99 protein-coding genes, 1 tRNA gene, 1 other RNA gene and 2 pseudogenes (1 of these 103 running past the window's edge) are annotated in these 112,958 nt (G+C 71.4%); 58 read left to right on the forward strand and 45 right to left on the reverse strand.

All coding sequences use genetic code 11. From position 1 onward, the window contains the following. Both PLJ28_RS03010 and PLJ28_RS03015 read right to left on the reverse strand, forming a co-directional pair. Nucleotides 1-836, reverse strand: an 836-nt coding sequence (locus PLJ28_RS03010) for an FAD-dependent oxidoreductase (protein WP_324589875.1), incomplete at its 3' end; no start/stop codon positions are given. Nucleotides 837-944: 108 nt separating this feature from the next. Further along, the gene (locus tag PLJ28_RS03015) at nucleotides 945-3,749 is read right to left on the reverse strand and encodes an HAD-IC family P-type ATPase (RefSeq protein WP_298042796.1); all 2,805 of its coding nucleotides are present in this window, start codon (nucleotides 3,747-3,749) and stop codon (nucleotides 945-947) included. 204 nt (nucleotides 3,750-3,953) lie between these two features. Here PLJ28_RS03015 and PLJ28_RS03020 point away from each other — a divergent pair, with 204 nt between their 5' ends. After that, complete coding sequence (locus PLJ28_RS03020) at nucleotides 3,954-4,913, forward strand: oxygenase MpaB family protein (RefSeq protein WP_183530031.1); 960 nt, start codon at nucleotides 3,954-3,956, stop codon at nucleotides 4,911-4,913. A gap of 135 nt (nucleotides 4,914-5,048) precedes the next feature. Here the strand turns inward: PLJ28_RS03020 and PLJ28_RS03025 are convergent, their stop codons facing one another. Then, nucleotides 5,049-6,581, reverse strand: coding sequence for an aldehyde dehydrogenase family protein (locus tag PLJ28_RS03025; RefSeq protein ID WP_183530029.1), 1,533 nt, complete (start codon nucleotides 6,579-6,581; stop codon nucleotides 5,049-5,051). Between the two features lie 163 nt (nucleotides 6,582-6,744). Between PLJ28_RS03025 and PLJ28_RS03030 the strand changes: the two genes are divergently transcribed. Further along, complete coding sequence (locus PLJ28_RS03030) at nucleotides 6,745-7,176, forward strand: CoA-binding protein (protein ID WP_183530027.1); 432 nt, start codon at nucleotides 6,745-6,747, stop codon at nucleotides 7,174-7,176. 29 nt (nucleotides 7,177-7,205) lie between these two features. After that, a complete protein-coding gene (locus tag PLJ28_RS03035; RefSeq protein ID WP_010143902.1) occupies nucleotides 7,206-7,526 on the forward strand; it encodes a putative quinol monooxygenase in 321 nt (106 codons plus the stop codon). Nucleotides 7,527-7,595: 69 nt separating this feature from the next. Here the strand turns inward: PLJ28_RS03035 and fmdA are convergent, their stop codons facing one another. From fmdA to PLJ28_RS03055, 4 genes are all read right to left on the reverse strand, one after another. Beyond that, on the reverse strand, nucleotides 7,596-8,852 hold the full coding sequence (gene fmdA, locus PLJ28_RS03040; RefSeq protein ID WP_183530024.1) for a formamidase: 1,257 nt from the start codon (nucleotides 8,850-8,852) through the stop codon (nucleotides 7,596-7,598). A gap of 151 nt (nucleotides 8,853-9,003) precedes the next feature. Then, a complete protein-coding gene (locus tag PLJ28_RS03045) occupies nucleotides 9,004-9,297 on the reverse strand; it encodes an FmdB family zinc ribbon protein (protein ID WP_010143900.1) in 294 nt (97 codons plus the stop codon). Further along, nucleotides 9,284-9,976, reverse strand: a complete 693-nt coding sequence (locus PLJ28_RS03050) for an AmiS/UreI family transporter (RefSeq protein ID WP_183530022.1) — start codon at nucleotides 9,974-9,976, stop codon at nucleotides 9,284-9,286. Before PLJ28_RS03050 ends, PLJ28_RS03045 begins: the two co-directional genes overlap by 14 nt. A 199-nt stretch (nucleotides 9,977-10,175) precedes the next feature. After that, nucleotides 10,176-11,054 (reverse strand): DUF1206 domain-containing protein, encoded by an 879-nt coding sequence (locus PLJ28_RS03055; protein WP_183530020.1) that lies wholly within the window; start codon nucleotides 11,052-11,054, stop codon nucleotides 10,176-10,178. 110 nt (nucleotides 11,055-11,164) lie between these two features. On the opposite strand from PLJ28_RS03055, the pseudogene PLJ28_RS03060 reads away from it, so the two are divergent. Then, nucleotides 11,165-11,476, forward strand: a pseudogene (locus PLJ28_RS03060) (DUF952 domain-containing protein); the annotation flags it as partial. 105 nt (nucleotides 11,477-11,581) lie between these two features. Next, nucleotides 11,582-12,031 (forward strand): nucleoside deaminase, encoded by a 450-nt coding sequence (locus PLJ28_RS03065; RefSeq protein ID WP_255459790.1) that lies wholly within the window; start codon nucleotides 11,582-11,584, stop codon nucleotides 12,029-12,031. A 142-nt stretch (nucleotides 12,032-12,173) separates the two neighbouring features. Here PLJ28_RS03065 and purL read toward each other — a convergent pair whose 3' ends face one another. Genes purL through purS form a run of 3 tightly spaced genes read right to left on the reverse strand, consistent with a single transcriptional unit; the run spans nucleotide 12,174 to nucleotide 15,582 of the window. Continuing rightward, a complete protein-coding gene (gene purL, locus PLJ28_RS03070) occupies nucleotides 12,174-14,510 on the reverse strand; it encodes a phosphoribosylformylglycinamidine synthase subunit PurL (RefSeq protein ID WP_298042811.1) in 2,337 nt (778 codons plus the stop codon). After that, nucleotides 14,507-15,298, reverse strand: coding sequence for a phosphoribosylformylglycinamidine synthase subunit PurQ (gene purQ / locus PLJ28_RS03075; protein WP_010143895.1), 792 nt, complete (start codon nucleotides 15,296-15,298; stop codon nucleotides 14,507-14,509). The genes purL and purQ overlap by 4 nt, the downstream gene beginning before the upstream one ends. After that, nucleotides 15,298-15,582, reverse strand: a complete 285-nt coding sequence (gene purS / locus PLJ28_RS03080; protein WP_010143893.1) for a phosphoribosylformylglycinamidine synthase subunit PurS — start codon at nucleotides 15,580-15,582, stop codon at nucleotides 15,298-15,300. The genes purQ and purS overlap by 1 nt, the downstream gene beginning before the upstream one ends. A 213-nt stretch (nucleotides 15,583-15,795) precedes the next feature. Here purS and PLJ28_RS03085 point away from each other — a divergent pair, with 213 nt between their 5' ends. After that, nucleotides 15,796-16,038, forward strand: coding sequence for a hypothetical protein (locus tag PLJ28_RS03085; RefSeq protein ID WP_324589876.1), 243 nt, complete (start codon nucleotides 15,796-15,798; stop codon nucleotides 16,036-16,038). Continuing rightward, a complete protein-coding gene (locus PLJ28_RS03090) occupies nucleotides 16,028-16,489 on the forward strand; it encodes a YchJ family protein (protein ID WP_183530010.1) in 462 nt (153 codons plus the stop codon). The genes PLJ28_RS03085 and PLJ28_RS03090 overlap by 11 nt, the downstream gene beginning before the upstream one ends. 38 nt (nucleotides 16,490-16,527) lie before the next feature. Here the strand turns inward: PLJ28_RS03090 and PLJ28_RS03095 are convergent, their stop codons facing one another. Beyond that, complete coding sequence (locus tag PLJ28_RS03095; RefSeq protein ID WP_298042820.1) at nucleotides 16,528-17,970, reverse strand: CitMHS family transporter; 1,443 nt, start codon at nucleotides 17,968-17,970, stop codon at nucleotides 16,528-16,530. Between the two features lie 232 nt (nucleotides 17,971-18,202). On the opposite strand from PLJ28_RS03095, the gene PLJ28_RS03100 reads away from it, so the two are divergent. Next, nucleotides 18,203-19,969 (forward strand): sensor histidine kinase, encoded by a 1,767-nt coding sequence (locus PLJ28_RS03100; RefSeq protein WP_298042823.1) that lies wholly within the window; start codon nucleotides 18,203-18,205, stop codon nucleotides 19,967-19,969. After that, on the forward strand, nucleotides 19,966-20,658 hold the full coding sequence (locus tag PLJ28_RS03105; RefSeq protein WP_183530004.1) for a response regulator: 693 nt from the start codon (nucleotides 19,966-19,968) through the stop codon (nucleotides 20,656-20,658). Before PLJ28_RS03100 ends, PLJ28_RS03105 begins: the two co-directional genes overlap by 4 nt. Nucleotides 20,659-20,665: 7 nt before the next feature. On the opposite strand, the gene PLJ28_RS03110 is transcribed toward PLJ28_RS03105, so the two are convergent. Further along, nucleotides 20,666-21,709, reverse strand: a complete 1,044-nt coding sequence (locus PLJ28_RS03110; protein ID WP_183530002.1) for a 3-methyladenine DNA glycosylase — start codon at nucleotides 21,707-21,709, stop codon at nucleotides 20,666-20,668. A 321-nt stretch (nucleotides 21,710-22,030) separates the two neighbouring features. Here PLJ28_RS03110 and PLJ28_RS03115 point away from each other — a divergent pair, with 321 nt between their 5' ends. Next, nucleotides 22,031-25,135 (forward strand): S8 family serine peptidase, encoded by a 3,105-nt coding sequence (locus PLJ28_RS03115; protein ID WP_298042830.1) that lies wholly within the window; start codon nucleotides 22,031-22,033, stop codon nucleotides 25,133-25,135. Nucleotides 25,136-25,207: 72 nt separating this feature from the next. Here the strand turns inward: PLJ28_RS03115 and PLJ28_RS03120 are convergent, their stop codons facing one another. Further along, complete coding sequence (locus tag PLJ28_RS03120; protein ID WP_183529998.1) at nucleotides 25,208-26,494, reverse strand: aspartate kinase; 1,287 nt, start codon at nucleotides 26,492-26,494, stop codon at nucleotides 25,208-25,210. A 310-nt stretch (nucleotides 26,495-26,804) separates the two neighbouring features. Here PLJ28_RS03120 and PLJ28_RS03125 point away from each other — a divergent pair, with 310 nt between their 5' ends. Further along, nucleotides 26,805-27,935, forward strand: coding sequence for an ABC transporter ATP-binding protein (locus tag PLJ28_RS03125; protein ID WP_183529996.1), 1,131 nt, complete (start codon nucleotides 26,805-26,807; stop codon nucleotides 27,933-27,935). Further along, nucleotides 27,935-29,053: an ABC transporter permease gene (locus PLJ28_RS03130; protein ID WP_183529994.1), complete on the forward strand. Its 1,119-nt coding sequence runs from the start codon at nucleotides 27,935-27,937 to the stop codon at nucleotides 29,051-29,053. Before PLJ28_RS03125 ends, PLJ28_RS03130 begins: the two co-directional genes overlap by 1 nt. A 20-nt stretch (nucleotides 29,054-29,073) precedes the next feature. Here PLJ28_RS03130 and ehuA read toward each other — a convergent pair whose 3' ends face one another. Genes ehuA through ehuB form a run of 4 tightly spaced genes read right to left on the reverse strand, consistent with a single transcriptional unit; the run spans nucleotide 29,074 to nucleotide 32,247 of the window. After that, nucleotides 29,074-29,895 (reverse strand): ectoine/hydroxyectoine ABC transporter ATP-binding protein EhuA, encoded by an 822-nt coding sequence (gene ehuA / locus PLJ28_RS03135; protein WP_298042836.1) that lies wholly within the window; start codon nucleotides 29,893-29,895, stop codon nucleotides 29,074-29,076. Beyond that, on the reverse strand, nucleotides 29,879-30,541 hold the full coding sequence (ehuD, locus tag PLJ28_RS03140; RefSeq protein WP_183529992.1) for an ectoine/hydroxyectoine ABC transporter permease subunit EhuD: 663 nt from the start codon (nucleotides 30,539-30,541) through the stop codon (nucleotides 29,879-29,881). The genes ehuA and ehuD overlap by 17 nt, the downstream gene beginning before the upstream one ends. Further along, nucleotides 30,541-31,278: an amino acid ABC transporter permease gene (locus PLJ28_RS03145; RefSeq protein ID WP_183529990.1), complete on the reverse strand. Its 738-nt coding sequence runs from the start codon at nucleotides 31,276-31,278 to the stop codon at nucleotides 30,541-30,543. The genes ehuD and PLJ28_RS03145 overlap by 1 nt, the downstream gene beginning before the upstream one ends. Before the next feature lie 6 nt (nucleotides 31,279-31,284). Then, nucleotides 31,285-32,247: an ectoine/hydroxyectoine ABC transporter substrate-binding protein EhuB gene (gene ehuB, locus PLJ28_RS03150; protein WP_183529988.1), complete on the reverse strand. Its 963-nt coding sequence runs from the start codon at nucleotides 32,245-32,247 to the stop codon at nucleotides 31,285-31,287. A 351-nt stretch (nucleotides 32,248-32,598) separates the two neighbouring features. Between ehuB and PLJ28_RS03155 the strand changes: the two genes are divergently transcribed. Beyond that, nucleotides 32,599-33,381, forward strand: coding sequence for a GntR family transcriptional regulator (locus PLJ28_RS03155; RefSeq protein WP_183529986.1), 783 nt, complete (start codon nucleotides 32,599-32,601; stop codon nucleotides 33,379-33,381). Nucleotides 33,382-33,396: 15 nt separating this feature from the next. Here the strand turns inward: PLJ28_RS03155 and recR are convergent, their stop codons facing one another. The 4 genes from recR to ffs all read right to left on the reverse strand — a co-directional run bounded on the left by recR (nucleotide 33,397) and on the right by ffs (nucleotide 38,616). Then, nucleotides 33,397-33,996, reverse strand: a complete 600-nt coding sequence (recR, locus tag PLJ28_RS03160; RefSeq protein WP_010144034.1) for a recombination mediator RecR — start codon at nucleotides 33,994-33,996, stop codon at nucleotides 33,397-33,399. Nucleotides 33,997-34,071: 75 nt separating this feature from the next. Beyond that, nucleotides 34,072-37,404 carry a DNA polymerase III subunit gamma and tau gene (locus PLJ28_RS03165; protein WP_183529984.1) on the reverse strand — a complete coding sequence of 1,111 codons (3,333 nt, stop codon included), beginning with the start codon at nucleotides 37,402-37,404 and terminating at the stop codon, nucleotides 34,072-34,074. Further along, nucleotides 37,401-38,486, reverse strand: a complete 1,086-nt coding sequence (gene gluQRS, locus PLJ28_RS03170; protein ID WP_183529982.1) for a tRNA glutamyl-Q(34) synthetase GluQRS — start codon at nucleotides 38,484-38,486, stop codon at nucleotides 37,401-37,403. The genes PLJ28_RS03165 and gluQRS overlap by 4 nt, the downstream gene beginning before the upstream one ends. A gap of 33 nt (nucleotides 38,487-38,519) precedes the next feature. Beyond that, nucleotides 38,520-38,616, reverse strand: an RNA gene (gene ffs, locus PLJ28_RS03175) — signal recognition particle sRNA small type. A 149-nt stretch (nucleotides 38,617-38,765) separates the two neighbouring features. Here ffs and PLJ28_RS03180 point away from each other — a divergent pair. From PLJ28_RS03180 to PLJ28_RS03200, 5 genes are all read left to right on the forward strand, one after another. After that, nucleotides 38,766-38,853: transfer RNA gene (locus PLJ28_RS03180), tRNA-Ser, on the forward strand. 193 nt (nucleotides 38,854-39,046) lie between these two features. Beyond that, nucleotides 39,047-40,408: an MFS transporter gene (locus tag PLJ28_RS03185; RefSeq protein ID WP_183529980.1), complete on the forward strand. Its 1,362-nt coding sequence runs from the start codon at nucleotides 39,047-39,049 to the stop codon at nucleotides 40,406-40,408. Nucleotides 40,409-40,506: 98 nt separating this feature from the next. Then, nucleotides 40,507-41,442, forward strand: a complete 936-nt coding sequence (locus tag PLJ28_RS03190; protein WP_183529978.1) for an NAD(P)-dependent oxidoreductase — start codon at nucleotides 40,507-40,509, stop codon at nucleotides 41,440-41,442. Nucleotides 41,443-41,474: 32 nt separating this feature from the next. Continuing rightward, on the forward strand, nucleotides 41,475-42,608 hold the full coding sequence (locus PLJ28_RS03195) for an alcohol dehydrogenase catalytic domain-containing protein (protein WP_183530053.1): 1,134 nt from the start codon (nucleotides 41,475-41,477) through the stop codon (nucleotides 42,606-42,608). A 131-nt stretch (nucleotides 42,609-42,739) separates the two neighbouring features. Then, the gene (locus PLJ28_RS03200; protein WP_183529976.1) at nucleotides 42,740-43,954 is read left to right on the forward strand and encodes a sunset domain-containing protein; all 1,215 of its coding nucleotides are present in this window, start codon (nucleotides 42,740-42,742) and stop codon (nucleotides 43,952-43,954) included. Nucleotides 43,955-44,072: 118 nt separating this feature from the next. On the opposite strand, the gene PLJ28_RS03205 is transcribed toward PLJ28_RS03200, so the two are convergent. Beyond that, nucleotides 44,073-45,128: an isopenicillin N synthase family dioxygenase gene (locus PLJ28_RS03205; protein ID WP_183529974.1), complete on the reverse strand. Its 1,056-nt coding sequence runs from the start codon at nucleotides 45,126-45,128 to the stop codon at nucleotides 44,073-44,075. A 74-nt stretch (nucleotides 45,129-45,202) separates the two neighbouring features. Continuing rightward, entirely contained in the window at nucleotides 45,203-46,111 is a 909-nt protein-coding gene (locus PLJ28_RS03210; protein WP_183529972.1) for a haloacid dehalogenase, read from the reverse strand. A gap of 145 nt (nucleotides 46,112-46,256) precedes the next feature. On the opposite strand from PLJ28_RS03210, the gene PLJ28_RS03215 reads away from it, so the two are divergent. Next, complete coding sequence (locus PLJ28_RS03215; RefSeq protein WP_183529970.1) at nucleotides 46,257-46,955, forward strand: LytR C-terminal domain-containing protein; 699 nt, start codon at nucleotides 46,257-46,259, stop codon at nucleotides 46,953-46,955. A gap of 46 nt (nucleotides 46,956-47,001) precedes the next feature. On the opposite strand, the gene PLJ28_RS03220 is transcribed toward PLJ28_RS03215, so the two are convergent. From PLJ28_RS03220 to PLJ28_RS03230, 3 genes are read right to left on the reverse strand one after another with little or no spacing between them, the layout of a single operon-like run. Beyond that, entirely contained in the window at nucleotides 47,002-49,143 is a 2,142-nt protein-coding gene (locus tag PLJ28_RS03220; RefSeq protein ID WP_183529968.1) for a hypothetical protein, read from the reverse strand. Then, on the reverse strand, nucleotides 49,143-51,290 hold the full coding sequence (locus PLJ28_RS03225; RefSeq protein WP_298042850.1) for a hypothetical protein: 2,148 nt from the start codon (nucleotides 51,288-51,290) through the stop codon (nucleotides 49,143-49,145). The genes PLJ28_RS03220 and PLJ28_RS03225 overlap by 1 nt, the downstream gene beginning before the upstream one ends. 47 nt (nucleotides 51,291-51,337) lie before the next feature. Further along, nucleotides 51,338-52,912: an SLC13 family permease gene (locus tag PLJ28_RS03230; RefSeq protein ID WP_183529964.1), complete on the reverse strand. Its 1,575-nt coding sequence runs from the start codon at nucleotides 52,910-52,912 to the stop codon at nucleotides 51,338-51,340. A gap of 242 nt (nucleotides 52,913-53,154) precedes the next feature. On the opposite strand from PLJ28_RS03230, the gene PLJ28_RS03235 reads away from it, so the two are divergent. The 3 genes from PLJ28_RS03235 (at nucleotide 53,155) to catA (ending at nucleotide 56,275) form a co-directional block, all read left to right on the forward strand. Further along, nucleotides 53,155-54,129: a LysR substrate-binding domain-containing protein gene (locus tag PLJ28_RS03235; RefSeq protein WP_324589877.1), complete on the forward strand. Its 975-nt coding sequence runs from the start codon at nucleotides 53,155-53,157 to the stop codon at nucleotides 54,127-54,129. Next, the gene (locus tag PLJ28_RS03240; RefSeq protein WP_183529960.1) at nucleotides 54,126-55,229 is read left to right on the forward strand and encodes a mandelate racemase/muconate lactonizing enzyme family protein; all 1,104 of its coding nucleotides are present in this window, start codon (nucleotides 54,126-54,128) and stop codon (nucleotides 55,227-55,229) included. Before PLJ28_RS03235 ends, PLJ28_RS03240 begins: the two co-directional genes overlap by 4 nt. 155 nt (nucleotides 55,230-55,384) lie before the next feature. Further along, the gene (gene catA, locus PLJ28_RS03245) at nucleotides 55,385-56,275 is read left to right on the forward strand and encodes a catechol 1,2-dioxygenase (RefSeq protein ID WP_010144050.1); all 891 of its coding nucleotides are present in this window, start codon (nucleotides 55,385-55,387) and stop codon (nucleotides 56,273-56,275) included. A gap of 106 nt (nucleotides 56,276-56,381) precedes the next feature. On the opposite strand, the gene PLJ28_RS03250 is transcribed toward catA, so the two are convergent. The 4 genes from PLJ28_RS03250 to PLJ28_RS03265 all read right to left on the reverse strand — a co-directional run bounded on the left by PLJ28_RS03250 (nucleotide 56,382) and on the right by PLJ28_RS03265 (nucleotide 58,983). After that, complete coding sequence (locus PLJ28_RS03250) at nucleotides 56,382-57,020, reverse strand: uracil-DNA glycosylase family protein (protein ID WP_324589878.1); 639 nt, start codon at nucleotides 57,018-57,020, stop codon at nucleotides 56,382-56,384. A gap of 122 nt (nucleotides 57,021-57,142) precedes the next feature. After that, nucleotides 57,143-57,550 carry a DUF3052 domain-containing protein gene (locus tag PLJ28_RS03255; RefSeq protein ID WP_183529957.1) on the reverse strand — a complete coding sequence of 136 codons (408 nt, stop codon included), beginning with the start codon at nucleotides 57,548-57,550 and terminating at the stop codon, nucleotides 57,143-57,145. A 53-nt stretch (nucleotides 57,551-57,603) separates the two neighbouring features. After that, a complete protein-coding gene (locus PLJ28_RS03260) occupies nucleotides 57,604-57,759 on the reverse strand; it encodes a hypothetical protein (protein WP_183529955.1) in 156 nt (51 codons plus the stop codon). Nucleotides 57,760-57,864: 105 nt separating this feature from the next. Next, entirely contained in the window at nucleotides 57,865-58,983 is a 1,119-nt protein-coding gene (locus tag PLJ28_RS03265) for a YihY/virulence factor BrkB family protein (RefSeq protein ID WP_183529953.1), read from the reverse strand. Between the two features lie 90 nt (nucleotides 58,984-59,073). Between PLJ28_RS03265 and PLJ28_RS03270 the strand changes: the two genes are divergently transcribed. From PLJ28_RS03270 to PLJ28_RS03290, 5 genes are all read left to right on the forward strand, one after another. Beyond that, nucleotides 59,074-59,754 carry a YoaK family protein gene (locus tag PLJ28_RS03270; protein ID WP_324589879.1) on the forward strand — a complete coding sequence of 227 codons (681 nt, stop codon included), beginning with the start codon at nucleotides 59,074-59,076 and terminating at the stop codon, nucleotides 59,752-59,754. A 10-nt stretch (nucleotides 59,755-59,764) separates the two neighbouring features. Continuing rightward, the gene (locus PLJ28_RS03275) at nucleotides 59,765-60,889 is read left to right on the forward strand and encodes a DNA adenine methylase (protein WP_324589880.1); all 1,125 of its coding nucleotides are present in this window, start codon (nucleotides 59,765-59,767) and stop codon (nucleotides 60,887-60,889) included. A 47-nt stretch (nucleotides 60,890-60,936) separates the two neighbouring features. Then, nucleotides 60,937-61,443, forward strand: coding sequence for an acyl-CoA thioesterase (locus PLJ28_RS03280; protein ID WP_183529949.1), 507 nt, complete (start codon nucleotides 60,937-60,939; stop codon nucleotides 61,441-61,443). Beyond that, complete coding sequence (locus PLJ28_RS03285) at nucleotides 61,440-62,414, forward strand: TspO-related membrane protein (protein ID WP_183529947.1); 975 nt, start codon at nucleotides 61,440-61,442, stop codon at nucleotides 62,412-62,414. The genes PLJ28_RS03280 and PLJ28_RS03285 overlap by 4 nt, the downstream gene beginning before the upstream one ends. Nucleotides 62,415-62,481: 67 nt before the next feature. Continuing rightward, complete coding sequence (locus tag PLJ28_RS03290; RefSeq protein WP_183529945.1) at nucleotides 62,482-62,733, forward strand: hypothetical protein; 252 nt, start codon at nucleotides 62,482-62,484, stop codon at nucleotides 62,731-62,733. A gap of 66 nt (nucleotides 62,734-62,799) precedes the next feature. Here PLJ28_RS03290 and PLJ28_RS03295 read toward each other — a convergent pair whose 3' ends face one another. The 4 genes from PLJ28_RS03295 to aceA all read right to left on the reverse strand — a co-directional run bounded on the left by PLJ28_RS03295 (nucleotide 62,800) and on the right by aceA (nucleotide 66,818). Beyond that, nucleotides 62,800-62,970 (reverse strand): hypothetical protein, encoded by a 171-nt coding sequence (locus PLJ28_RS03295; protein WP_183529943.1) that lies wholly within the window; start codon nucleotides 62,968-62,970, stop codon nucleotides 62,800-62,802. A gap of 114 nt (nucleotides 62,971-63,084) precedes the next feature. Beyond that, nucleotides 63,085-63,456: a glyoxalase superfamily protein gene (locus PLJ28_RS03300; RefSeq protein ID WP_183529941.1), complete on the reverse strand. Its 372-nt coding sequence runs from the start codon at nucleotides 63,454-63,456 to the stop codon at nucleotides 63,085-63,087. 161 nt (nucleotides 63,457-63,617) lie between these two features. After that, the gene (aceB, locus tag PLJ28_RS03305) at nucleotides 63,618-65,291 is read right to left on the reverse strand and encodes a malate synthase A (protein ID WP_183529938.1); all 1,674 of its coding nucleotides are present in this window, start codon (nucleotides 65,289-65,291) and stop codon (nucleotides 63,618-63,620) included. A 231-nt stretch (nucleotides 65,292-65,522) separates the two neighbouring features. Continuing rightward, nucleotides 65,523-66,818, reverse strand: a complete 1,296-nt coding sequence (gene aceA / locus PLJ28_RS03310) for an isocitrate lyase (protein ID WP_183529936.1) — start codon at nucleotides 66,816-66,818, stop codon at nucleotides 65,523-65,525. Nucleotides 66,819-67,237: 419 nt separating this feature from the next. Here aceA and PLJ28_RS03315 point away from each other — a divergent pair, with 419 nt between their 5' ends. From PLJ28_RS03315 to PLJ28_RS03330, 4 genes are read left to right on the forward strand one after another with little or no spacing between them, the layout of a single operon-like run. Further along, nucleotides 67,238-67,573 (forward strand): DUF6507 family protein, encoded by a 336-nt coding sequence (locus tag PLJ28_RS03315; protein WP_255459786.1) that lies wholly within the window; start codon nucleotides 67,238-67,240, stop codon nucleotides 67,571-67,573. Beyond that, entirely contained in the window at nucleotides 67,570-68,682 is a 1,113-nt protein-coding gene (locus PLJ28_RS03320; RefSeq protein WP_183530059.1) for a hypothetical protein, read from the forward strand. Before PLJ28_RS03315 ends, PLJ28_RS03320 begins: the two co-directional genes overlap by 4 nt. 1 nt (nucleotide 68,683) lies before the next feature. After that, on the forward strand, nucleotides 68,684-69,058 hold the full coding sequence (locus PLJ28_RS03325; RefSeq protein WP_183529932.1) for a hypothetical protein: 375 nt from the start codon (nucleotides 68,684-68,686) through the stop codon (nucleotides 69,056-69,058). Further along, complete coding sequence (locus PLJ28_RS03330) at nucleotides 69,058-70,353, forward strand: hypothetical protein (protein WP_298042876.1); 1,296 nt, start codon at nucleotides 69,058-69,060, stop codon at nucleotides 70,351-70,353. Before PLJ28_RS03325 ends, PLJ28_RS03330 begins: the two co-directional genes overlap by 1 nt. 21 nt (nucleotides 70,354-70,374) lie before the next feature. Here the strand turns inward: PLJ28_RS03330 and PLJ28_RS03335 are convergent, their stop codons facing one another. After that, nucleotides 70,375-71,226 carry an NUDIX hydrolase gene (locus PLJ28_RS03335; RefSeq protein WP_183529928.1) on the reverse strand — a complete coding sequence of 284 codons (852 nt, stop codon included), beginning with the start codon at nucleotides 71,224-71,226 and terminating at the stop codon, nucleotides 70,375-70,377. A 17-nt stretch (nucleotides 71,227-71,243) separates the two neighbouring features. Continuing rightward, complete coding sequence (locus PLJ28_RS03340; RefSeq protein ID WP_324589881.1) at nucleotides 71,244-71,930, reverse strand: TetR/AcrR family transcriptional regulator; 687 nt, start codon at nucleotides 71,928-71,930, stop codon at nucleotides 71,244-71,246. Nucleotides 71,931-72,078: 148 nt separating this feature from the next. On the opposite strand from PLJ28_RS03340, the gene PLJ28_RS03345 reads away from it, so the two are divergent. The 4 genes from PLJ28_RS03345 to PLJ28_RS03360 are packed head-to-tail and all read left to right on the forward strand — an operon-like array spanning nucleotide 72,079 to nucleotide 77,052. Beyond that, nucleotides 72,079-73,644, forward strand: a complete 1,566-nt coding sequence (locus tag PLJ28_RS03345) for a carboxyl transferase domain-containing protein (protein ID WP_183529924.1) — start codon at nucleotides 72,079-72,081, stop codon at nucleotides 73,642-73,644. 5 nt (nucleotides 73,645-73,649) lie between these two features. Beyond that, a complete protein-coding gene (locus PLJ28_RS03350; RefSeq protein ID WP_183529922.1) occupies nucleotides 73,650-75,668 on the forward strand; it encodes an acetyl/propionyl/methylcrotonyl-CoA carboxylase subunit alpha in 2,019 nt (672 codons plus the stop codon). Then, entirely contained in the window at nucleotides 75,665-76,240 is a 576-nt protein-coding gene (locus PLJ28_RS03355; RefSeq protein ID WP_183529920.1) for a MaoC family dehydratase, read from the forward strand. The genes PLJ28_RS03350 and PLJ28_RS03355 overlap by 4 nt, the downstream gene beginning before the upstream one ends. After that, on the forward strand, nucleotides 76,237-77,052 hold the full coding sequence (locus tag PLJ28_RS03360; protein WP_183529918.1) for an HpcH/HpaI aldolase/citrate lyase family protein: 816 nt from the start codon (nucleotides 76,237-76,239) through the stop codon (nucleotides 77,050-77,052). Before PLJ28_RS03355 ends, PLJ28_RS03360 begins: the two co-directional genes overlap by 4 nt. Before the next feature lie 20 nt (nucleotides 77,053-77,072). On the opposite strand, the gene PLJ28_RS03365 is transcribed toward PLJ28_RS03360, so the two are convergent. Beyond that, nucleotides 77,073-78,059 carry an NADPH:quinone oxidoreductase family protein gene (locus tag PLJ28_RS03365; RefSeq protein WP_183529916.1) on the reverse strand — a complete coding sequence of 329 codons (987 nt, stop codon included), beginning with the start codon at nucleotides 78,057-78,059 and terminating at the stop codon, nucleotides 77,073-77,075. Further along, nucleotides 78,056-79,825, reverse strand: a complete 1,770-nt coding sequence (locus PLJ28_RS03370) for an AMP-binding protein (protein WP_298042887.1) — start codon at nucleotides 79,823-79,825, stop codon at nucleotides 78,056-78,058. Before PLJ28_RS03370 ends, PLJ28_RS03365 begins: the two co-directional genes overlap by 4 nt. 195 nt (nucleotides 79,826-80,020) lie before the next feature. Between PLJ28_RS03370 and PLJ28_RS03375 the strand changes: the two genes are divergently transcribed. The 12 genes from PLJ28_RS03375 (at nucleotide 80,021) to PLJ28_RS03430 (ending at nucleotide 92,937) form a co-directional block, all read left to right on the forward strand. Then, a complete protein-coding gene (locus tag PLJ28_RS03375; protein WP_183529912.1) occupies nucleotides 80,021-80,803 on the forward strand; it encodes an electron transfer flavoprotein subunit beta/FixA family protein in 783 nt (260 codons plus the stop codon). Nucleotides 80,804-80,864: 61 nt separating this feature from the next. Further along, a complete protein-coding gene (locus PLJ28_RS03380; RefSeq protein WP_183529910.1) occupies nucleotides 80,865-81,854 on the forward strand; it encodes an electron transfer flavoprotein subunit alpha/FixB family protein in 990 nt (329 codons plus the stop codon). A 1,106-nt stretch (nucleotides 81,855-82,960) separates the two neighbouring features. Further along, nucleotides 82,961-83,842 (forward strand): cytochrome b/b6 domain-containing protein, encoded by an 882-nt coding sequence (locus tag PLJ28_RS03385; protein WP_324589882.1) that lies wholly within the window; start codon nucleotides 82,961-82,963, stop codon nucleotides 83,840-83,842. 44 nt (nucleotides 83,843-83,886) lie between these two features. Continuing rightward, complete coding sequence (locus PLJ28_RS03390; RefSeq protein WP_183529906.1) at nucleotides 83,887-85,023, forward strand: acyl-CoA dehydrogenase family protein; 1,137 nt, start codon at nucleotides 83,887-83,889, stop codon at nucleotides 85,021-85,023. 53 nt (nucleotides 85,024-85,076) lie between these two features. Continuing rightward, nucleotides 85,077-86,180, forward strand: a complete 1,104-nt coding sequence (locus PLJ28_RS03395; protein WP_183529903.1) for an enoyl-CoA hydratase/isomerase family protein — start codon at nucleotides 85,077-85,079, stop codon at nucleotides 86,178-86,180. Continuing rightward, nucleotides 86,177-87,151, forward strand: a complete 975-nt coding sequence (gene mmsB / locus PLJ28_RS03400) for a 3-hydroxyisobutyrate dehydrogenase (RefSeq protein ID WP_298043314.1) — start codon at nucleotides 86,177-86,179, stop codon at nucleotides 87,149-87,151. The genes PLJ28_RS03395 and mmsB overlap by 4 nt, the downstream gene beginning before the upstream one ends. Nucleotides 87,152-87,259: 108 nt before the next feature. Further along, on the forward strand, nucleotides 87,260-88,039 hold the full coding sequence (locus PLJ28_RS03405; protein WP_298043312.1) for an enoyl-CoA hydratase: 780 nt from the start codon (nucleotides 87,260-87,262) through the stop codon (nucleotides 88,037-88,039). 47 nt (nucleotides 88,040-88,086) lie between these two features. Continuing rightward, nucleotides 88,087-89,589 carry an aldehyde dehydrogenase family protein gene (locus tag PLJ28_RS03410; protein ID WP_183529900.1) on the forward strand — a complete coding sequence of 501 codons (1,503 nt, stop codon included), beginning with the start codon at nucleotides 88,087-88,089 and terminating at the stop codon, nucleotides 89,587-89,589. Between the two features lie 2 nt (nucleotides 89,590-89,591). Beyond that, on the forward strand, nucleotides 89,592-90,824 hold the full coding sequence (locus PLJ28_RS03415) for a CaiB/BaiF CoA transferase family protein (protein WP_324589883.1): 1,233 nt from the start codon (nucleotides 89,592-89,594) through the stop codon (nucleotides 90,822-90,824). Continuing rightward, nucleotides 90,821-91,696, forward strand: coding sequence for an enoyl-CoA hydratase/isomerase family protein (locus tag PLJ28_RS03420; protein ID WP_183529896.1), 876 nt, complete (start codon nucleotides 90,821-90,823; stop codon nucleotides 91,694-91,696). Before PLJ28_RS03415 ends, PLJ28_RS03420 begins: the two co-directional genes overlap by 4 nt. Further along, nucleotides 91,693-92,271 carry a MarR family winged helix-turn-helix transcriptional regulator gene (locus tag PLJ28_RS03425; RefSeq protein WP_183529894.1) on the forward strand — a complete coding sequence of 193 codons (579 nt, stop codon included), beginning with the start codon at nucleotides 91,693-91,695 and terminating at the stop codon, nucleotides 92,269-92,271. The genes PLJ28_RS03420 and PLJ28_RS03425 overlap by 4 nt, the downstream gene beginning before the upstream one ends. Before the next feature lie 117 nt (nucleotides 92,272-92,388). Next, nucleotides 92,389-92,937 (forward strand): CarD family transcriptional regulator, encoded by a 549-nt coding sequence (locus PLJ28_RS03430; protein ID WP_183529892.1) that lies wholly within the window; start codon nucleotides 92,389-92,391, stop codon nucleotides 92,935-92,937. Between the two features lie 8 nt (nucleotides 92,938-92,945). On the opposite strand, the gene PLJ28_RS03435 is transcribed toward PLJ28_RS03430, so the two are convergent. Beyond that, nucleotides 92,946-93,914 carry an acyl-CoA thioesterase domain-containing protein gene (locus tag PLJ28_RS03435; protein WP_183529890.1) on the reverse strand — a complete coding sequence of 323 codons (969 nt, stop codon included), beginning with the start codon at nucleotides 93,912-93,914 and terminating at the stop codon, nucleotides 92,946-92,948. 281 nt (nucleotides 93,915-94,195) lie between these two features. Between PLJ28_RS03435 and ectA the strand changes: the two are divergent. From ectA to PLJ28_RS03465, 6 genes and pseudogenes are all read left to right on the forward strand, one after another. Further along, nucleotides 94,196-94,687 (forward strand): annotated as a pseudogene (gene ectA, locus PLJ28_RS03440) (diaminobutyrate acetyltransferase); the annotation flags it as partial. Between the two features lie 51 nt (nucleotides 94,688-94,738). Beyond that, on the forward strand, nucleotides 94,739-96,037 hold the full coding sequence (gene ectB, locus PLJ28_RS03445) for a diaminobutyrate--2-oxoglutarate transaminase (protein WP_255459784.1): 1,299 nt from the start codon (nucleotides 94,739-94,741) through the stop codon (nucleotides 96,035-96,037). 113 nt (nucleotides 96,038-96,150) lie between these two features. After that, a complete protein-coding gene (locus tag PLJ28_RS03450) occupies nucleotides 96,151-96,594 on the forward strand; it encodes an ectoine synthase (RefSeq protein WP_183529888.1) in 444 nt (147 codons plus the stop codon). Nucleotides 96,595-96,847: 253 nt separating this feature from the next. After that, nucleotides 96,848-98,068: an acetyl-CoA C-acyltransferase gene (locus tag PLJ28_RS03455; RefSeq protein WP_010144906.1), complete on the forward strand. Its 1,221-nt coding sequence runs from the start codon at nucleotides 96,848-96,850 to the stop codon at nucleotides 98,066-98,068. Continuing rightward, nucleotides 98,068-98,862, forward strand: a complete 795-nt coding sequence (locus PLJ28_RS03460) for an enoyl-CoA hydratase/isomerase family protein (protein ID WP_183529886.1) — start codon at nucleotides 98,068-98,070, stop codon at nucleotides 98,860-98,862. Before PLJ28_RS03455 ends, PLJ28_RS03460 begins: the two co-directional genes overlap by 1 nt. Nucleotides 98,863-98,868: 6 nt before the next feature. Next, complete coding sequence (locus tag PLJ28_RS03465) at nucleotides 98,869-99,756, forward strand: 3-hydroxyacyl-CoA dehydrogenase family protein (protein ID WP_183529884.1); 888 nt, start codon at nucleotides 98,869-98,871, stop codon at nucleotides 99,754-99,756. 84 nt (nucleotides 99,757-99,840) lie between these two features. On the opposite strand, the gene PLJ28_RS03470 is transcribed toward PLJ28_RS03465, so the two are convergent. The 3 genes from PLJ28_RS03470 to PLJ28_RS03480 are packed head-to-tail and all read right to left on the reverse strand — an operon-like array spanning nucleotide 99,841 to nucleotide 105,211. After that, nucleotides 99,841-102,306 (reverse strand): GNAT family N-acetyltransferase, encoded by a 2,466-nt coding sequence (locus tag PLJ28_RS03470; RefSeq protein WP_183529882.1) that lies wholly within the window; start codon nucleotides 102,304-102,306, stop codon nucleotides 99,841-99,843. Continuing rightward, complete coding sequence (locus tag PLJ28_RS03475; RefSeq protein WP_183529880.1) at nucleotides 102,303-103,625, reverse strand: lysine N(6)-hydroxylase/L-ornithine N(5)-oxygenase family protein; 1,323 nt, start codon at nucleotides 103,623-103,625, stop codon at nucleotides 102,303-102,305. Before PLJ28_RS03475 ends, PLJ28_RS03470 begins: the two co-directional genes overlap by 4 nt. Further along, complete coding sequence (locus PLJ28_RS03480) at nucleotides 103,622-105,211, reverse strand: pyridoxal phosphate-dependent decarboxylase family protein (protein ID WP_298043304.1); 1,590 nt, start codon at nucleotides 105,209-105,211, stop codon at nucleotides 103,622-103,624. The genes PLJ28_RS03475 and PLJ28_RS03480 overlap by 4 nt, the downstream gene beginning before the upstream one ends. 194 nt (nucleotides 105,212-105,405) lie before the next feature. Between PLJ28_RS03480 and paaZ the strand changes: the two genes are divergently transcribed. Then, nucleotides 105,406-107,535 carry a phenylacetic acid degradation bifunctional protein PaaZ gene (gene paaZ, locus PLJ28_RS03485; protein WP_010144914.1) on the forward strand — a complete coding sequence of 710 codons (2,130 nt, stop codon included), beginning with the start codon at nucleotides 105,406-105,408 and terminating at the stop codon, nucleotides 107,533-107,535. A gap of 80 nt (nucleotides 107,536-107,615) precedes the next feature. Here the strand turns inward: paaZ and PLJ28_RS03490 are convergent, their stop codons facing one another. From PLJ28_RS03490 to paaI, 3 genes are all read right to left on the reverse strand, one after another. Next, entirely contained in the window at nucleotides 107,616-108,230 is a 615-nt protein-coding gene (locus PLJ28_RS03490) for a TetR/AcrR family transcriptional regulator (protein ID WP_183529878.1), read from the reverse strand. Nucleotides 108,231-108,292: 62 nt separating this feature from the next. Then, nucleotides 108,293-109,612, reverse strand: a complete 1,320-nt coding sequence (locus PLJ28_RS03495) for a phenylacetate--CoA ligase family protein (RefSeq protein WP_298043301.1) — start codon at nucleotides 109,610-109,612, stop codon at nucleotides 108,293-108,295. A 55-nt stretch (nucleotides 109,613-109,667) separates the two neighbouring features. Further along, the gene (paaI, locus tag PLJ28_RS03500; RefSeq protein ID WP_255459779.1) at nucleotides 109,668-110,147 is read right to left on the reverse strand and encodes a hydroxyphenylacetyl-CoA thioesterase PaaI; all 480 of its coding nucleotides are present in this window, start codon (nucleotides 110,145-110,147) and stop codon (nucleotides 109,668-109,670) included. A gap of 226 nt (nucleotides 110,148-110,373) precedes the next feature. Between paaI and paaA the strand changes: the two genes are divergently transcribed. The 4 genes in view from paaA to paaD are tightly spaced (at most 52 nt apart) and all read left to right on the forward strand, a layout consistent with a single transcriptional unit that may run on beyond the window. Beyond that, nucleotides 110,374-111,363, forward strand: a complete 990-nt coding sequence (gene paaA / locus PLJ28_RS03505) for a 1,2-phenylacetyl-CoA epoxidase subunit PaaA (protein ID WP_010144918.1) — start codon at nucleotides 110,374-110,376, stop codon at nucleotides 111,361-111,363. Then, nucleotides 111,360-111,674 (forward strand): 1,2-phenylacetyl-CoA epoxidase subunit PaaB, encoded by a 315-nt coding sequence (gene paaB, locus PLJ28_RS03510; protein WP_010144920.1) that lies wholly within the window; start codon nucleotides 111,360-111,362, stop codon nucleotides 111,672-111,674. The genes paaA and paaB overlap by 4 nt, the downstream gene beginning before the upstream one ends. Next, nucleotides 111,671-112,543 carry a 1,2-phenylacetyl-CoA epoxidase subunit PaaC gene (gene paaC, locus PLJ28_RS03515; RefSeq protein ID WP_183529874.1) on the forward strand — a complete coding sequence of 291 codons (873 nt, stop codon included), beginning with the start codon at nucleotides 111,671-111,673 and terminating at the stop codon, nucleotides 112,541-112,543. Before paaB ends, paaC begins: the two co-directional genes overlap by 4 nt. Before the next feature lie 52 nt (nucleotides 112,544-112,595). After that, on the forward strand, nucleotides 112,596-112,958 hold the 5' portion of the coding sequence (paaD, locus tag PLJ28_RS03520) for a 1,2-phenylacetyl-CoA epoxidase subunit PaaD (RefSeq protein ID WP_183529872.1). The gene runs 144 nt beyond the window's last position; 363 of the gene's 507 nt are visible here — the first part of the coding sequence; it begins with the start codon at nucleotides 112,596-112,598; its stop codon lies off the right edge, out of view.

A 112,958-nucleotide genomic window follows, 5' to 3' on the forward strand; every position in this document is an offset into this window, starting at 1 on the left:
GCCTCCCCGCCCGCAGCGGTGCCCAGTCCGGCCTCGGCGATCCAGGCCGGTGCCGCGTGGACCGGGGAGTGGTGCAGCAGGTCGTAGGGCAGGTCACGGGGCGTCCCGTCGACCGTGGCGTGCAGCCGGCGGGCGCCGGCGTCGATGGAGCGCACGTGCGCGTCCGTCAGGACCGTGATCCCGTAGCGATCCACCCATGGCTGCAGGACCCGGTCCACGTCCGGCTGGCCGAACAGGGTCCCGGTGGGCGTCAGCAGGGTCACCTCGATGTCCTGCAGCACGCCCTGGCGCTGCCAGTAGTCACAGGCGAGGTAGAGGATCTTCTGCCCGATCTGCGGGGTGGGGGCCGGGCCGTCCGGGATGGTGAACAGCGCCCGTCCGCGGCGCAGTGCGCGGATCAGCTCCCAGGTCTTGGGGGCCAGCTCCACGGTGTAGTTCGTGGAGGCGTGCGGGCCGGCCACTGCCTCGGCGCTGCCGGGCACGTGATCCCAGTCCGGGGCCGAGCCCGCGCAGATCACGACGTCCCGGTAGCCGAGGCGCTCGCCCGAGGACAGGGTGGCGGTCCGTGCCACCGGGTCCAGGGCCCGGACGCTGTCCTGCACCCATCGCACACCGCGGGGCATCACGCGGTGCTGGGGACGGGACATCTGGCGCGTGGTCCTCAGCCCGGCGCCCACGTAGGACAGCATCGGCCGGTAGTGGTGCGTGGACTTGGGTTCCACGACGGCGATGTCCGCGATGCCCTTGCGGTGCAGCCGGGCGGCCAGGGAGATCCCGGCGTTGCCACCGCCGATCACGAGGACGTCGGCGGTTCGCTCTGGGGGTGCAAGGGGCATCGTGACTCCGTGGGAGGTGGAGGGGCTCTACGGCCCCGGAGGGGGCCGCCCGACCATTCGACCACGGGCCGCGACGACCCCACCACCATGGGTGGCCCCCATGCTCTCTCAGCCGGTCGGGCCCACGGTCCCGGACATCGCCCGGTGGGTCCCCGAGCGGTGGAGCCAGGACCGGTGGACCTGGTGGATGCCCTCGAGCAGGACGCAGGCCACCGCGCCGGTCGCCACGGCGGTCACGGTGAGGTCCGTGGGCGGGTACTCGAACTGGTGGAACTCCTGAGAGGCCGGGACCGTGAGGACCAGGAACAGCAGCACGTACATGGAACCGACCAGCACCAGCTTCCACCGGGTCATCGGCCGGGAGATGAGGTTGAGCACCCACAGGCCCATCAGGGTCAGCGTGATGACCGAGGCGGTCTGGACCTGCCGGACCGAGACCTCCTCCGTGAACCAGCGGGCATAACCGTTCACGGCCAGCAGGCCCACGAGGATGACCACCCCGGAGGGGATGGCGAAGCGCAGGGCGCGGCCGAGGAACCCCGGGACGTAACGGCGCTGGTTGGGGGCCAGGGCCAGGAAGAACGTGGGCAGCCCGATCATCAGGAAGTCCACGGTGGAGGCCTGCCGCGGCAGCAGCGGGTACTGCCAGGCCAGCAGCGAGAACACCACGCCGAACAGCACGGCGTAGGCGGTCTTGGTCAGGTACAGGTGGGCCAGTTGCTCGATGTTGGCGATCACCTGACGCCCCTCGGCCAGCACGGCCGGCAACCGGGAGAAACGGCTGTCCAGCAGCACCAGGCGGGACACGGCCTTGGTGGCCGGGGCGCCGTTGCCCATGGCGATGCCCAGGTCCGCGGACTTCAGGGCCAGGGCGTCATTGATGCCGTCCCCGGTCATCGCCACCACGTGCCCGGCGTCCTGCAGGGCCTTGACCATGCCCTTCTTCTGGTCGGGGGTGACCCGGCCGAACACGGAGTGGGTGTCCAGGACCTCCCGTCGTCGATCGTCGTCCTCGGGCAGGTGCCGGGCGTCGTAACCGTCCCCGTGCAGCGTCATCCCGACCTCGCGCGCGACCGCGGCCACGGTGCGCGGGTTGTCCCCCGAGATGATCTTCAGCTCCACGCCCTGGGCGCGGAAGTACTCGAGGGTCTCGTGGGCGTCGTCGCGGACCTTCTCCCGGAAGGTCAGCAACGCCACCGGGACCAGCCCACGGGGCAGTCGCTCACCGGTCCGGCGGCCGTTGCCGGTCCCGGTGGCGGGCCCGGTGTCGGTGGCGGGCCCGGGGCCCGGTCCCGACGTCGGCCCCCCGGTCCCGAACCACGCACCGGGCGCCACCGGAGTGTCCGACCGGCAGAGCAGCATGGTGCGCAGCCCCCGGTCCGTCGTCTCCTGGCAGAGGGCCTCGATCCGGTGGGTGTCCGTTCCCTCGGAGCAGTTCCCGTCGAGCAGTGCCTCCGGGGCGCCCAGGACCCACGCCCCGTGCGGGGCGGAACCGGGTCTCGGGGGGCGGGCGCCGCCCCCGGGACCGAAGGCGACGGCGGACCAGCGCCGGGCGGAGGAGAAGGGCACCTGCGCCGAGGGCGCCTCCTCGGGGACGTGCGGGAAGGCCTCGCGCAGGGCCAGGGCCGTGGGGTTGGCATTCACGTCGGCGCCGAACCAGGCCAGGACGCGGGCGCCGTCGTCGTGCACCTGGCGGGAGGCGGAGAGGTCGGTGACCCCGTCGAAGACGACGCGCCCCTCGGTGAGCGTGCCGGTCTTGTCCAGGCAGACGGTGTCCACCCGGGCCAGGATCTCCACCGCCGGCTGTTCCTGGATCAGGACCTGGTCCTGGGCCAGCTTCAGCGCGGCCACCGCGAAGGAGATCGTGGTCATCAGGGCCAGCCCCTGGGGGATCATCGAGGTGATCGCGGCGACGGAGGCCACGACCGCGGGCTCGATCGCGTTGTTCTGCACCGCGTACGTCCAGCCGCCGATCGCCTGGACCTGGCCGTTGAGGATGATCGCCACGATCGGCACCAGGGCGATGGTGAGCCACGTGGCGACCGTGTCCAGGGCCCCACGCAGCTCCGAGGGGATCTTGGAGAACGTGCGGGCCTCGATCGCGAGCTGCGAGGCGTGCGAGTCCGCGCCGACGGCCGAGACGCGGAACACCCCGTGCCCGGAGAGCACGGCCGAACCGGAGAGCACCACGTCCCCGGGCAGCTTGCCCACCGGATCGGACTCCCCGGTCAGCATGGACTCGTCGATGTCCAGGCCGTCCGCCCTCAGCATCACCCCGTCCGCCGGGACCTGGTCCCCGCGCCGCAGCACCACGGCGTCGTCCAGGACGATGTCCTCCAGTCGCACCTCCTGCCGCTCGCCGGAGCGCATGACGTGGGCGGCGTCCTGGTGCAGCAGGGCGATCTGGTCCAGCTTGCGCTTGGCCGAGTACTCCTGGACCACGCCGATGATCACGTTGGCCACGGCCGCGAGGCAGAACACCAGGTCGAACCAGCGGCCCAGCACGATGATCGCCACCGCGCAGGCGCCGATGGCCAGGTTGAACATCGTCAGGACGTGGACGCGCAGGATCTTCCAGATCGAGCGGGAGGTGTCCCGGGGCTGGCGGTTGGTCAGCCCCTTGCCGATCCGCTCCGCGACGGCGGACTCGTCCAGGCCGCGGGCGGCGAGGGCCTCGTCGTCCGGGCGGGCGATCGCCCCCAGTCCGCGCCGGCGCAGGTGGTGACGACGGCGCACGTCGGGGTGCTCCGCTCCACCGGCCACCGCGGCGGCAGGGGAGCCGACCCGAGGAGTCCGTGAGCCGGCGGGGGTGGCGGCGTGGGGGTCCGCGGGTGAGCCTGCGCCGGGGAGGTCCTGGATGGTGTCCTCCTCCGTGGCGGGTCCGCCGGTACCGGTGCTGGCCGGGTTGCTCACGCTGATTGTCTCCCTGGGTCGGGCGGCAGGCAATGGCCAGCCGGACGGGAGCCGACCTGCAGCGATGCCCTCCAATGTAGTGGCCGCGTGTCCCGCACGGGGTCAACCTGCGGGGTGAATCCGGGCCCGCTCCGGGTCATCCCGGAGACGGAGGCCGGACCGTCGGTGCCCCGTGGTGGCCCGGGCTGCCGTACAGTCGGCGTCATGAAGGCACCGGACCCCGCGGCCATCCTGCCGGGCCGGTTGCTGTCCAGGATGCGCTCGGACCTGGTCCACACCTTCTCCGGTGAACGTGACGCGGGAGTCCCGCAGTGGCAACTGGACCTCGAACAGGGTGATGACGCCGGGTACTTCGCCCACGACTCGGCAACCTGGGCGGTCCACGGGTCGATGTCCACCGTGGCGGCAGGCATCCGCGCCCTGCTGGTCCAGGCGCTGCACCCCGGTGCGCTCGCCGGGGTGGCCGAGCACTCGGACTACCGGGCCGACCCGCTGCAACGGCTCGCGGGGACCATCCGCTGGATCTTCTCCGTCACCTACGGTTCCACCGGCGCGGCCCGTCAGGCCTGCGCCGAGGTCCGCCGGCTGCACGTGCCGGTGCGGGGGCGGTATGAGGACGGGGCGGGGGAGGAACGGCGGTACTCCGCCAACGCCCCGCACCTGGCCGAATGGGTGCACCTGGCCTTCACGGACGCCTTCCTGGCCGCGCACGAGGACTTCATCGGCCCCGTGCCGACCGCCGGCGGGGCGGATGACTACGTCCGTGAGTGGTCCGTCGCCGGATCACTCATGGGCGTGCAGGACCCGCCGACCACCCGCCAGCAGCTCAAGGACCGGCTGCAGGCCTTCGACGACGCCGGCGAGCTGGCCGGCGGGGACCGGGTCACCGAGGTCCTCGGGTTCCTGCGGAACCCGCCGCTGCCCGGCCAGCTCGGCTGGGGCTACCGGGCGCTCTTCACCGCGGTCGTGGACACCCTGCCGGCCCGCTACCGGGACCTGCTCGGCCTGCGCGCCACACCGGTGTCGCGGCTGACCCGTGCCGGCGGCCGCGCCACCCTGGCCGTGGTGGGTGCGGCCCTGTCCGGGCCGGGCCCCTCGGAACAGGCGGCCCGGCGCCGGCTCATCCGGCTGGGTGTGCTTCCGGACGCGGACACCGGACGGTAGCGGACGAGCCGCGAGGCCCCGCCGTTGCCCGGGCAACCAGCCGTGCCCGGCGTCTCAGCACGACGTCCTGTCCGATCTCGTGCACGGCGGAGCGGGCACGACCGGGCCCCGTGACGGCTGCCTGGGCGGCGGTGCTCATGACCTCCCCGCCGACCGCTCGGTGGCGGGGGCCGGGTCCAGGGCGATGATGACCGACTTGGTCCGGGTGTACTCCGCCAGTTGCTCGGGCCCGTTCTCCCGGCCCCAGCCAGAGGCCTTGACGCCCCCGAACGGCATGGACGGGTCCAGCAGGCCCCAGGCGTTGACCCAGACGATCCCGGCCTCCAGCGCATCCGCCACCCGGTGGGCGCGCGAGATGTCCCCGGTCTGGATCCCGGCCGCGAGGCCGAAGTCCGTGCTGTTGGCCAGGTCGACGGCCTCCTGCTCCGTGTCGAACGGCTGGACCGTCAGCACCGGACCGAAGATCTCCTGCTGGACGGCGTCGGCCGCATTGTCGACGTCGGCCAGGACCGTCGGACGGTAGAAGAACCCGCCGTCGATCTCGGCTGCCTCCCCACCCACCACGACGCGCGCGCCGCTGGACCGGGCCTGATCCACGGCCTCGCGCACCTTCTCGAACTGGCGGCGGGTGGCCAGCGGGCCGATCACCGTGCCCGGGTCCCGCGGGTCACCGAAGGGCACGTGCGGGACAGCGCCCGCGAGGGCCTCGAGGACCTGGTCGTAGACCGGCCGCTCGACGAGGAGCCGCGGTCCACCCATGCAGAACTGGCCGGTGTTGAAGACGAAGGCCGAGATGGCGGTCTCCACCGCCTTGCCGAGGTCGGCATCGGCGAAGACGATGTTCGCCGCGTTGCCGCCCAGTTCGGCAGTGACGGGCCGCAGGCTGCGGCCGGCCAGCTCGGCGACGTGCGCCCCGACCTGGGTGGAACCGGTGAAGGCCACCTTGGCGACCCGGGGGTGCCCGTTGAGGGCGTCACCGATCGTCGAACCGTAACCGGTGACCACGTTGTAGACCCCGTCCGGGACGCCCGCCTCGGTGAGCAGCTCAGCCATCAGCAGCGCCGAGAAGGGGGTCTCCTCCGCCGGCTTGTGGACCACCGTGTTCCCCGCGGCCAGGGCGACGGCGATCTTGGAGGTGGACAGGATCAGCGGGAAGTTGAACGGCGTGGTGGCCGCGATGACCCCGAGGGGCTCCCGCTGGGTGTAGGCGTGGGCCGGCAGAGGGGTGCGGCGGACCGCCCCGTCCAGGTGCTGGGCCAACGAGGCGGCGTACTCGTAGGTGTCGGCCGCCGTGGTGACGTCCACGGCACGGGCGAGGCTGATGGGCTTGCCGACGTCCAGGCTCTCCACCCGGGCGATCTCGTCGGCCCGCTCCCGGATCAGGTCGGCCACCCGCATCAGCACGCGCGAGCGCTCCCTGCCGGGGAGCCTGGACCACCGGCCGTCGACGAAGGCGCGGTGGGCGGCCTCCACGGCCGCGTCGACGTCGGACGGGCTGCCGTCCGGGATCGACCCGATGGCCTCGCCGGTGGCCGGGTCCAGGACCTCGATCCGGCCGGATCCGGACGTCGCGGCGGCCCAGCCGCCATCGATGTAGTGCCGCGCGTGGCGCAGTGCCTCGGGCAGGTCCGGGCCGGCCTGCACGTCCTGCGGTGCCTCGGTCGTCATGGGTCAGTCCTCCTGGGGGTGGGGGGCAGGGATCACAGGTGGGGGCGGGACGGCCGGTGTCCGGCATCGCGGTGGCGAGCGCCCCGGATGCCGCGCGTGCCCGGTCTCACAGGCCCGGAGTCTACCCAGCATGTGTCCGCGCTCACAGGGGTACCGTGAAGCCATGGGACACACCAATGACCCGGCGACCATCCGCCGGCTGCTGACCGACCGGGGAGCCCGCTGGGCCGTCGTCGGACTCACGCCCAACCCGCGCCGGGCCGCCGTCGGGGTCTCGAGATTCCTGCGGGACGAGCTGGGCATGGAGATCATCCCGGTGAACCTCGGGGCCCAGGAGGTGCACGGGGAGACCGGGTACCGCACCCTGGCGGATGTGCCCGGGACCATCGACGTGGTGGACTGCTTCGTCAACTCCCACAAGGTCGGGGCGATCGTGGACCAGGCGATCGAGGTCGGCGCACGTGCCGTGTGGCTGCAGCTCGGGGTCATCGACGAGTTGGCGGCGGAGCGCGCGGCGGCCGCCGGGCTGGACGTGGTCATGGACACCTGCCCGGTCATCGAGGTGCGGGCCACCCCCTCGCTGCGTGGCGACTGACCTCCCCGGGCCGCCGCTAGGGTGGGGCCATGATCTTCATCGTCGTGAAATTCCAGGTCAAGCCCGAGCACGTGGACGGTTTCATGGATCGCGTCCGTGACTACACGCGGGCCACGCGTGCCGAGGAGGGCAACCTGTGGTTCGAGTGGTCCCGCAGCGTGGAGGACCCACACGAGTTCGTCCTCGTCGAGGCGTTCAAGGACGGCGCCGGGGAGGCGCACGTGTCCTCGGAGCACTTCACGGCGGGCCTGGAGGCGATGCGCCCCGTGCTGGCCGCCACCCCGAGGATCGTCAGCCGCCAGGTCGAGGGTGAGGGCTGGGACCGGATGGGCGAGCTGCAGGTCGACTGAGCGGACGGTGCACCCTGCAACGTGCGGGCAGGGACGGTCGCCCGTCCCTGCCCTCAGTTCGTGCTGTGATCAGGCGTTGGCCGCCTTCGGGGCGCCGATCCCCGGATCGACCTGGTGTGGTCCGCTGGCGCTGGGCCGCACGTCGAAGTCGAAGATCGCGGTCGGGATGTAGACGGTGGAGCACGAGTTCGGGATGTCCACCACTCCGGAGAGCCGGCCCTCGATCGGGGCCGCACCCAGCAGCAGGTACGCCTGCTCGGGGGAGTAGCCGAACTTCACCAGGTAGTCGATCGCGTGCAGGCAGGCGCGCTGGTAGGACAGGTGCGAGTCCAGGTAACGCTGCTCGCCGTCCAGCGTCACCGAGGTCCCGGAGAACGCGATCCACTCACTGAACCGGGGATCCACCCGGCCCGGCATGAAGATGGCGTTCTCCTTGACCCCGTAGGTCTCCATGCCGCCCTTGATGAGGTCGACGTGCAGGTCCATGAACCCGCCCATCTCGATCGCGCCGCAGAACGTGATCTCCCCGTCGCCCTGGGAGAAGTGCAGATCGCCCATGGACAGGTTGGCGCCGTCCACGAACACCGGGTAGAACACCCGGGTGCCCTTGGACAGGTTCTTGATGTCCTGGTTGCCGCCGTTCTCGCGCGGTGGTGCCGTCCGGGCGGCCTCCGAGCCGACGCGCTGCCACTCGCCCCGGTCCAGCCCGCCGAGCACGGCGTGCTCGGCCTCGGGCGGCAGGGCGAGCGGGGGCACGCGGTTCGGGTCGGTGGCGATCAGGTCGCCCTCGCGCTTGTTCCACTTGGCCAGCAGCTCGGCCGAGGGCGCCGTGCCCATGAGGCCGGGGTGGATGAGGCCCTCGAAGCGGACCTCCGGGACGTGCCGGGAGGTGGCGATCTGGCCGTTGAAGTCCCAGATGGCCTTGTAGGCGTCCGGGAACTGGTCGGTCAGGAACCCACCGCCGTTGTTCCGGGAGAAGATGCCGGTGTACCCCCAGCCCTGGCCGGCCAGCGGGCCGCTGTCCTCCTGGGGGATCGGGCCGACGTCGAGGATGTCCACGATCAGCAGGTCGCCGGGCTGGGCTCCCTCGACGGCGAAGGGGCCCGAGAGCTTGTGCACGGTGAGCAGCGGCGCGTTGAGGATGTCCTCGGCGGAGTCGTCGTTGACGATGGCGCCGTCGAACCACTCGCGGCAGTCGACCCGGAAGGTGTCACCCGGCTTGACGGTGGCGACCGGGGGGATCTCCGGGTGCCAGCGGTTGTGGCCGAGCTTCTCCTGGTCCTCGAAGGACTTGGCCGAGTCGAGGGGAAAGATGTTGTCGGGCATGGTGACGGATCCTTTGCTGTGGGAACGAGAACGGTAACGAGAGTGGGAAGGGAGAGCGGGGGAGGGTGGCGCCGGCGTGACGCGTCGAGGAGGGGCGCGGCGCGCGGGTCGGCGGGCGCCGGGCGCCGGTACCGCTGCACTGGGGTCAGGGTCAGGGCCGGGGCAGCTTCCGGTGCAGGGGATTGCCGGTGTACCGGGGGCCCTCGCGCGGTTTGCGGCCGGCCGCGGGCAGTGCCGTGACCACCTCTGGTTCGGCCGCGCTGCGTTGGGACGACTCGATGAGCCGGTAGGCGGCGGAACCGGCCCGGGAGAGCCGCACGGAGGTGATGCGCCGGGCCGCGGGAGCCCCGCAGTCCGGGCAGTCCACCGCATCGGGCACGGAGGTCATGCTGTAGGACGCTTCCAGGACGGTGCCCTCCGGGCAGCGGAACTCATACAGCGGCACGGCGCCTCCCCCCGTCCCGCGGGTCACTGTCCGCCGGGCCGCGCAGGGTGTGGTCCGGTCCGGTGTCCTGCAGCTCGGGGGGCGTCCTGAGCGGACCGCGCCGGCCGAGCAGGAACGACAGGACCAGGGCGACGACGCCGGCCACGGCCAGGATCGTGGCCCACGTCCACGTGCTGCGGTACTCGCCCATGAGCAGCAGTACGGCGGGGATGGTGGCCGTGAGGTGCGCGATGATGGCCGTGAACCACCCGGTGGCCGCGGTGAGGGACTCCCGCCGGAGTCCCAGCAGCAGGAAGAACATGAGCCAGAGCACGGCCCAGAGGAGCCAGATGACCCCGAAGACGGGGTCTGCCACGACGGTGAACTGGAGGATGCCCATCACCACGGCGATGGCGGCCACGAACAGGGAGAACCACCCCACGCCCTCGCCGTCGAGACCGAAGGTGAGGTTGAGGCCGACGTAGAGGTAGGTGAAGCCGAAGAGGTAGAGACCGGAGGCGGCGAGGATGGCCGCGGGGTCACCCTCGGCCTGGACGAGCAGGATGGTGGGAAACACCACCTGCATGATGCCGACGAAGAAGTTCATGGGGGCGGCGGCCTTGCCGGGGACGAGCCCCAGCAGCATCAGGCCGTTGATGAACAACACCGCCCCCACGTACAGCAGACCAACACTGCCCATGGAGCGCTCCTGGGAGACGAGCAGGCCCGGCCGGGCGGCGGGGTGAAGCGGAGACGCCGCAGCCCTCGGACCGTGCGAGGGGATGTGATGCACGCCACGTTAGGCACGGCGCAACGGTTGCGACAATGGTCGGTCGTCGGTCGTCGGTCGTCGGTCGTCGGTCGCCGGTCGCCGCCCCTGGCCCGGCTGGGGCCGTGCCCTAGGCCTCGTAGCGGGAACGCATGCAGGCGAAGACGCCGAAGAGCATCAGCCCGACGCCGATGCAGGCCAGGAGCACGGGGCCCAGCGGCTGGTCCAGCAGGGCCTTGAGGGCGCCGTCCATCCCGGTCGCGTCCTCGGGGTCCCGCTGGAGCGTGGCGACCACGAACAGCAGCCCCACCAGGGCGAGCACGATGCCCTTGGCGACGTACCCGATGGTGCCCGTCACGCGGATCGCGCGGGAGACCTCACGCCGGCTCGAGGAGCGCAGGTCCTTCATGAACCGCTGGGTCACCCCCGAGTACACGTGGTATCCGCCGATGCCGATGATGACCAGTCCGGCCACGACCAGCAGCACGGCACCGACCGGATGGGACATGAGCGCGGCCGAAGCCGAGCTGGTGGACTCCCCGGAGTCCTGTCGCCCGCCGAGCGCCGCGACGGTGAACATCACCCCGATCGCCACGTAGACGACGGCCTTGCCCGCGTCCTTGACCCCGTCGAGGGCGGAGCGGCGGTCCCAGATCGCCTCACTGAGGTACCACAGGCCCAGCAGGACACAGCCGGCGGCGCACAGCCAGACCAGGCCGACGCCCAGCGGGCTGGTGGTCAGCAGCTGGATCGCGCCGGACTGGTCCGCGTCCTGGGGTGCCGACCCGAAGGCCAGGCTCCAGGCGATCAGGCCGATGAGGATGTGCAGGATCCCGTTCGCGACATGGCCGACACGGGCGGCCTTCCGGAACCAGGGATGGCGGGTGACCTCCTCGGCGCGGTCCGAGGCCTCGTCGAGGGCCTGGGCGGCCCCGGTCGGCGCATGCTTCCGCATCGTCCGTCGCACGCGGTCGGCAGGGCGGGAGGCGGACGCGGACTCGGGGGTCATGGGTACAGGGTAGACCCGTGGCTTCCGGGGGACCACGGCGGCCGGCTCGACGGCGGCCCCCGGTCAGGGCCGCCCGTTGACGACCCCCCGGGGGCTGTCAGACTGGGGCCATGGTCATCCAGCACATCGCGTTCCGGCAGGACTGGCACCAGGCCCAGCGGACCGGGACCTATGACCGGTCCACCCGCGGCGCCTCGATCGAGGAGGTCGGTTTCCTGCATGCCAGCGACGGGCCGGAACAGGTCCGAGCGGTGCTCACGCGCTTCTACGCGGACGTGGGCGAACCCCTGGTGGTGCTGACACTGGACGAGGCGGCCCTGGCCGCGGCGGGGTTGAGCGTGGTCAGGGAGCCCGGTGACCCCGCCGACCCGGACTCCGAACGCTTCCCCCACGTCTACGGCGGACCGCTGCCGGTGGCCGCGGTGTCCCGCGTCGACCCGGTCGTCAGGTCGGAGCACGGCCTCGGCCCGGCCGCCGCGGACGGTTCCGGAGAGGCCGTCGCCGGTGCGGACGACGATGCGCTCCACCTGTCCCGTGCCATCGCCCTGGCCACCGCGAACGCGGCCACGGACGGGGGCCCGTTCGGGGCGCTGGTGGTGACCGCGGACGGTCGCGCCTTCGAGGGTGCCAACCGGGTCACGGCCACCAACGACCCCACGGCCCACGCCGAGGTCACGGCGATCCGCGCGGCCTGCAGCGGGCTGGACACCTTCGACCTCTCGGGGGCGGTGCTGTACGCCAGCTGCGAGCCGTGCCCGATGTGCCTGGGCGCGGCGCTCTGGGCGCGGGTGGACCGGGTGGTCTATGCCGCCGACCGTCACGATGCCGCCGCCGCGGGCTTCGACGACGCGGCCTTCTACGACTATCTCGAGTCCCCGGACAGGGACGGGCTGATGCCGCTGGTGCACCGGGCCGTCCCGGGCTCCACCGCGCCGTTCGAGGCATGGCAGGAGAACGCCGACCGTACCGAGTACTGAGGCACCCACCGGGGACGTGCCCGGGTGCCCGGAACGCATCAGGTGCTGGATTCGTCGCCCTCCCCGCGCGGGGAAAGCGACGGATCCAGCACCTGATGGTCATCGCGCGGGCCGGCCGCGCTGCCTGGGTGGGTCCGCTGGGTCAGCCGAAGTACTCGGGCAGCGTGGCGGCCCAGCGCTCGCGCAGTTCCTCGAGGGGCAGCACGAACTGGTCCTGCACCTCGAGTGCCCCGGAGGCGGCGTCCACCACGCCGATCCGCGCCACCGGGAAGCCGCGGGCCGTGGTCATGTCCTTGAACCGGACCTCCTCGGTCCGCGGCACGGCCACGATCGCGCGGGACTGCGACTCCGAGAACAGGGCGGTGAAGGCGTCCACGCCGTCGCGCTGCATGACCTCGTCCAGGGACACCCGGGCGCCGACGCCGAAGCGCAGCACCATCTCGGACAGCGCGGCGGCCAGCCCACCCTCGGAGAGGTCGTGGGCGGCGTCGATCATCCCGTCCCGGGAGGCGTTGATCAGCAGCTCGCCGAGCAGCTTCTCGGTGGCCAGGTCCACCTGCGGGGGCACGCCGCCGAGGTGATCGCGCAGCCGGGCGAACTCGGAGCCGTCCAGCTCGTCGCGCGTGACGCCCATCAGGTACACGGCCTGGCCGTCGGCGTCACGGTGGAATCCGGACGGGGTGCGGCGGGAGACGTCGTCGAACTGACCCAGGGTGGCCACCACCGGGGTGGGGTGGATGGGCGTGGAACCGGTCTGGTTGTACAGGGAGACGTTGCCGCCGGTGACGGGCACGCCCATCTGCTGACAGGCGTCCGCCAGGCCGCGGATGGCCTCGGCGAACTGCCACATCACCTCGGGGTCCTCGGGGGAGCCGAAGTTGAGGCAGTCCGAGACGGCCTTGGGCACCGCACCGGCCGTGGCCACGTTGCGGTAGGACTCCGCCAGGGCCAGCTGCGCACCGGCGTACGGGTCCAGGTAGGTGTACCGGGAGTTGCAGTCGGTGGAGACGGCAACGCCCATCCCGGTCTCCTCGTCCACCCGGACCACGCCGGCGTCGTCCGGGGCGGCCATGGCGGTGTTGCCCTGCACGAAGTGGTCGTACTGCCTCGTCACCCACGAGACGTCGGCCAGGTTCGGCGAGGACATCAGCTCCAGCACCGCGGCGCGCAGCTCGTCACCGGTGCCCGGCAGCGCGGGGACGCGACCGGCGTCGACGGCCGAGCGGAAGGTGTCCGCCACGAGCGCGTCCTGGTAGGACGGGCGGTGATAGGGCCGGTCGTAGACCGGGCCGTCGTGGGCCACGGTGCGGGGGTCGACGTCGACGATCACCTCGCCGTTCCAGGTGATGGTCAGGCGGTTGTCGTCGGTGACCTCGCCCAGCCAGGAGTACTCCACGTCCCACTTGGCCATGACGGCCTCGAACGCCTCGACGTTCCCGGGCGTCACCACGGCCATCATCCGTTCCTGGGACTCGGACATGAGGATCTCGCCCGGGGTCAGGGTGGGGTCGCGCAGCAGCACGGAGGTCAGCTCCACGTTCATGCCGCCCTCGCCGTTGGAGGCCAGCTCGGAGGTGGCGCAGGAGATGCCGGCGGCACCGAGGTCCTGGATGCCCTCCACGAGCGAGTCCTTGAACAGCTCGAGGCAGCACTCGATGAGTACCTTCTCCGCGAACGGGTCGCCCACCTGGACGGCGGGGCGCTTGGAGGGCTTGGCGTCGTCGAAGGACTCGGAGGCCAGTACGGAGGCGCCGCCGATGCCGTCGCCGCCGGTCCGGGCGCCGAACAGGACCACCTTGTTGCCCACGCCCGAGGCGTTGGCCAGGCGCAGGTCCTCATGGCGCAGCACCCCCACGGCCAGGGCGTTGACCAGCGGGTTGCCCTGGTAGATCGGGTCGAACACCATCTCGCCGCCGATGTTCGGCAGGCCCAGGGAGTTGCCGTAGCTGCCGATCCCGGCCACGGCCCCGTGCATGACGCGAGCGGTGTCCGGGTGGTCGATCGCGCCGAAGCGCAGCGGGTCCATCACGGCCACCGGGCGCGCGCCCATGGAGATGATGTCCCGGACGATGCCGCCGATGCCGGTGGCGGCTCCCTGGAAGGGCTCCACGTAGGAGGGGGAGTTGTGGGACTCGATCTTGAAGGTCACGGCCCAGCCGTCCCCGAGGTCGGTCACGCCGGCGTTCTCGCCGATCCCGACCATCAGGTCCTTCTTCATCTCCTCGGTGACCTTCTCGCCGAACTGGCGCAGGTGGACCTTGGAGGACTTGTAGGAGCAGTGCTCGGACCACATCACCGAGTACATGGCCAGCTCGGCCGCGGTGGGGCGGCGGTCGAGGATCCTCACGATCTCCTCGAACTCGTTCTGCTTCAGCCCCAGCTCGGCCCAGGGCAGCTCGGTGTCCGGGGTCTGCGCGGCGTGCTCGACGGTGTCGATGTTGAACGTCGCGGTGGCCTGTCGGCTCGTCTGGTCAGTCACTTCGTCTCTCCTGCGATCGAGGCCAGCACCGAGGTGAAGACCCCCAGTCCGTCCGTGCCCATGCGCATGCCGTGGTCCGAGTCGGGGCCGAACCCGGCCTCCACCGCGTGCTCGGGGTGCGGCATGAGTCCCACCACGTTGCCGGCGGCGTTGGAGATGCCGGCGATGTCCCGGCGCGAGCCGTTCGGGTTCCAGCCGACGTAGCGGAACACCACGCGACCCTCCCCCTCGAGCTCGTCGAGGGTGTGTTCGTCGGCCACGTACTGGCCGTCCTGGTTCTTCAGCGGCACGGTGATCTCCTCACCGGTGCCGAAGTCCCGGGTCCAGGCGGTGGCGTTGTTCTCCACGCGCAGCGCCTGGTCGCGGCAGATGAACTTCAGGTGGTCGTTCTTGATCATCGACCCGGGCAGCAGGTGCGCCTCGGTGAGGATCTGGAAGCCGTTGCAGATGCCCAGCACGGGCAGTCCGCTCCCGGACCCGTCCCGTCCGCCGGCGGCGGCGATGATCGCGTCCATCAGCGGGGCGAAGCGGGAGATCGCCCCGGCGCGCAGGTAGTCGCCGTAGGAGAAACCGCCGGGGATGATGACCGCGTCGAGCGAGGACAGGGCCGCGCCGCCGTCGGTCTCGGCGTGCCACAGGGCGACCGGCTCGCCGCCGGCCAGGCGCACCGCGCGGGCCGCGTCCCGGTCGTCGAGCGTTCCGGGGAAGGTCACGACGCCGACGCGCGCCCCGGTGAGGACGGGTCCGGCCGTGGAGAAGTCTCCGATGAGGGGCAGGTCCGTGCTCATCAGGCCGTCGGCCCCTCGGCCGGGTGGCCCGCGGCGTCGGGCAGGACCTCGACGTTCACGACGTCCTCGATCACCGGGTTGGACAGCAACTGCTCGGCGGCCTCGCGGGCGTGGGCCAGGACCTCGTCGGTGACCTCGCCGTCCACGGTGAGCTCGAAGCGCTTGCCCTGGCGGACCGCGGCGAAGCCGGTGAATCCCAGTCGGGGGAGGGCGCCTGCGATGGCCTTGCCCTGCGGGTCAAGGATCTCGGGCTTGGGCATGACGTCGACGACGATCGTGGGCATGGGGGAGTTCTCCAAGGGTTCAGCGGGAGGGCTTGCCCCATTCTAGTCCGGCCCGCCGCGGGCCGCCCCCGCGGGAACGAAGGGTGACGTGACCCGGCCGCGCCGCCACCGTCCCCCGCCGGGGTCCCGCTGTTCCGGCCGGCCGGGGCCCCGGCCTACGCTGGGCCCATGGGGCAGAGCAGGGACCGCGGACGAGACCGCGCAGAAGCACGGATGACCGGGGCCGACGGGGTATCGGTGCTGCCGGCCGCCATGGCCGCCGCACTGGTGGCCGCGGGGATCGCGATCACCTGGTCGGTGCGCAGGTCCCGGGCGACGGTGCGGCAGCTGGCCACGAAGGCCGCGGAGCAGCCGGGCGCCGCGGCGGGGACGGGACGCCGGGCCGCCGGTTCCGGCACCACCGGCCCCTCGGGGCAGGTGGCGGTCCGGGCCACCGTGGATGACGATGGCCGCTGACACCCAGGAGCTGGCAGCGCGCCGCTGCCCCTGCGGCACCGGAGAGCTCTACGGGTCCTGCTGCGGCCGCTTCCACGCACGGTTCGCCGCGCACGGCATCCTGTCGGCGCCCACGGCGGAGGCCCTGATGCGCTCGCGCTACTCGGCGTTCGCGCTGGCCTCCGAGGGCGAGTTCCCCGAGGCCGAGCGGTACCTGCTGGCGAGCTGGGCGCCGGAGACCCGGCCGGCGTCGCTGGCGCTCGACGCCCCCGGGGCGGGACCGGACGAGGACCTGGACTGGCTTCGCCTCGACGTCGAGGAGACCTCCGGCGGCGGGCCGTTCGACCATGCGGGCACGGTGCGTTTCACGGCGCACTTCCGGACCCCCGCGGGCCGGCGGACCCAGCAGGAGACGTCCCGGTTCGTGCGCCGCGAGGGCACCTGGCTCTACTACGACGGCGACGTCAGCTGAGTCTCCCGGCCCCTGCGCGGTGGCCGGGAGCGCGTCGCTCAGCCGTAGATGCCGATGACCCCGAAGGCCACGCCCGAGGCCAGCATGGCCAGTGAGACGATGCAGGCCCGCCAGAGGACCTTCTTGTGGTGGTCGCCCAGGTCCACCTTGGCCATGGAGACCAGCAGCAGGATCGCGGGGACCAGGGGGGACTGCATGTGCACGGGCTGCCCGGTGACGGAGGCCCGGGCCATGTCCACGGCGGGGATCCCGTAGTGCGCACCGGTCTCGGCCAGTACCGGCAGGATGCCGAAGTAGAAGGCGTCGTTGCTCATGAAGAACGTGGCGGGGATGGAGATCAGCCCGGTGAGCACCGCGAGGATCGGTCCCATCGAGTCCGGGATGACGTCCACGAGCCACTGGGACATGGCCTCCACCATGCCGGTGCCGGAGAGCACGCCGGTGAGCACGGCGGCGGCGAACACCATGGACACCACGGCCACGATCGAGGAGGAGTGGTTGCCCAGCACCTCGGCCTGCTTCCTGACGTTCGGGAAGTTCACCAGCAGGGCGACGGCGGTGCCGATCATGAACAGGTAGGCCAGGGGCACGATGTCCGCCACCAGCAGCACCATGATGGCCACGGTCAGCACGAGGTTGAACACGAACAGCCGCGGTCGCAGGGTCTCGCGCTCCGGGTCCAGAGCGGTCCCGGACATTTCCGGGGCGGTCTCGGTCACGGTGCGTTCCAGGAGCCCGACGCCGGACGGCGCGCGGGAGGTGCCCGGCGTCCCGGCGGGTGCCCCCGCCGGGACGAGCTGGCCGCCGGGTCCACCGGTCGAGGTCCCGGCGGGGACACCGGGGCCGGACCAGCGCTCGGGGTCGTCACGGCGCAGGCGGCGCCGCTCGGACAGGCCCAGCAGCCAGGAGAAGGCGAAGACCACGGCCAGGCCCACCAGCAGCGAGGGGATCATGGGGACGAAGATCTCGGCTGCGTCCACGTTCAGGGCCGCCGCCGCGCGCACGGTGGGTCCGCCCCAGGGAACGATGTTCAGGGTGCCGTTGGTCAGCCCGGCCACGCAGGTCAGCACCACCGGGCTCAGGCCCAGCCGGTGGTAGACGGGCAGCAGGGCGGCGGTGACGACGATGAACGTGGTGGAACCGTCCCCGTCCAGGGAGATGACGGCCGTCAGCAGGGCGGTGCCCATGACCACCTTGGCGGGGTCGTGGCCCACCACGCGCACGATCCAGTTCACCAACCGGTCGAACAGGCCGACGTCGATCATGATGCCGAAGTAGGCGATGGCGAACATCAGCAGGGCGGCCGTGGGGGCCATCTGGCCGATGGCTTCGAGGATCATGTCCCCCAGTCCGAGGCCGGCACCGGTGAACAGGCCGAAGATGGTGGGGACGAGGATCAGCGCCAGCAGGGGCGTCATCCGCTTCGTCATGATGAGGACCATGAACGTGGCCACCATCGCGAAGCCCAGCAGGACGAGCATGGGAACTCCTGGTTCGGGGAGGGCCGGCGGACGCCGGCGGGTGTGACGGGCGACACGGGGCCGCGATTCGCAGTCACCCTACGGTGACGCAGCCCACGGAACGCCCTTCTGCTCGCTAACGGGGAATCAACCCATTCCACGCATTGCGCTCATTGTGCTCACGCGCCGTGGATGCCGGGGGCGGTGGGCAGGGGCCGGTCGCGGCGCTGCCGCCGGGTCCTACAGTGGGGGCGTGAGCACCACGCGCGAGTCCCGCCGTCCCCGCGGATCCTTCTCCGGGCGGATGACGGCGCTCCTGTTCGCCGCCGTGGCCGGCACGCTGGTCATCTGCCTGCTGGCCATCGGCTGGCTCACGACCCGGCGCATCCACGACCAGGCGCAGCAGGAGGCCCTGGGGATCGCCCGCACGGTGGCCTCCATCCCGGAGGTGCGCGAGCTCGTGGCCGAGCAGGCGGACGAGGACGCCCTGGACACCCGCGCGCTCGCCGCCGGCCCGCTGCAGTCCTCCCTCGAGGAGATCCGCCAGCGCACCGGGGCCCTGTTCGTGATCGCCACCGAGGACCGGGGGCTGCGCCTGGCCCATCCCAACCCGGACCTGATCGGCCAGCGGGTCAGCACGGACCCGGTGGCGCTGTCCGGGGTCGAGGACACGTCCACCGAGCGCGGCACCCTCGGCGAGTCCCTGCGCGCCAAGGTCCCCGTCTGGTCCCCGGACGGCTCTCGCGTGACGGGAGAGATCAGCGTCGGGGTATCCGTGGCCGCCGTGGCGGGTGACGTCCGCCAGGCCGCCGCGTCCGTGGCCGTCGTGGGGCTGGGCGGCCTGGTGCTGGCCGCGGTGTCCTCCGTCTCCCTGCAGCGTCGCCTGCGCCGGCTCACCCTCGGGCTGGAGCCCGAGGAGATCGCCGCCTCGGCACGGGACCAGGCAGCCGTCCTCTACGGGGTGCAGGACGGGGTGATCGGCGTCAGTCCCGAGGGCGTCATCACCGTCCGCAACAAGGCCGCGCGGCTCCTCCTGGGCCTGCCGCACCGCACCGACCGGGACGACGTGGTGGGCCGGCGCTACGACGAGGCCGGACTGCCGCCGACGCTGACGGGAGCCGTCGCCACCGCCCTGGACCCCGCCACCCCGTCCACCGGGTTGCGCCTGTCGGTGGGTGAGTCCTCCATGATCGCCTCCGTGGTCCCGGTGCGGCGAGGCGACGTCGACCTGGGGGCGGTGGTGATGCTGCGGGACACGACGGCCGTGGAGGCCCTCGGCAGCCGGCTCGACGCCGTCGAGACCATGGCCTCCGCCCTGCGGGCGCAACGGCATGAGTTCGCCAACCGTCTGCACGCCCTCTCCGGCCTGCTGTCCGCGGGCCATCTCGAGGAGGCACGGGAGTTCCTGCAGCAGGTCATCGACTCCGGACCGGTCCGTGACCCCGTGCCCGGGATCGAGGCGGTGCAGGACACCTTCCTGCGGGCCTTCCTCGGGGCCAAGGGCGTGCAAGCCCACGAACTCGGGGTGGAGATCCGGGTCGGGGATGAGACCTCGTTCTGGCAGACCGTGGTCGATCCGCAGGACGCCACGGCGGTGCTCGGCAACCTCCTGGACAATGCCGTCCGCGCCGCGCTGGAACGCCAGGCCCCGGGTGGGGACCCGCCCACCGGGCAAGCTGTGGAGGCCCCCGGGCGTCCCTGGGTCGAGGTCGACCTGCTGGGTGACGGCGACACCCTGCACCTGGCCGTCGCGGACTCCGGCGGCGGGGTGCCCGCGGGGCTGGACATCTTCGCCGCCGGGACCACCACCCGGGAGGCCGGGGAGCACGAGGCCCACGGCCACGGGATGGGACTGTCCCTGGCGCGCAGGCTGGCACGCCAGCGCGGAGGGGATGTGTGGTTGGCTGAACCCGGCACCACGGACGGCGCCGGGGCCCTGTTCTGCGCCCGGCTCCCGGGGGTGCTGGCGGTCTCCGAACCGTCACCGGGACGGGCGACGCCGAAGGAGGCTCAGCGATGACGGGACTGCAGGACCGCGGAGGCGATTTCCGGGTGCTGGTGGTGGACGACGACTTCCGGGTCGCCTCCCTGCACGCCGGCTATGTGGACGCGGTGCCCGGCTTCACGGCCCTGCCGCCGGTGAACGACGCCCGGATGGTGGTCCGGACGGTCGCGGACACCACGCCTGACCTGGTGCTGCTGGACCTATACCTGCCCCACGTCTCCGGGCTGGACCTGCTCACGGCGCTGGACGTGGACGCCTTCGTCCTCAGCGCCTCCGGCGAGGGGGAATCCGTCCGGACGGCCCTGCGCCGCGGCGCGCTCGCCTACCTGGTCAAGCCGTTCGAGGAGAAGGCGCTCGCGGACCGGCTGCGGGCCTACGCCCGGTACCGGCGGTTGCTGGCGGCCGGGACCCACGACCAGGTGGCGATCGACCGGGCACGCCGCGTCCTGCTGGCCGAGGCCGAACAGGCCCCGCCGTCGGCGGCCGCCACCACGGAGCAGTCGGTGCTGGAGACCGTCAACGGTGCCGTCGAGGACCTGACCGTGATGGAGGTGGCGGAGGCCGTCGGGATCTCCCGTGCCACGGCCCAGCGGTACCTCTCCCACCTGGCGCAGACGGGCCAGGTCAACCTGGGGCTGCGCTACGGTGCCCGGGGCCGGCCGGAGCACCGCTACGGCCCCCTGGACCCGATCGCCCGGGGCTGAACGGGCCTCACGGGCGATCACCCGGGGCCCGGACGTCCTCCAGGGCGGTCAAGGCCTCCAGGAGCCGGCGGCGGAGGACGGTGGACTCCTCCGCGAATCCGCGCTGGTGCCGCACGTATTCCGCGCGGCCTGCCGGCGTCTCGATCCGGATCGGCTCCAGGCCCCAGTCGGCCAGGTCGTAGGGGGAGGCACGCATGTCCATGGTCCGGATCCGCCAGGCCAGCTCGAAGCAGTCGGCCACGAGGTCCGAACTGAGCACCGGCAGCAGCTTGTAGCTCCACTTGTAGAGGTCCATGTTCGCGTGCAGGCAGCCGGGCTGCTCCAGGTCGACCTGGGTGGCCCGGGTGGGCTGCAGCTCGTTCAACGGCGCGGCCTCGGGGGCGTAGAAGCGGAAGGCGTCGAAGTGCGTGCAGGAGATCCGGTTCCGCTCGACCACCTCGTTGGTCCCCTCGGCGCCCAGCCGCAGGGGGACCGTGGAGTGCCGCACTCCGTGGACCTCCGACCGATAGGCCATGGCCCACTCGTGCAGGCCGAAGCACGCGAGCCGGGCCGGCCGCCGCACGGTGGCCCCCAGGATCCGGTGGGCGAACTCGACCATCGACCCGCGCCGGTCGAGGAATGCCCCCACGTCGACCGTCCAGCCACCCGACGGCAGTCCGGGGCGTGGATCGATCCACCGGTAGAAGCGCCAGCCGCCTGAGGCGCCCGCGGGGGCCGCGCCGGGGGCCGCATCGGGGGCCTCCCCGCGATCGGGGTGCGGCGGAGGGCCCGGGGCGGGGCCGGCATCGGGCCGTGCGGCCTCTCCCGGGGTCCCGGCCCCGGGGCCTGCGGCCAGCACGACGCCGGCCCCCGGGTGCCAGCGTTCGAGGGCACCCGGGGTGAGCGAGTAGTAGGAGAAGAGGAAGTCGTGCACCGGGTGCCGGACCCCCGCCGAGTGCAGGTCCCTCAGGGGTGCGGTGTAGGCGCTGATGCGCTGCCGGTGGGACTCCGCGCGGCTCCGCCACTGCTGCGGGGGCAGCACGGACAGGCCATCGAGGCGGGGAGGGGGCACCCTTCCAGAGTAGTCGCTGGAGGGGTGCGCCCGGGGGGCCGGACGGAACGAGAGGGAAGCCCGGACAGGACGGAAGGCGGGCCCGACAAGCGGCCATGACGCATCGTCCCCTGTAAAAGATGTGTTTCAAGCCTTCCGCCGGGCCCACGGACTCAGGTAATCTTCAGTCATCCCCATCCTGTGGTCGGCATCACTTCCACCGTCTCCATGTGCGCCCCGGGGCCCCGTGCCCGTCTCGCGGAGCAGGCGCATTCCCCGGCGACAGGACCAGCCGGGCATGATCGTGCCCGGTTCGCACCTTGGTGAGGAAGGCCAAGCCACATGTCAGAGAAATCCAGAGGCCGGCGCCGCTCGCTCACGGCCTTCGCGGCCGGACTGCCCCTCGTGGCCGGTTCGTTCCTGCTCCCCGGCGCCCAGGCCGCGCCCGATGCCGGCGGCCTCGACGCCGGTTCGGTGGACTCCGTGCTGCAGTCGGCGGTGCAGGAGTACAAGGACGGCAAGTACTTCGTCGTCCTCAAGGACGACCCCGCCCTGACCTACACGGGCGGTGAGGACGACCTCGCGCCGACGGCCGCCCCGAAGGGTGTCTTCAACCCGAACTCGGCCCACGTGCGCAAGTACGAGCAGTTCCTGGAGGGCAAGCAGGAGAAGGTCGCGGCGGCGGAGGACGTCGAGGTGGACCAGTCCTTCTCCGTGGCGCTGAACGCCTTCACGGCGGACCTCACCGCCGAGCAGGCCCTGGAGATCTCGCGTCACCCGGACGTGCTCGGCGTGGCCGAGAACACGCAGGCGGCCCCGGACTACTCCTCCGTGGAGTTCCTCGACCTGCCGGGCCGGAAGGGCACCTGGAAGGACACCTACAGGGGCGTCAAGAACGCGGGCAAGGGCGTGGTGGTCGGCGTGATCGACACCGGTTACTTCCCGGACCAGGACATGCTGGCGGGCGATCCGGTCAAGGCGCTGCCGGGCCGGAAGAAGCCGAGGGTGGGGGAGCCGTACCTGACCGCCGACGGCGGGATCGCCATGCTCAAGTCCGACGGCACCACCTTCCGGGGTGAGTGCGAGCCCGGTCAGGACTTCACCGGACAGGAGTGCAACTCCAAGGTGCTCTCGGCGCGGTACTACTCGGAGGACTTCGAGCGCTTCGTCCCCGTCGACAAGCGCGACCCCAACGAGCGGCTGTCCCCGATCGACATCAGCTCCCACGGCACCCACACCGCCACCACCGCGGCGGGCAACGACGGCGTGGACCAGGTCATGAACGGCGGCGACTACGGTGAGGGCTCCGGCGTGGCGCCCGAGGCCAAGGTGTCCGTCTACAAGATCTGCTGGGAGGACACCGACCCGGACACCGGTGGCTGCTACTCCTCCGCCTCCGTGCAGGCGATCGAGCAGGCCATCGTGGACAACGTGGACGTGCTGAACTACTCCATCTCCGGCAACAACACCTCGGTGGTGGACCCCGTGTCCCTGGCCTTCAAATCCGCGGCGGCGGCGGGCATCTTCGTCTCCGCCTCCGCCGGTAACTCCGGACCCGCCGCCAACACGGTCAACCACTCCGCCCCGTGGCTGACCTCGGTGGCCGCCCAGACGTTCTCCAACGAACTGACGGGCACCGTGGAGTTCGAGGACGGCACCAAGGTCCGCGGTGTCTCGTCCATGGTCGAGGGGGCCGGTCCGGCCGACGTCGTGCTCTCGAGCGAGATCGCCAAGGCCGGTGCCGCGGCCGAGGACGCGCGGCTCTGCGCCGTGGGCGCCCTGGACCCCGAGGCGGCCGCCGGCAAGATCGTGCTGTGCGACCGTGGCGTGACGGCTCGCGTGGACAAGTCCAAGGCCGTGGCCGAGGCCGGTGGCGTGGGCATGATCCTCGTCAACGTCGGCGGGGGCTCCGAGGATGCCGACCTGCACTCCGTCCCCACGGTGCACACCTCCGATGAGTCCGTCCGCCAGCTCGTGGCCACGACGGACCTCAAGGCCACCCTCGTCCCCGGTGACACCACCGGGCTGGAGGCCCAGCCGGTCCCGCAGATCGCCGGGTTCTCCTCGCGCGGTCCGTCCAACGCGGTCAACTCCGACCTGCTGAAGCCGGACATCGCCGCACCGGGCGTCAACGTCATCGCCGGTGTCTCCCCGCTGGACCCGAACTACAACGGCAACGAGTACGGCCTGATGTCCGGGACCTCCATGGCGGCCCCGAACCTGGCCGGCATGGCCGCGCTGATGTACGGGAAGCACCCGAGGTGGTCACCGATGGCCGTCAAGTCGGCCATGATGACCTCCACCCAGGACGTGTACAACGCTGACGGTTCCGCCAACCTGGACAACTTCGCCACCGGTGCCGGCTCCGCGGACCCCCAGGCGATGGCCGCCCCGGGCCTGGTCTACGACTCGAACGACCGGCACTGGAACAGGTTCCTGAACGGCAAGATCGCCGCCCGGGACGTCAACGTCCCGTCCTACGCCGTCTCCGACGTGGCCGGCTCGGCCACCGTGACCCGGACCCTGACGGCCACGGAGAACGGCCGTTGGTCCTTCTCCGCGGACGTCCCCGGGTTCACGGTGACCGCCTCCCCGGCGACGCTGAACCTCAAGAAGGGCAGGTCGGCCACGGTGAAGGTCACCTTCACCCGGGACGGTGCACCGGCGAACACCTGGCAGCACGGTTCCCTGACGTGGTCCGGCGGCAAGAGGCGCTCCCCGGACGTCACCTCCCCGGTGACGCTGCGGGCCGTGGACGTGGCCGCCGATCGGGCGATCGAGGGCACCGGGGCCGAGGGATCGGCTGAGGTCACGCTGACCGGTGGCATCACCGCCACCGTGGAGCCGACCGTCCTGGGCCTGGGCAAGTCCGCCGACGAGGTCTTCGCCAAGGTGCCGGGTCCGCTGAAGGGCGCCACCGACGCCTCGAACCAGCTGTCCGCGACCACGGTCGAACCGGGCACCACCACCGTCAGCTGGCACCTGCAGTCCGGTGACGAGGCCGCCGACTGGGACATGTTCGTGATCACCCCGGACAACCGGACCCTGCAGGTCGCCACCGCCTCCGCCTCTGAGCAGCTGACGCTGAGCGACCCGGCCCCGGGCACCTACTACGTGGTCTCGAACCTGTACTCGTCCCCGGACGTGGCAGCCACCCCCGCCACGCTGAGCACGGTGAAGACCCAGGGTGATGCCGGCAACCTGAGCCTCTCCGAGGACCAGGTGGCCCTGACCCAGGGTGAGGACACCACGGTGACCGCCTCCTGGGACGGGCTGACGGAAGGGACCTGGCACGGGCTCATCTCCTGGGTCCCGGGGACCGCCACCGCCGTCTCGGTGACCGTGGGCCCGGAGGGCAAGGCCGCGGTGACGGACTCGGCCGGCACCGTGCTGACCCCGGAGGACGTCGAGCAGGCACCGCTGACCGACCTCGTGAAGGAGCGGTGACCCGCCCCTGAACCGGTGAAGACGGCAGGGCCTCGGACCGATCGGTCCGGGGCCCTGCCGTGTCAGTCGTGCTCAGCGGCCGGTGCCGCCGTAGACCGTGGCCTCTTCGTCCGCGTCGAGGTTGAAGGCCTGGTGGACGGCCCGCACGGCCGTGTCCAGCATGTCCTCGCGGGTGATGATCGAGATGCGGATCTCCGAGGTGGAGATCATGTCGATGTTCACCCCGGCCTGGTGCAGGGCCTCGAAGAACCGGGCGGAGACGCCGGGATTCGAGCGCATGCCGCCGCCCACGAGGGAGAGCTTGCCGATGTGCGGGTTCAGCAGGATGTCCTCGAAGCCGATCTCGTCCTGGGCCGCGCGCAGGGCCTCGGTGGCCTGCTTGCCCTCGGTGATCGGCAGGGTGAAGGAGATGTCCGAACGTCCGGTCTCCACCCGCGGGACGTTCTGGACGATCATGTCGATGTTCACGTTGGCGGAGGCGATCACGTTGAAGACCTCCGCGGCCTTGCCCGGGACGTCCGGGACGCCGTAGACGGTGATCTTGCCCTCGGACCGGTCGTGGGCGACGCCGGAGACGATCGGCTGTTCCATGGGTTCGCCTTCCTCGATGGTGATGATGTCTTCAGGGTTGGGACGCACCCAGGTGCCCTCGTTGTGACTGAACGACGAGCGCACGTGCAGCGGCACGCCGAATCGGCGGGCGTACTCCACGCAGCGCAGGTGCAGGATCTTGGATCCGGAGGCTGCCATCTCCAGCATGTCCTCGGAACTGATCTCGTCGATCTTCCGCGCGGACGGGACCACGCGCGGGTCGGCGGTGTAGACGCCGTCGACGTCCGTGTAGATCTCGCAGACGTCGGCGCCCAGGGCTGCGGCGAGGGCCACGGCCGTGGTGTCCGAGCCGCCGCGGCCCATGGTGGTGATGTCCCGGGACTCCCGGCTCATCCCCTGGAATCCGGCCACGATGGCGATGTTGCCCTCGTCCACGGCGTCCTTCACGCGGTTCGGGGAGACGTCGATGATGCGTGCCTGGCCGTGCAGGGAATCGGTGAACATCCCCGCCTGGGACCCGGTGAAGGAGCGTGCGGTGGACCCGAGCGAGTGGATGCCCATGGCCAGCAGGGACATCGAGATGCGCTCTCCCGCGGAGAGCAGGATGTCCATCTCGCGGGCCGGCGGGTCGATGTTGATCTTCTCGGACAGGTCCAGCAGCTCGTCCGTGGTGTCGCCCATGGCCGAGACCACGACGACGACCTGGTGGCCGGCCTGCTGGGTCTCGACCACGCGTCTGGCCACGCGCAGGATTCCATCGGCGTCGGCAACGGAGGATCCTCCGTACTTCTGGACGATCAGGCTCATGCGGTTCCTTGGGTAGGGGTCGGGCCCGCGGGGCGCGGGCTGTCGGTCGGCTGCGCCCTAGTCTACGGGGGGTCATGGACCCGGTTCCGACCATGAACGAGGCGGTAGAGCACCACGCGGCCGAGGGGCCCGCCCGACCACGTGCCGCACCAGCACCGGTCACGTGCCGGCCCGCGCCGGCCGCGTGGCGGACCCGCATCGACCACGTGCCGGACCCGTGCCGACCGCGTACCGGCCCGCGTAGTGCACGCCGGAGTGCGGTCCCGGCCCTGTCCTTGCCGCCCGACCCCCCGTACCGCACGATGGTGCCATGACGACTCCCGGTGGCACCGACGAGTCCGGACCGCCGGCGGCGACGGGGCTGCCGCCGGACGCGCCGCCGTCGGGCATCACCGCCACCGGCGTGACGCGCCGGTTCAAGTCGGTCCGGGCACTGCGGGGGGTGGACCTGATGGCCCCGCCCGGGACGATCACGGCCCTGGTGGGGCCCAACGGATCGGGCAAGACCACGCTGATGCTGGTGCTGGCCTCCCTGCTGCGGCCCGACGCCGGTTCCGTCCGGATCGCGGGAGCGGACCCCGCCCAGGACCCGGCCGGGGTCCGCCGCCGCACGGGCTGGATGCCGGACACCCTGGGGGTGTGGGACGCGCTGACCGCCCGGGAGATCCTCGAGATGATGGGTCGGCTCTACGGGCTCGACCGGGACGTCGTGCGCTCCCGGTCGGGGCAGCTGCTGGAGTGGCAGGAGCTGAGCACCCTCGCCGACGAGCCGGCGCGGGTGCTCTCCAGGGGCCAGCAGCAGCGACTGTCCCTGGCGCGGGCCGTCATCCACGAGCCCCAGGTCCTGCTGCTGGACGAACCGGCCTCCGGGCTGGACCCGGGATCCCGGGTCCGGTTGCGGGACGACCTGCGGCAGATGGCGGCGGCCGGCAAGACGATCCTCGTCTCCTCCCACGTGCTCTCCGAACTGGACGAGATGGCGGACGTGGCCGTGTTCATACAGGACGGCCGCACCGTCCGGGTCGAGGACCTGAGCGGTGACGGTGCCACCGGGGGCCGGTACCTCATCACCGCCCTGGACGTCTGTCACCTGCTGCCCGTGCTGGAACGCTACTCGGTGGCGTACCGGCGGCAACCGGGCAGGCGCGAGGACTCGGTCAGCGTGGAGGTGAGCTCGGCCGAGGAGGCCGCGGACCTGCTGTCCACCCTGGTCGGGGAGGGCGTCCGCGTCGTCGCGTTCACGCCGGAGGCCTCCCGGCTGGAGACGGCGTACCTGGAACTGGACCGGATGCGCTCCGTCGCACCGCCCGCGCCCGGCGCCGGCGTGGACGACGACGTGCGGCCGGGAGCGCCCGGGACGGACGCCGTCGGGACGGACAGCGGTGCGAGCGGCGGTGCGAACCGCGCGTCGTGGCGCGCCGGCAGGGGGGAGGACCGGTGATGTCCCGGGTCGACGGGCTCGTGCAGGACGGCAGCGCCAGACTGGGCTGGGGACCGGCGCTGGCCACGGTGGTGCGGATGGACGTGCAGCAGCGGCTGCGCTCGCACACCTGGTTCATCATGCTGGCGGTCTGGTTCGTGGTCATCGGCCTGGTGACCTGGGGCGCGTTCGCCAGCTTCAACGTGCTCTCCGCCGAGGAACCGGTCGGGCCGGGCGCGGGCCGCTTCGTGTTCGAGGCCGTCGTCGGCTTCGTGCTGTTCTTCGGCCTGCTCGTGGCCCCGGCGGTGTCCGCCAGCACGATCAGCGGAGGCCGGTCCGGGGGGACGCTCGCGGTGATGCAGGTGACCCTGCTGACGCCGGGCCAGTTGCTGCTGGGCAAGTGGCTGGCGTCCTGGATCGCCGCGCTGGCCTTCCTGGCCACGGCGCTGCCGTACATCGTGGTGGCCATGTCCATGGGCGGCCTGGACGTCTCCGGCCTGGTGGTCTTCGTGGCGATGGTGGCGGTCGAGCTGGGCGTCGTCTGCGCGGTCGGCACCGCGGCGTCCGCGGTGGCGGACCGTACCCTGTTCGCGGTGGTGGTCACCTACCTGCTGGTGGCCCTGTTCACCTTCGGCACGCTGGTGTCCTTCGCGCTCACCATGCCCCTGACCCAGACGACGATCCCGGCGAACAACCCCCGGTGGGCCGTGGCCGAGGGCGAGGTCGCCCCGGAGGGGCCCGAGACCTGCTTCGGGCCGCTGGTCCCGCAGACCGCCTACGACACCCGGACGACGTACTGGGTGCTCGCCGCCAACCCGTTCGTGGTGGTCTCCGACGCCGTGCCGACGCCGGCCCGGGTCCCCTACGATGCCGACGACCCGGACACCTGGGCGCCGGACGGGGTGATGACCACCATCTCGTTCGGGGTGCGGTACCTGCAGCGGCCACCCGAGATGAACGTGCTGTGCGCGCACGGTGAGCCGGCGGAACCGGGGGACGAGGAGGCCTGGCGCGGCACGCCCGTCTGGCCCCTGGGCCTGGGCCTGCAGTGCGTGGTGGCCGGCGGGCTGCTCGCGTGGGGCCGCTTCCGCCTGAGCACCCCCGCGGCCCGTCTGCCGCGGGGCCACCGGGTGGCCTGACCGAGGGCCGGCACAGGTCCCTAGCGCGTGCCGATCTGTCCCTCGCCGAGCACGGCCCGGAGGAACTTCCGGGTGCGCTCGTGGGCGGGGGCGGTGAACATCGTGTCCGGGTCGGCGTCCTCCACGATCGATCCGCCGTCGAACATCAGCACGCGGTCGGAGACGTCCCGGGCGAACTGCATCTCGTGGGTGACGATCAGCATGGTGATGTCCGTGTCCTCCGCGATGCGCCGCAGGATGCCCAGGACCTCTCCCACGATCTCCGGGTCCAGCGCCGAGGTCACCTCGTCCAGCAGCAGGATCTCCGGATCCATGGCCAGGGCGCGGGCGATGGCCACGCGCTGCTGCTGGCCGCCGGACAGGGAGGAGGGGTGGGCGTCGGCCTTGTCATCCAGGCCCACCTGGTGCAGCAGGTCCCTCGCCCTGCGCGTGGCCTCGGCCCTGGACTGGCCGAGCACGTGGATGGGGGACTCGGTGATGTTCTGGATCACGGTCATGTTCGGGAACAGGTTGAACTGCTGGAAGACCATCCCGATCCGGGTACGGGTCCTCTTGATCTCGCGGTTCGACAACCGCACGCGCCTGCCGTCCACGATCCGGTGGGTCAGCGGGTCCCCGTCGATGAGGATCATCCCGTCCGTGGCCTCCTCCAGGGTCATGACCAGCCGCAGGATGGTGGTCTTGCCCGAACCGGACGGGCCGATCAGGGTCACGCGCTCACCCCGGTTGACGTGGAAGTCGAGGTCCTTGAGCACCACGTTGTCCCCGAAGCGCTTCTCCACGTCCCGGAACTCGATGATCGGGGTGTCAGCGGTGTCAGCGGTGTCAGTGGGCGTAGGCAAGGCGCTTCTCCATTCGGCGGATGAGGACGGAGGTCGGGTAGCTGGCCAGCAGGAAGATGATGCCGGCCAGGGTGATGGCCTCCACGTAGCGGAAGTTGTTGCCGCCGAAGATCTGGGCCGCGTTGACCATCTCGACCACCCCGATCACCAGGAGGAACGGCGTGTCCTTGAACATGGAGATCGCGTAGTTGCCCAGTGCCGGCACCGTGGCCCGCAGGGCCTGTGGGATGACGACGGCGGCCCAGGTGCGGCGCGTGGACATGGACAGGGCCGTGGTGGCCTCCCACTGGCCCTTCGGCACCGCGTCGATCCCCGCGCGGTACACCTCGGACATGTAGGTGGAGTAGTGGATCCCGAACACCACGATGCCGATGGTCATGGCATCGAACATCAGGAACGCGTAGTAGGCGAACAACAGCTGCACGACGATCGGGGTCATGCGGATGAAGGCCACGACCCACTTGACGATCCCGGAGACCGGTTGCGGGGCCAGGCGGATCAGCATGGCCCACACCAGTCCCAGCACCGCGGCGATCGCCGTGCCCACGACCGTCACCAGCAGGGTGACCGTGAGGAAGCCCTCGAGCACGGGTGGGAGGGCGCGGAAGAACATCTCCCAGTCCCAGATCTCTGCCTGCTCCTGCATCAGGTCCCCCTCCCCGCGGTGGCCAGGCTGTCCTTGCCGGTCGGCGTCGGAGAGAGGATCTCACGCAGGGATGGACCCCGGCCGAGCCGGTGCTTGGCGCGGGCCTCGAGGGCGTTCATGACGAGCGTGAGCGCGAGAGCCAGCACGAAGTACCCCACGAGCCCGACGACGGCGTACGCCCAGGTCGTGTCCGTGACCCGGCGCAACTGGTCCAGGTGGAAGGTGAAGTCCTGCAGCAGGATCACGCTGACGATCGCGGTGCCCTTGAGCAGGTGGACCATCAGGCTGGCCAGGGAGGGGATCATCAGCGCCCAGGCCTGCGGGAAGATCACCCGGCGCATGCGGTGCACCGGTGACATGGACAGCGCCGTGGTGGCCTCCCACTGGCCCCGCGGCACGGAGGCGATGGACCCCCGGACCACCTCGGCGGCATACGCGCCGTAGTTCAGCCCCAGGGCCAGGACGCCCACGACCATCCCCGGCAGGTCGATCCCGAACTGCGGCAGGACGAAGAAGATGAAGAACAGCTGGACCACCAGGGAGGTCCCCCGGAAGAACTCGATGATGATCCGTCCGGGCACGGCCAGGGCCCTGGTGGGGGCCCCGGCCATCAGCCCGAGGATGATCGCCAGGACGAGGGCCAGGGCCGAGCCGAGGACCGTGAGCTGGATGGTCACCCACAGCCCCTCGGCCAGGAACGGCCAGGCCTCGACGGTGGCCTGGATGTTCTCCAGCACGGTGCGTCAGCCCAGGTCGCCGGAGCAGAGCTGCTCGGTGGTCAGGTCCTTCGGCGGCAGGTTCTCGGCGGTGAAGCCGTAGTCCCCCACCACTGCCAGGTAGGACTCCTCGGACTCGGTGACCGAGGCCAGGGACTCGTTGTAGGCCTCCACCAGCTCCGTGTCCTCTTGGCGGAAGACGGTGGCGCCGGCGCCGATCTGCTCGACGCCGTCGATCACCTGCACGAAGGCCTCGGTGGTCTCCACCCCGGCGTCCGGGTTCTCCTCGGCCATGATGTTCAGCGAGATCGCGGTCATGGCGAAGGCATCGGCACGGCCGTTGGCCACGGTGTCCATGCCGGTCTGGGCGTCCGGGACGGACTGGACCTTGAGGCCGAGCGACTCGGCGTAACCGGCTTCGATGCCGCCGGCCAGGACCGCCAGGTTGATGTTCTCACCGGCGTCGGTCTTCTCCTTGACGGAGTCGAGATCCGTGAGGTTCTTCGGATTGCCCTCGGCGACCATCAGGGTGGTGGTGTACATGATCTCCGGATCGGAGAAGGCCGCCTGGGCGCAGCGGTCCGGGAGGATGGACATGCCGGCGGAGACCGCGTCGAAGCGGCCCGCGGTCAGTCCCGGGATCAGCGAGTTCCACTCCACCAGTTCGGCCTCGACGTTCTCGATGCCCATGTCCGCGAAGATCTTCTCGTGCATGGCCACGGTGGCCCCCGCCGGTTCCCCGCCCTCCAGATAGGAGTAGGGGACCTCGCCGGCGATCCCGACGGTGATGGTGCCCTCCTGCTGCAGGCGCTCCAGGGTGTTGCCCGCGGCGGCGGTGCCGCCCTCGCCTTCGCCTCCTCCACCGCCCCCGCACGCCGTGAGCACCAGGGCCGAGGCGGTCAGCAGGCCCAGTCCCAGCAGTCGCCTCCGGGGGGAACCGGGATTGTGGGAGGCCGACGTGGACTGGTCGGTGGGGGTGGGGACGGTCATGGTCTGCTCCTCAACCTCCCGGCCCCCGGGCTGCCGGCGAGGGGCCGGTCGTGCGAATGATGACGGTGCGAAGGGTGTGCGAGGCGGATTCCGGTCCGGTACCAGGCCGAGGATGGCCTGCCCGGCGACCGGAATCACCGCTAGTGAGGCAACTGATTTCCGACGCTAGCAGAATGTGATCTGGCACACCATGGGATCGTCGACCGGAAGAATGTCGACAATATAACGATCCGCATGGCAGGATCTGGCCCACACGCGCCCTCGGGATCCATCGGACCGTCCCGCCCCGGGCGCGCATCGAGCGGCCGTGTCCCGTGCCGGACGCACCGGTGCGTGGAAAGGAAGACCCGCATGAACACGCCCACGGCACCGGAACCGTCCCGACGCGACGGCCTGGTGGCCCGTCCGCTGGTCAAGGTGGTCCGGCGCCCGTCCACGGTGGACCTCATCGCCGTGGAATTGCGCGCTGCCATCTACGGCGGAACGCTGCGGCCGGGTTCCTCGGTGCGCGAGGCGGAGATCGCCGCCCAGCTGGGCGTGAGTCGGGGTCCCCTGCGCGAGTCGGCCCAGCGGCTGGTCCAGGAGGGACTCCTCGTGACCCGGCCCGGAGCGGGCCTGCGGGTGGCCACGATCGACCGGGACGAGGTGGAGGACCTCTACCAGGCGAGACTGGCGATCGAGGGTCACGCCGTACGCGTCCTGTCCGGTCTGGACGAGGCGCAGCGGGACGAGAGGGTGGGCACGGTGCGAGACCTGCTGGCCGCGCTCGAATCGGCCGTGGAGGCGGGCACGGACGCCCGGCGGATCGGGGACGCCGACCTGGACCTGCACTACGGCCTCGTCGAAGCCACGGGGAACCACCGGCTCACCGCGTACGCGTCCACGCTCATCGTGCAGACCCGCATCGCCGCGCTGTCCCACCGGGAGGGCTACGTGGTGCGGACCGACATCCTGGACGTTCACCGCAGCCTGTTGCGCCAGGTCGCCGACGGCGACGCCGAGGGGGCCTGCCGCACGCTGGGCGAGCACTTCCGCCAGACCGTGGACCGGCTCCGGGGTGACCTCGCGGAACCGTTCAGCACGGTCGCCGGACGGCCTGACGGTTCGGGCTACACGTTCAACCCGCTGGCATAGTCCCGGTGCGACGGATCACCCGGTGACGCTGCGGCGGCCCTCGAAGGCGCGTCCCAGTGTCACCTCGTCCGCGTACTCCAGGTCGCCGCCGACGGGCAGTCCGGAGGCCAGCCGCGTGACCTTCAGGCCGGTGGCCCCGAGCATGCGCGACAGGTAGGTGGCCGTCGCCTCGCCCTCCAGGTTCGGGTCGGTGGCGAGGATGACCTCCTCGATCGCGGCATCCTGGAGGCGGGTGAGCAACTCCCGGATGTGCAGCTGGTCCGGCCCGATGCCGGCGATCGGGTTGATCGCCCCGCCGAGCACGTGGTACCTGCCGCGGAAGGTCCGGGTGCGCTCGATCGCCATGACGTCCTTGGACTCCTCCACGACGCACACCTGGGAGGGGTCCCGGCGCTCGTCCCGGCAGATCGAGCACGTCTCCTGCTCGGAGACGTTGAAGCAGATCGTGCAGAGCTTGACCTTGTCCTTCACGGTCCGGATGGCGTCCGCGAGCCGCAGCATGTCCTCGGGGTCGGCCTCCAGGATGTGGAAGGCGATGCGCTGGGCGGACTTGGGGCCGATGCCGGGCAACCGCCCGAGTTCGTCGATCAGGTCCTGGACCGCACCTTCGTACACGTTACCGACCACTTTCCGCGTTGGATCACTGCCCCCGGGCCCGGACGAAAGGACGTTGTCCGGGCGGCTCTCAGATCAGGACAGGGGGCTTCCGTCCAGCATCCGTTCCTCCACGAGGCGTCCGCCGAGCAGGCGTTCGACCACCTTGCGTCCGGCCATGCCGGACTCCTCGATGGTGACGTCGTCGTCGCTGGGAACGTCGTCCCAGTCTACGGACCGTCCCGGGCCGGGGCGGGCAGCACCGCCGGGTGCGTGGCTGTCCGCCGCCGGTCCCGTGGCGGCCGGGCCGGTCCCGGGCGACGGCGACCCCGGTCCCGGGACGTTGCCCCCCGCCCCCGGTCCGGGATCCCCGACCGGCCCGGCGGGCCGGCCGGGCGTGGGCGGGGGAGCGCCGTCCTGGGTGCGCTGGTACTGCTCCATCATCTGCTGGAAGCGACTGGCCCGGCGGTGGTGCGGGGTGCCGTCCGTCCCGGTCCCGGACGCCGGCGCCGAGGAACCGGCCTCGGGGGCGCTGCTGGCGGAGGCCCCGGAACCGCGGCGGGACATGCGTGCCTCGAACTCGGCCTGCAACTCCGCCTCGGGACGGGCGAAGGACGGGATCCCTCCGCGGCCGGGTTCGGGCCGGGGGGCCGCGCCGGCGTCGGACACCGGCCGCGGGATCGACCCCTGGCCGGGCTCCGGGCGGGGAATCCCCCCGAGGCCGGGTTCCGGCCGCGGGACCGGCCGCTCGCCCCAGGACGGACGCGTGTCCGAATAGACGTCGTCCCGGTCCTCCTCGTCCGGCTCGGGGGGAGGCGGGAACGCGTCGTCGTGCGGCTCCTCTCCGTACCAGTCGGACACGGGGACGGAATCGGCCTCCAGGTCCTCCGGCGGGGGCGGGGTGCCCGGACCCGTGGCGCCCTCCTCGACGGGCTCGGACTCCGTCTCCAGGTCCTCGTCATCGGGGGTGTCGTCGGGCAGGCCGTCGGACATGCCAGTGCGATCCGGCCACGGAGCTGCCGTGGACGCCGGTGTCATGTGGTCCGGCGTGGCGGGCTCCGGCGCGGTCGGCTGGGGCACGGCCGCCTCGGGTGCCGGGGGCGGTGGCACCGGGGAGACGGGCTCCGGGCGCGTGGGGGCCGCCGGTCCGGGCGAGGGCGGGGCCGCTGCCGGGGTGGCGTCGCGCGCGGTCCGGTCCGGCACCGCGGGCTCCTCTACTGCATCCGGTCGGGGGGCCGCCGGGACGGGGCGGCCCTCAGCTTTTGGGCCGGGACCACCCGCCGGGGCGGACCCTCCGGTGATGAGGTCCAGACGCGGCTGGATGCCCAGGACCGCGTGCACCGCCTGGGCGATCACCTGGTCACCGCCGCGGCGCTGGACCGTGTCCCGGGGGCCGTCCCCGGAGAACCCGATGGTCAGCAACTGGCCGTCGAACCCCGCGACCGAGGCGTTCTGCGAGACGAGCATCCAGACCAGCCGGGAGTGTTCCTCCAGGTAGGCGAGCACCTCCGGCCAGGCCCGGCGGATCATCTCGACCTGCGAGGCGGAGGCCCCCGGCTGGCCCTGGGCCGACGGGGCCGGGGTCGACCGGTCCAGCGCCGACCGGTCCGGGGCCGGTGCCTCCCGTGACGACGTGTCGTGCTGAACCTGTTCCTCTCCCGCTCGGGAGGGCGCGTGCTCCTCCGGACGGGCGTCCCCGGCGGTGGCAGGAGCGGTCCGGGACGTCTCGGGCCGGGACGTCCTGGCCGGGACCTGCTCCGCGGGAGGCGCGGCCGGGCCGCCCTGGGCGGGCGCCTGCTCGCGCCGGACCGGTGCCGGCTCGGCAGGCTCGGTCCCCTGCGCGGTGTGCCCCACCGCCGGCCCGGGGCTCACCGGTGCCGGCTGCTCGGCCGAGGACGGAACCGGCCGGTCGGCCTCGGGACTCTGGGGCTGGTCGGCCTGCTGGGCCCGGTCGGCCTGCTGGGGCTGGGGCTCCGGCATGACACCCCAGCCACCACCCCAGTCCGCGGACGGGGTGACCTGCGGCCGGGAAGCCCCGGGCGCGGGAGCCGGCGAGGGGGCGGAGGCCGGCGAGGGGGCGGAGGCGGGCGTGGACTGGTCCTCGGCACGCTTCATCGCGGCACGGGCCAGGGCGGCCCCACTCAGGCCGGTCGGAGCACCGGAGGGCGCCTCGCCCTGCGTCGGGGCGGCGAAGGAGCCCGGGGCGCCGGTGGCCGGGCCCGGGGCGCGCACGGTCGCGCCGGCGTCGGGGGCCTCGGGGGTGCCCCCGTAGGCGAGGCGACGTTCGATCCGGTCCAGCCGGGCGGCCAGTCCCCGCTCGGTGGCGTCCGAGGAGGGCAGCATGAGCCGGGCCATGAGCAGTTCGAGATGCAGGCGTGGGCTGGTCGCCCCGACCATCTCCGTCAGCGCCTGGTTGGTGATGTCCGCCGCCCGGGAGATCTCGCCGGCGCCGAGCTGCGCGGCCTGGGCCTCGAGGCGGCGCAACTGGTCGTCGGGCATGCCGTGCAGCACGGAGGAGGCGGCGTCCGGCATGGCCTTGACGATCACCAGGTCCCGGAAGCGCTCCAGGAGGTCCTCCACGAAGCGCCGCGGGTCCTGGCCGGACTGGACCACCCGGTCCACCACGCGGAAGACGGTCTGCGAGTCGGCGGCGGCGACGGCGTCCACCACGTCGTCCAGCAGGGCGCCGGGGGTGTAGCCGAGCAGGTTCACGGCCAGGTCGTAGCCGATGCGTCCCTCGGCCGCGCCGGCCATGAGCTGGTCCAGCACGGACAGGGTGTCACGGACGGATCCCCCGCCGGAGCGGATCACCAGGGACAGCACCCCCGGCTCCACGTCCACGCCCTCCTGCACGCACAGCCGCTCGAGGTACTCCATCAGCGGCTCGGGCGGCACCAGGCGGAAGGGGTAGTGGTGCGTGCGGGAACGGATGGTCCCGATCACCTTGTCCGGCTCCGTGGTGGCGAAGATGAACTTGATGTGCGGAGGCGGCTCCTCCACGATCTTCAGCAGGGCGTTGAACCCGGCCGAGGTGACCATGTGCGCCTCGTCGATGATGAAGATCTTGTAGCGGTCCCGCACCGGGGCGAAGGTCGCGCGCTCGCGCAGGTCCCGGGCATCGTCCACGCCGCCGTGGCTGGCCGCGTCGATCTCGATGACGTCCAGGGCGCCCGGACCGCCGGTGGCCAGTTCCCGGCAGGAGTCGCAGGTGCCGCAGGGGTTCGGGGTGGGCCCCTCGGCACAGTTCAGGCAGCGCGCGAGCACTCGCGCGGACGTGGTCTTGCCGCAGCCGCGGGGCCCGGAGAACAGGTAGGCGTGGTTGACCCGGTCCTTGGACAGCGCGGTCATCAGGGGCACGGTGACGTGTTCCTGGCCAATGACGTCCTCGAAGGAGTCGGGACGATAGCGGCGGTACAGGGCAGTGGTCACCCTTGGAACCTTAGCTTCTCCGGGGCCCGCTCCGCAGGGCGGGCCAGGGCGTGTGGAGGAGTCCACGGCACGCGCGGCACGCCCTCCGGATCGAAGTGCGCCAGGGCGTGTTGCAGGTCACCGCCCGGCAGCTGGAGTGAGCCCAGCAGCAGGTCCCTGACCCGCCCGGGCGACCAGCCGCCGTCGGGAACGCCGGGGGCGCCCTCGGGCAGTGCGGCGAGGTCCTCGAGGGTGACGGCGCCGTCCCGCTTGGCCAGGCGCTGGCCCGCCTCGTTGAGCACCAGGGGTACATGGACGTACTCGGTCTCCGGTGCCGGCAACCCCGTCCGCCGTGCCAGCAGCCGGGCGAGCCAGTCCTGCCGGGGTGTCGAGGAGAGCAGGTCGTCCCCGCGGACCACCTGGTCGATGCCCTGCGCGACGTCGTCCACCACGACGGCGAGGTTGTAGGCGAAGGCCCCGTCGTTGCGGCGCACCACGAAGTCGTCCACGGCGGCGGTGACCGGACCGTGCAGCCGGTCCGTCGCGGTGTGGACGGGGGCCGGTCCCCCGGGCTGTCCCGCGGCCGCGGCCGCGTCGATCCGCAGGGCGGCAGGCCGTTCCCGGCGCCGGCGCTCGCGCTCGGCCGCGGAGAGCCGGCGGCACGTGCCCGGATAGGACCCCGGGGGCAGGACGTTCAGGGGGGCGACGCCTGACGGGCTGACGGGGGAGTCGGCGGGGGAGTCCCCGGGTAGGCGCTGCGGGGCCGGTGCCGGGTGGGGCGCGCTGGTGGCCTCGGCGATGTCCCTGCGGGTGCAGAAGCACTCGTACACGAGCCCGTCCGCGGCGAGGGACTCCACGGCGCGCTCGTAGTGTTGCGTCCGCTCGGACTGGCGGACCGGTTCACCGTCCCAGTCCAGGCCGATGGCCCGCAGGTCGGCCAGCTGGGACTGCTCGGCACCGGACCGGACGCGGTCCAGGTCCTCGATCCGCATCAGGAAGTCCCGTCCCGAGTGGCGGGCGAACAGCCAGGCCAGGATCGCGGTGCGGAGATTGCCCAGGTGCAGGGTGCCGGAAGGGCTCGGGGCGTAACGGCCAGCGGGCATGGCACCTCCGACGGGACTCCGGGTGGGGAGGACGTTAAAGACCCCCCACGCACCTGCCAGAGCCCACCTACCCTTGCTACCTTCCGGTCCTGGGGGAGTTCAGCGAGATGACACCACGTGAGGGGCCGGCATCCAGCATACCAGCGTCCGGGCGACGGGCCGACGCCGAGGCCGCCAGAGCGCCCGGCCGGCCTCGATTGGTCCCGGGGCCCGGATGTCAGGTACGATGAATCCTGCTCTTGCGTCGGCTGCCCTCGTGCGGCCGGCCGGAGCGACTGAGGAGGATTCGCCTAGCGGCCTATGGCGCACGCCTGGAACGCGTGTTGGGTTAACGCCCTCGGGGGTTCAAATCCCCCATCCTCCGCCAGTGGCGGCGGCCCCGACCGGACATGATCCGGCCGGGGCCGCTTTTTTTGTGCCCGGATTCGTCCGGGAAACCTGAACAACCTGTCAACTGACCAGGCTTTGGCTTACTCTGTGACGGTCATCACGTGTGCCGTGGAGACAATCACATCGCATCGGTCGTGGCCGTGGGGCCACCCTGACGAAGGAGTACCGGCATGAGCGCCGTGGCCGAATCGAGTTCAGCACACCACCTGGACAGGAAGAACCTGCGTCGGGTGGTGACCGCATCCATGGCCGGCACGGTCGTGGAATGGTACGAGTTCTTCCTCTACGCCACTGCGGCGACCATCGTCTTCAACAAGATCTTCTTCCCGGCCGGCGGCAGTGAACTGGACGCGATCATCAACGCGTTCCTCACCTACGCGGTCGGCTTCGTCGCCCGGCCGATCGGCGGCATCGTCTTCGGGCACTTCGGGGACAAGTACGGCCGCAAGGGCCTGCTGCAACTGGCCATCATCCTGGTCGGCGTCACTACCTTCCTGATGGGCTGCCTGCCCACCTTCGACGCCGTGGGGTACGCGGCCCCGATCATGCTGGTCATCCTGAGGTTCTTCCAGGGATTCGCCGTCGGTGGGGAGTGGGGTGGCGCCGTCCTGCTGGTCTCTGAGCACTCACCGGACAAGGAGCGCGGCTTCTGGGCATCCTGGCCCCAGGCCGCGGTGCCGATGGGAAACCTGCTGGCCACCGTGGTGCTGCTCGTCCTGAACGGCGTGCTCTCCGAGGAGGACTTCCTGGCCTGGGGCTGGCGGATCGCGTTCTGGCTGTCAGTGGTGATCGTGGCCGTCGGGTACTACATCCGCACCAAGGTCACCGACGCCCCGATCTTCCAGGAGGCCAAGGCCGAGCTGGAGCAGAACGCGAAGGCCGGCTACGGCGTCATCGAGGTCCTCAAGCGCTACCCCCGCGGTGTGTTCACGGCCATGGGCCTGCGCTTCGGGGAGAACATCCTCTACTACATGGTGGTGACCTTCTCCATCACCTACCTCAGCACGCAGCTGGACATGGAGACCGGGACCATCCTGCGGTTGCTGCTGGTCGCCCACGTCATCCACTTCATCGTGGTGCCGCTCGTCGGACGCATGACCGACAAGGTGGGCCGGCGCCTGCCGTACGCGATCGGGGCCACCCTGATGATCGGCTGGGGCTTCCTGGCCTTCCCGATGTTCAACACGAAGAACGAGTGGATCATCCTGTTCACGATCATCCTGGGCCTGATGGTGCACGCCCTGATGTACGCCGGCCAGCCGGCCATCATGTCCGAGATGTTCCCCACCCGCATGCGGTACTCCGGGGTCTCGCTCGGCTACCAGGTGACCTCGATCGTGGCCGGTTCGCTGGCCCCGATCATCGCCACCACGCTGCTGCGTGACTTCGGCAGCTGGGTCCCGGTGTCCATCTACATCGCCATCGCCGCGGTGGTCACCCTGATCGCCGTGGCGGTCGCCCGGGAGACCGTCGGGTCCTCCCTGCACGAGCTGGACGACGTGGACCGGCAGCGGCTCGCCGCCGGGGACTGACCGTGCGGCATCGTGGCCGGTCCGGGCCCCCCCTTCCGCCAGGGGGCCCGGACCGGCCATGCTGTCCATGACCCACAACACACGAGGCAGGAGCAGCGATGACGCGCTACGCATGGATCGGGCTGGGCAACATGGGCGGGCCGATGGCCGCCAACCTGGTCGCCGCAGGGCATCAGGTCCGAGGGGTGGACCTGAACGAGCAGGCGGCCGCCGCGGCCGCGGAATCGGGAGTGGAGGTCGTCGGTTCCATCGCGGAGGCCGTCCGGGACGCCGAGGCGGTGTTCACCATGCTGCCCAAGGGCGAACACGTCCGTGCGGTGTTCGACGGACCGGACGGGATCTGGGCCCATGCCCCGAAGGACGCGCTGCTCTGCGACTCCTCCACCGTGGACATCGAGACCAGCCGGTGGTGCCACGAGGAGTCGGAGGCGCGGGGCTTCGCCTTCGCCGACACCCCGGTCTCCGGTGGCACCTCCGGGGCCGCGGACGCCACGCTGTGCTTCATGATCGGTGGCGAACCCGCCGCCGTGGAGCGGTCCTCCGAGCTCGTGGGGCCCATGTCCGGGAAGGTCATCGCCGCCGGCGGGCCGACCGCGGGGACCGCTGCCAAGATCTGCAACAACATGATGCTGTTCATCACCCTGATGGCGAACTCGGAGGGCAGCCAGCTCGCGGCCCGGCTCGGCCTGGACCCGAAGGTGTTCTGGCAGATCGTCTCCGTCTCCTCGGGCCGCAGCTGGTCCCAGCAGACCTGGTACCCGGTGCCGGACATCATCCCGACGGCGGCCGCCAACAACAACTTCGAGGCCACCTTCCGCGTCGACCTGGCCGCGAAGGACGTCGGCCTCGCCCTGGCCGCGGGGGCGCAGACGGGCGTCCGGCTGCCCGCGGCCCAGCTCATCGCCTCACAGCTGCAGGAGCTGATCGACGAGGGGTACGCCGACCGGGACTGCTCCCTGGTGGCACTGCTGTCCACGCCGGACGGTGTCCTGGACGGCTTCACCCCGGACGCGTCCGAGGCCGGCGGGCGATGAACGCGGCGTCCTCCGGCTCCCGGCCCGGCCCGATCACCATCCGCGGGGCCGTGCTGGAACGTATCGGGGCGGAGCGCCCCTATGCGCGGTCAGTGCCGTTGCGGGTGCAGGAGCTGACGCTGGACCCGCCCGGCCCGGGGGAGCTCCTGGTGCGCATCGAGGCGGCCGGGCTGTGCCATTCGGACCTGTCGGTCGTGGACGGCAATCGTGTCCGCCCGGTGCCGATGCTGCTGGGCCACGAGTCCGCCGGGACCGTCGAGGCGGTCGGATCCCAGGTGGACGACGTCGCGCCCGGGGACCGCGTCGTCATGGTCTTCCTGCCGCGCTGCGGCGAGTGCGCCGAGTGCCGCACGGAGGGACGGCTGCCGTGTGCGCGCGGATCGGCGGCCAACAACGCCGGTGAGTTGCTGGGCGGTGGACGCCGGCTGCACCGGGCCGCAGGGGACCAGGCCGCGGGCACGTCCGCGCTGGAGGACGTCCATCACCACCTGGGCGTCTCCGGGTTCGCCACCCACGCCGTGGTGGACCGCCGCTCCGTGGTGCCGATCGGGGCGGACGTGCCGGCCGGCGTCGCCGCCGTGCTGGGCTGCGCCGTGCTCACCGGAGGCGGTGCCGTGGTCAATGCGGCGCGGCCGGGGCCGGAGGACGACGTCGTCATCGTGGGCCTCGGCGGCGTGGGCATGGCGGCACTGCTGGTCGCCCGCGCGCTGACGTCCGGGACGGTCACGGCCGTCGACCAGCAGGAGTCGAAGCTGGACCTGGCCCGTCGCCTCGGGGCGGACCGGGCCCTGACGCCGCGACAGGCCGAGGAGGCCGGCATCCGGGCAGGGGCCGTCGTCGAGGCCGCCGGTCACCCGCGCGCGTTCGAGACCGCGGTGCGGCTGACGGCCCCGGGCGGGACGACGGTCACGGTGGGGCTGCCCGCGCCGGACGCGGTGGCCGAGATCAGTCCGCTGGTGCTGACGGCGGAGGCCCGCACGATCGTGGGGTCCTACCTGGGCTCCGCGGTGCCCGCGCGGGACATCCCCCGGTTCGAACAGCTCTGGCGCGAGGGGAGGCTGCCCCTCGAGGAACTCATCTCCGGCACGATCCGGTTGGAACAGGTCAACGAGGGCATGGACCGGCTGGCCGACGGGCTGGCGGTGCGGCAGGTCATCGAGTTCTGAGCTGCTGGGCCTGTCGGTCCGGCCCTCACGCCTCACTTCCCCGTCTGACCTCGGCGGATGGGGGCAGAACACGTGGAAGACAGGTGTGTGTCCTCCGCGGGTCCCGGTCGGGCCTGCGTCAGGATGTCCTCATGTCTCGTATCTCATGGAAGACCCAGCGCGTGCTGGGCGGCGCCGCACTGGCCTGCACCCTCCTGCTCACCAGTGCTGTTCCGGCCCTCGGGGCCGTGCCCTCCTCAGGAGCCTCGTCACCAGCCGTCCCGGCGGCCCTCATCCACCAGGCCGTCACAGCGCCAGGAACCACGACGGCGAGCGTGACCGCCGCACCGGGGGAGCTGGTCGCTGCCACCCCCCGGATCACCGGCGCTCCGCGCGTCGGCGAGAAGCTGACCGCGATCGTGGGCTACTGGACGCCCGGTACCAGGACCACGTACCAGTGGTACCGCGCCGGCCAGCGCATCACCGGTGCCACGGCCAAGACCTACACCGCCACGGTGCACGACATGGGCAAGGCGCTGACCGTCGCGGTCACCGGTTCCCAGGCCGGGTACACCACCAGGACGGTCACCTCCGCTGCCTTCGGTCCCCTCGCGGCCGGCGTGCTGACCGCTCCGGTGCCGAAGGTCCCCGCCGCACCGAAGGTGGGTCAGAGGCTCACGGCCAGCGTGGGGAACTGGACGGCCGGCACGGTCCTGAAGTACCAGTGGTACCGCAACGGCTCGGGCATCAAGGGCGCCACGGCCAAGAGCTACACCGCCACGGCGTCCGACCGCGGCAAGGCGCTGACGGTCAAGGTCACCGGGTCCAGGATGGGCTACGCCACCAAGTCCGTGACGTCGGCGAAGTCGAGGGCCGTGGCCGCCGGAACGCTGAAGACGGCCGTGCCGAAGGTCTCCGGCACCGCCAAGGCCGGGATGAAGCTCACGGTCAGCCGCGGCAGCTGGACCACCGGGACGAAGCTGACCCAGCGGTGGTACCGCAACGGGGCCGCCATCTCCGGAGCCACCGGGACCGCCTACACGCTGAAGTCCGCCGACGCGGGCAGGACCATCACCGTGAAGGTGACCGGGTCCAAGGCCGGCTTCACCACGGTGACCAGGACCTCCGCCGGCGTGCGGGTCCAGGCCGCGGCCAGGCCGGCGGCGAAGCCCACACCGAAGCCCGTGTCCACCCGCACGGCACCGCGCGGGAAGAGCTGCCCGTCGACACATCCGATCAAGGGCAACGCCGACTCCGGTATCTACCATGTGCCCACGGGGTCCTACTACAGCCGGACCACCCCGGAGGAGTGCTTCAGGACGGAATCCGCCGCCAGGGCCGCGGGGTACCGCAAGTCCCTGCTTTGACCACGTCTCATCCTGCCTGAACGACCGAGGACCCGCCGTTCCTGATCATCCCGATCAGGAACGGCGGGTCCTTCGCGTCGTCGGGGCGTGACGGGCACTCCGCCCGTACGCCGGTGGGTCACCGCCCGGCGAGCTCCGGGTGGAACTTCTCCGTCACCTTCGGGTGCGCCCGCACGAAGCCCTTGAGCATGTTCGAGCCGAAGGAGGCCAGCATCGGGTTCTCGGGGTCATCGGAGACGCCACGGGCCTGGGCGGCCAGCTCCGCCGGCAGCTCCACGGGGTCGATGACGGCGTCGAGGCGGGGGGAGTAGAAGAACGGCACGGAGTACCGGTCCACACCCTCGTCCGGGGCCTGGGCGCGGTGGATGGTGGCCATCAGATAACCGTTGGTCGCGACCTCCAGCATCTCGCCGAGGTTGACCACCAGGGCGCCGTGGATCGGCTCGACCGGCAGCCACTCGTCCTGTCCGTAGGGACGCACCTCGAGCCCGCCCACCATGTCCTGCAGCAGCAGGGTGATGAAGCCGTAGTCGGCGTGCAGCCCCACGCCCTGGGTCCCCGCCTCCTTGACGCCGCCGACGTAGTGGGCCAGCTTGGCCATCCAGGCGCGGTCGCCGGAGAACGGCTCGGCGAAGTGGTCCTCGTCCAGCCCGATGGACACGCACAGGGCCTTCAGCAGATCCTCTCCGACCCGGTCCATCAGGGCGGTCCACGCCATGGCGGTCTGCTCCAGCTCCGGCATGTCGGCGGGCCACTGGTTGGGGCCCTGCAGGTGCCAGTACTCCTCACCGGGTCTGATGTGCTCGGCCGGCACCGGTTCGCGGTGGGGAGAGAAGTCGATCTGCTCGCGTGAGTCCGGGCGGCCCTGGGTGCGCTCGGCGCCGAGGGAGGAGTAACCCCGGTAGTGCGGGGAGTTCTGGTTGTGCAGGGCCAGCTTCTCCTCGTCCGGGCGGGCGAAGAACTCGGCGGTCACGCGGAACAGCTCGTCGACCTGTCCCTCGGCTGCACCGTAGTTGACGATCTGGAAGAACCCGACGTTGTGCGCCGCGTACCGCAACCGGTCCAGGAACTCGGGGGCGAAGCCCCCGTCGGCCGAACGCATGGTGGACAGGTCCAGGACGGGGATGTCCAGCGCGGCCTGTCCGGCCGCGGAGTCGGGGAGAGCAGGTGTCATACCACTAGTGAACGACGCCGGACCCTCCGGTGCGGGGCACGTTGCCTTCCGCTACCCCGGGTGACGTCATCCCGTCACGAACTGGACCCGGGGGTGCCGATGGTGTTCAATGCCCACTCCAGCAGCGCCTGGCCGGTCACCTCGTGGACCCCGTCGGCCGGGCCGAACCCCGATGCGGACAGGTCCCTGCTGGTCAGCACGGGGTATGGGGTCTCCGGGATGCCGTCCGCGGGCCGGGCGTCCACGTGGACGACGTCCGCCCCGTGGCCGTGCAGCCAGTCGGCCATCGCGTAGTCGGTCCGGGAATCACCACAGGTGAACCAGCGCACGGGCAGTTCGCCGTCGGCCGAGATGAGGTCCCAGGAACGGGAGGCCCCGAGGTCCTTGCCGCTGCTGCGGTGCTCGACGTCCGAGGAGATGATCGTCGGGTCGAGCTGGAACCCGTCCCCCGCTGCCTCCGCGTCCAGCAACCGGCGGACCCGGTCGTCGAACCGGGCCTGGTCCCGGTGGTAGCGCTCCAGGGACTCGCCCACGTTCATCTCCGCGGAGAACATCGCCAGCTTCGTGTCGTCGTAGAACATCGTCGCACCGAACTCGTCCTGCACCAGCCGGGCCAGGCGGGACTCGAGCTCCTCCGGCAACCGCATGCCGTCGTCGACCACCAGCCAGTCCGGCACCCCGGCGCGGCCGCCGATGTCCGGCAGGTCGCCGTCAGGAAGATCAGCGAAGGAGAACCGCACGGCGCCCTTCTCGCAGACCGCATGGAACCTCGCATCCGCCGGCAGGCCCGCCCGGCGCAGGGGTTCCGCCAGTTGCCGGGCCACGAACTCGGCCGAGCGGCCCGTGTTGAACACGACCGGATCGCCGCGGCGTGCCAGGGCCACCAGGGCGGTCAGGATCGCCTCCGGGACCCGTCGGGTCTTCGGGGAGGCGATCGGCCCGTCCACGTCGAGCAGGAATCCAGCGGAGGGGAGGGTGCGCATGGCCCCAGCCTAGGTCCACCCGGGGCCCGGCCCGCGCGAACCGGCCTCGTCCGGTCACCCACGGACCGCGGTGGTGGCATTCGGACTCGGCACCTCATCTGGGGTGTAATGGTCGTCACGGTCCGCGATCGCTGAAGGAGTGCGCATGGGCAGTGCGGGGGGAACCGACGGGCGGCATCCGGGGGGCTCGCGACCGCAGGAGTCGTTCCGGGATGACCCGCGGATCGAGGAGGACGGCCGGCGGATCTTCACGGAGGACGACCTGGACGGGTACTTCCGTGCGGTCGACCCCCGCCTGCTGGCGCGCGACCGCCGCCGACGGCACCGGCGTCACGGCCTCGTGCTGGGGCTCCTGGCACTGCTGGTGGCCGGACTGACCGTCATCGCCGTGCAGGTGTTGCGGGGCGAGTGGGCCATCCCTGGCTGGGAGGCGGCGCCTCCGGGAGAACCGCTGCTGTGCCCGGCCGGGACGTTCGGCTACGCCAAGGAGTCCCCCGTCGCGGTCTACAACGGCACCACCATCGGCGGCCTGGCCGGGGACGTGGCCAACGCTCTCGAGCAGCGCCGGTTCATCATCGACGGTGTCGGCAACAAGCGCTTCTCCACGTCCAGCATGGTGGCCGTCATCCTCTCCGGTCCGGCCGGCCGGGAGACCGCCCTCGCCCTCCAGCGGAACATCGAGGGTTCCGTCTACCGGCCCGACGACCGCCAGGAGGACACCGTGGACATCATCATGGGCACGAAGTACACGGGGCTCGTGCCCGCCGCGGACGTCGACCCGAGACCGGGGCCCCTGGACTGCCAGCGGCTCGAGACCGAGGCTGCGGGGGCCGTCCGCGACTGAACGACGGTGCGCGGAGGGAACCGCGCCGCGCCGGTGGTCAATCCTGTCACCGTCCGCCGCGGAGATTCCGCGCCGAGCGCAGGGCACGGCGGGCCAGGCGTCGCAGGTGCGAGGCCGCACCGGTGGCAGGCGTGTGTTCCCGGGGCGCGGGACCGGTGGCGGCGGGACCGGGAACGGCCGCTGCCGCGTCGCGGGGTACCCGGCGGACGGGAACGGGGCCGGTGATGCCGGCACCGGCCAGGGGCAGGAACGCCATGAGCGTGCCGGCGTCACCGCGTGCGTGGGACAACGGTCCGCCCGAGGCCAGGGACGTGCGGGCACGCCCGGCCGTGGGCTGGAACCACTCGGCGAGACCGGCGTCACCGGCCACCTGGAGCCCACCGTCCACGAGGGCTCCCACCTGGGCGTGGATGCCGGCGCCCTCCGGTACCTGCTCCGGGGCGTGCGCCAGGTAGTGGTCGAGCCGGTTCTGCGCCCACCGTTCGAAGACCGGAGCAGGACCGTTGACGACGTCGGCCGGGGCGCCGAAGGCGCGGACCACATGGCGCTCGGCCGGGTCCAGCGGCCCGCCCGCGGCGGCCAGGACTGCCTCGATGGTCTCCGGGGCGATGGACTTGGCCGGGTGGTCGTAGGGGGCCGCGGCCAGGCGGGGGTCCAGGACGGACAGCACGGCGGCGGTGAGTGAGCGGTTGCCGGGACCCCGGGACCAGGCGGGGCCGACCTGCGGCGGCGGGGCGACCGCGGACCCCTCCGGGGCGTGGGCCAGGGACACCAGTTGGCGTTGCATGAGCGGGCGGGGGCCGAGCATGTTCTGGATCGCGAACCGGCCACCGTGGATGGAATTGCGCACGCCCAGGTAGTGCCACTCCGTCGCGTGCGGCCCGTCCTCCGGGTCGATCCCGACCTCGTGCAGCACCTCGGAGGCGGAGACTGCCACGGCCGCGGCCAGTTGTGGGTCGGAGGCGGCGATCTCGGCGCGCAGGGCGGGGATGGACCGCCAGCCGTAGGCGCCCTTGTGCACGCCGGCCCCGTGGCCGCTGACCGTGAAGAACCCGGCACCGCCCACCCGGAACGAGGGCAGTGCCAGCTGATGGTTCAGTCCCAGGGAGTCCAGCAGCCAGACGGACAGCGGCGAGGCGAACTTCTCCAGGACGGGACGCGGTGCCGGCCGCCCCCCGGCGCCCACCGGGAAACCGAAACGATCGGAGAGGGCCTGCACGGTGTCCGCGTCCGCGCGGTTGGCGCGACCGAGGTTGGTGGTGTTGTACACCGTCACGTCCGAGGAGGGATCGGCCATGAGGGTCGCGGCCAGCACCAGCCGCGAGTCCACGCCGCCGGACAGCGCCACCCGGACGGAGGTCCCCGGGAACGCGGCCCAGGCCTGCGCCAGTGAGGCGGTCCGGGCGGCGGCCCGGCGGACCTGGTCACCCCATGAGCCGCTCACCGGGGCGAACACCTCGGGCCACGGGGACTGCTCGGTGCGGGCGGACCCGGCGCCCTCGGCGCTCACGGGCACGGCCAGGCAGGCGGCCGGCGGGAGCATCCGGACCTCGTGGCACAGGGTCGTGGTCGAGAGGGGGTGGTTGGCCATCGTGTTGGACCAGGCGGAGGCCAGGGCCGCGGCGGTGTCCACCGTGACCGGCAGGCCCAGGGCGGAGCGCAGGTCCACCAGCAGCGGCCAGGAGTCCGAGAGGGCCGCCAGGCCCGCTCCGGTGGTGTAGAGCAGGGGCAGTTGCCGGAAGAAGTCCGTGGTGGCGGTCAGGCCGTCCGGTGCCGCCTGCACCAGCAGGTGACAGCCATCCCAGTCCGCACCGGGGCTCGGGGCGATGGTGCCTCGGGCCGGTGCCGACCGGCGGTGCCAGTCGGCGAGCCCACCCGCGCCGAAGACCAGGGCGGTTCCCTCCGGGTCCTGGGCGTAACCGCGGAACAGGGTCACCCCGTGGCGGCCCATCGGGACCGTCCCCCCGGTGCCGTCAGTGCCGTCGGTGCCCGGTCCGGCGGGACCGGCGGGACCGGAGGGGGCCGAGGTCAGGAGGTCCCGCCGTGCCGCCCGGGCCACGTGGTGGAGGCGGGCCTGCCCGCCGGGGAAGTCCACCACCAGGTGGTCGTGCGCGTCCACGGGGCCCAGCCAGGCGGTGAACCGCTCCTCGAGGGCGCGGGGCACCACGGCGGTCAGGTACGTGGACATCAGTCGCGTCCCCGCAGGCCGCGGACGAGGCGCCCGGCTGCGCGGCGGGTGAACCGTGCCACCCGCCTGCCGGCCTGTTCGGGGCTGGCGAGGACGGGCGGCCGGACCCCGCTCGGTGAGCCCGCACCCGGAGTGGACGGGGTGGAGGGGCGGGCCGGGGTCCGCGGAGGCACGGGGCTGTCCAGGGGGGCGTCCGCGAGGGGCAGGAACGTCATCAACCGCCCGAACGAGCCACGCTGATGACCCATCGGCACCTTCTCCTGCAGCAGGGTGGCAGCGCGTTCCGCGAGTGGTCCGTACCACTCGGCCAGTCCGGCGTCGGCGGCGATCGCCCCGCCCCGGGCGACCAGGGGCGCCACGGAGGCACGGTCCGCGTCCACGGTGTGCCCCCAGGTCCGGGACAGGGACTGGAACGTCTCCGCCGCGCCGTGGTCGACGTCGGCCGGGACGCCGTACGTGGCCAGGGGCCAGAGCTCGCCGTCGGACAGGGGCCCGCCGACGACGCCCAGGATGGTGTCCAGGGTCTCCCGGTCCACGTCCTTCTGGGGGTCGTCGTAGGGCAGGGCGGCGAGTCCGGGGTCCAGCAGTGCCGTCAGCACGGTGGAGATGGAGGTGTTGAGCCGCGGCGCGTTGGAATCCGGATGCTTGCGCAGGGCGGCGGGCAGCGAGCGGGACGAGTCCGCCGGTACGTGGGCGAGCCGCCCCAGGTCCCGCTGCATCAGCGGCGGGCTGCCGAAATAGGTGGACAGGGTGAAGCGACCGCCGTGCAGGGCGTTGCGCAGCCCGATGTAGTGCCATTCGCTCGAGTCCGGGGACCGGGGATCCACCCCCACGGATCTCAGGTACCCGCGGCCCAGCGTGCCGGCGACGGCGCCCACACCCGGGTCCCACCGTTCCAGGCCCTCGGCGACGTCCATGAAGGGCCGCCACCCGTAGGTGCCCTTGAAGAGTCCTGCGCCGTGGCCGGTGAGCGTGTAGTGCCCAGGGCTTCCCACGCGGGGACTGGGCAACTGCAGCCGGTCGTGCAGGCCCAGGGAACCGGTCATCCAGACCAGGAAGCGATTGCGGTACCGGTGCAATTGGGGCGCAGGGGCCGAGGGGTTGTTGCCCAGCCGCAGCCCGGTGGCCTGTGCCAGGCCCTGGACCACGTCGTAGTCCCGCGAGGTGGCCGCGGCGGGTGCCGCTGTGGTCAGCGTGGTCGACTGCTGCTCCGGGTCGGCCCGCCGGGCCGCGGCCAGGACCGCCCGCGAGTCCGCGCCGCCGGACATGGACAACCGGAGGGAACCGCCGGGCAGGTCCCTCCAGGCGCGCAGCACCGAGGCCATGGACGCCGCGCCCTGACGGACCGTCTCCGCCCACGCCCCCGAGGGCTCCGCGAAGATCTCCGGGAACGGGGCCTGGTGCACGCGGGGCTCGTCGGCGCCCTCGGCCGTCCAGCGGACCGCGACCTGGGCGCCCACGGTCGCCATGCGGACCTGGGTGCAGGCGGTGCTGGTGTCCAGGGGGTGTTCGGTGATGGCCCGGTCGGTGGCCATGGCACAGACGGTCGCGGTGTTGATGCTGACGGGCAGGCCCAGGGCGGTGCGCAATCGGACCAGTAGTTGCCAGGAGTCCGAGAGGGCGAGCAGTCCGTTGCCGGAGGTGTAGAGCAGCGGCAGCATCCGGAAGAAGTCCGTGTGCGCGGTCAGTCCCTCGGGATCCCACGCCACGGCCAGGTGCGTCCCCTCCCATTCGCGACCGTGCCGGCCACCGATGAGGCCGGATCCCGAGTCGTACACCGCGTCCGGGTCCCTCTCGGCGAGGGCCGCGGCACCGGCGCCGCCGAACACGAGGGTGTCCCCTGCGGGGGACTGGGCGTAGCCCCGGAACAGGGCTCCGGCCGGGGCCCGCCCGGGCCGCGGGGGCACCAGGTCGGCGGTGGCCGAGCGGCCCACGTGGTGCAGTCGGGCCCCGGTGCCCGGGAGGTCGATCGCGAGGTGCTCACCGGCACCGGGCGCGAAGGCCCAGGTGCCGGTTCCCGTGACGTCGGCCGGGGCCGGGTCCGCGGAACCACGGGGGCTGCCGTCGGTGGGAACGTGAGGGGACAGCCACGCCTGGAATCGCTGCTCCAGGTCCCGGGGCACCACCGCGGTCAGGTAGGTCGTCATACAGTCATGCTTTCACAGCGTGCCGGCCCCGCCGTGGTGCCCTGCGGTCACATCCCGTCCGGGAACACCAGCGGCACCAGCGTGTACATGACCACCATGATCAGCGCCAGGGAGATCACGTTGAGCCAGACCCCGGCGCGGACCATCTGCTTGATGGAGACCTCACCGGAGCCGAAGGCCACCGCGTTCGAGGGGGTGGCGACGGGCAGCATGTAGGCCGAGCAGACGGCCAGGGTGACGGCGATGGTCATGAACAGCGGGTCCATGCCCAGGCCCACGGCCACGGCGCCGAAGATCGGGAAGAAGGCCGCGGCGGTGGCGGTGTTGGAGGTCAGCTCGGTCAGGGCCAGGCTGACGATGATCACCACGAGCATCACCAGCCAGGGCGGAACGCCGGTCAGCCCGCTGACCTGGCCGCCCAGCCAGTCGCTGAACCCGGTGGCGGTGAACATGGCGGACAGGGACAGGCCGCCGCCGAACAACAGCAGCAGGCCCCACGGGATCTCCTTGGCCGCGGACCAGCGCAGCAGGGCGGTGCCGCCGGGGTCCACGGAGCGCCGCTGGGCCGGCACCAGGAAGCAGGCGATCGCGGCGGCCATGGCGACCTGGGTGTCCGAGATCGAGCCCAGGAACGGCAGCGTCTCGGCGACGGCCGGGATGCCGGCGATGAACGGGACGGCGACCCAGAAGAAGATGGCCAGCAGGAAGATGATGCCGACACGGCGTTCCGGGGTGGTCATGGTACCCAGCGCGGCCAGTTCCCGGCGGATCATCTCCTTGCCACCGGGGATCTCCTGGACCTCGGCGCGGAACACGATCTTGGTCAGCACCAGCCAGGCGATGAACAGCATGACCAGGGCCCACGGGACACCCACGAGCATCCAGTGGCCGAACTGCAGGTCGAAGCCGTGGGCCTCACCGAGGTAGGCCTTCATCAGGGCCATCGGGGGCTGGCCGATCAGGGTGGCGGTCGAGCCGATGGTCACGCCGTAGGCGACGCCGAGCAGCATGGACGCGGCGAACTTCGTGCCGGCGGCCTCGCGGTCGACCGAGCGGACCAGTTGGAGGATGGAGACCGCGATCGGCACCATGATCACCGCGGTGGCGGTGTTGGACACCCACGCCGAGATGAACGCCGAGGCGGCCATCAGCCCGAAGACGATCTGCGCCGGCTTGGTGCCGACCGCGCGGATGGTCAGCAGCGCCACGCGCAGGTGCAGGTTGGACTTCTCCGTGGCCAGGCCGAGGATCACCCCGCCCATGACGAGGAACACCACGGAGTCCGCGTACGGCGCCGCCACCTCCTTCATGGACGCCATGCCGAACAGCGGGAACAGCACCAGCGGCAGCAGGGAGGTCACCGGGATGGGCGCGGCCTCGGTCATCCACCAGATGGCCATCCACAGGGCGCAACCGGCCACGGCCCGTCCCTCGAAGGACAGCGACGCCGGCAGCACCAGGGCCAGCACCAGGCCGGCCACCGGCCCCAGGGCGAGCAGCCACCAGTTGCGTTTCGCGCCGGAGTCGAGCGCGTCGCGTTGCTCGGTGGCCTCGGCGGCTGCCGGGGAACCGGGCGCCTCGGACGGGCGGAGGTCCCGCGCGTCGGTGGGGGAAGTCGTCATGGTCAATGCCTCGAGTGTTCGGATGGAGAGTATGGAGTGGGATCTGCCACGTCTGAATCGGTGAACCGTCACACCGTACTGGGATGAATGACGACCGTGAAGTACACATTCCACGCGCATTGAGAGGCTTATCGTCCTAAAGTAGGGCGAACCGGTCTTTCCCCTGTGATGGAGGCCATCCCTACGCTGGACCGGTACCACCGGGCGAATGGACACTCGTCCACCCGTGAAGATGCCCCGGGATGGCCAGTATGAAAGGAGGCGCCGTGGACCTGCGCCAGATGCGCTACTTCGTGGCCGTCGCCGAGGAGCGGCACTTCGGCCGCGCCGCCGACCGCCTGCACATGGCCCAGCCTCCGCTGTCCCAGCAGATCAAGCAGCTCGAGGCCAGTCTCGGGACGCAGCTGCTCGAGCGCACCACCCGCAAGGTCGACCTGACCGAGGCCGGCCGCCTCATGCTCGAGCGCGCCCGCCAGATCCTGGCGGACGTCGAATCCCTCAAGAAGGACGTCCAGGAGGTGGGGGCCGGGGCGGCGGGCGTGCTGCGCATCGGGTTCGTCGGCTCGGCCACCTACCGGGTGATGCCGGCCGTCGTCCAGCTGGCCCGCCAGGAGCTGCCCGGTGTGCGGCTGCACGTGATGGGGGAGATGCTGACCCCGAACATCGAGCAGGGCCTGCTGGAGAACCGCCTCGACGTGGCCGTGCTGCGGCCCCCGGTCCAGTCCGCCGAGGTCGTGCTGGACCCGCTGGAGGGCGACTCGCTGGTCGTGGCGTTGCCCCCCGCGCATCCGTTGGCCGCCGGCAGCGGCCCCCTGGCGCTCTCGGCGCTGGCCGGGGAGGAATTCGTGGGGTACCCGCCGGCCTCCGCCGTCGCCACCGTGTCGTTCGAGGCCTGCCGGAAGGCCGGCTTCCGGCCGCGCGTCGTGCAGGAGGCCACCGAGACCTCCACCCTGCTGGCCTTCGTGGGCGCGGGCATGGGACTGGCCCTGGTGCCCGATGGCGCCCGCCGCGCCACCTCCGCCTCGCCCGTCGTGTACCGCGAACTCACCGAGGGGCCCGAGGTCGGCCTGGCCCTGGCCTGGAAGCGGGGGAGCCGGTCGCTGCTCATCCCGGGTTTCCGGGCCCTCGCCCACCGGGCCGTGGAGCAGGTCCGGCGGTCCCCGGCGAACCAGCAGACCGCCCCGTCATCCCACCCAGTCGCCGAGGAGGCACCATGAAGATCACCGGCATCGAGGCCATTCCCTACGCCATCCCGTACACCCACCCACTGAAGTTCGCCTCCGGGGCGGTGGAGACGGCGGACCATGTCCTGGTGCGGATCCACACGGACGAGGGTCTGGTCGGCGTGGCGGATGCCCCGCCGCGGCCCTACACCTATGGCGAGACCCAGGTGTCCATCAAGAACGTGGTGGAGGAGATCTTCGCCCCCCAGGTGATCGGGCTGGACCCCTTCGACCGGGAGAAGGTCCACGCCGTCATGCGCCGGACCATCAACAACCAGGTGGCCAAGGGCACCGTGGACATCGCCCTGTGGGACCTGGCCGGCAAGGCCCTGGGGATGCCGGTGCACAAGATGCTGGGGGGCTGGACGGACTCGATGCGCGTCAGCCACATGCTCGGTTTCCGGCCGGCACAGGAGCTGCTCGAGGAGGCCCAGCGGTTCGGCGAGGAGTACGGCATCACCACGTTCAAGCTCAAGGTCGGCCGGCGCCCCCTGGCCCTCGACATCGAGGCCTGCCACGTGTTGCGGGACGGGCTGGGGGGTGACGTCGAGATCTACCTGGACGCCAATCGCGGTTGGACGGCCAACGAGGCCATGCAGGTGCTCGAGGGGACGGCCGGGCTCGGGCTGACCCTGCTCGAGGAGCCCTGTGACGCGAAGGAGGCCATGAGCCGGCGCCGTCTCGTGGAGAAGTCTCCGATCCCCGTGGTGGGCGACGAGTCCGTGCCGACGGCCGGGGACGCGTCCCGCGAGCTGCTCTCCGGGGGCTGCAACGCCATCTGCATCAAGACGGCACGATCCGGTTTCACCGAGGCCACCGAGATCCTCGGGCTGTGCACGGGCCTGGGCGTGGACGTGACGATGGGCAACCAGATCGACACGCAGGTCGGCTCCCTGGCGACCGTCACCTTCGGTGCCGCCCACGAGGCCACCTCGCGCCGGGCCGGTGAGCTGTCCAACTTCCTGGACATGAGCGACGACCTGCTGGCCGAGCCGATCACGATCACGGACGGCCGCATCGCGGTACGGGACCTGCCCGGCGTCGGCGCCGAGATCGACGACGAGAAGCTCAGCACATACCGCACCGACCGCTAGTCAGCCGGATTCACACCCTTGGCGTCTCAATGGCGACGGAAACAGACTTTCCGCTTGACCCGCGCCATCCATAGGCTGGACGCAACAATGTGACCGGCAGCACGGCGCGGACGACGTGATCCCCACCACCGATGCACCACGATGAAGGAGAAACCATGACCCCCCAGGAGCAAGCCACCGCAGCCGCCTCCGGCGCCGCGGCCACCGACCGGTTCCGCCAGTCCGGGAAGACCGCGGCGGTCGAGGCCGATCAGGCCCGTGTCAACGAGCTGGCCTCGGCCCTCGTGCAGGCCGCCAACGACATCATCCTCGAGAAGAAGGTCACCTACCCCGAGTTCAACGCCCTCAAGGCCTGGCTGATCAAGGTGGGCGAGGACGGCGAGTGGCCGCTGTTCCTGGACGTGTGGCTGGAGCACTCCGTGGAGGAGGTCGCCACGGAGCACCGTGAGGGCAACAAGGGCTCCATCGAGGGGCCGTACTACATCCCGGACGCCCCGCGCCACGAGACCGGCAAGGGCAAGCCCGCCACCATCGACATGCGCCCGGACGAGAAGGGCACCATGATGCTCTTCCAGGGCCAGGTCACCAGCACCGAGGGCAAGCCCCTGCCGAACGCCAAGATCGAGCTGTGGCACGCGGACGAGGACGGCTTCTACGCCCAGTTCGCCCCCGGCATCCCGGACTGGAACCTGCGCGGCACCTTCATCGCCGACGAGGAGGGCTACTTCGCGATCAGGTCCCTGCAGCCGGCCCCGTACCAGATCCCGACCGACGGCGCCTGCGGCCAGCTGATCGCCGCCGCCGGCTGGCACGCCTGGCGGCCCGCGCACCTGCACCTGAAGGTCTCGGCCCCCGGCCACGAGCTGCTGACCGCCCAGCTGTACTTCCCGGGTGATCCGCACAACGAGGACGACATCGCCACTGCGGTGAAGCCCGAGCTGATGCTCGACCCGAAGCCGGCCGCGGACGGCGACGGCGTCCAGGTCGACTACGACTTCGTCCTGGATCCGGTCTCGGACGAGACCCCGGCGCACCTGCGCGTCTGATACTGCGGAACGGGAGGACCGGCGTCGCCGTGAGGTGACACCGGGAACCCGGTTCCGGGAACGGGAGGCCCCGCAGGCCTGTGGCCTGCGGGGCCTTGTCGTGTGGTCAGTTCCCCGAGACGAGCGGGCGGATGCCGCACAGCCGCATGGCCTGCGCGTAGGCCTCGGTCATCTGCTCCTCGGCCTCCTCCGGGGTCTGCTTCCTGGTCGCGGACTGCGCGTGGAGTGCCGGCAGGGGGAAGACCTTGATCGCCTTGCTGTCCAGGATGGTCCCGCCGATCGTGGCCGAGAAGGCCTTGATGAGCTTCTGGGCCTCCCCGCCGTGGGCCATGATGGCCACGACCCGGGGAACCAGCTTGAGGAACCGGTTGAAGGGCTTCACGCCCGCGGCGATCTGGTCCTTGGTGAGGTTGATCGCGAAGTCGTCCTGGGTCCAGGGGTGGACGGTCCATGGGACGGCATAGCGCGGTGCCAGTCCGGCGCCCTGGAAGACGCGGAGCAGGCGCTCGGAGGTGTCGTCGTCGTTCTCGTGGGAGAGGAACCCGGAGGCGGTGCCCGGTCCGGGGGCCGCCGTGAGCACGAGGATCCGGGCCTCGTCCACGTCGTATCCCGGGTCGACGTACGGTACGGGGCCCTTGTCGGGGTCCTTCAGCGACTCGCAGAGCTGGGTGATCGGGGCGATGTTCTCCGCGTGCAGGTTGTTCTGGGCTTCAGTGACGTAGGCGGGATCGGACATTCGGCGCATGGGTACAGTTCCCTGAGTCGTCGGAGCGCGGACCGGCGAGTGCAGGCCAGCGTGCCCCCAGTCTACGAGTCGGCCAGGGGGCGTCCGCTGCGGGCCGCCGCGCCCGGTGGGACGAACCGCCGCTATCGCGCCGGCGTGGTCTTGACGCGCACCGAGGACCACTCCCCGGACAGCGGGACGTTGGCGTTGAGCGTGTGCCCGCGCCCTTGGAGGTCCTTCCAGATGGAGTCCCGGTTGATGTCCGAGCGCCCGCCCTTGGGGTAGCCGATCCACAGCACCCGTGCGCCGAGGGCCGGTTCGAGCCAGTCGTCCAGGACGCCGTCCAGCGAGCGCTGGTCCTGGGCGAAGAGCACGACGGCGGTGGCCTCGCCGATCTCCTGGGTCACGAGCACGTCCGCGGGCATCGGGTCGAGCAGGGCGTGCAGGCCTTGGTGGCCCCCGCCCAGGTACAGGACGTCTCCGGGCTTGATGAAGAGCTTCTGGGCCGTCGTCTTGGCGGGTGTGGCGGGCTGGTTCGTCGTCTCGGCCATGGCTGCATTGTGCACCGGCACTATGACGGACCGGAGCGAGGGTACGGCCGCGATCAGGCCACCGTGGCGCGGGTCATCGACGGGGACACCATCGACGCGGAGGTGGGCGGGCGCACGGAGCGCATCCGGTTGCTCAACGCCGGCATCGGCAGGCCGATGCCGCGCGTCAGGCCGAGGTTGAGAGGAATCGCCAGCGGCAGCAGGCGCACCCCCTCCCGGCACCCGGCGCAGCGGTCCTGCACCGGGTACCGGGCCGCCGTCGTGGTGCCGGGTCCCGCCGGACGGGGCGGGACCCTACCCCTCAGGACGGGGCATCACTCCTTCTTGTCATCCGACTCCCCGCCGTAGGCCAGCCGGAGGACGCGGCCGTCGGCCTCGAGCTTGTCCCGAGCCTCCCTGGCCTTCTCCACCTTGTCCGTGCTGCGCGGGGGCAACTGGATCATCTCCTCGGCCTGGATGCCCGCCTGGAGCTGGCGGGCGCGTTCCATCTCGGCATCGATCTCGGCGCCGAGCAACAGGACGATGTTGAAGATCCAGAGTGCGAACAGCAGGGCCATCACCGTGCCGATCGCCCCGTAGGAGCTGTAGCCGGCGAAGAAGCTGAAGTAGATGTACAGCGCGACACCGGCCAGGCCGATGCCGACGATCGCCACGACGGCGCCGATGCTGACCCAGGTGAACTTGGGCTGCTTCACGATGGGCGTGAAGTAGTACAGGACGGCGATCATGGCGATCACCAGGGCCAGGATGACGAGCCACTTCACCCAGGCCCAGACGGGCAGGAAGGTCTGGGTCAGGAACTGCAGCATGTCCGTGAGGCCGAGCGGTTCGGCGAGGGGGCCCAGCACCCCGGACACCAGGGCCTCGTTCAGGGCGAGGGAGACGAGGATCAGCACCACCCCGACGAGCAGGACCAGGGTGACCAGCAGCATGGACACGACCTGCTTCACGAAACCGCGCCCTTCCTCGACGCCGTAGATGGTGTTCATGCAGCGGGAGAAGGCCTTCACGTAGGCCGAGGACGACCACAGGGCCGTGGCGATACCGATGATCAGCGCGATCACGCCTCCGCTGGCCGAACTGGTCATCGTCTCCACCAGGTTGACCACCAGCGCCTGGTAGTCGGCGGGGACGTACTGCTTCACCAGGTCTTCCACCAGGGCGGTGACGGTCTCCGCGTTGTTGGCCAGCACGAGCGTGATGATGGAGAAGATCGCCAGCAGCGCCGGGGCCAGGGACAGGACCGTGTAGTAGGTCAGCATGGCGGCCAGGTCGGTGCCGCCGTCGGATCCGAACTCCTTGAGGGCCCGTTTGAGGGCGTACTTCCGGCTCGCGCCGTTCAGCTTCGGAGGACTGTCCGGTTTCTTGTCGCTGTCGGGCGCCGGGGCGTCGGCAGCCTCCAGTGTCGCGTCGATCGGGTCCTTGATGGGCACGGTACGTCCTCTCGTTGTTCCATCGTTCCTCCACATCTAACCCACCCGTCCCCGGTAAAGTCGAGTCGTCGACCAGAAGGGAGCAGGCCGTTGGCGGGATCACTGACGCCCCGGGAAGGGGTGCTCGCGGGGATCCTGACCGCCACGGCCGGCTTCGTGGACGGGGTGGCCTTCATCCACCTCGGCGGGTACTTCGTGTCGTTCATGTCCGGGAACTCGACCCGGGCAGGCGCCGACATCGCCCAGGGGGAGCCGCTGGCCTGGGCGAAGGCCATGGGTCTCGTCGCCTTCTTTGTGACCGGCGTGGTGGTGTCCTCCCTGGCCGTGCACCTGCGCTCCTCGAGAGGGGACCGGCCGGAGCCTGCCGGGCCCCGGTCGACCGCCGTCTGGGTGTCCATGGCGTTCCTGCTGCTCGCGGCCCTGATGTCCCTGGTCCCGGTGCTGAGGGTGGCCGTCCCTCCCGCGGTGGCCGCCGGCATGGGTGCCGTCAACGGCACCTTCACCCGGGGCGGCGAGGTGACGGTGGGACTGACCTATATGACGGGGACCCTGGTGAAGACCGGACAGCACCTGGCGCTGGCCCTGACCGGGGGCAACCGGGTCGTCTGGCTGCGGTTCCTGGCCCTGTGGGCGGCGATCGCCCTCGGATCCGCCATCGGTGCCTTCGCCTATCTCGCCTGGGGACTGGGAGCCCTGTGGGTCGCCGTGGTCCTGCTGGCCGGGATCGCCGCGATGCTCGACCTCCGCCGGCACCGCGGTGCGGTGGACTAGGTTCGAGGTCATGATCAAGTACCTGGGCTCCAAGCGGGTCCTGGTGCCGGTCCTGGGGGCCATGGCGGAGGCGGCCGGGGCGCGCACCGCCGTCGACCTGTTCTCCGGGACCACCCGGGTGGCCCAGGAGTTCAAGCGGCGCGGCATCCACACCACGGCCGCGGACCGGGCCACCTACACCGGCGTGCTCGCCGGCTGTTACATCGCCACCGACGCGCGGGCCGTGGACCGCGAGCACCTCGCCGCGGTCCTCGCGGACCTCCAGGCCACGCCGCCGGTGCGCGGGTACGTCACCGAGACCTTCTGCGAACAGGCGAGGTACTTCCAGCCCAAGAACGGGATGCGCATCGACGCGATCCGGCAGCGGATCGAGGACGAGCACGCGGGCACGGAGCTGTATCCCGTCCTGCTGACCTCGCTCCTGGAGGCCGCCGACCGGGTGGACTCCACCACCGGGATCCAGATGGCGTACCTGAAGGACTGGGCCCCGCGGTCGATGCGGGACCTGGAACTGCGGGTGCCGGTGCTGCTGGACGGGCCCGGGGCCTCGGTCACGGGGGACGTCATGCAGACCGTGGGCATGCTGCCGGCGGTGGACCTCTGCTACGTGGACCCGCCCTACAACCAGCATCGGTACTTCGCGAACTACCACGTGTGGGAGACCCTGGTCCGGTGGGACGCCCCCGACCACTACGGGGTGGCCTGCAAGCGGGTGGACGTGCGCGACGACGAGACCCGCAGCGTGTTCAACTCCCGGCGCACCATGCCGGCAGCGCTCGCGGACGTGCTGTCCCGGATCCGGGCGAGGACCGTGATCCTGTCCTACAACGACGAGTCCTGGATCACCGTCCCACAGATGGCGGGCATGCTGCGGGACTCCGGGCACGAGGCGGTCGAGGTCTTCGCCTTCGACTCCAAGAGGTACGTGGGGGCCCAGATCGGCATCCACAACCCGGCCGGGAAGAAGGTGGGCGCCGTGTCCCACCTGCGCAACACGGAGTACGTGTTCGTGGCCGGCGGGGCACAGGCCGTCCGGGACGTCGCGGCCGGGCTGGCCGACGGTGCCGGCGGTCAGCGTTCCCGAGTCCTGGACCGCACGGCGGCCGCCCTCGGTACGCTGTCCACAGGCCCGTAACGGCACCCGTCTGCGGAAGGGGCCGGCGCCGACCCCGAAAGGACGCCATGACCGAGAGATACCTGCCCATCCCCCTGGAACTGCGGTGGTCCGACCAGGACCTGCTGGGCCACATCAACAACGCGCGCGTGGTGACCCTGGCCGAGGAGGCGCGCGTCCGCTTCCAGATGCACGTGGACGGCCCGGACTCCGTGGCGGAGTCCCAGTCCGTGGGCGGACGCGTGGTGGCCCGGCAGGTCATCGACTACCACCGCCCGGCTCACTACGGCACCCCGCTCGAGGTGCGCGTGGGGGTGCTCCGGGTGGGCACCAGCTCCTTCACCCTGCGCCACCAGGGCGTCCAACAGGACCGGCCCGTGTTCACGGTGGACGCCGTGATGGTGGTGATCACCGGTGACGGATCATCCCGGCCGCTGACGGACACCGAGCGGGCCGGACTCGAGGACTGGCGCTGGCCGGACCCCGGGCGCGTCGAGGACGAGCGGGCCGGGGGAGCCGGCGTCGTGACGGCCGGGGCGGCACCGTCCGGCGCCGGCCCGGGGGGCGGCTCATGAGCACCGCCCCCGCCCACGGACCTGCCCGGCCGGCCCGCGCCCCCGGCGCGGCCGGTGCCCTGGCCACCCGGACCGGTCAGACCGCGACGGCGGTGGTCATCGTGCTCGCCATCGTCAGCGCCTTCGTCGGTTCCGGCGCGATCGGCGGGACCCCGATCGTGGAGGCCGCCGACGGCTGGCTGACGGCGGACAGCACCTGGATCGCCCCGGCCGGGCCCGCCTTCTCCATCTGGTCGGTCATCTACACCGGCCTCGTGGGCTACGGGATCTGGCAGTTCTTCCCGGCCGCGGACACCCCCCGGCACAACGCCGCACGGCCGTGGATCCTCGCGGGGGTCGTCCTGAACTCGGCCTGGATCTGGGTCGTGCAGGCCGGCTGGCTGGCCGTCAGCGTGCTCGTCATCGTCCTGTTGCTGGCCTGCCTGTGCCGGGTCCTCGTGATCCTGGAGTCCGCACGCTACCGCGAAGCCGACCCGCCGGCGACGGCGGTCGGTGCCGGAGGGACCGCCGCCCCGTCCCGGGGATCCGCCGCGCGCTGGACCGAGCGGATCCTGCTCGACGGCGTTCAGGGGCTCTACCTGGGCTGGGTCACCGTGGCGACCCTGGCCAACACGGCGGCATGGCTGGCGTCCCTCGGCTGGACCGGTGCGCCGCTGGGGCCGGTCGTCTGGGCGACCATCCTGGTGGTGGTCGCCACGCTGATCGCCACGGCCACGGCGCTCTACGACGGTGGCCGGTTCGCCCCGGCGCTGGCGACCGCCTGGGGGCTGGCGTGGATCGCCGTCGGGCGCTCCGACGGCTCGGGGCTGCAGTCGGCGTCGCTGGCGCTCACCGCAGCCGGCGCCTCGGTCCTGGTCGTGCTGGCCACCATCGCCGCCTGGCTGCTGTCCCGCAGATCCGTCACCGGGGAGGCGCGTGACCTGATCGCCGACGCCCTGGACGGCGACGGTGATCCGATCGACGGGCGCTGAGCCCCTGACCTGCCCGGGGGGTCGGGAGTATCCTCCGAGCATCCATCATGCCGGAGCAGGAGGCCCCATGAGTACCGAACCACGCACCCCTGGTGATCCCGACGAAGCCCCCGCGGGAGCCCCGTCCCAGGAGGCAGCGGAGGAGACCCGAGCAGCTGCCGAGGAGGCCCGGGAGGCCGCTGAGGAGGCGCGTGCCGCCGCCGAGGAGGCCCGGGAGGCCGCTGCGGAGGCCAAGAGGCGTCACGATGCCGATGACGCCCGGGCCGACGAATGGGAGGAGGAGTCCTTTCCCGCCTCCGACCCCCCGGCCAATTACTGACTCACGCGAAGGGCCCCGGAGACCATTCCTGGTCTCCGGGGCCCTTCGCGTGAGGCGGGGTGGCGCTCAGTAGTTGGCCGGCGGGTCAGAGGCCGGGAAGGTGTCCTCGACCTGCTCGTCCAGCTCCTCCTCGGTCTCCGGGCCGCGCGAGGACTTCTCGTTCTCGCTGAACTGGGTCTGCGGCTCGTCGAGACGGTCCTCGTCCGGGACCTCCGGGTTGACGGGTTCGGTGCTCATACGTCCTCCTGTAAGTAGGTCGGGCCTCCAGTCTGCACCACGTTCCCGGGGGCACGGAAACGGCATCCCCGGGCGAGACCGGTGAGCGGAAGGCGCGGCTGAATAGGGGGAAGGTCAGGATCCCGGTGGCATCTGCTGCAGGGACCAGGTGTTCCCGTCGGGATCGGCGAAGTAGACGAACCGGCCCCAGGGCTGCTCGTCGACATCGCTGCAGTCGACGCCCCGGGACACCAGTTCGGCCCGGGCGGCGTCGGCGTCCGCGATGACCATCTGGAGGCCCTTCTGCGAGCCCGGGGCCATCTCGGTGATGCCCACGCCCAGGGCCACCGAACAGGCCGATCCCGGCGGGGTGAGCTGGACGAAGCGCAGGTCGGGGGAGATGACGTGGTCGTGGTCGGCGTGGAACCCCACCTGGTCGACGTAGAAGCCCTTGGCCCGGTCGACGTCGGTGACCGGCAGGGCCACGAGCTCGATCTTCATGTCCATGACGCACAGGGTAGACGCAGCCCGCCGGCCATGGCACGGTCCGACGACGCATCCCCCCGGACAGGGGAGCGGCGGCCGGATCCGCCCCCGGGTCCCGATGATCACGGGTCCAGAGGGGCGGATCCGGCCGCCGCGTGCCGGGGTGCGGGCGCCGGGCCGGGTCAGGCGGTGGCGCCCGCCATCTCCTGCCGCGCCGGGGCGTTGGCCGAGAGGAACTGCCGGTAGGCCGGCAGGGTCAGGAAGTCCGGGAACTCCTCGGCCAGGGCGGATCCGGCGAACACGGCGAGCGCGTCGTCGAAGCGGTCCCCCTCGGAGCGCTCAATGGCCGCGAACTCCTCGTCCATCAGTTCCTGGACCCACTCGCGGGTCACGGTGCGGGTGCCGCCGTCGGACAACCGTGCCGTGGAACCGGCGTTGATCCACTGCCAGATCTGGGAACGCGAGATCTCCGCGGTGGCGGCGTCCTCCATGAGGTTGTGGATGGCGGCCGCGCCGTTGCCCCGCAGCCAGGACTCCACGTAGCGGATGCCGACCTCGATGTTGGTGCGCACGCCCTTCTCGGTGATCTCCCCGGGCGTCTGGGAGACGGCCAGCAGACCCTGGGCGTCCGGGGTCACGTCCTCGCGCTTGGCGGAGCGGATCTGGTTGCGGCGGTCGCCCAGCACCTCGTCGAAGACCTCCATGGCCACCGGGACCAGGTCCGGGTGGGCCACCCAGGAGCCGTCGAAGCCGTCGTTGGCCTCGCGGGTCTTGTCCTCGCGCACCTTGGCCAGCGCCATCTCGTTGGCCTCCGGGTCACGGCGGTTCGGGATGAAGGCCGCCATGCCACCGATCGCCGAGGCGCCGCGCTTGTGGCAGGCGCGCACCAGCTGGTCGGTGTAGGAGCGCATCATCGGGGCGGTCATCGTCACGTCCGCCCGGTCCGGCAGCACGAACTCCTCGCCGCGGTCCCGGAAGTTCTTGATGATGGAGAAGATGTAGTCCCAGCGTCCGGCGTTCAGGCCGGCGGCGTGGTTGCGCAGCTGGTAGAGGATCTCCTCCATCTCGAACGCGGCGGTGATCGTCTCGATCAGCACGGTGGCGCGGACGGTGCCCTGCGGGATGCCGAGGTGGTCCTGGGCCACCACGAACACGCAGTTCCACAACCGGGCCTCGAGGTGGTTCTCGGTCTTGGGCAGGTAGAAGTACGGACCGATACCGCGCCGCAGCAGCTCCTTGGCGTTGTGGAAGAAGTACAGGCCGAAGTCCACCAGCGACCCGGACATCGGCTCGCCGTCCACCATCAGGTGGTCCTCGTCCAGGTGCCAGCCGCGGGGACGGACGATGATGGTCGGCCGGTCCACCAGCTGCACGCCGCCGAGCTTGTACTCCTTGCCCTCCGGGGAGGTGAAGTCGATCTTGCGGCGGATGGCGTCCTTGAGGTTCACCTGGCCGTTGAGCACGTTCGACCACGACGGCGAGGAGGAGTCCTCGAAGTCGGCCAGCCAGCACTTCGCCCCGGAGTTCAGCGCGTTGATCGTCATCTTGCGGTCCACCGGGCCGGTGATCTCGACCCGGCGGTCCTTCAGCCCGGGCGAGAGCGGGGCGACGCGCCAGGACTCGTCCTCACGGATGGAACGGGTCTCGGTCAGGAAGTCCGGGGTCCACCCCTGGGAGATGCGCTCGCGGATCTCCTGTCGCCGGGCCAGCAGCTCGGCGCGGCGGCCGTTGAACCGGCGGTGCAGCACGGCCAGGAACTCGAGGGCGTCCGGGGTGAGGATCTCCTCCTGCCGCGGCAGGTGGGGTCCGGTGATCGTCACGCCGTTAAGGGTGATGGGCTGGTCGGTGGGGTACATGGTGGTCTCCTTGGGAGTGTGGCCGTTCCGCCCTAGGCGGGGGCCGGAGGAAAAGTGGTTGCTGTGCCCCGGGCTGGTGAGGGGAGAGGAGGGCGACGGCGGCGCCTGTCGGTGGGGCGTCGGCGTCGGGCTGGTGTTCGGGTCCGGTGGGGAAGGCAGGTGGCGGCCGGGCCGGGAGGGCCCGGCCGCCACCGGTGCGTCAGCTCGGCGCGAGGCCGGCCGCGGTGGGGATCAGTGGAACTGTCCGGCCTCGGTGGAGCCGGCCAGCGCCGTGGTGGAGCTGTCGGGGTTGACCGCGGTGGAGATGGCGTCGAAGTACCCGGTGCCGACCTCGCGCTGGTGCTTGGTGGCGGTGTAGCCGCGGGCCTCGTCGGCGAACTCCCGCTCCTGCAGCTCCACGTAGGCGGACATCTGGCGCTCGTTGTACCCCTTGGCCAGGTCGAACATGGAGTGGTTCAGGGCGTGGAAGCCGGCCAGGGTGATGAACTGGAAGGTGTAGCCCATGGCCCCCAGCTCGCGCTGGAACTTGGCGATGGTCTCGTCGTCCAGGTTCTTCCGCCAGTTGAAGGACGGGGAGCAGTTGTACGAGAGCATCTGGTCCGGGAACTCGGACTTGACGGCCTCGGCGAACTTCTTGGCCAGCTCCAGGTCCGGGGTGCCGGTCTCCATCCAGATCAGGTCGGAGTAGGGGGCGTAGGCCTTGGCGCGGGCGATGCAGGGCTCGATGCCGTTGCGCACCTTGTAGAAGCCCTCGGCGGTGCGCTCACCGGTGATGAACTCGGCATCGCGCTCATCCACGTCGGAGGTGATCAGGGTGGCGGCCTCCGCGTCGGTCCGGGCGATGACCACCGAGTTGACGCCGGAGACGTCTGCGGCCAGGCGGGCGGCGTTCAGGGTGCGGATGTGCTGACCGGTCGGGATCAGCACCTTGCCACCCAGGTGACCGCACTTCTTCTCGGAGGCCAGCTGGTCCTCCCAGTGCACCCCGGAGGCACCGGCGGCAATCATGGCCTTCATCAGTTCGTAGGCGTTCAGCGGGCCGCCGAAGCCGGCCTCGGCGTCGGCCACGATCGGGACCAGGTAGTCCTCGACGGTCTGGATGCCCTCGGAGAACTCGATCTGGTCGGCGCGCATCAGGGCGTTGTTGATGCGGCGCACCACGGCCGGGACGGAGTTGGCCGGGTACAGGGACTGGTCCGGGTAGGTGTGGCCGGAGAGGTTCGCGTCAGCGGCGACCTGCCAACCGGAGAGGTAGATGGCGCGCAATCCGGCCTTGACCTGCTGGACGGCCATGTTGCCGGTGAGGGCCCCCAGGGCGTTGGTGAACTTGCCCTCGGCGTGCTCGGTGGTCAGCTGCTCCCAGAGCTTGTCGGAACCGCGGCGGGCCAGGGTGTGCTCCTCCTGGACGCGGCCGCGCAGCTTGACGACGTCCTCAGCGGTGAAGGTGCGCTCGGTGTTGGCCCACCGGGGGTTGTGGTCCCAGTCGTGCTGGAGCTGTTCGGCGGATGCGGGGGTGTTCGGTTCCATGTCGGCTCTCCTGCGAGTCGGGTGTGGACTGTGGCGGTCGAAGTGATGTGGATCGCTTCGTTGACCACCAGTCTTGACCGCGGCAAGCCCCCGTGGGGTGGAGATCGGCGGAAAATTTCACCCCATCTTCACAATGGTCAGAAAGGTGATATCTCGCGCTGAACGAGCCTTGTATCGCTTCTGGCAGGTTCGGATGGGGCCAAAAGTGTCATTCCTTGACAAGGGGGCTCATCGCCGCCTCGCGCCCCCGGGCCCGCGGGCCGGGGCGGGGCGGGGCGGGGCGGGCTCGTCGGAGCGCCAGGCGGGTGCGCGGCAGGAGGATGGGGAGAACTCCCCATCGCGGCCGGGGCGGACCGTTCCTAGACTGTCGAGAGTCGTGGGGCCGGTGAGGCCGTGCCGAGGATGGGAGGGTGGACACCATGGTTGACTACCGGGTGGATGAGGACGGCGCCAACGGCGTCATAGCGGCGACCCGCACACATGCCGGCGAGTTCGAAGCGCTCATCACCGATCTGCGCACCGCCGTGGAGGGCACCGCGGCAGAGTGCCAGAGCACGCTGATCGCCGGTGCCCTCCAGGAGGTCCACGACGGCTACCTCGCGCCCGTGGCGACGATGGCCCACTGGCGCAGCACCAACATCGTCAACGAGGGCCAGAAGATGGTGAACGCCTTCATCGACGGCAACGAGCAGATGGCGGCGGACGCCCGGAGCGAGATCTCGGACGTCCCCTCGAGCTGGGAGGACGCCCAGTGAGTGTCGACCTCGGCGGCCTGCCCGCCTTCCCCGACACGGGAGCACTGCGGGCGGCCGCCCAGGGGATCAGGGATGCGGGGAAGGCGATCTCCGACCGGGCGGACGAGGTCAAGGCCAGTTGGGGCGACATCCAGGCCAACGGGTACATCACGTCGGACACCCTGGACATGGGCACTGTCTATGCTGCCGCCGACCCCGTCGTCGACTACGGCGATGCCGGCAGGTCCGGGACGCGGGCGGTCTACCTGGCCATCGATGCCTACTGCGATGCGATGGACGGGCTGAAGGACGCCTATGACAGTGCGGTCGCGGGGGCCTTGGCCTGCTACGCCGACGTGGCCGACGAGCAGGAGGCCCAAAGCGCGGTCAACGCCGTCGCGCAGCAGATGGCCGAGCTGGAGGAGCAGTGCGCTCACAACATCAGGGCCGTCAACCCGGACACCCCGTACACCCCCGGGCAGTTCGCGGGCCCGGAGGCCGGCGCCACCAGCGCCCTGGTCCAGGAGGCCCTCGAGGGGCACCGGGTCCACAGGTTCACCTTCGACGTCGTGGACACCATCACCGTCACGTCGGTGCGGTACACCGACCTCCAGATCGAGTTCGCGGACGGCAGCAGGCTCCGGTACACGGAACTCGACCTGACCCAGACGAGGGTCGAGACGCGTACCCCGGTCGTCATCGCGGCCGACCTGCCCAACCCGCCCGGATGGGCGAAGTGGGGCGGCCGCTTCCTGGAGGGGGCGGACGTCGTCCTGTCGGCATGGGGCAACTACTCCGAGGAATGGAACCAGGACCTCGTCGAGAACCCGGGGATGACCACGGCAGAGCAGACCGGCAGCGCGGTCAAGTCGGCCACGCTCGGTGCCGGTGGCTCCTTCCTGGGCTCCGCGGGTGGCGCCTGGGGCGGCGCGGCCGCCGGTGCGGCCGTGGGCACCATGGTCGGTGGCCCGGTGGGGACCGTGGTCGGCGGCATCATCGGGGGCGTGGCCGGTGGTATCGCAGGTGGCTGGGGTGGAGAGATCCTGGGCAATACCATTGACAACTGGACGGACGGCGAGGGCTTCGCCGATGGCGTGAAGAACGCCTGGAACAACTTCTGGGGAGGCTGAGTTGTCGGACAACCAGATGATCGCGATCGCCATCACGGGGATCTTCTGCCTGGCGGCACTGTGGTCCGGTGTCATGAGCGCGCGAGCCTATCGGGGGAGCTGGCGCGGGTGGATGGCCATCCACCCCCCGCTCACCCTCTGGGGGCCGCACTGGGGGCTGCTGACCCTGGCGGTCTACTCCGTCACCTCGCTCATCGGCGGGATCCTGCTGGGCCTCGCGCAGGCCGGGGGCTCGTCCTGGATGCAGGTGGCATCCATCGCGGTGCTCATCACGGGCATCGTCGTCGGGATGATCGTCAGCCACGTCCTGCCTGATCGCTGGCGGCCGGAGTGGTATCGACACCAGGCTGTGGGCTCCTCGGTGGGGAGGCGCTGATGGCGGCCGAGTCCGCCCTCGCACTGGAGCAGTGGGGCGTCCGGTGGAGCGTGCCGGCCGACTGGACCGACGTGACGGCCGACGTCGCGATGCCGGGGGTGTCCCGGGTCCTGCGCGGGCCGTCCCGCGAGGGACTCCTCGCGCCCTCGGCCGTGCTGACGGTCCACGACTTTCCGGGGACCATGACCCAGCTGTCCACGGTGAACATCGCGACGTGGTCGGTCCTGTACCCGGACCTCCACGTGCTGTCGGTGGACGAGTTCAGGGGCGGGCGGCGCGTGGAGGCCACGGCCACGCAGGGCGGGATGCACCTGCACTTCACCCACGCCTGCACCGTGGTCGAGGGATACAGCATCGGGCTGACGGTGACGGTCGCCGAGGCGGACGTGCCCGCGCTGGACCGCACCGTCGGTGACATCCTGTCCTCCGTGGAGTACCCCGAGCACGCCGTGGCGCTCGATGCACCCGCTTACGCCTGGGTCCCGGACCGGGCGCCGACGCCCGCCGCCGGCTTCACGGACTCCGGCGGGCAACCCGTGGAACGCCTCGACGACCTCAACCGCCGGCAGTCCTGGGTCTCGGAGGGCCCCGTCCTCGACCGGGACCAGGTGGAACTGCTGCGTCGCCTGATGGACTCCGGCCGGGGCCTGGGCCGCCTCGAGCGCGGCACCTATGCCCGCCAGCTGCAGGCACTCCAGGACGCGCACCTGTGCGATGAGCGCGGCAGGGTGACCCCGGCCGGCTCCACCGTGGTCGCGCCCCTGCGGGACGCCGAGGCCAGCGTGCGCGTGATCACACGGCGGGGATCCCGGACGAGCATCCTGCAGGCGTGGCGTGGAGACCGCGGGGGGACGACCGTCCTGGCGGGCCCGGATGCGGCCGCCCAATGGGCCACGGGCCCGGAACAGCCCCTCGCCGACCGCCAGACGCTGGACATGGTCCAGTCGGGCACGGAGGCAGCGGTGATCGCCGCCTGGGTCGGCGCCGGCCCCACCTGGCCCGTCCTGGACCGGGACGTGACCGTGATGTCCTCGGTCATGACCCGGCTGGCGGAGGGTTCCCCCGTCGAGGCGGACGACCTGCCCGAGTCCCTCCGGGGACGGGACCTGCTGGTGTGGAGCCTGCAGGCCGGACCGGACAAGGCACCGCTGCTCTTCCTGAACATCGACGGCGTGTCACACGCCGAGGTGGTCAGGGAGGTCGACCGGGCCGTCGTGGTCCCCATCAGCAGCCGCAACCTCTACCGCAGGATCAGGATGCTCCTGGAGCCGGGACTGGGCACGCGGCAGCGGTAGGCCGGTGCATTCCGGAGCGCCTCACGCCGGTGGGCCGGACGTGGAACTCCCGGCGGCCAGGTCGCGGGCGAAGTCCTCGTGGCCGGGGAAGTCGATGATCCGGCGCGGCTTCCGGCTGGCGACCGTCGGCTGGACGGGGGCGAGGGTGCCGCCGATGGCCAGCGCGGAGTCGAGGTCGGGGGCCCCGGCGAGGGCACGGAACTGGGCCCAGGTGGGCGGCATCAGCTGGTGGACGCCGGCGCGGAAGTCCTGCAGGGCCGTCGTCGCGGTGGTCCACCGACTGTCCGCGCCCTCGAAGGACAGGGTGCCCGGTTCCTGCCCGTGGGGCAGGGCGGCCAGGAAGAAGTAGGTGTCGTAGCGCCGGGGTTCGCCCTCCGGGGTGACCCAGCGGGACAGTGCACGCAGTCCACCGGCGTCCGGCTGGAGGCCGTGCTCGGCCAGCAGGGTGGCGAAGTCGAGCTCGTGGTCCTCCACCCGTCGGCGGGCATCGTCCGGGAGCCCGGCCAGGGTGCCGCCGTCCACCGGGCGCCCGTCCCGGTGCCGGGCCAGCAGCACCCCCGTCTCCTCGAAGGTCTCGCGCACGACGCCGGCCAGCACCATCCCCGCGGTGTCCGGTTCCAGTCGCAGCCGGTGGCCCCAGTCGACCAGGTCGGTGCCGGCCCAGAAGTCCGCCGGCAGCTCGTCGGCGGCGTCGATGCGCCCGCCGGGGAAGGCGGAGACCCCCGCGCTGAAGGCCAGGGCGGTGTGCCGGGTGATGGTGAAGACCTCCGGGGCCGGGGAGCCCGTACCGGGCCTCAGGAGCAGGACCGTGGCCGCCCGGGGGATTCCCGGGGTCGTCGGTGCATCGGAGCGGTGCTGGGCGGAGGAGGGCATGGGCTCAGGGTAGGCGGTCAACCGGTCAGGGCCCGCCAGGCCATCGATGCCAGGACGTCTATGACGTCGGATCCCTCCGACCCGTCCGACCTGTCCGTCCCGTCGGGGGCGTCTGACCCGCCCGCCCCGTCGGCGTCGGGTGCGCCGGGTGCGCCGTCCGGGCGGTGGGCCGCGGGTGTGCGTGCCGGTCCCCCGGCGCTGTGCGGGGTCGAGTTGAGCAGGCCGAAGGTGGCCATCAGGCGGATCTGGCGCTCGCCGTCGTCGAGGTCCGGGCGCAGCCCGGCCAGGGGCCCGTCCCAGGACTGGACGTACTCGCGCTGCAGGCGGCGCACACGCCGGTTGTCCTCGGGTGCCAGGGCCGGCAGCTCGCGGTCCTGCAGACGGATGACGTCCGGATCCGAGGTGGCGAAGTCCAGGTGGAACCGGATGAGCCGCTCGAGGGTCTCGCCGGGCTCGTGCTCGCTGTCGAGGATCTCCCGCCCACCGGCCAGCAACCGTTCGGAGACGTCCACGAGGATCTCGGCCAGCAGGGCGTCCTTGCTGGAGAAGTGCTTGTACAGGGCCGGTCCGCTCATGCCGACGGCCTCACCGAGCTCCCCGGTGGACACGGCTGCGAAGCCGCGCTCGGCGAACAGGTGGGCGGCCGAGCGGATCAGCGCGGCCCGCCGGTTCGCCTTCTGGGTGGCCCTCCAGGTTGCGGTCATGATGTCCTCCCCGTCGACTGGTCTGGATCAATGATAGACAATTTCAGTTAGAGACCAGTAACCTGAATTCCGGGCCGCGCTCGTGACCGACGAGGCGTGGCCCACACGAGAAGTCCGACAACGTTCTCCCGAAGGGCGGCTCCTGCTGATGTCGACCACGTACCCCGACCTGATCGCCGAGCTGAGACAGCGGCGTGCCGACGCCGCGCTCGGTGGTCCCCAGGCCTCGCGCGAGCGGCACCTGGCCCGCGGCAAGATGCTCGCGCGGGACCGCATCGACGCCCTGCTGGATGAGGGCAGCCCCTTCCTGGAGGTGGCCCCGCTGGCCGGGTTCGAGCTCTACGGCGGCGACGCCCCGTCCGGGGGAGTGGTGGCCGGGATCGGACTGGTCCACGGCCGTCACGTCATGGTGGTCGCCAACGACGCCACCGTCAAGGGCGGGACGTACTACCCGATCACGGTGAAGAAGCACCTGCGGGCCCAGGAGATCGCCGCGGAGAACCGGTTGCCCTGCATCTACCTGGTGGACTCCGGCGGCGCGTTCCTGCCGATGCAGGACGAGGTCTTCCCGGACCGGGACCACTTCGGCCGCATCTTCTACAACCAGGCCCGGATGTCCCGGGACGGCATCCCGCAGATCGCCGCGGTCATGGGCTCCTCGACCGCCGGCGGCGCCTACGTTCCGGCGATGAGCGACGAGACCGTGATCGTGCGCAACCAGGGCACCATCTTCCTCGGCGGTCCCCCGCTGGTGAAGGCCGCCACGGGAGAGGTCGTCACCGCCGAGGACCTCGGAGGCGGTGAGGTGCACTCGAAGGTCTCCGGCGTGACCGACCACCTGGCCGAGAACGACGAGCACGCGGTGCAGATCGTGCGGGACATCGTGGCCACCCTGCCCGACAGCCCGGCCCTGCCCTACGAACCGGCCGCGGTGACCGGGCCGGAGAAGTCCCCGGAGACCCTCACCGACGTGGTCCCCGTGGAGCTGACCACGCCCTATGACGCGCGGGAGATCATCGCCCGGACCATCGACGCCGGCAGCTTCCACGAGTTCAAGCGCGAGTACGGGACCACCCTGGTCACCGGCTTCGCCCGCGTCCACGGGCACCGGGTGGGCATCCTGGCCAACAACGGCGTCCTGTTCGGCGAGTCCGCCCTCAAGGGGGCCCACTTCATCGAGTTGTGCGACCAGCGGAAGATCCCGCTGCTGTTCCTGCAGAACATCACCGGGTTCATGGTGGGGCGGGAGTACGAGTCCGGCGGCATCGCCAAGCACGGCGCCAAGATGGTCAACGCTGTGGCCACCACCTCCGTGCCCAAGCTGACCGTCGTGGTCGGCGGGTCGTTCGGCGCCGGCACCTACTCGATGTGCGGCCGGGCGTACTCCCCGCGCTTCCTGTGGCTCTGGCCGGGGGCGCGGGTGTCCGTGATGGGCGGGCCCCAGGCCGCCTCCGTGCTCTCCACCGTCCGCCGCGACCAGATCGAGGCCGGCGGCGGCACCTGGAGCGCCGAGGAGCAGGCCGAGTTCGAACGGCCCACGCGTGAGCAGTACGAACACCAGGGCAGCCCCTACTACTCCACCGCACGGCTCTGGGACGACGGGATCATCGAGCCCGCCCAGACCCGGGACGTCGTCGGCCTCGCGCTCGACGTGGTCATGCGGTCCCCCGATCCGTCAACCCCGGCGCCGGGCTACGGCGTCTTCAGGATGTGAGCCGCATGTTCTCGAAAGTGCTGATCGCCAACCGCGGCGAGATCGCCTGCCGCATCATCCGCACCCTCCGGTCCCTGGGCATCCGGTCGGTGGCGGTGTACTCCGACGCCGACGCCGGCGCGCGCCACGTGCAGCTGGCCGACAGCGCCGTGCGCCTCGGTCCGCCACCGGCCGCCCAGAGCTACCTGGACATCGGGGCCGTGATCGAGGCCGCCCGGTCCACCGGCGCCGAGGCCATCCATCCCGGGTACGGCTTCCTCGCCGAGAACGCCACGTTCGCGCAGGCCTGTGAGGACGCCGGCCTGGTCTTCATCGGCCCGAGGGCGGGGTCCATCCAGGTCATGGGGGACAAGATCACCGCCAAGAACGCGGTCCAGCAGCGCGGCGTGCCCACTGTCCCGGGCATCGCGAAGCCGGGCATGACGAACGAGGAGCTGGCCGCCGCGGCCGGGGACGTCGGCTATCCGCTGCTCATCAAGCCCTCCGCAGGCGGAGGCGGCAAGGGCATGCACGTGGTCGAGTCGGCGGACCAGCTGGCCTCGTCCCTGGATGCCGCCCGGCGCGAGGCCGCCGCGAGCTTCGGGGACGACACCCTGTTCCTGGAGCGCTACGTCCTCACCCCGCGCCACATCGAGGTCCAGGTGCTGGCGGACGAGCACGGCAACGTCATCCACCTCGGCGAGCGCGAGTGCTCCCTGCAGCGCCGCCACCAGAAGGTCATCGAGGAGGCGCCCTCGCCGCTGCTGGACGAGGCCACGCGCGCACGCATCGGACAGGCCGCCTGCGACACAGCCCGGTCGGTGGACTACCGGGGTGCGGGCACCGTCGAGTTCATCGTCCCCGCGGACTCCCCCGACGAGTTCTTCTTCATGGAGATGAACACCCGGCTGCAGGTCGAGCACCCGGTCACCGAGGAGGTCACGGGGGTCGACCTGGTCGAACAGCAGCTGCGCATCGCCGCCGGCGAGGTCCTGGACCTGGCCCAGGAGGACATCGTCCTGACGGGCCATTCCATCGAGGCGCGCGTCTACGCCGAGGACCCGGCCGCCGGGTTCCTGCCCACCGGCGGCACCGTGGAACACGTCCGGCACCCCGCCGGGGACGGCGTGCGGGTGGACACCGCCATCGAGGACGGCCTCGTGGTCTCCGTGGACTACGACCCCATGCTGGCCAAGGTCATCACGTGGGGCCGGGACCGCGAGGAGGCCCGCCGCCGGATGGTCACGGCCCTCGAGGACACGGCCATCGTCGGCTTCACCACCAATGTCGAGTTCCTGCGCGCGCTGCTGGAATTGCCCGATGTCGTCGCCGGTCGGCTCGACACCGGGCTGATCGCCCGTGAGCTGGACGCCATCGGCTTCGCGGTGCCCACCGAACGGGACGTCCAGGAGGTCGCCCTGCTGATGGACGCGGCCCGCGGGACCGACGCCGGCCCGTGGCGCCGGCGCGACGGATGGCGGCTGGGCGCCCCGGCGCCCCGGCAGATCCGCCTGGCCGCGCCGGACGGCACGACGCACACGGTGCGGCTGGCCGGGCCCGTGGACTCCCCGGTCGTGGTCACCGACCGCGGCGAGCTGCCCGCCCAGGTGCGCCGGCACGGGCACTGGGCCACCGTGACGATCGACGGTGTCGGCCGCAGCTTCACGGCCGTCGTCGGGCCCGACGGGGTGCAGCTGAACCGCGAGGGCGCCCTGTTCGACATCCGGCGCGAGCGCACGGAGCACGGGGTCGACGCGGAGGCCAGTTCGGACCCCACCCTGGTCTCCCCGATGCCCGGCACCGTCCTGCTCACCCCCGCCGCCGACGGTGACGTGGTGGCCGAGGGGGACCCGGTGATCGTCGTCGAGGCGATGAAGATGGAACACGTCATCCGCTCGACCGTGACCGGCACGGTGCGGCTGCACGCCGGCGTCGGGGACGCCGTGAGCCGCGACCAGGTGCTGGCCGTCATCACCGTCGAGGACGGTGCCGACGGGCGCGCGGACGCGAACTGGGACGACGAGAAGGTCGAGGAGGCCTCATGACCGGCAGGCGGATCGAGCAGCGCGGGCTGTACTTCGACGAGATGGAGGAGGGGGCGGTCTACGTCCACGCCCCGGGGCGCACCGTCACCGAGGCGGACAACGTCCTGTTCACCACGCAGACCATGAACACCCAGTCCCTGCACCTGGACGCCGCCTGGTCCGCCGGCACGGAGTTCGGGGAACCGCTGGTCAACAGCATGTTCACCCTCTCCACGCTGGTGGGGCTGTCCGTCGCCCAGTTGACCCAGGGCACGATCGTGGCGAACCTGGGCTTCTCCGAGGTGACCTTCCCGGCCCCGGTGCGGCACGGGGACACGCTCTACGCCGAGACGCTGATCGCCGCCAAGCGCCGGTCGACGTCCCGGCCGCACCAGGGGATCGTGGAGTTCCACCACACCGCGCGGAACCAGGACGGGACCGTGGTGGCCGTGGCCAAGCGGTCCACGCTGATGCAGGTGTCGCCGGCGGCACTGGCCGGTGAGGGTGGTGCGGGTGGTCGGAGCGCCGGTGCCCCGGACCCGGCGGCCGGGACGGCGTCCGCGGACGGACTGGCACCGGGAGGCGCGGCATGAGCGGCGCGCACCCGGGCCCGGCGATCCTGTTCTGCCCGGCCGACCGGCCCGACCGCTATGCCAAGGCCGCTGCCGCGGCCGACGCCGTGATCATCGACCTCGAGGACGCCGTCGCCCCGGCGGACAAGGACACCGCGCGGGAGCACGTCGCGGCCTCGTCCCTGGACCCGGAGTCCACGATCGTCCGGGTCAATCCCGTCGGGACGCTCGAGCACGACCTGGACCTGGCGGCCCTCGAGGGCGGGCCGTACCGCCTGCTGATGCTGGCCAAGACGGAACACGCCGGGCAGCTCGACCACCTGCAGGAGGCCGGGTACCGGGTCATCGCGCTGTGCGAGACGGCGGCCGGCGTGGAGAACGCGGCCGAGATCGCCCGGCACCCGGCCGTGGTGTCCCTGATGTGGGGCGCCGAGGACCTGGTGGCCTCCATGGCCGGCCGTTCCAGCCGGTTCGCGGAGGGGCAGCACCGGGGCCGGTACCGGGACGTCGCCCGGTACGCCCGCTCGCGGGTGCTGATCGCCGCGAACGCCGCCGGCAAGGTGGCGGTGGACTCGGTGTTTCTCGACATCCCGGACCTGGACGGGCTGCGGGCCGAGGCCGAGGACGCCGCGGCGTCCGGATTCGCCGCCACCGCCTGCATCCATCCCTCGCAGGTGGCCGTCATCCGCGAGTCCTACGCCCCGGGTGATGAGGAACTGGAGTGGGCCCGGGCGGTGCTGGCCGAGGCCCAGCACCAGCCGGGGGTGTTCCGGTTCCGGAACCGGATGGTGGACGAGCCGGTGCTGCGCCAGGCACGGCGGATCGTGGGCTGAACCGGGGCGGTGCGGCGTGGTCAGTCCTTGACGATGACCACGACCTTGCCCACGGCCGTCCGGTCCTCGATGGAGGCCAGCGCCTCCGCCGCGCGTTCCACCGGGTAGACGTGGTCGACCACCGGGTGCAGGGAACCGGCGTCCAGCAGGTCCTGCACCCCCCGCTGGACGCGCGCGAGGGTCCCCGGGCGCTCGCCCTCCATCCCGTCCATCGCCATGCCCCTCAGCGTGAGGTTGCGCAGCAGCAGGCGGTTCGTCCTGATCTCCGGGATGGTCCCGCTCGCGAACCCGACGACGACACCGGTGCCGCCGATCCGCAGTGCCCGGACGGCGTCGAGGAACCCCTCGCCGCCGACCATGTCGACGAAGCCCTGCACGCCGTGCCCCGCGGTCAGCGAGCGGACCTCCTCGAGCCAGGGACCGGTGGAGCGGAGGACGTGCGTGGCACCGGCGGACCGGGTGATCCGTTCCTTCTCATCCGAGGACACCAGGGCGATCGTCGAGATGCCCTGGGCCCGGGCGATGTCCAGGACGGCCGTGCCGACACCCCCGGCGGCACCCGTCACGAGCACCGTTCCGCCCGGACACACCTCCGTGCCCTCGAGGGCGTACAGGGCGGTGGAGTAGTTCATCTGGACCCCGGCGGCGTGGACGAAGTCCATGCCCTCCGGGATCCGGACCAGGTAGTCCTCCAGCGCCAGCGCGCGCTCGGCCAGCCCGCCGTGCCAGACGGAGCCCGCCACCCGGTCCCCGGGGCGGAAGGCGGAGTCCGCGGGGGCCTCGAGCACGACGCCGGCCACCTCGCTGCCCGCGATGTACGGTGCCTCGAGACGGTGCTGGTACTTCCCCCGTGTCTGCAGGGGGTCGATGAAGGACAGCCCCGCGGCATGCACGTCCACCAGGATCCTGCGGCCGCCGGCCCGGTCGTGGGCCCCCGACGGCTCGGGCACGTCCCGGAGCGTCGCGACCGCCGGGCCGCTCAACTCCGGGATGACGACGGCCCTCACGACTCCGCCGCCTCCTGGCGCAGCAGGGCGTCGGTGTACTCCACGGCGGTCTGCGCGCCACCCGAGGCGACCGCGGCAGGCGAGGAGCCGCCGTCGGGGTGGACGTCGGCCTCCCGCCGGCGGAGCTCGACGCGGCGGATCTTGCCGGAGACCGTCTTGGGCAGGTCGTGGAACTCCAGGCGGCGGATGCGCTTGTAGGGCGCCAACGAGTCCCGGCAGTGCTGCAGGATCGCCCGGGCGGTCTCCTCGGTGGGTTCCCAGCCCTCGGCGAGCTGGACATAGGCCTTGGGAACGGCGAGCCGGATGGGATCCGGCGAGGGGACCACGGCGGCCTCGGCGACCGCCGGGTGCTCGATGATCGCCGACTCCAGCTCGAACGGGGACAACCGGTAGTCGGAGGCCTTGAAGACGTCGTCGTTGCGGCCGACATAGGTGATGATGCCGTCCGCGTCCCGGGAGACCAGGTCACCGGTGTGGTAGACACCGTCCCGGAACGCCTCGGCCGTGCGCTCGGGATCCCCCCAGTACCCCGTGGTCAGCCCGACCGGGCGGGGGTCCAGGCGCAGGCAGAGCTCGCCGACCTCGGCGGACTCCTCGCCCGTGTCCGGGTCGATCAGCACGACGTCGTACCCCGGCAGCGGACGGCCCATGGCCCCCGGCCGCACGGGCTGGCCCGGGGTGTTGGCCACCTGCAGGGTGGACTCGGTCTGGCCGAAGCCATCCCGGATCTGGGTGCCCCAGGCCTTCTCCACCTGGGCGATAACCTCGGGATTGAGGGGCTCGCCGGCCGCCACGATCTTGGTGGGCGGGTTCTCCAGCTGGGTCAGGTCGGCCTGGATCAGCATGCGCCAGACGGTGGGCGGCGCGCAGAAGCTGGTGACGCCCTCCCGGTCCATCTGGTGCATCAGGGCCTTGGCGTCGAACCGGCCGTAGTTGTAGAGGAACACGGTGGCCTCGGCGATGAAGGGGGCGAAGAAGTTGGACCAGGCGTGCTTGGCCCAGCCGGGCGAGGCCACGTTGAGGTGCACGTCGCCGGGCTCGAGGCCGATCCAGTACATCGTGGACAGGTGGCCCACCGGGTAGGACGTGTGCGTGTGCTCGACGAGCTTGGCCTTCGAGGTGGTGCCGGAGGTGAAGTACAGCAGCATCGTCTCATCGGCCCGGGTGGGCTCGTCGAGGCCGAAGGAGGTGGGCGCGGTGAACGAGTCGCGCCAGTCGTGCACGGGCCGGGCGGGGGACCCGCCGTCGGGCCGTGCACCGATCTGCACCAGCTGGAAGTCACCGGGGACCGTGTCGAACTTGGCCGCCTCCGTCCCGTTGGTGACCACCCAGGAGGCCTGACCGCGCGCGACCCGGTCGGCGAGGTCGGCCGGGCCGAGCATCACGGTGGAGGGGATCACGGGTGCGCCGATCCGGATGCAGGCCAGCATTACCTCCCACAACTCGACCTGGTTGCCCAGCATGACGATGACGTGGTCTCCACGGCGCACCCCGATCCCGCTCAGCCAGGCGGCGACCTGCGTGGACCGTTCCGCCAGGTCACGGTAGGTCCGGCGCTCGCTGGTGCCGTCCTCACCGGTGATCACGAGGGCGGGCTGACCGCCGCGATCCCCCGCGGCCACGTGGTCGATCCAGTCCGAGGCGAAGTTGAAGTGCTCGAACCTGGGCCAGGCGAAGGTCTGGTGTGCCGTGTCCGGATCGGTGCGACAGGCGAGGAGCTGGTCGCGGGACTGGCGGAAGAGCTCGGCGGGGGACTGTGCGGTCATGGGATACCTCTCGGAGCCTGACAAGCGCGAATCACCGTCAGCAGACGCGTGTTCGGGAGTCCGTCGTGGGTGGAATGTGACCCAGACTACAGTCCCTTACTCGGAAGACCTAGTATTCAGTTGGAAGTCCTAGTAAGTTGGCGCGCAGACCCACACGAGATGATTCCCGTCCGCCGACGGGCAAGGAGAGCACGCATGAGGATTGTGGTTTTGGCCAAGCAGGTTCCGGATACCTGGTCCGATCGGAAGATCGACCTGGAGTCGGGGATGCTGGACCGGGCGGCCTCGGAGCCGGTGCCGGATGAGATCAATGAGCGGGCCCTGGAGAACGCGCTGCAGTTCAAGGACGGGCACCCGGACGCGGAGATCGTGGTCCTGGTGATGGGGCCCGAGGATGCCACGAAGACGCTGCGGAAGCTGCTGTCCATGGGCGCCGATTCGGCCGTGCTGGTGACGGACGCGTCCCTGGCGGGGTCGGACATGGTGCAGACCGCCAGGGTGCTGGCCGCGGCGATCGAGAAGATCGGCGGTGTGGACCTGGTGGTGGCCGGCAACGAGGCCACCGACGGCCGGGGCGGGATGATCCCGGCCATGGTCGCCGAGGTCCTGGGACTGCCGGTGCTGCCGGGCCTGGACATGATCGAGATCGCCGCGGACCGGGTCTCCGGCACGGCGGGCGTGGACGGGGGAACGTTGCAGGTCTCGTCCTCGCTGCCTGCCGTGGTGTCGGTGACCGAGAAGACGGCCGAACCGAGGTTCCCGAACTTCAAGGGGATCATGGCCGCGAAGAAGAAGCCGCTGCAGACCTGGTCGCTGGCGGAGCTGGGCATCCAGGCCGGGCCGGAGGCCGCCTCGGTGCGGTCGGTGATGGTCTCGGCCACGGCGCGACCGCCGAAGCAGGCCGGTCCGAAGGTTGCCGACGACGGCACCGCCGCATCCCAGCTGGCCGAGTTCCTGGCCGCCCACCGGCTCATCTGAGTTCGCCGGCGAAGTCCTCCCCGAAGACCAGAACACGTGACGAGCTGAAGGAAGCACGCAGATGTCGAACGTTGGAAATGTCCCAGTCCTGATCGAGACCACCAGTGAGGGCGCCCCGAAGTCCACCGCGGCGGGTCTGCTCGGGGCCGCCGCGCAGATCGGTGTCCCGGTCGCGGTGGCCGTGACCGTCCCGGGGGCGGCCGGCACGCTGGCGGCGGACCTGGGCGCACTGGGCGCGGCCCAGGTGTACCTCGCCGAGTCCGAGACGGCGGCCACCGAGCTGGGTTCCGCCCAGGTCGGCGCCCTGGCCGATGCCGTCCAGGCCTACCAGGCCCCGGTGGTGCTGCTCTCGGCCACGAACGACTCCAAGGCCGTGGCCGGCCGGCTGGCGATCGTGGCCGGCGGGTCCGTGGCCGCGGACGCCGTTGGCATCTCCTATGACGAGGAGGGCCAGGAGGTCATCGCCACGCACGCGGTGTTCGGCGGGGACTTCACCACCGAGTCCACCGTGGAGGGCGGGTTGATGATCGCCACCATCCGTCCCGGGTCGATCGAGGCCCGGGCCGAGGCCGTGGCGGCCCCCGAGGTCAGGACCGCGGCCGTCTCGACGACCACTGCCCGGGGCGCGAGCATCGACTCCGTGGACGAGGCCCCGGCCTCCACCGGTCGCCCGGCGCTGCGCGGGGCTAAGACCGTGGTCTCCGGTGGCCGCGGGGTCGGGTCCAAGGAGGCCTTCAGCGTGGTCGAGGACCTCGCCGACGCCCTCGGCGCCGCCGTGGGCGCCTCCCGCGCGGCCGTGGATGCCGGGTACGTGCCGCAGTCCTACCAGGTCGGCCAGACCGGGGTGACGGTGACCCCGGAGCTGTACGTGGCCCTGGGCATCTCCGGTGCCATCCAGCACCGCGCCGGGATGCAGACGGCCAAGACCATCGTGGCGATCAACAAGGACGAGGACGCCCCGATCTTCGAGGTCGCCGACTTCGGCGTCGTCGGTGACGTCTTCAAGGTCGTCCCCCAGCTGATCGAGGAGATCAACAACCGCCGCAACTGACGCCTGGCGCGTCCTGCGCCCCGGGGTGCGGGACGCGTACCCGGGACGGAGCCCCACCCAACCCCCCACGCCGTGACCATCCCCGCGAAGGACTGAGACGCCTCATGAGTACCGAGCAGAACCCGGGACCGCGCACGGTCCGGCGCCGCATGGCCGGTTACACCCCGCCGGCGCCGCGATCCGGGGAGCCGGACACCGCCCCCGACGTGTCGATGACGGCCGCCACCCCGTCCCCGCCACCCGCGGCAGGGGCGACAGGGGTGACGCCGGCTCGCCAGGAACCGGCCGCACGGTCCGGAGGGGACCCTGTAGTGGAGGCCGCGACACCTCCCGAGGGTGAGCCCCAGGCGCAGCCTGCCACGGCGACGGCCGCGGGCCCCACCCGCAAGCGCCGCATGGGCAGTACGCCCGCTCCTCCGCCCTCTGCCGTGCAGGCCCCGGCGCCCGCGTCTGAGGCCCGCGTGAGTGCTTCCGACACCCCGGTTGCCGAGACCTCCTCCCCGCACGACGCATCCCTCGCCATCGGGGGTGGCCACGGGACCGGTGAACCCGCGCCTGCTCCGGCGCGCAGGCGCCGCATGGGCGGCGCCCCGGCGGCGCGGTCTGCTGAGGCCGTGCCACCGGGGGGCCAGGACGGGGGGACGTCGTCCGCAGCCCCCGACGCCCCGGCCCCCGGCTCCCCGGCCCCCGCGGGTGACGCGCCGTCCACTGCGGCTGCCCCCGCTCCGAAGCGCCGGATGGGTGGTGCTCCTGCAGCCCAGGCCACCACGGCGTCGGCTTCGACGGCGCCCAGCGCCCCGGGACCCGAGGCCACCGGTGCTGCGCCCCGCAGGCGGATGGGTGGCGCCCCCGGTGCCGACGGGGCGAGCGCTCCCGCCGTCACCACCGACGGAGCGCCCACGCGTCAGCGCATGGGGGGCGCCCCCGCCCGTGACCCCGAACCTGCATCCGCGAACCCCATCCGTGCTGCCGCCACCCCGGCCGCGGCACCCGCGGCCTCCACGCCCTCCGGCGCTGCCCCCTCGGTCCCGTCGGGTCGGGCGGGGACGCCGGGTCCGGCGGGGGCAGCCACCCCGGTGAAGTCGGAGCGTCCGTGGGTGCGCCCGGTGGTGATCACCGCTGCCCTGGTGGTGGTGGCCCTGGCCGTGGTGCTCGGGGCCCGGTGGCTGCGCACTCTGGAGGGCGTGCAGGAGTTCATCGCCACCTATGACGGGCACGCCTCCCAGCCGGCCACCGCGCCGGCGGGCATGCCCTGGTGGCTGGGCTGGCAGCACTTCTTCAACATGTTCCTCATCGTGCTGATCATCCGCACCGGACTGCAGGTGCGCACCGAGCGCAAGCCCCCCGGGTACTGGACCGCCAAGAAGGACTCCTTCTTCTCCCCGAAGGGCAACACCCCCAAGAAGGTCTCCCTGTCCCAGTGGCTGCACCAGTCCCTGGACGTGCTCTGGGTCCTCAACGGGATCATCTTCGTGGTCCTGCTCTTCGCCACCGGGCACTGGATGCGGATCGTGCCCACCAGTTGGGATGTGTTCCCCAACATGGTCTCGGGGGCGATCCAGTACGCCTCCCTGGACTGGCCCACCGAGAACGGCTGGGTGCACTACAACGCCCTGCAGGTGATGGCCTATTTCACCACCGTGTTCATCGCCGCCCCGCTGGCGATCATCTCCGGGCTGCGGTTCTCCACCTGGTGGCCCGAGCGCGCCGAGAAGCTCACCAAGGCCTACCCGGTGGAGTGGGCGCGGGCGGTGCACTTCCCGGTGATGCTCTACTTCGTGGCCTTCACGATCGTGCACGTGTTCCTGGTGTTCTTCACCGGGGCGCTGCGGAACCTGAACCACATGTACACCTCCCGGGACGTCGTGGACTGGTGGGGCCTGGTGATCTTCCTGGTCTCGCTGGTCGTGATCGCCGCCGCGTGGTTCCTCACCCAACCGATGTTCACCACCCCGATCGCCGCCCGCACCGGCAAGATCTCCAAATAGTCCGGCCCGACACCCCTGGGCCGCACGGAGAAAGGACTGCAGTCATGTACCAGATCACCGAGGACCAGCGCGCGCTCGTCGACGCCGTGCGAGACTTCGCCACCGAGCGGATCGCTCCCCATGCCCTGGACTGGGACGCCGAGAAGCACTTCCCGGTCGACGTGCTGGCCGAGGCCGGCGAGCTCGGCCTGGGCGGCATCTACGTGGGCGAGGAGCACGGGGGCGCCGGGCTGGACCGCAAGGACGCCGTCCTGATCTTCGAGGAGCTCGCCAAGGCGGATCCGGCGCTGTCGGCCTACATCTCCATCCACAACATGGTGGTGTGGATGATCGACTCCTTCGGCACGGACGAGCAGCGCGCCCGATGGGTCCCCGACCTCGTGACCATGCAGCACCTCGGCAGCTACTGCCTGACCGAGCCCGGGGCCGGCTCGGACGCGGCCTCGCTGACCACCCGGGCCGTGCGGGACGGTGACGACTACGTCCTCAACGGCGTGAAGCAGTTCATCTCCGGGGCCGGCACGTCCGAGTACTACGTGGTGATGTGCCGGACCGCGGACACCGGTGCCAAGGGCATCTCCACGCTCGTGGTCCACAAGGACACCCCCGGTCTGTCCTTCGGTCCGAACGAGAAGAAGATGGGCTGGAACACCCAGCCGACCCGCCAGGTGATCTTCGAGGACGCCCGCGTCCCGGTGGCCCATCGCCTGGGGGAGGAGGGCGACGGGTTCCACATCGCCATGAAGGGACTCAATGGCGGGCGCATCAATATCGGCGCGTGCTCCCTCGGCGGCGGGCAGGCCGCCCTGGAGAAGGCCACCGCCTACCTCAAGGAGCGCACCGCCTTCGGCGCCCCGCTGACCACCAAGCAGTCCCTCGTGTTCGACCTGGCGGACATGGCCACCGACCTGGAGGCGGCCCGCACGTTCCTGATGCGGGCGGCCGACGCGCTCGACCGCAAGGACCCCGACACCGTGCGATTGTGCGCCATGGCCAAGAAGGTGGCCACGGACACCGGGTTCGATGCGGCGAACAAGTCACTGCAACTCCACGGCGGGTACGGCTACCTGCACGAGTACGGGGTGGAGAAGATCGTCCGGGACCTACGGGTCCACCAGATCCTGGAGGGCTCCAACGAGATCATGCGATTGATCGTCGGCCGCATGCTGGTCGACGCCTGAGACACCCCCAGAGGACCGGGCCGGCACCGGTCCGGTCCGGAGGAAAGGAAACCATGAGCACCGACGCATCGTCGCCGACGTCACCGGCACAACCGGCAGGACCCGAGGTGATCGTCCGCCGGGCGGGTCACCTGGGCCATATCGTCCTGAACCGGCCGAAGGCCCTGAACGCCATCACGCCCGGCATGGTGGACACGGTCCGCGCCGCCCTGGACGAGTGGCGCCAGGACGACGGCGTCCGGACCGTCCTGGTCTCGGGGGCGGGGGAACGGGGGCTGTGTGCCGGCGGTGACATCGTCAACCTGCACCGCACCGTGACGGAGGGCCACCCGCAGGACGCCGACCACTTCTTCGACATCGAGTACACGATGAACGGGGAGATCGCGGACTACCCGAAGCCCTTCGTGGCGTTCATGGACGGGATCGTGCTGGGCGGCGGCGTCGGGATCTCCGCCCACGGCTCCCACCGGATCGTCACCGAACGGACCCGGCTGGGCATGCCGGAGACGGGTATCGGCTTCTTTCCCGACGTCGGCGGGTCCTGGCTGCTGGCCCACGCCCCGTCCGGTTTCGGCACCCACATGGCCCTGACCTCCCAGCACGTCACGGGCGCGGACGCCGTCGAGCTGGGCTTCGCCGACCACTTCGTGCCGTCGGAGGCGCTGCCGGACCTGGCCCGCGCGCTCGAGACACGGGAGGCCGACGAGGCGATCGCCGCCGTCGCGACCGAGGCCCCGCCCGCGCCGCTGCTCCAGCACCGCCGGTGGATCCAGTCCGCGTATGCCGCCGGCACGGCCGAGGAGATCGTCGCGGCGCTGGAGGCCGATGGTGACCCGGCCGCCGCGGAGGCGGCCGCGCAGATCCGGGCCAAGTCGCCGACGTCGGTCAAGGTCACCCTTGAGCTGGTGCGGCGGGCGGCGCAGATGCCCTCCGTGCACGAGGTGCTGGACCAGGACCGCCGGGTGGCCCGCCACCTGATCCGCAGTGCCGACATGAGCGAGGGCATCCGCGCCCAGCTCGTGGACAAGGACCGCAACCCCCGCTGGAGTCCGGCGACCCTGGAGGACGTCCGCGACGAGGACGTCGCCGCCGTCTTCGAGCCGGCCGGCACGGACCATCAGACCCGCACCCAGGCCGTCAAGGAGGCCCTGTCATGACCGAGAACACCGCCGCATCCGGTGCCCTGCCGGACATCGCCTTCATCGGACTGGGGAACATGGGCGGCCCGATGGCCGCGAACCTCGTGAAGGCCGGTTACCACGTGACCGGCTTCGACCTGGTCCCGGAGGCCCTCGAGAAGGCCCGGGCCGCCGGGGTGCAGATCGCCGGTTCCGGGCCCGACGCCGTGCGCGAGGCCGACCTGGTGATCACCATGCTGCCCGCCGGGCGTCATGTCCTGGGCGCCTACCAGGGCAGGGACGGTTCCGACGGCGGCGAGCCCGTCGAGGGCCTGCTGGCCGCGGCCCGGCCCGGAACGCTGTTCATCGACTGCTCCACCATCGCGGTGGAGGACGCCCGGACCATGCACGAGATCACGACGGCGGCCGGTCACCGGTCCCTGGACGTTCCCGTCTCGGGTGGCACCGTGGGCGCCGAGGCCGGGACCCTGGCCATGATGGTCGGCGGGTCCGCGGAGGACTATGCGCAGGCCCTGCCCGTCCTGGAGGTCGTCGGGCGCCGCGTGGTGCACTGCGGCGAGGCCGGCGCCGGTCAGGCCGCCAAGGTCTGCAACAACATGATCCTGGGCGTGTCCATGATCGCGGTGTCCGAGGCGTTCGTGCTGGGTGAGAAGCTCGGCCTGAGCAACGAGGCCCTGTTCGACGTGGCCTCCAACGCGACCGGCCAGTGCTGGGCGCTGACGACCAACTGCCCGGTGCCCGGTCCCGTGCCCACCTCGCCGGCGAACCGGGACTTCAGGCCCGGGTTCACCGGGGCGCTCATGGCCAAGGACCTCGGCCTGGCCCGCCACGCCATCGAGGCCACCGGCACCGAGAGCCGCATGGGGCTGCTCGCCGCGGAGATCTACGAGGCCTTCGGGGCCGGCGAGGGCGCCACCAAGGACTTCTCCGCGATCATCCAGCAGATCCGCGAGCACTCGGGCGCGGCGTCCGGAGCCTCCGGGGCCTGAACGCCGCCGGCCCGGAGCCGCCCGGACCCGAACCCACCCACGTCCCACCCCAGGAGAACCGTCATGACCGAGCAGATGCAGGTACCAGCAACGAGTGAGAGGGCACCCATGACCACCGACTACGAGACCATCCTGACGAACGTCGAGGGCCGGGTCGCCACGATCACCCTGAACCGGCCGAAGGCCCTCAACGCGATCAGCAACCAGCTGACCCAGGAGGTGCTCGACGCCGCCATCCGCTATGACCGCGACGAGGACATCGGCGCGATCGTGATCACCGGGTCGGAGAAGGCCTTCGCCGCGGGGGCCGACATCAAGGAGATGGCCACCCTGAGCTTCTCCGAGGCCTACACCTCGGACATCTTCGGCGGCTGGGAGCAGTTCACCGCGATGCGCACGCCGGTCATCGCCGCCGTGGCCGGCCACGCCCTCGGCGGTGGTTGCGAACTGGCCATGATGGCCGACATCATCCTGGCCGCGGACAACGCGAAGTTCGGCCAGCCGGAGATCAAGCTCGGCATCATCCCGGGGATGGGTGGTTCGCAGCGCCTGACCCGAGCGATCGGCAAGTCCAAGGCCATGGAGATGGTCCTGACCGGCCGGACCATGGGCGCCGAGGAGGCCGAGCGCACCGGGCTGGTGGCCCGCGTGGTCCCGGTGGCCGACCTGCAGCGCGAGGCCGCGGAGCTGGCGGCCACGATCGCCGGGATGTCCAAGCCGATCGCCATGCTCGCCAAGGAGGCGGTCAATGCCGCCTACGAGTCCAGCCTGGCCGAGGGCGTGCTCCTGGAGCGCCGGCTGAACCACGCCTGCTTCGCCACCGAGGACCAGTCCGAGGGCATGGCCGCCTTCGTCGAGAAGCGTCCGGCCACGTTCACCCACCGCTGACCACTGCCATTCCCCGGACACCCCAGACCACCTGAGAGAAGGACCCCATGACCGAGATCACCCTGGATTCGAGGGCCAGTGACATCCTGGCCGGCGTCGAGCAGCTGCTGTGGATCGACGGCCGCGCCGTCGAGGCGGCGACCGGCGAGTGGCGCGAGGTGCGCAACCCCTCCCGCCGCGGTGAGGTCATCGCCCGGGTGCCGGCCGCCGGCCCCGAGGACGTGGACCGCGCGGTGGCGGCCGCCCGCACGGCCTTCGGCGAATGGCGCAGCGTGCACTTCACCGAGCGGGCCAAGGCACTGCTGGCCATCGCCGCCGACATCGAGGCCGAGGCCGAGAAGTTCGCGCGGCTGACCGCCCTGGACACGGGCAACGCCCTGCGGACCCAGGCCCGGCCGGAGGTCGCCACGCTGGTGTCCCTGTTCCGCTACTTCGCGGGCGTGGCGGGGGAGTCCAAGGGCGTCACCCTGCCCGCCGGGGACCAGCAGCTGCAGTACACCCGCCGGGAGCCGCTGGGCGTGGTCGCGTGCATCCTGCCCTGGAACTCGCCGCTGATGATCGCGGCCTTCAAGGTCCCCGCGGCCCTGGCCGCGGGCAACACGGTGATCCTCAAGGCGGCCGACGACGCCCCCCTGACGATCCAGTACCTGGCCCAGGTCTGCCAGCGGCACGTGCCGGCCGGCGTCGTGAACTCCCTGACCGGTCGCGGCTCGGTGATCGGCAACGCCCTGTCCACCCACCCGGGCGTGGACAAGGTCTCCTTCACCGGTTCCACCGAGGTGGGCCGCGGCGTGGCCGCGAAGGCCTCCGAGCGGCTGGCGCACCTGTCCCTGGAACTGGGCGGCAAGAACCCCTCCATCGTGTTCCCGGACGCGATCGAGGACGAGGGCATCCTGGACGGCCTGATGCTCTCCTCGCGCTTCGCCCGGCAGGGCCAGTCCTGCACGGCGGGATCCCGGCTGTTCCTGCACGAGGACATCTACGACGAGATGCTGGACAAGCTCGCCGCCCGCCTGGGGGCGATGGTCGTCGGCGACCCGCTGGACGAGGCCTCGGACATGGGCGCGGTGATCAACCAGTCCCAGTTCGACCAGATCAGCGGTTACCTCGAGGAAGGGCGCAACCACCCCGACCTGACGACCGTGCTCGGCGGGAACGTGCCCGCGGACGGCCCGCTGACCGAGGGCTTCTACCACGTGCCCACCATCTTCGGCGGGGCCCGCAACGACTTCCGGCTGTCCCAGGAGGAGATCTTCGGACCGGTGCTGGTGGCCATCAAGTGGAAGGACGTGGACGAGGTGGTCAAGATGGCCAACGACTCCCACTACGGTCTGGCCGCCTACGTGTGGACCCACGACCTGGACAACGCGCTGAACACCGCCCACCGGATCGAGTCCGGCTGGGTGCAGGTCAACCAGGGCGGCGGGCAGGTCGTGGGCCAGTCCTACGGCGGGTACAAGCAGTCCGGCATGGGCCGCGAGGCCTCGCTGGAGGGCATGCTCGAGGGCTTCACCCAGATCAAGCAGGTCAACGTCAGGCTGCGGGGCTGACCATGACCGGAGAGCAGACCGGACAGCCCACCCGCCTGCCGCTGGAGGGCATCACCGTGATGGACCTCTCCCGGGCCCTGGCCGGACCGTACTGCACGGCCCTGCTCGGGGACCTCGGGGCGAGGATCATCAAGGTGGAGTCGGCCAAGGGCGGGGACTCCACCCGCACCTGGCCGCCCTTCGAGGACGAGCACTCCCTGTACTTCGACTCCACCAACCGGAACAAGGAGTCGATCGCGGTCGACTTCTACTCCGACCAGGGGCGGGAGCTGCTCTGGAACCTGGCCGCCTCGGCCGACGTGCTGGTGGAGAACTTCCGTCCCGGGGTCCTGGCCACCATGGGCCTGGACCCGGAGCGGCTGCGCGAGGCGAACCCCGGACTGGTGATCGCCTCGGTCTCCGGCTTCGGCACCACCGGACCGCTCGCCCAGGCCGCCGGGCTGGACCAGGTCGCCCAGGGCATGTCCGGGCTGATGTCCGTCACCGGGCCCGACGCCGATTCCCCCACCCGGGTGGGGGTGCCGGTGATGGACCTCTACGCGGGCGTGTTCACCGCCGTCGGGGTGTGCGCCTCGCTGGCCGGCCGCGCCGGCAACGGTGGCCGGGGCCACCAGGTGGGCACCTCCCTGCTGGAGGCGGGCCTGGCCATCTCGGCGTTCCAGGGGCAGAACTACCTGTCCACCGGCACGGTTCCGGTCCCGCAGGGCAACAACCATCCGGTCCTGGCCCCGTACGGGGTGTTCCGCACCGCGGACATCCCGGCGATCATCGCCGTCGGCAACCAGGCCCACTGGAAGACGTTCTGCCGGATCATCGGCGCCCCCGAGCTCGAGGACGACCCGCGATTCGCGATCGGCCGGGACCGCTCCGAGAACAGGCAGGAGCTCGCCGGGCTCATCGAGGAGCGCCTCCAGCACCGTCCCGGACTCGAGTGGATCGAGGAATTCCGTGCCGCAGGCATCCCGACCGGGCCGATCTACACCTATGCCCAGGCCTTCGAGGACCCGCAGGTGCAGGCCCTGCAGATGGTGCAGCGGGTGGAGCGGATCGACGGCTCGCCGCTGCCGCTGTTGCGCGGCCCGCTGAGCGTGGACGGCGTGCCGGCCGGGGTGCGCAAGGCCCCGCCGGCCCTCGGTGAGGACACCCGCGCCGTCCTGGAGGGGCTCGGACTGGACGAGGGCCAGATCGCCGGGCTCGTCGAGGCGGGCATCGTCACCGAGACGGTGCGTCCATGAGCGCAGCGGTGCCGGCGGCGGGGGAGCCGACCCGGCCGGGAGGGTCGGTGCAGGTCTCCAGGTCAGGACAGATCGCCACGATCACCCTGTCCAATCCGGGCCGGCGCAACACCATGACCGAACGGATGTGGCTCGGCCTGGTCCCGGTCTGCCGGGACCTCGCCGAGGACCCGGACGTCCGGGTGGTCGTGGTGCGCGGTGACGGGACGGACTTCTCCGCGGGCGCGGACATCTCCGATCTGGACAGCATCCTGAGGACCGAGGAATCGGGCCGTCACGACGGCGGCGCGGTCGCCCGGGGCGAGGCGGCCCTGGCCGGTCTGCACAAGCCGACCCTCGCCGCCGTCCAGGGGTACTGCCTGGGCGGGGCGTGGCAGATCGCGGCGGCCTGCGACATCCGCCTGGCCTCGTCGGACGCGACCTTCGGCATCACGCCGGCCAAGATCGGGATCGTCTACCCGGTGGCCGGCATCGAACGCCTGGTGCGCATCGCCGGCCCGTCCACGGCCAAGTACCTGCTGTTCAGCGGTGACTTCGTGGACGCCGAGCGCGCCCACGGGCTGGGCCTGGTCCAGGCCGTCCACCCGGCCGACACCTTCTGGGACGACGTGGACGACTTCGCCCAGCGCCTGGCCTCCCGGTCGCAACTGTCGATCCAGGCCATGAAGGACATCGTGGACGTGGCGGCCGCGGGCGGGGACCTGGCGCCGGTCAGCGACCACTGGCAGGAGCAGATGGCCGCCAGCCAGGACCCCGCCATCGGGGCCCGGGCGTTCCTGGCCAAGCAGACCCCGCGGTTCACCTGGAACGGCGGGCCCGACTCCGTGCGCCGGCCGGGCACCCGGGTGGTGGATGCGGGCAGCGCGTCATGAGCAAGACCCTCCGGACCGACCCCGTGGGCGAGGCGCACCGGCACTGGACCGAACGCGGGTGGGGGGACGCGGCCGACGGGATGGCCGCGGTCACCTCGCTGTTCCGGAGCCAGCAGATCCTGCTGGCCCGGATCGATGCCGTCCTGCGGCCGCTGGACCTCACCTTCGCGCGGTTCGAGATGCTCACCCTGCTGGGGTTCTCCAAGACCGGGGCCCTGCCCCTGGCGAAGGCCTCGAGCCGGCTCCAGGTCCACCCCACGTCGGTGACGAACACCGTCGAGCGGCTGGGCCGCGCCGGGCTGGTCCAGCGCCAGCCCCACCCCACCGACGGGAGGGCCAACCTGGTGGAGATCACCCCGCAGGGACGCGACCTGGCCCTGCAGGCCGCCCGGGCCCTCAACCGGGAGGTCTTCGGGGACCTGGGCATCGACGACGGCGAGGTGACGGCCCTGAACGGGATCCTCGCCCGGCTGCGGTACAACGCCGGAGACTTCGCCGAGGCCAGCCCGCTGATGACCCCGGGGACGCCGGGGATGATAGACGATCCGGCGACGCCTGCCGGGGAGAACCGCTGAGAGGAATTGATTTTTCGTTCAGGAAATGAGAAAATGAATAGGCCAAATTCCCGGTAGTGCCCCGAGCCGCTGCCGTGTGTCGCTTTGGCCTTGTCGAGAGAAAGGTGCACCCCACCCATGCGTCTGGTCCCCGGTCAGTTCGTCGTCCACCCCCACCACGGACCCGCGGTCGTGCTCGACCGCCAGGTGCGGCAATTGAAGGGCAAGGACGTGGCGTACGTCGATCTGGAGATCCAGGACAAGGGGCTGCGCATCTCCGTGCCCGAGGCCGGGATCAAGGACATCGGTGTCCGCGACGTCAGCAGCCACACCACCGTGCGGAAGCTGATGTCGTTGCTGGCCAAGCCGAGCGAGCACGTCGAGCAGCAGTGGTCCCGCCGGATCAAGGCCTTCCAGGAGAAGCTGTCCACCGGTGACCTGCCCCGCGTGGCCGAGGTCGTCCGCGACCTGCACCGCCGCCAGGCCGAGAAGGAACTGTCCATGGCCGAGCGGATGCTCCACCGCGAGGCCGTCGAGGTGCTCGCCGCCGAGGTGGCCATCGTCCTGGACATCACCGCGGTCGAGGCGGAGGACGTCATGGCCCAGGCCATCGACGGCACCCCGCTCAAGGACCTCGGGCTGGACCGAGGCAAGGCCGCCAGGCCGGCGGCCCAGCAGGCCGCCTGACCTGAGGTTCAGCGGGCCGGGTGGAAGACCGCCTCGGCCTGCACGAACGGCTTGGCGTCGGGCCCGTTCCCGGCGCCGTACAGCTCCACCTGCACGATCCGCAGCGACCTCCCGGCGTGCCGGACCCGGACCCGCGAGGCGATCTCGCCGCCGGCCGGCCGCAGGAACATGACCCGCAGTGACTGAAGGTCGTATCCGGCGCGGTCCGGCATGGCCTGCTGGGCCGCCAGTGCCGCCATCATGCTCAGGGCGCCGCCGTGGACGGCCCCGTGCGGGTTGCGCAACTCGTCCTTGCGCGCGAAGCCCCATCCGGCCCCGAAGGCGTCGGTGACCTCTGGTCGCCCGGCACTCGGGGCCGGCGTCGTGGGCTGGGCGCCGAGGACCTGTCCGAGGGGAACCTCGGTGTCCGGCCCCATGGGCAGGCCTGCCATGGCGATGAAGTGCCCGACGGCGGCGGGATCGTTCCCGTCCACGCCCTGGAACCAGCCGGTCGCCTGGACGTACTCCGTGCCGTCCGGCCCCCGCAGGGTTCCCGAGGCCATCCCGCCCGTGCCGTCGGCCACCAGGGTGCGGGTCCACGACTCCAGGGTGGTGCCGTCCGCGGGCAGCGGTCGCAGGACGTTCAGCACCAGTTCCGTGGTGACGATCCACTGCAGGCGGCGTTCCGCGGCGTGCAGGGACGTGGCCAGCGTGTTGTCCATGATCACCGCCGCCGCGGCGCCGAAGGGGCGGTCCTCCGGGTCCTGGACCCAGGGGCCGGTCGTCATCGTCCCCGTCCGGGCCCCGGCCACGCCCTCCTCCGGGCCGCGGAACAGCCTCACCCGCATCAATTGCTCCATCCGGCCCAGCACGAGGGACGGCCGGCCGGCGGGGGCGTCGCCCCGATCGTCCCGGGCGCCGTCCGCGCCATGGGCCGGGAGGGTGTCGGTTCCCCCGGGAAAGGGCGGCAGGGTGCGGTCCGGATGGGGTGCGGTCATTCCAGCAATGTAGCGGAGTGGCCCGGGGAAGCGGCCCGAAGGGTGCCGTGAAGGGGGACGTGGGGCTGCGGGAGCCTCGGCCTCGACCCCTGAATATAACGAAACGGTAAAGATCCCTGAGCAGCCTTCCGTGTACTGAGTGTTTGCCCGAGCAACCGCGTCAGCTCGCGGAAGTCCGGCCCTCCGAACCCGCCTTCCAGGACGGCCTCCCGGGGCCCAGAACCCCCGGATTTCGCGGATCTCGGGTTGAAATCGAAACTCAGCTCGTTAGGTTGGAATGGATGGCAGATGATGCAGACACACCACTGACCACCCGTCCGAACAGCCTCACCCTCCGCCCGTTGCGGGCCGCCGATGGTGCAGCGCTCTGGCAGTTGACGAAGGACTCGCAGGTCCTGGACCTCAACTCCTCCTACGCCTACCTGCTGTGGGCCAGGGACTTCGCCGACACCTCCGTGATCGCCGAACTCGACGGCGAGCCGGTCGGCTTCGTGACCGGCTACCTGCGGCCCGAGTCGCCCACCACCCTGATGGTGTGGCAGGTCGCGGTCTCCGAGGCCGCCCGTGGCCGCGGGCTCGCCTCGAAGATGCTCGACGCGCTCGTCGCCCGGACGTCCGCCAAGACCGTGGAGACCACGATCACCGCGGACAACGAGGCCTCCATCGCCCTGTTCACGCGCTTCGCCCAGCGCCACGGCGCCAGCCGCGAGGTCATGCCGCTGTTCACCGACCGGATGTACCCGGACGGACATGACACCGAATACCTCCACCGGATCGCGCCCCTCTCCGGGCCGCAGATCGACCCCATCCGAAAGGGACACACCATGGATACCACTGTCTTCAGCACCGTCGAGTCCGAGGTCCGCAGCTACAGCCGCGGCTGGCCCACCGTCTTCACCCACGCCAAGGGCTGCATCCAGACCGCCGAGGACGGCACCGAGTACCTCGACTTCTTCTCGGGTGCCGGCGCCCTGAACTACGGGCACAACCACCCGAAGCTGCAGGCCGCCGTGGCCGAGTACCTCACCAGCGACGCGGTCGTGCACTCCCTGGACATGATGACCCCGGCCAAGCGGGAGTTCCTGCAGACCTTCAAGGACGTCATCCTGGATCCGCGCGGTCTCGACTACAAGGTCATGTTCCCGGGCCCGACGGGCACCAACACCGTGGAGGCCGCCCTGAAGCTGGCCCGCAAGGTGACCGGGCGCCAGCACATCCTGTCCTTCACCAACGCCTTCCACGGCATGACCCTCGGGTCGCTGTCCGTGACCGGCAACTCGATGAAGCGCAAGGGGGCCGGTATCCCCCTGACCAACAGCTCGAAGATCCCGTACGACGACTACTTCGACGGCGAGACCGCCGACTTCCTGTGGCTGGAGCGGGTCCTGGAGGACTCCGGTTCCGGCGTGGACAAGCCCGCCGCGGTCATCGTGGAGACCGTACAGGGCGAGGGGGGCGTGCGCGCCGCCCGCCTGGAATGGCTCCGCGGCCTGTCCGAGCTGTGCGCCAAGCACGAGATCCTGCTGATCGTCGACGACGTCCAGGCCGGCTGCGGCCGGACCGGCACCTTCTTCAGCTTCGAGGAGGCCGGATTCACCCCGGACATCGTCTGCGTCTCCAAGTCGATCTCCGGCTTCGGCCTGCCGATGGCGCTGACCCTGTTCCGTCCCGAGCTGGACGTGTGGACCCCGGGCGAGCACAACGGCACCTTCCGCGGCAACAACCTGGCCTTCGTCACGGCCACGGCCACCCTCAAGGAGTTCTGGGCGGACGACACCTTCCAGCTGGGCCAGCTCGCCGAGGCCATCGCGACCCTGCATGACGGCCTGGAGCAGATCGCCGACTCCGTGGAGGGCGCCTCGGTGCGCGGCCGCGGACTGCTGGCGGGCGTGCGCTTCGAGGATGCCGAGGTGGCCGGGAAGGTCGCCGCTCGTGCCTTCGACAACGGCCTGCTGGTGGAGACCTCCGGCCCCGACGACGAGGTGCTCAAGGTGATGCCGGCCCTGACCACCCCGCGGACCGAGCTCGAGCGCGGCCTGGGCATCATCGCCGACGCCGTCGCCGCCGTGACCGGAACCGAGGTCGGTTACCGGCCCGGTGCCCGCGAACTGGCCAGCGCCTGAGCCACCCACCCCTTCACCACTGCCGGTTACGAGCACGATGAGTGTCGGTCCACACGGCGTGTCCCTGCCTCCGCCGTGCTCGTAACGGTCCACCCGACTGAAAGGAACCACCCATGCTGGTGACCAACCTGAACGACCTGAACGACACCGACCGCGACATCCAGTCCGAGACCTGGCGCTCGCGCCGCATGGTCCTGGCCGGTGAGGGCGTCGGTTTCTCCTTCCACGACACCGTCATCTACGCGGGCACCACCTCCACGTTCCACTACGCGAACCACATCGAGGCCGTGTACTGCGTGCAGGGCGAGGGCACCCTCACCAACGAGGAGACCGGTCAGGTGCACGAGCTCCGGGACGGCACGATGTACCTGCTGGACGGCCACGAGAAGCACACCGTCCGCGCGACCACCGAGCTGCGCATGGCCTGCGTGTTCAACCCGCCGGTCACCGGCCGCGAGACGCACGACGCCAACGGCGTCTACCAGCTCGTCCTGCAGGAGGGCTCGGACCGCAAGGTGCCGACGAAGGCCAACGTCGAGACCGAGGCCATGGCCTGATCGCCTGACCCCCGGCACCCGCCACGGACCTGGCGGCCGGTCCCGCTCCCACAATCCCCTCATCGGGGTCCGGGGGCGGAACCGGCCGCCAGGCCCCGTTAAGGGGTCCGCCGGGGTGCCGGGCGCGTCCGGGGGTGCATCCCCGCCCGTCAGGTCATCTGTTTGCCCCACCCCGTGTGACGCGGAATACTGTAGGTGAACGATCGGTCGGTAATTCGGCCTCCACCCCTGAAGTTCCCGCGAACGGAGTCCCATGACTGCAGCATTCCTGATCGGCGGCGCCCGCACCCCGGTGGGCCGGTACGGAGGGGCCCTGTCCTCCGTCCGCCCGGACGACCTCGCCGCGCTGACGGTCCGCGCCGCCGTCGAGCGCGCCGGCCTGGCCCCGGACGTGGTGGACGAGGTGATCTACGGCAACGCCAACGGTGCCGGCGAGGAGAACCGCAACGTCGCCCGCATGGCCTGGCTGCTCGCGGGCTTCCCGGACCACGTCCCGGGGATCACCGTCAACCGCCTGTGTGCCTCGGGCATGAGCGCCATCCAGATGGCCTCGCACATGATCCAGGCCGGTGCCGCGGACGTCGTGGTCGCCGGCGGCGTGGAGTCCATGTCCCGCGCCCCGTGGGTGATGGAGAAGCCGGCCAAGCCCTTCGCCAAGCCCGGTGAGGTGTACGACACCTCGATCGGCTGGCGCTTCCCCAACCCCGCGTTCCTCTCCGGTGAGTACTCCCGCGGCGGCAAGGCCACCTACTCCATGCCGGAGACGGCCGAGGAGGTCGCCCGCGTCTACAACACCTCCCGCGAGGACTGTGACGCCTTCGCCGTCCGCTCCCACGAGCGGGCGCTGGCCGCCATCGAGGCGGGCCGCTTCGCCGAGGAGATCGTGCCCGTGACCGTCAAGGGCCGCAAGGGTGCCGAGACGATCGTGGACACGGACGAGGGCCCGCGCCCCGGCACCACCGCCGAGGTCCTGGCCGGACTGCGCCCGGTCGTCAAGGGCGGCTCCGTCGTGACCGCGGGCAACGCCTCCACCCTCAACGACGGCGCCTCCGCGATCGTCGTCGCCTCCGAGGCCGCCGTCGAGAAGTACGGGCTGGCCCCGCGCGCCCGGATCCTGGCCGGCGCCTCCGCCGGACTGGCCCCGGAGATCATGGGCATGGGCCCGGTCCCGTCCTCCCGGAAGGTGCTGGAACGCACCGGCACCGCGGTCGGCGACCTCGCCGCCGTCGAGCTCAACGAGGCGTTCGCCTCGCAGTCCCTGGCCAGCATGCGCGAGCTGGGCCTGGACGCCGGGATCGTGAACAACGACGGCGGCGCGATCGCCCTCGGGCACCCGCTCGGCTCCTCGGGATCCCGCCTCGTCATCACCCTGCTGGGCCGCCTCGAGAGGGAGGCGTCCGCGGGCGCCCGCGGCCTGGCGACCATGTGCGTGGGCGTCGGGCAGGGGTCCGCCCTGCTGGTGGAGTCCGTCTGATGACGCGATCCCAGACACTGGAGGCCGGCGGGTTCACCACGCTGGCGATCGAGGAGCGCGAGGACCGGCTGGTGGCCCGGCTGCACCGGCCCGAGGTCCGCAACGCGATCGACCAGACGATGGTCGACGAGCTGCACGCCGTCTGCGTCCACCTGGAGGCCGCGCCGAAGGTCCTCATCCTCACCGGGACACCGTCGGACACGGAGGCCGGGACCAAGGGGATCTTCGCCTCCGGTGCGGACATCGCCCAGTTGCGTGAGCGCCGCCGGGACGACGCGCTGGCCGGGATCAACTCCACGATCTTCGACCGGATCGCCAAGCTGCCGATGCCCGTCATCGCGGCCCTGGACGGTTACGCCCTCGGCGGCGGGGCCGAGCTGGCCTATGCCGCCGACTTCCGGATCGGCACCGAGGCCCTGCGCATGGGCAATCCCGAGACGAACCTCGGGATCCTGGCCGCGGCCGGCGCCACCTGGCGGCTGAAGGAACTGGTGGGGGAGCCGCTGGCCAAGGAGATCCTGCTGGCCGGCAAGGTGCTCAAGGGCGCGGAGTGCCTGGCGGCCGGGCTCATCACCGAGCTGGTGGCCCCGGAGCAGCTGATGGACGCCGCCCACGCCCTGGCCGACCGGATCGGTGCCCAGGACCCGCTGGCGGTGCGCATCACCAAGTCCGTGTTCCACACCCCCCGGGAGGTCCATCCCGTCATCGACACCCTGGCCCAGGGCATGCTCTTCGAGTCCCAGGCCAAGTTCGACCGCATGCAGGCGTTTCTCGACAAGAAGAACAGGAAGTAGGCCCTCATGACCGAGACCACCGGGGCGTCCGCGCCCGAGATCACCCCGTCCGTCCCCGCCACCGTCGGCGTGCTCGGCGGCGGCCGCATGGGTGCGGGCATCGCCCACGCCTTCCTCATCAAGGGCTCCGACGTCGTCGTCGTGGAGCGCGATGAGGCCGCGGCCGAGGCCGCGCAGGAGCGCGTGGAGTCCTCGACCGCCAAGTCCCTCGAGCGCGGGGTGCTGGACGGCAACCTCGACGCGATCCTCGAGCGGTTCACCGTCTCCGTGGACCGCAAGGCCTTCGCCGACCGCGAGCTCGTGGTCGAGGCGGTGCCGGAGGACTGGAACCTGAAGGTGGAGTCGCTGCGGGCGGTGGAGCGCAACCTCGCGGAGGGCGCGGTGCTGGCCTCGAACACCTCCAGCCTGTCCGTGACCGGCCTGGCGAGGGAGCTGGAGCGTCCGCAGCGCTTCCTGGGGCTGCACTTCTTCAACCCGGTGCCGGCCTCCACCCTCGTGGAGGTCGTCATCGGTGAGCAGACCGCGCCGGAACTGGTGGACGCCGCCCGGTCCTGGACCGCGGGGCTGGGCAAGACCGCCGTGGTGGTCAACGATGCCCCGGGCTTCGCCTCCTCCCGCCTCGGCGTGGCCATCGCCCTGGAGGCCATGCGGATGGTCGAGGAGGGCGTGGCCACCGCCGAGGACATCGACAACGCCATGGTCCTGGGCTACAAGCACCCCACCGGCCCGTTGCGCACCACGGACATCGTGGGCCTGGACGTCCGCCTCGGCATCGCCGAGTACCTGGCCTCGACCCTGGGCGAGCGCTTCGAGCCGCCGGCCATCCTGCGGGACAAGGTCGCCCGCGGCGAGCTCGGGCGCAAGTCCGGCAAGGGCTTCTTCGACTGGAGCTGATCGCTCCGGGCTCCTGGGGAGCCCACGCGACCGTGGCCCGGACCATCACGGTCCGGGCCACGGTCGTCCTCGGCTCCCGCCCCGCTAGGAACGCACGGCGGCCGCCGCGGCCAGGGGGTTGTCCAGCTCCCCGGCGTAGGCGAGCGAGCCGGCCGGATCCGCCAGGTCCACCATCTGCTGGTTGTTGCGCAATTGCAGGCGGTTCAGGCAGGACAGCCGGAAGGTGGGCTCCAGCAGGCGCAGGGAGTCGAAACGGTCCGCGGACTCGGGGTGCCGGGCCCGGTACGCCGTCAGCCGCGAGGCCACCACGGCCCAGAAGCCCTCCTCGGTGATGAGCCCCTCGCGCACGAGCAACGGGGCCAGGAACCGCAGGAAGCAGTCCACGACGTCCGTCAGGATGGACAGGCCGTGGTCCTCGGGGTCCACCTCGGCGCGCAGGCGGCGGACGACCTCCGGCAGCAGGGTGCGCTCGCCCAGCACGGCGACCTCCTCGGCCAGGTCCTTGAGCAGCACCCGCACCGGGACACCGTCCCGCAGCACCAGGATCACGTTCTCCCCGTGGGGCATGAACACCAGGTCGTGGCGGACCAGGCAGTGCACGATCGGCACGAGGTAGGCCTCGAGATAGCGCTCCAGCCAGTCGGCCGTCTCCAGCCCCGAGCGCCGGACGAGGGCGGCCACGAAGGGTGTGCCCCGGGCGTCCACGTGCAGCAGCGAGGCCATGGTGGCCAGGGCCTCGCCCTGCCCGATGCGCTCGGCCGGGGACTCCCGCCACAGGGCGGCGAGCATCTTGCGGTAGGCCGAGTGCCGGTCCGTGGCCGCGTGGAACAACGGGTTCGAGTACCCGACGGCGGCCGTCTCCCGCAACAGCTGGACCCGGGACGGGTCCAGCTCGGGATCGTCGGCGAACAGCCCGGCCAGCCAGTCGTTGATCGCCGGCGTGGCGTCCATGTACGCCGCGGACAGGCCGCGCAGGAACCCCATGTTGAGCACGGACAGGGCCGTCTTCACGTAATGACGTCCCGGAGCGGTCCGGTTCATGAAGGTCCGGATGGACTGCTGCGGCTGGTACAGGTCCGCGGAGGGGCCGAGATGGACGAGGTGGCCCGTGGCGACATCCCCGGCGAACGTGACGGCCAGGCGGTTGCGCCACTGCCAGGGGTGCACCGGCAGCGGGAGGAAGTCGTCCGGGTCCAGCCCCGTGCGGTGGCAGGCCTCGACGAGGCGGCGCCGGAACACCGCCCGCTGCTCCGGTCCCAGCTCGGCCTCGAGCAGGGAGTCCAGGTCGAGCCCCTCCACGGCCGAGAACCGGGCCCGGGAGCTGTGGGCCGCGACCCACTCGAGCCGGATCGCCGATCCCGTCTCGGGCGCCAGGTCCAGGTAGTCCTCGGCGCCCAGGCCGAGCCGGCCGTTGTTCGCCACGAAGCAGGGATGCCCCTCGGTCATGGCGGCCTCGATCCGCTGGAAGTCCGCCAGCGGGTCCCCGGTGCCGGCCGCGAGTTCCTCCGCCGTGGCGGTGGAGTGCAGTTGCTTGTAGCAGTGCGAGGCGAGTGTGCTGCCGACCTCCTCCAGGTACACGGGCAACTGCCGGTCCGAGATGCCCAGGGGTTCCCGGAACGCCGTGATGAAGCGCTGGGCGTCCGGCGCGGCCGGGTGCCAGGCGGTGCCGTCCGGGGCGCCGGTCCCGTCCTGCGCCCCGGCCGGGACCCGTTCCTCGCAGGTCAGTGACCCGGGGTCGAGGTCCCAGTGCTCCAGCGCGTGGCGACGGGCCCGGAAGCGGTAGCGCACCCCGGGGCCGTGCAGGACCCACCGCTGCCCGGCCGGGTCGTCACCGGTGGCCGGGTCGGGGCCGGGGGCCAGGAGGCGCTCGTGCGAGAACTCCGCGATGGCCTTGGCGGTCACGTGGCGGTTCGCCGCAGCCCAGCGTTCCGGGTTGAGGTGGGGCACCGCACCGCTGGGACGCCCCGTCGCCGCGGCGAAGTCCACCCGCGTGCAGTACGAGAGCTGGGCCGTCTTGGCCGGGGCGCCATCGGCGGCGGGCAGCTCCACGCGCCCGGCCGGACGGAACCCACACCGGGCGTTGAGCGCCTGGATCGCCGTGTTGCGGGCGTCCGGTTCCACCACGACGCGCACCACGGCGGGGTCGGCGAAGAGGTGTGCCAGGGCCGCGTCCATCGCGGCGGCGCTGAAACCGGCCTCGGGGCCCCCGGCGCCGGCCGGATGGGGGAGCAACAGGTGCAGCCCGGCGTCACCGTGACGCCAGGGGTAGCGGCCGGCCAGCACCGAGTGGGCCGGGTCGTAGGTCTCCAGCAGGAAGGCCGGCAGGCCGTCTCGTCGACCGTCCAGGGCCAGCAGCGCGGCGTGATGCGGATCGGCCGCGATCCGCTCGTGCTCGGCCCGGACCTCCGCCTCGCCGGCGCACTCCATGCCCCAGAACCGGGCCCGCGGCGTGGCCAGCCAGGAGTGCAGGAGCGCGGCGTCCGCGTCGGGGCGGACAGGACGGAACGTGAACCGGGGCCGGTGGTCCCCCGTGGCTGTCGGGCTGGTCATCGCAGTGCCTCCTCGAGGATGGCGGTCGATCGGGTGGGTGTGGTGAGGTTCTCGGCACCGGGGGAGCCGAACGCCTGGAAGGCGATCCGGTCCTCGACGGCGTAGTGCTCCCGCCCCGCCAGGCGGTTGACGAGGACGGAATTGCGGTACGCGCCCATGCCGAGGTCCGGGGCCGTGAACCCGTGGGTGTGCAGTTCGGCGTTCTGGACGAACACGTCGCCGTGCACCCCGATGCCGTAACCGCGGTCCACGTCCCACCGGCCGTCCGGCAACCGGGACAGGCGGTCCTCGATGCCCCGCAGGAACCGGGGTTCCCGGTAGCCGTACCCGGTGGCCAGCACGAGGGCGTCGACGGTCGTGCCGTGCACCCCGCCGTCGTCGGCGTGGCGCAGGGTCAGTCGCAGCCGGCCCGCGTCCTCCCGCACGTCCTCCAGGGCGGTCGAGGTCCGCAGGGTGGCCGGAGCCGGTCCGTGGACGCTGGCCTCGTAGAGCATGTCGTAGATGCGGTCGAGCAGCTCGGCGTTGACTCCCTTGTACAGCGGTGCGTGCGAGGCACCCAGCCGGTCCCGGACCTGCTGGGGCAGGGAGGTGAAGTGGTCCACGTAGTCCGGGGAGGTCATCTCCAGCGTGGGCTTCGTGTACTCCAGGGGGAAGAACCTCGGCGAGCGGGTGAGCCATTCCACGTGCCGGTCCTGCCCCGGGCGGCCCAGCAGGTCCGCGAACACCTCGGCGGCGCTCTGCCCGCTGCCCACGACCGCGATGCGGCCGGCCTCCGCGAGGCGCTCCCGGGCGGGGAGGTAGCCGGAGGAGTGCACGACGCGCGGGTCCTCGCGCAGGGCGGCGGGGACGGCGTCGGGCAGGAGGGGATCCGTGCCGGTGCCCAGCACCAGGTTCCGGCCCCGCAGGGTCCGGGGCCCGTCGGGCGTGTGCGCGGTGACCCGGTAGGCGTCGCCGTCGTGCTCGACGGCGACGACCCGGTGGCCGTAGCGCACCGGCAGCCGGTGTGCGGCCCAGGCCAGGTAGCGGGAGTATTCCGAGCGCAGCGCGTGGAAGTCCTCCCGGATGTAGAAGGGGTACAGGCGCCCGGACTCCTTCAGGAAGGCCAGGAAGGACAGCGGGTGGGTGGGGTCGGCGAGGGTCACCAGGTCGGCCAGGAAGGGGACCTGCAGGTGGGTGCCCTCGAGCATCATGCCCGGATGCCACTGCGGTCCCTCCCGCGACTCCAGGACCACGGCATCGAGCCCGGCGGGCACCGCCAGTGCGGCGAAGCCGAGGTTGAACGGCCCGGCGCCGACGGCGATCACGTCATGGGTGCTCATGCCGTCACCTCCGCGGGGGTGAGGGCCCGGCCGTGCCGGACGATCCCGGCCAGGATCCCGGCGACGTCCGCGGACGTGGTGCGGGGATTGAGCAGGGTCAGCTTGAGGTGACGCCGGCCCCCGACGGTGGTGGCGGCGACCATGGCCTCGCCCGAGCGGTAGAGGGCCCCGCGGATCGCGTCGTTGAGCTCGTCGACCGCTGCCGGCCCGGGGGCCTCTCCCGGGGCCCACGGCCCCGGATCCAGCTCCGGCTCGTAGCGGAAGACGACCATGCCCAGGTGCACGGGAGCGGCCAGGGCCAGTCCGGGGCACGCCTCGACCTGCCGGCCGGCGTCGGCCGCGAGGTCGAGCGTCGCGTCGAACATGGCGCCGAGGGCCTCGTGGCCCACGGAGCGCAGAGTGACCCAGAGCTTGAGCGCGTCGAAGCGGCGGGTGGTCTGCAGCGACTTGTCCACCTGGTTCGGGCTGGCGGGGTCCCGGCCCGGATTCAGGTAGTCGGCGTGGTGGGTGATGTGCGCGAACCGTGCCCCGTCCCGGACCAGCAGGGCGCTGGACCCGATGGGCTGGAAGAAGGACTTGTGGAAGTCGACGGTCACCGAGTCCGCCAGCTCGATGCCGTCCAGCAGGTGGCGGCGCGTCGGCGAGGCCAGCAGCCCGCAGCCGTAGGCCGCGTCGACGTGGAACCAGGCGCCGGCGGCCCGGGCGGCCCCGGCGGAGGCGGCCAGCGGGTCGATCGCGCCGAAGTCGGTGGTGCCGGCCGTGGCGACGACGGCCAGGGGGCGAAGGCCCTGGGCGAGGTCGCGGGCGATCGCGCGTTCCAGGGCCACCGGGTCCATGCGGTGGTCGCCGTCCACGGGGATGCCCACCACCGCCTCCGCGCCGAGTCCCAGCTGGGACGCAGAGCGCACGATGCTGAAGTGGCTCTCCTGCGAGGCGTAGACCCGCAGTCCCCGCAACCGTTCGGGGAGGGGGCCCGGGAGGGTGGCCACCGCACGGTTGCGGGCCATCAGCAGGGCCTGCAGGTTCGACTGTGTCCCCCCGCTGCCGAAGATCCCGTCCGCTTCCGCGCCCAGCCCCGCCAGCGAGGCGGCCCAGTCCACGAGGCGCCGTTCGATGAACGTGGCGCCGGCGGACTGGTCCCAGGTGTCCATGGACGAGTTGATGCTGCTGACCCAGGCCTCGGCCGCCACGGCGGGCACGGCCACCGGGCAGTTGAGGTGCGCCGCGTAGCGCGGGTGGTGGAAGTACACCGCGTCGTCCAGGTAGAGCGCCACCGCCTCCTCGAGGGCGGCCTCGGTCGAGCCGAGCGGCACCTTCAGGTCGACGCCGTCGAGCCTGCTCTCGAGGTCGTCGGCGGCGGGACCCGTGGTGGGGCCCGGAGCCCGGACGAGGGCCTCCGCGGCCAGCAGTGCCGCCGCGCCGTGGTCCCGGAGGAAGTCCCCGGCGGTGTCCCCGGACAGGAGCACGCTCGCGGCTGCCGGGCTGGCCCGCGACGGCGGCGGAGCCCCGGGATCCCGGCCGGTGCAAGGACCGGCCCCGGTCCCCGACGGCGGATCCCGGCGGACGGCTGAACTGGTGGAGGTCATGGTGGTCCTTCCAAGTGAGGTTAGCCTTACCTAAGGCTGGACCATTAAACGCACACCGATAGGCTCTAATTCAACTGGCCATATGGACAGGGTGGCGCGGGAGGGTCGGCAGGGGAGAAATCGCTGTGCGCTGCGCCACCATCCTGTTAGGGTGGACGCAATACTGACCGATCGTTCAGAAAGGTAGTGCCCGGATGACCACGCAGACCGCCGCGCCCACCGTCCCCAGCTACGTCCTCGACGAGTGGTGGACCCCCGGGGCCGACTCCCGGACCACCGACGTCCTCGATGCCAGCACCGGTGAGACCCTCGCCCGGTACGGCGCGGAGGGCCTCGACCTCGGCGCCGTCCTGGAGCACGGCCGGACCGTCGGCCAGCGCGAACTGGGGAAGCTGACCCTCCATGAGCGCGCCCTCAAGCTCAAGGAGCTGGCCCTCTACCTCAACGAGCACCGCAAGGACCTCTACGAGCTGTCCCACCGCACCGGTGCCACGAAGGTGGACAACATGGTGGACATCGACGGTGGCATCGGCGTGCTGTTCACTTTCTCCTCGAAGGGCCGCCGTGAACTGCCGAACTCCAACGTCATCCAGGACGGCGGGATCGAGCCGCTGTCCAAGGACGGCTCCTTCATCGGCACGCACGTCTACACCCGCATCCCGGGCGTGGCCGTGCAGGTCAACGCGTTCAACTTCCCGGTCTGGGGCATGCTCGAGAAGTTCGCCCCAGCGTTCATCGCCGGCGTGCCGACCGTGGTCAAGCCCGCCACCCCCACCGGGTACGTCAGCGAGGCCGCGGTGCGGTTGATGGTCGACTCGGGGATCCTGCCGGCCGGTTCCCTGCAGCTGATCTCCGGTTCCGCCCGGGGCCTGCTGGACGTCATGGACTACCGGGACATGATGCTCTTCACCGGCTCCGCGACCACCGCCCAGTCCCTGAAGTCCCACCCGAACGTCATCTCCGGCGGCGTCCGGTTCTCCGCCGAGACCGACTCGCTCAACGCGGCCATCCTCGGCCCCGACGCCGTGGAGGGCACCCCCGAATTCGAGGCCTTCGTCAAGGCCGTGGTCACCGAGATGACCGTCAAGGCCGGCCAGAAGTGCACCGCGATCCGCCGCACCATTGTTCCCGAGGCCCAGCGCGAGGCCGTGGCCTCGGCGATCGCGGCCCGGATCGAGCAGCGCGTGGTCGTGGGTGACCCGCGCGCCGAGGGCGTGACCATGGGCGCGCTCGCCTCGTTGGCACAGCTCCAGGACGTGCGCGGCGCCGTCGAGGACATGCTCGCCGCCGGAGGCGAGCTCGCCTACGGCAGCCTGGACGCACCCACGGTGCGCACCGCCAGCGGTGAGGACGCCGTGGTGAAGGACGGGGCCTTCATGTCCCCGGTGCTGCTGACCTGGGCGGACGCGGAGAACGAGGTGGTCCACTCCCGTGAGGCCTTCGGTCCAGTGACCTCCCTGATCGGCTACACCGACCTGGACGACGCCGTGCGCCTGGCCGCCCGCGGCTCCGGCTCGCTCGTCGCCACCGTCTGCACCAACGACCCGGAGGTGGCCCGCGAGGTGACCGTCGGGATCGCCGGTCACCACGGGCGTGTGCACCTGCTCAACCGCGAGACCGCCAAGACCTCCACCGGCCACGGCTCGCCTGTCCCGCACCTGGTCCACGGCGGACCGGGCCGCGCCGGCGGTGGCGAGGAGCTCGGCGGCGTCCGTTCCGTCAAGCACCACATGCAGCGCACGGCCCTGCAGGGTTCCCCGAACCTGCTGACCGCCGTCACCGGCGTCTGGCAGACCGGTGCGGACCGGCAGATCGCCGGTTCGGAGGCCTACGGCGCGGAACCGGGCAACGTGCACCCGTTCCGCAAGTCCCTGGCCGAGCTGCGCATCGGCGACGCACTGGCCTCCGACCTGCGCCAGGTCACCCAGGAGGACATCACCGCCTTCGCGAACACCACGGGGGACACCTTCTACGCCCACGTGAACCCGAAGGCCGCCGAGGCCAACCCGTTCTTCCCGGGCACCGTGGCGCACGGCTACCTGCTCGTGGCCTGGGGCGCCGGGCTCTTCGTGGAACCGGCGCCGGGCCCGGTGCTGGCCAACTACGGCCTGGAGAACCTGCGGTTCATCACCCCGGTGGCCGCCGGGGACTCCATCCGGATCACGCTGACCGCCAAGAAGATCACCCCGCGCGTGACCGACGAGTACGGCGAGGTGGCCTGGGACGCCATCATCCACAACCAGAAGGATGAGATCGTGGCGACCTACGACGTCCTGACCCTGGTGGAGAAGGAAGACGTCACCTACAAGAACTGGACCGACTGACCCCGTCGGGCCACCTCGGCTCATGAGAGAGGCCGCCTCCCCGTCTGGGGAGGCGGCCTCTGCCGTGGGCGAGACGGCGCTCAGTCGCGGGCGCGCAGTCCGTCCACGATCATCGCGATCGCGTTCTCCTCGACCTCCTGGGGGGTGGCCGGCCCGTCGGGCCGGTACCACTCCACGAGGGAGTTGATCATGCCGAACATCAGCCGGGTGGTGGTCCGGGGCTCGATGTCGGCGCGCACCTTCCCGTCCTGCTGCGCGGTGATCATCAGCTCGGTGACCTTGCGGTCCACCGACCGGCGGCGCTCGAGCGCCTGGCGCTCGATCTCGGTGTTGCCGCGCAGGCGCAGCAGCAGGGTCACGTAGGGCTGGCGTTCGATCAGCACGCGGATGGTCGAGCGCAGCATGAACTCCAGGCGCTGGATCGAGGTGCCCGTGAGGGCCTGCTCGTGCTGGCCGATCGCCTCGAGGGGGACCAGTGCCTCGTCCAGGGCCAGTCGCAGCAGGTCCCCCTTGGAGGGCACGTGGTGGTAGATCGCCGACTTGCTGACGCCGAGCTCGTCGGCGAGCATGCCCATCGACGTGGCGTCGTATCCGTGGCGGTTGAACACCTGGACGGCGACCTGCAGGACGGATTCCTGGTCGTATCCGGGCCGGCCCCGCCGGGGTGTGGCGGTGGTCTTGGGCGCGGTGGGCACTGGTTGCTCCTTGGGAACAGTCGTCCCCCGGGGACCGTGTGGGTTCCCGGGGGACGCGGTGATCAGAGGTTGCGGAGGTCGTGGATCCGCTTCAGTTTACCCACCGAGCGGGGCAGGGACTCCGGGTCCACCACGTCGATCTGGCACGAGGAGCCGACGTGGATCTTGATGAGCTTCTGCAGTTCGCTCGCGGCCGCGACGGCGCGGTCGGAGGTGCAGTCGACGCGGCGCTCGATCTTCACGGCCAGCTGGTCCATGCGGCCCGGGCGGGTGATCTCGAGCTGGAAGTGCGGCGAGAGGCCCTCGACCTTCAGGGCCAGCTCCTCGATCTGGCTCGGGAACACGTTCACCCCGCGCAGGATGATCATGTCGTCCGAGCGGCCCGTGATCCGGCCCATGCGCCGGTGGCCCGGACGCTCGGTGCCCGGCAGCAGGCGGGACAGGTCGTGGGTGCGGTACCGGATGATCGGCAGGGCCTGCTTGGTCAGCGCGGTGAACACGAGCTCGCCGGGCTCGCCGTCGCCGAGGACCTTGGTCTCGTCGAAGGGGTCCAGGATCTCCGGGCGGAAGTGGTCCTCCCAGATGTGGCAGCCGTCCTTGGTGCGGTAGGACTCACCGGCCACGCCGGGGCCCATGACCTCGGACAGGCCGTAGATGTCACACGCGTGGATGTCGAACATCTGCTCGAGCTCGTGGCGCATCTCCTCGGTCCACGGCTCGGCGCCGAGGACGCCGACCTTCAGGGAGGTCTGCCGCGGGTCCAGGCCCATGCGCTGCATGGCGTCGCCGATGGTCAGCAGGTAGGTCGGGGTGCACAGGATGGCGTCCGGCTTGAAGTCGTTGATCAGGGTGATCTGCTTCTCGGTCTGGCCGCCGGACATCGGGATCACGGTGGTGCCCAGGTACTCCGCCGCGGCGTGGGCGCCCATGCCGCCGGTGAACAGCCCGTAGCCGTAGGCGTTGTGGACCTTCCAGCCCCGCTGGATCCCGGACAGGCGCATGCACCGGGCGCCGAGCTTGGCCCAGTCGGTGAGGTCCTGCTTGGTGTAGCCGACGACGGTGGCGCGGCCGGTGGTGCCCGAGGAGGCGTGGATCCGGGCGACCTCCGGCTGCGGGACGGCGAACATGCCGAAGGGGTAGGTCTTGCGCAGGTCCTCCTTGTCCGTGAAGGGGAACTTGGCCAGGTCCGAGAGCTCCTTGAGGTCGGAGGGGTGCACGCCGACGGCGTCGTACTTCTCCTTGTACAGGGGGACGCGGTCGTAGGCGTAGGCGACCGTGTGCTGGAGGCGCTCCAGCTGCAGCGACTCGATCTGGTCGCGGCTCATGGTCTCCTCGGGATCCAGTCCCGCGGTCGATTCTTGGGTGGTCAGGGTCTCAGTCATCGAAGGCCTTACTCGTGCTGGGGTGTGGGGTGTTCTTCAGGGGTGGGGGAGGGGCTCAGCGGGCGGCCACGGTGCGTGACCGGCCGCGGAACTCGGCGATCACCTCGGTACCGCCCCCGGGCAGGGACTGCAGGACCTGGATATCGTAGATCCCGCTGCGGCCCGACTGCTGACGGCGGTTCGCCACCGCGGTCAGCAACCGGCCCGGGATGCCGGGCTTGAGGAAGTTGATGTCCACCCCGGAGGCCACCGTCATCGTCTCGTCCGAGCCCTCGGGCGGGTTGCAGGCCATCGCGAAGGCCGAGTCGGCGAAGGCGAAGATCATGCCGCCGTGGGCGATCCCGAAGCCGTTCAGCATCTCCGGGCGCAGGGTCATGGTGATGGTGGCGTGTCCGTCCGTGACGGCCTCCACCCCGATCCCCATCCACTCGCTGGCGTGGTCCCCGGCCAGGACGGCATGGTGCTCGCCCAGGGGGCGGGCCGCGGGGGACGGACTCTCGGACGCTACTTCCGTGGCGGTGCCAGGCGTGGTCATGCGCGCTCCCAACTTTCTTTACCGAACGATCATTAGGTAATCCTAGAATGTGATGTGGGTCAAGTTGTGAAGCACCGATCCGGCCCGGGGCTGTTGACGGGGTCACAGGTGGTGTATATATACTGAACGAGCGGTCAGTAAATATGAGCGCGACTGACCTGACCTGACCACGGCGCGCGGCGATTCTCCTGCCAGCGCCGACACTCCAGAGAATGAGGTGGGCACCATGGCCGAACAGACGACGAGCGGCGGGCACCTGAGCGCCGTCCTGTCCCCCGAGGACGAGGCGGGCCAGCGGCGCTTCGACGCGATCATCGAGCAGGACTCCCGGATCGAGCCCCGTGACTGGATGCCGGAGGCCTACCGGAAGTCCCTGACCCGGCAGATGAGCCAACACGCGCACTCCGAGATCATCGGCATGCAGCCGGAGGCGAACTGGATCACCCGCGCCCCGAGCCTGAAGCGCAAGTCCATCCTGATCGCCAAGGTCCAGGACGAGGCCGGTCACGGCCTCTACCTGTACAGCTCCACCGAGACCCTCGGCACGGACCGCGACACCCTGAACGATCAGCTGATGTCCGGCCGCGCCAAGTACTCCTCGATCTTCAACTACCCGGCGCGCACCTGGGCGGACATGGGTGCGATCGGCTGGCTCGTCGACGGCGCCGCGATCGCCAACCAGGTCCCGCTGTGCCGCGCCTCCTACGGCCCCTACGGTCGCGCCATGGTGCGCATCTGCAAGGAGGAGTCCTTCCACCAGCGCCAGGGCTTCGAGATCCTGCTCGAGCTGGCCAACGGCACCGAGGCCCAGAAGAAGATGGCCCAGGACGCGATCAACCGCTTCTACGCCCCGGCCCTGATGATGTTCGGCCCCTCGGACAACGACTCCCCGAACTCGAAGCAGTCCATGGCCTGGAACGTCAAGCGCTTCTCGAACGACGACCTGCGCCAGCGCTTCGTCGGCATGATCGCCGAGCAGGTCAAGGTCCTCGGCCTCACCCTGCCGGACCCGGAGCTCCGCTATGACGAGGAGACCGGCCAGTGGATCCACATGGAGCTGGACTGGGACGAGTTCAACCGGGTCATCAAGGGCGGCGGCCCCTGCAACTCCCAGCGCATGGCCCGTCGCCGCGAGGCGCACGAAGAGGGCGCCTGGGTCCGCGAGGCCGCGTCCGCCTACGCCCGTAAGCAGCAGATGAAGGAACAGGTGGCATGACCATGAGCAACACGTCGAACAACGGATCGTCCGCCGGCTGGCCCCTGTGGGAGGTCTTCGTGCGTTCCTCGCGCGGCCTGTCCCACGTGCACGCCGGCTCCCTGCACGCCCCGGACGCCGAGATGGCCGTCCGCAACGCCCGGGACCTCTACACCCGCCGCAACGAGGGCGTGTCCCTGTGGGTCGTGCGCTCCGAGGACATCCTGACCTCGGATCCGGACGCCAAGGACGCCATGTTCGAGTCGCCCAAGGGCAAGGACTACCGTCACGCCACGTACTACACCAAGAGCGAAGGGGTGAAGCACCTGTGAGCGCTCCCTCCGGCCAGACCACGGACCACAGCCTGGACAGCTTCGGCGACGCCACCGCCTCGGCCACGCGCGTCACCCCGGGCAACGCCCTGCGCCCCGAGGACATCGCGCTGCAGGACACCGCCCCGGCGACCGAGGCGATCGCCCAGTACGCCCTGCGGCTGGGCGATGACGCGCTCATCTACTCCCAGCGCATGGCCCACTGGGTCTCGCGTGCCCCGGAGCTGGAAGAGGACATCGCCCTCGGCAACATCACCCTGGACCAGCTCGGCCACGCCCGCTCCTTCCTGACCTACGCCGGCAAGAAGTGGGACAAGACCGAGGACGACCTGGCCTACTGGCGCGAGGAGGAGGAGTTCACCTCCGTCCACCTCGTCGAGCAGCCGAACGGCGACTTCGCCGAGACGATCGTCCGGGCCCTGTTCCTGAGCATCTACCAGCACATGGTGTACACCCGCCTGCTGGAGTCCTCGGACGGGACCCTGTCCGCCATCGCGGCCAAGGCGCTCAAGGAGGTCGACTACCACCTCGAGCACGCCGAGCTGTGGACCCTGCGCCTGGGCTCGGGCACCGAGGAATCGGCCCGCCGGATGCGCCGCGCGCTGGAGAAGCTGTGGCCGTACGTCGACGAGCTGTTCCAGGACGAGCCGCTGTACGACGAGCTCGAGGGCATCGCCCCGCGCCCGTCCACGCTGCGCGAGGAGTGGACCGCCCGGCTCACCGACATACTCGGGCGTGCGGAGCTCTCCGTGCCCGAGGTCCCGTTCGCGATGGCCTACGGCCGTCGCGGCGAGCACTCCGAGCACCTGGGCTACATCCTGGCGGAGATGCAGGTCCTGGCGCGGAAGCACCCCGGGGCGACCTGGTAACCCGCTGCCCGTCCCCGCATCACCGCCGAACCGTGAAGACGGAGGAAGCACCATGACCACCATCCCCACCCCCACCGCCGGCACCAGCCGGCTGTACGAGATCGCCTCGAAGGTGACCGACCCCGAGATCCCGGTGCTCACCATCGCCGACCTCGGGATCCTGCGCGACGTCACCGCGGACCGCGACGGCACCGTCGTCGTGACCATCACCCCGACCTACTCGGGGTGCCCGGCGATGGACGTGATCGGCCAGGACCTCAAGACCGAGTTCCAGGCGGCGGGGTACGACAGGGTGCGGGTGGACCTGGTGCTCTCCCCGGCATGGTCCACGGACTGGATCACGGAGGAGGGCAAGGCCAAGCTCCAGGAGTACGGCATCGCCCCGCCCACCGGCAAGGGACACCGTGGCACGGTG

The organism is Citricoccus sp., assembly GCF_035445025.1.
Classification (GTDB): domain Bacteria; phylum Actinomycetota; class Actinomycetes; order Actinomycetales; family Micrococcaceae; genus Citricoccus.

Bases quoted from the DNA above. Each gene is read 5' to 3' on its own strand.
- PLJ28_RS03350 (WP_183529922.1), top strand. From the start codon at position 73,650: ATGTTCTCGAAAGTGCTGATCGCCAACCGCGGCGAGATCGCCTGCCGC.
- paaB (WP_010144920.1), top strand. From the start codon at position 111,360: ATGACCATGAGCAACACGTCGAACAACGGATCGTCCGCCGGCTGGCCC.
- mmsB (WP_298043314.1), top strand. From the start codon at position 86,177: ATGACCGAGAACACCGCCGCATCCGGTGCCCTGCCGGACATCGCCTTC.
- PLJ28_RS03355 (WP_183529920.1), top strand. From the start codon at position 75,665: ATGACCGGCAGGCGGATCGAGCAGCGCGGGCTGTACTTCGACGAGATG.
- paaI (WP_255459779.1), bottom strand. From the start codon at position 110,147: ATGACCACGCCTGGCACCGCCACGGAAGTAGCGTCCGAGAGTCCGTCC.
- fmdA (WP_183530024.1), bottom strand. From the start codon at position 8,852: ATGCCCGACAACATCTTTCCCCTCGACTCGGCCAAGTCCTTCGAGGAC.
- ehuB (WP_183529988.1), bottom strand. From the start codon at position 32,247: ATGACCGTCCCCACCCCCACCGACCAGTCCACGTCGGCCTCCCACAAT.
- PLJ28_RS03190 (WP_183529978.1), top strand. From the start codon at position 40,507: ATGACGCGCTACGCATGGATCGGGCTGGGCAACATGGGCGGGCCGATG.
- PLJ28_RS03395 (WP_183529903.1), top strand. From the start codon at position 85,077: ATGAGCACCGACGCATCGTCGCCGACGTCACCGGCACAACCGGCAGGA.
- catA (WP_010144050.1), top strand. From the start codon at position 55,385: ATGACCCCCCAGGAGCAAGCCACCGCAGCCGCCTCCGGCGCCGCGGCC.
- PLJ28_RS03290 (WP_183529945.1), top strand. From the start codon at position 62,482: ATGAGTACCGAACCACGCACCCCTGGTGATCCCGACGAAGCCCCCGCG.
- PLJ28_RS03255 (WP_183529957.1), bottom strand. From the start codon at position 57,550: ATGGCCGAGACGACGAACCAGCCCGCCACACCCGCCAAGACGACGGCC.
- PLJ28_RS03035 (WP_010143902.1), top strand. From the start codon at position 7,206: ATGATCTTCATCGTCGTGAAATTCCAGGTCAAGCCCGAGCACGTGGAC.
- aceB (WP_183529938.1), bottom strand. From the start codon at position 65,291: ATGTACCCCACCGACCAGCCCATCACCCTTAACGGCGTGACGATCACC.
- PLJ28_RS03085 (WP_324589876.1), top strand. From the start codon at position 15,796: ATGACCGGGGCCGACGGGGTATCGGTGCTGCCGGCCGCCATGGCCGCC.
- PLJ28_RS03055 (WP_183530020.1), bottom strand. From the start codon at position 11,054: ATGACCCCCGAGTCCGCGTCCGCCTCCCGCCCTGCCGACCGCGTGCGA.
- paaA (WP_010144918.1), top strand. From the start codon at position 110,374: ATGGCCGAACAGACGACGAGCGGCGGGCACCTGAGCGCCGTCCTGTCC.
- PLJ28_RS03155 (WP_183529986.1), top strand. From the start codon at position 32,599: ATGAACACGCCCACGGCACCGGAACCGTCCCGACGCGACGGCCTGGTG.
- PLJ28_RS03090 (WP_183530010.1), top strand. From the start codon at position 16,028: ATGGCCGCTGACACCCAGGAGCTGGCAGCGCGCCGCTGCCCCTGCGGC.
- PLJ28_RS03280 (WP_183529949.1), top strand. From the start codon at position 60,937: ATGACCGAGAGATACCTGCCCATCCCCCTGGAACTGCGGTGGTCCGAC.
- PLJ28_RS03200 (WP_183529976.1), top strand. From the start codon at position 42,740: ATGTCTCGTATCTCATGGAAGACCCAGCGCGTGCTGGGCGGCGCCGCA.
- PLJ28_RS03225 (WP_298042850.1), bottom strand. From the start codon at position 51,290: ATGACGACCTACCTGACCGCGGTGGTGCCCCGGGACCTGGAGCAGCGA.
- PLJ28_RS03210 (WP_183529972.1), bottom strand. From the start codon at position 46,111: ATGCGCACCCTCCCCTCCGCTGGATTCCTGCTCGACGTGGACGGGCCG.
- PLJ28_RS03410 (WP_183529900.1), top strand. From the start codon at position 88,087: ATGACCGAGATCACCCTGGATTCGAGGGCCAGTGACATCCTGGCCGGC.
- PLJ28_RS03275 (WP_324589880.1), top strand. From the start codon at position 59,765: ATGATCAAGTACCTGGGCTCCAAGCGGGTCCTGGTGCCGGTCCTGGGG.
- PLJ28_RS03380 (WP_183529910.1), top strand. From the start codon at position 80,865: ATGTCGAACGTTGGAAATGTCCCAGTCCTGATCGAGACCACCAGTGAG.
- PLJ28_RS03470 (WP_183529882.1), bottom strand. From the start codon at position 102,306: ATGACCAGCCCGACAGCCACGGGGGACCACCGGCCCCGGTTCACGTTC.
- PLJ28_RS03240 (WP_183529960.1), top strand. From the start codon at position 54,126: ATGAAGATCACCGGCATCGAGGCCATTCCCTACGCCATCCCGTACACC.
- PLJ28_RS03295 (WP_183529943.1), bottom strand. From the start codon at position 62,970: ATGAGCACCGAACCCGTCAACCCGGAGGTCCCGGACGAGGACCGTCTC.
- PLJ28_RS03480 (WP_298043304.1), bottom strand. From the start codon at position 105,211: ATGACCTCCACCAGTTCAGCCGTCCGCCGGGATCCGCCGTCGGGGACC.
- PLJ28_RS03495 (WP_298043301.1), bottom strand. From the start codon at position 109,612: ATGACTGAGACCCTGACCACCCAAGAATCGACCGCGGGACTGGATCCC.
- PLJ28_RS03025 (WP_183530029.1), bottom strand. From the start codon at position 6,581: ATGACGACCGAGGCACCGCAGGACGTGCAGGCCGGCCCGGACCTGCCC.
- PLJ28_RS03465 (WP_183529884.1), top strand. From the start codon at position 98,869: ATGACCGAGACCACCGGGGCGTCCGCGCCCGAGATCACCCCGTCCGTC.
- PLJ28_RS03095 (WP_298042820.1), bottom strand. From the start codon at position 17,970: ATGCTCGTCCTGCTGGGCTTCGCGATGGTGGCCACGTTCATGGTCCTC.
- PLJ28_RS03430 (WP_183529892.1), top strand. From the start codon at position 92,389: ATGCGTCTGGTCCCCGGTCAGTTCGTCGTCCACCCCCACCACGGACCC.
- PLJ28_RS03250 (WP_324589878.1), bottom strand. From the start codon at position 57,020: ATGCGCCGAATGTCCGATCCCGCCTACGTCACTGAAGCCCAGAACAAC.
- PLJ28_RS03185 (WP_183529980.1), top strand. From the start codon at position 39,047: ATGAGCGCCGTGGCCGAATCGAGTTCAGCACACCACCTGGACAGGAAG.
- PLJ28_RS03235 (WP_324589877.1), top strand. From the start codon at position 53,155: ATGGCCAGTATGAAAGGAGGCGCCGTGGACCTGCGCCAGATGCGCTAC.
- PLJ28_RS03330 (WP_298042876.1), top strand. From the start codon at position 69,058: ATGGCGGCCGAGTCCGCCCTCGCACTGGAGCAGTGGGGCGTCCGGTGG.
- PLJ28_RS03390 (WP_183529906.1), top strand. From the start codon at position 83,887: ATGTACCAGATCACCGAGGACCAGCGCGCGCTCGTCGACGCCGTGCGA.
- ectB (WP_255459784.1), top strand. From the start codon at position 94,739: ATGGATACCACTGTCTTCAGCACCGTCGAGTCCGAGGTCCGCAGCTAC.
- PLJ28_RS03130 (WP_183529994.1), top strand. From the start codon at position 27,935: ATGTCCCGGGTCGACGGGCTCGTGCAGGACGGCAGCGCCAGACTGGGC.
- aceA (WP_183529936.1), bottom strand. From the start codon at position 66,818: ATGGAACCGAACACCCCCGCATCCGCCGAACAGCTCCAGCACGACTGG.
- PLJ28_RS03405 (WP_298043312.1), top strand. From the start codon at position 87,260: ATGACCACCGACTACGAGACCATCCTGACGAACGTCGAGGGCCGGGTC.
- PLJ28_RS03345 (WP_183529924.1), top strand. From the start codon at position 72,079: ATGTCGACCACGTACCCCGACCTGATCGCCGAGCTGAGACAGCGGCGT.
- PLJ28_RS03230 (WP_183529964.1), bottom strand. From the start codon at position 52,912: ATGACGACTTCCCCCACCGACGCGCGGGACCTCCGCCCGTCCGAGGCG.
- PLJ28_RS03415 (WP_324589883.1), top strand. From the start codon at position 89,592: ATGACCGGAGAGCAGACCGGACAGCCCACCCGCCTGCCGCTGGAGGGC.
- PLJ28_RS03375 (WP_183529912.1), top strand. From the start codon at position 80,021: ATGAGGATTGTGGTTTTGGCCAAGCAGGTTCCGGATACCTGGTCCGAT.
- PLJ28_RS03300 (WP_183529941.1), bottom strand. From the start codon at position 63,456: ATGGACATGAAGATCGAGCTCGTGGCCCTGCCGGTCACCGACGTCGAC.
- PLJ28_RS03340 (WP_324589881.1), bottom strand. From the start codon at position 71,930: ATGACCGCAACCTGGAGGGCCACCCAGAAGGCGAACCGGCGGGCCGCG.
- PLJ28_RS03205 (WP_183529974.1), bottom strand. From the start codon at position 45,128: ATGACACCTGCTCTCCCCGACTCCGCGGCCGGACAGGCCGCGCTGGAC.
- PLJ28_RS03050 (WP_183530022.1), bottom strand. From the start codon at position 9,976: ATGGGCAGTGTTGGTCTGCTGTACGTGGGGGCGGTGTTGTTCATCAAC.
- paaZ (WP_010144914.1), top strand. From the start codon at position 105,406: ATGACCACGCAGACCGCCGCGCCCACCGTCCCCAGCTACGTCCTCGAC.
- ehuD (WP_183529992.1), bottom strand. From the start codon at position 30,541: ATGCAGGAGCAGGCAGAGATCTGGGACTGGGAGATGTTCTTCCGCGCC.
- PLJ28_RS03460 (WP_183529886.1), top strand. From the start codon at position 98,068: ATGACGCGATCCCAGACACTGGAGGCCGGCGGGTTCACCACGCTGGCG.
- gluQRS (WP_183529982.1), bottom strand. From the start codon at position 38,486: ATGCCCGCTGGCCGTTACGCCCCGAGCCCTTCCGGCACCCTGCACCTG.
- PLJ28_RS03125 (WP_183529996.1), top strand. From the start codon at position 26,805: ATGACGACTCCCGGTGGCACCGACGAGTCCGGACCGCCGGCGGCGACG.
- PLJ28_RS03455 (WP_010144906.1), top strand. From the start codon at position 96,848: ATGACTGCAGCATTCCTGATCGGCGGCGCCCGCACCCCGGTGGGCCGG.
- PLJ28_RS03360 (WP_183529918.1), top strand. From the start codon at position 76,237: ATGAGCGGCGCGCACCCGGGCCCGGCGATCCTGTTCTGCCCGGCCGAC.
- PLJ28_RS03115 (WP_298042830.1), top strand. From the start codon at position 22,031: ATGTCAGAGAAATCCAGAGGCCGGCGCCGCTCGCTCACGGCCTTCGCG.
- PLJ28_RS03220 (WP_183529968.1), bottom strand. From the start codon at position 49,143: ATGTCCACGTACCTGACCGCCGTGGTGCCCCGCGCCCTCGAGGAGCGG.
- PLJ28_RS03475 (WP_183529880.1), bottom strand. From the start codon at position 103,625: ATGAGCACCCATGACGTGATCGCCGTCGGCGCCGGGCCGTTCAACCTC.
- PLJ28_RS03120 (WP_183529998.1), bottom strand. From the start codon at position 26,494: ATGAGCCTGATCGTCCAGAAGTACGGAGGATCCTCCGTTGCCGACGCC.
- PLJ28_RS03285 (WP_183529947.1), top strand. From the start codon at position 61,440: ATGAGCACCGCCCCCGCCCACGGACCTGCCCGGCCGGCCCGCGCCCCC.
- PLJ28_RS03435 (WP_183529890.1), bottom strand. From the start codon at position 93,914: ATGACCGCACCCCATCCGGACCGCACCCTGCCGCCCTTTCCCGGGGGA.
- PLJ28_RS03450 (WP_183529888.1), top strand. From the start codon at position 96,151: ATGCTGGTGACCAACCTGAACGACCTGAACGACACCGACCGCGACATC.
- PLJ28_RS03335 (WP_183529928.1), bottom strand. From the start codon at position 71,226: ATGCCCTCCTCCGCCCAGCACCGCTCCGATGCACCGACGACCCCGGGA.
- purQ (WP_010143895.1), bottom strand. From the start codon at position 15,298: ATGAGCACGGACCTGCCCCTCATCGGAGACTTCTCCACGGCCGGACCC.
- PLJ28_RS03105 (WP_183530004.1), top strand. From the start codon at position 19,966: ATGACGGGACTGCAGGACCGCGGAGGCGATTTCCGGGTGCTGGTGGTG.
- PLJ28_RS03020 (WP_183530031.1), top strand. From the start codon at position 3,954: ATGAAGGCACCGGACCCCGCGGCCATCCTGCCGGGCCGGTTGCTGTCC.
- purS (WP_010143893.1), bottom strand. From the start codon at position 15,582: ATGCCCACGATCGTCGTCGACGTCATGCCCAAGCCCGAGATCCTTGAC.
- PLJ28_RS03030 (WP_183530027.1), top strand. From the start codon at position 6,745: ATGGGACACACCAATGACCCGGCGACCATCCGCCGGCTGCTGACCGAC.
- PLJ28_RS03370 (WP_298042887.1), bottom strand. From the start codon at position 79,825: ATGACCGCACAGTCCCCCGCCGAGCTCTTCCGCCAGTCCCGCGACCAG.
- PLJ28_RS03425 (WP_183529894.1), top strand. From the start codon at position 91,693: ATGAGCAAGACCCTCCGGACCGACCCCGTGGGCGAGGCGCACCGGCAC.
- PLJ28_RS03215 (WP_183529970.1), top strand. From the start codon at position 46,257: ATGGGCAGTGCGGGGGGAACCGACGGGCGGCATCCGGGGGGCTCGCGA.
- PLJ28_RS03315 (WP_255459786.1), top strand. From the start codon at position 67,238: ATGGTTGACTACCGGGTGGATGAGGACGGCGCCAACGGCGTCATAGCG.
- PLJ28_RS03420 (WP_183529896.1), top strand. From the start codon at position 90,821: ATGAGCGCAGCGGTGCCGGCGGCGGGGGAGCCGACCCGGCCGGGAGGG.